Source organism: Pseudomonas lalkuanensis (genome assembly GCF_008807375.1).
Classification (GTDB): Bacteria; Pseudomonadota; Gammaproteobacteria; order Pseudomonadales; family Pseudomonadaceae; genus Metapseudomonas; species Metapseudomonas lalkuanensis.
The window spans coordinates 3,423,783-3,537,039 of the sequence record NZ_CP043311.1 but is presented as its reverse complement, the minus strand read 5'-3'; the positions used below and the strand labels follow the sequence as shown (position 1 = coordinate 3,537,039).

At 65.4% G+C, this 113,257-nt stretch carries 103 protein-coding genes and 1 pseudogene (2 of these 104 only partly in view); 51 read left to right on the top strand and 53 right to left on the bottom strand.

Annotated elements, in window-relative coordinates; translation table 11 throughout:
- The 8 genes from FXN65_RS16470 to FXN65_RS16435 form a co-directional block, all read right to left on the bottom strand.
- On the bottom strand, positions 1-1,356 hold the 5' portion of the coding sequence (locus FXN65_RS16470) for a cation acetate symporter (protein WP_151134359.1). It extends 291 nt beyond the left edge of the window; 1,356 of the gene's 1,647 nt are visible here — the first part of the coding sequence; it begins with the start codon at positions 1,354-1,356; its stop codon lies beyond the left edge, outside the window.
- Entirely contained in the window at positions 1,353-1,658 is a 306-nt protein-coding gene (locus FXN65_RS16465; protein WP_151134356.1) for a DUF485 domain-containing protein, read from the bottom strand. The genes FXN65_RS16470 and FXN65_RS16465 overlap by 4 nt, the downstream gene beginning before the upstream one ends.
- 180 nt (positions 1,659-1,838) lie before the next feature.
- The gene (gene paaE / locus FXN65_RS16460) at positions 1,839-2,915 is read right to left on the bottom strand and encodes a 1,2-phenylacetyl-CoA epoxidase subunit PaaE (RefSeq protein WP_151134353.1); all 1,077 of its coding nucleotides are present in this window, start codon (positions 2,913-2,915) and stop codon (positions 1,839-1,841) included.
- A gap of 167 nt (positions 2,916-3,082) precedes the next feature.
- The gene (gene paaD, locus FXN65_RS16455; RefSeq protein ID WP_151134350.1) at positions 3,083-3,616 is read right to left on the bottom strand and encodes a 1,2-phenylacetyl-CoA epoxidase subunit PaaD; all 534 of its coding nucleotides are present in this window, start codon (positions 3,614-3,616) and stop codon (positions 3,083-3,085) included.
- Entirely contained in the window at positions 3,603-4,364 is a 762-nt protein-coding gene (paaC, locus tag FXN65_RS16450; protein ID WP_151134347.1) for a 1,2-phenylacetyl-CoA epoxidase subunit PaaC, read from the bottom strand. The genes paaD and paaC overlap by 14 nt, the downstream gene beginning before the upstream one ends.
- 10 nt (positions 4,365-4,374) lie before the next feature.
- On the bottom strand, positions 4,375-4,656 hold the full coding sequence (gene paaB / locus FXN65_RS16445; RefSeq protein ID WP_016493150.1) for a 1,2-phenylacetyl-CoA epoxidase subunit PaaB: 282 nt from the start codon (positions 4,654-4,656) through the stop codon (positions 4,375-4,377).
- 149 nt (positions 4,657-4,805) lie between these two features.
- A complete protein-coding gene (paaA, locus tag FXN65_RS16440) occupies positions 4,806-5,798 on the bottom strand; it encodes a 1,2-phenylacetyl-CoA epoxidase subunit PaaA (protein WP_151134344.1) in 993 nt (330 codons plus the stop codon).
- A 426-nt stretch (positions 5,799-6,224) separates the two neighbouring features.
- Positions 6,225-6,626 (bottom strand): hypothetical protein, encoded by a 402-nt coding sequence (locus FXN65_RS16435; protein WP_151134341.1) that lies wholly within the window; start codon positions 6,624-6,626, stop codon positions 6,225-6,227.
- 198 nt (positions 6,627-6,824) lie between these two features.
- Here FXN65_RS16435 and FXN65_RS16430 point away from each other — a divergent pair, with 198 nt between their 5' ends.
- Positions 6,825-7,220 carry a DUF4280 domain-containing protein gene (locus FXN65_RS16430; protein ID WP_151134338.1) on the top strand — a complete coding sequence of 132 codons (396 nt, stop codon included), beginning with the start codon at positions 6,825-6,827 and terminating at the stop codon, positions 7,218-7,220.
- Here the strand turns inward: FXN65_RS16430 and FXN65_RS16425 are convergent, their stop codons facing one another.
- From FXN65_RS16425 to tssB, 12 genes are all read right to left on the bottom strand, one after another.
- Positions 7,221-7,766, bottom strand: a complete 546-nt coding sequence (locus tag FXN65_RS16425; RefSeq protein ID WP_151134335.1) for a toxin-antitoxin system YwqK family antitoxin — start codon at positions 7,764-7,766, stop codon at positions 7,221-7,223.
- 2 nt (positions 7,767-7,768) lie between these two features.
- A complete protein-coding gene (gene tssI / locus FXN65_RS16420) occupies positions 7,769-9,775 on the bottom strand; it encodes a type VI secretion system Vgr family protein (RefSeq protein ID WP_151134333.1) in 2,007 nt (668 codons plus the stop codon).
- Between the two features lie 56 nt (positions 9,776-9,831).
- Positions 9,832-10,860, bottom strand: coding sequence for a hypothetical protein (locus tag FXN65_RS16415; RefSeq protein ID WP_151134331.1), 1,029 nt, complete (start codon positions 10,858-10,860; stop codon positions 9,832-9,834).
- Between the two features lie 75 nt (positions 10,861-10,935).
- A complete protein-coding gene (locus FXN65_RS16410; protein ID WP_151134328.1) occupies positions 10,936-11,865 on the bottom strand; it encodes an FYVE zinc finger domain-containing protein in 930 nt (309 codons plus the stop codon).
- Positions 11,866-11,967: 102 nt separating this feature from the next.
- Positions 11,968-12,300 (bottom strand): hypothetical protein, encoded by a 333-nt coding sequence (locus FXN65_RS27935; RefSeq protein WP_178119345.1) that lies wholly within the window; start codon positions 12,298-12,300, stop codon positions 11,968-11,970.
- Positions 12,301-12,548: 248 nt separating this feature from the next.
- Positions 12,549-15,095, bottom strand: a complete 2,547-nt coding sequence (gene tssH / locus FXN65_RS16400; protein ID WP_151134322.1) for a type VI secretion system ATPase TssH — start codon at positions 15,093-15,095, stop codon at positions 12,549-12,551.
- Between the two features lie 2 nt (positions 15,096-15,097).
- Entirely contained in the window at positions 15,098-16,114 is a 1,017-nt protein-coding gene (gene tssG / locus FXN65_RS16395) for a type VI secretion system baseplate subunit TssG (protein WP_151134319.1), read from the bottom strand.
- Positions 16,078-17,877 (bottom strand): type VI secretion system baseplate subunit TssF, encoded by a 1,800-nt coding sequence (tssF, locus tag FXN65_RS16390; protein ID WP_151134316.1) that lies wholly within the window; start codon positions 17,875-17,877, stop codon positions 16,078-16,080. Before tssF ends, tssG begins: the two co-directional genes overlap by 37 nt.
- Positions 17,861-18,301 (bottom strand): type VI secretion system baseplate subunit TssE, encoded by a 441-nt coding sequence (gene tssE, locus FXN65_RS16385; RefSeq protein WP_151134313.1) that lies wholly within the window; start codon positions 18,299-18,301, stop codon positions 17,861-17,863. Before tssE ends, tssF begins: the two co-directional genes overlap by 17 nt.
- A 15-nt stretch (positions 18,302-18,316) precedes the next feature.
- On the bottom strand, positions 18,317-18,814 hold the full coding sequence (locus tag FXN65_RS16380) for an Hcp family type VI secretion system effector (protein ID WP_151134310.1): 498 nt from the start codon (positions 18,812-18,814) through the stop codon (positions 18,317-18,319).
- Between the two features lie 79 nt (positions 18,815-18,893).
- The gene (tssC, locus tag FXN65_RS16375; protein ID WP_151134308.1) at positions 18,894-20,372 is read right to left on the bottom strand and encodes a type VI secretion system contractile sheath large subunit; all 1,479 of its coding nucleotides are present in this window, start codon (positions 20,370-20,372) and stop codon (positions 18,894-18,896) included.
- A gap of 31 nt (positions 20,373-20,403) precedes the next feature.
- Positions 20,404-20,952 (bottom strand): type VI secretion system contractile sheath small subunit, encoded by a 549-nt coding sequence (gene tssB, locus FXN65_RS16370; RefSeq protein WP_151134305.1) that lies wholly within the window; start codon positions 20,950-20,952, stop codon positions 20,404-20,406.
- A 206-nt stretch (positions 20,953-21,158) separates the two neighbouring features.
- Between tssB and FXN65_RS16365 the strand changes: the two genes are divergently transcribed.
- The 5 genes from FXN65_RS16365 to tssA all read left to right on the top strand — a co-directional run bounded on the left by FXN65_RS16365 (position 21,159) and on the right by tssA (position 28,712).
- Positions 21,159-21,632, top strand: coding sequence for a type VI secretion protein (locus FXN65_RS16365; RefSeq protein WP_151134302.1), 474 nt, complete (start codon positions 21,159-21,161; stop codon positions 21,630-21,632).
- A 65-nt stretch (positions 21,633-21,697) separates the two neighbouring features.
- Positions 21,698-23,032: a type VI secretion system baseplate subunit TssK gene (tssK, locus tag FXN65_RS16360; protein ID WP_151134299.1), complete on the top strand. Its 1,335-nt coding sequence runs from the start codon at positions 21,698-21,700 to the stop codon at positions 23,030-23,032.
- An 18-nt stretch (positions 23,033-23,050) separates the two neighbouring features.
- On the top strand, positions 23,051-23,821 hold the full coding sequence (locus FXN65_RS16355) for a DotU family type IV/VI secretion system protein (RefSeq protein ID WP_151134296.1): 771 nt from the start codon (positions 23,051-23,053) through the stop codon (positions 23,819-23,821).
- Entirely contained in the window at positions 23,818-27,639 is a 3,822-nt protein-coding gene (locus tag FXN65_RS16350) for a type VI secretion system protein (RefSeq protein ID WP_151134294.1), read from the top strand. Before FXN65_RS16355 ends, FXN65_RS16350 begins: the two co-directional genes overlap by 4 nt.
- Complete coding sequence (tssA, locus tag FXN65_RS16345; protein ID WP_151134291.1) at positions 27,636-28,712, top strand: type VI secretion system protein TssA; 1,077 nt, start codon at positions 27,636-27,638, stop codon at positions 28,710-28,712. Before FXN65_RS16350 ends, tssA begins: the two co-directional genes overlap by 4 nt.
- Positions 28,713-28,857: 145 nt before the next feature.
- Here the strand turns inward: tssA and FXN65_RS16340 are convergent, their stop codons facing one another.
- The 7 genes from FXN65_RS16340 to paaF form a co-directional block, all read right to left on the bottom strand.
- Entirely contained in the window at positions 28,858-29,211 is a 354-nt protein-coding gene (locus tag FXN65_RS16340; protein WP_151134289.1) for a DUF1428 domain-containing protein, read from the bottom strand.
- 269 nt (positions 29,212-29,480) lie between these two features.
- The gene (gene paaK, locus FXN65_RS16335) at positions 29,481-30,791 is read right to left on the bottom strand and encodes a phenylacetate--CoA ligase PaaK (RefSeq protein ID WP_151134285.1); all 1,311 of its coding nucleotides are present in this window, start codon (positions 30,789-30,791) and stop codon (positions 29,481-29,483) included.
- A 98-nt stretch (positions 30,792-30,889) separates the two neighbouring features.
- Complete coding sequence (gene pcaF, locus FXN65_RS16330) at positions 30,890-32,095, bottom strand: 3-oxoadipyl-CoA thiolase (protein ID WP_151134283.1); 1,206 nt, start codon at positions 32,093-32,095, stop codon at positions 30,890-30,892.
- Positions 32,088-32,537, bottom strand: a complete 450-nt coding sequence (gene paaI, locus FXN65_RS16325) for a hydroxyphenylacetyl-CoA thioesterase PaaI (protein ID WP_151134279.1) — start codon at positions 32,535-32,537, stop codon at positions 32,088-32,090. Before paaI ends, pcaF begins: the two co-directional genes overlap by 8 nt.
- Positions 32,530-34,047, bottom strand: a complete 1,518-nt coding sequence (gene paaH, locus FXN65_RS16320; RefSeq protein WP_151134277.1) for a 3-hydroxyacyl-CoA dehydrogenase PaaH — start codon at positions 34,045-34,047, stop codon at positions 32,530-32,532. The genes paaI and paaH overlap by 8 nt, the downstream gene beginning before the upstream one ends.
- A gap of 4 nt (positions 34,048-34,051) precedes the next feature.
- Positions 34,052-34,843 (bottom strand): 2-(1,2-epoxy-1,2-dihydrophenyl)acetyl-CoA isomerase PaaG, encoded by a 792-nt coding sequence (paaG, locus tag FXN65_RS16315; protein WP_151134275.1) that lies wholly within the window; start codon positions 34,841-34,843, stop codon positions 34,052-34,054.
- A 44-nt stretch (positions 34,844-34,887) separates the two neighbouring features.
- Positions 34,888-35,661, bottom strand: coding sequence for a 2,3-dehydroadipyl-CoA hydratase PaaF (gene paaF / locus FXN65_RS16310; protein WP_151134272.1), 774 nt, complete (start codon positions 35,659-35,661; stop codon positions 34,888-34,890).
- 409 nt (positions 35,662-36,070) lie between these two features.
- On the opposite strand from paaF, the gene paaN reads away from it, so the two are divergent.
- From paaN to FXN65_RS16270, 8 genes are all read left to right on the top strand, one after another.
- Positions 36,071-37,756 (top strand): phenylacetic acid degradation protein PaaN, encoded by a 1,686-nt coding sequence (paaN, locus tag FXN65_RS16305; RefSeq protein WP_151134269.1) that lies wholly within the window; start codon positions 36,071-36,073, stop codon positions 37,754-37,756.
- A 22-nt stretch (positions 37,757-37,778) separates the two neighbouring features.
- The gene (paaY, locus tag FXN65_RS16300; protein ID WP_151134267.1) at positions 37,779-38,378 is read left to right on the top strand and encodes a phenylacetic acid degradation protein PaaY; all 600 of its coding nucleotides are present in this window, start codon (positions 37,779-37,781) and stop codon (positions 38,376-38,378) included.
- 91 nt (positions 38,379-38,469) lie between these two features.
- Positions 38,470-39,393: a phenylacetic acid degradation operon negative regulatory protein PaaX gene (paaX, locus tag FXN65_RS16295; protein ID WP_151134264.1), complete on the top strand. Its 924-nt coding sequence runs from the start codon at positions 38,470-38,472 to the stop codon at positions 39,391-39,393.
- Positions 39,394-39,488: 95 nt separating this feature from the next.
- Positions 39,489-40,409: a transcriptional regulator FeaR gene (gene feaR / locus FXN65_RS16290; RefSeq protein WP_151134261.1), complete on the top strand. Its 921-nt coding sequence runs from the start codon at positions 39,489-39,491 to the stop codon at positions 40,407-40,409.
- 328 nt (positions 40,410-40,737) lie between these two features.
- Positions 40,738-41,130 carry a c-type cytochrome gene (locus tag FXN65_RS16285; protein WP_151134258.1) on the top strand — a complete coding sequence of 131 codons (393 nt, stop codon included), beginning with the start codon at positions 40,738-40,740 and terminating at the stop codon, positions 41,128-41,130.
- Positions 41,131-41,177: 47 nt separating this feature from the next.
- Positions 41,178-42,668, top strand: a complete 1,491-nt coding sequence (locus tag FXN65_RS16280) for an aldehyde dehydrogenase family protein (protein WP_151134255.1) — start codon at positions 41,178-41,180, stop codon at positions 42,666-42,668.
- Between the two features lie 309 nt (positions 42,669-42,977).
- Positions 42,978-44,351, top strand: a complete 1,374-nt coding sequence (locus FXN65_RS16275; RefSeq protein WP_151134253.1) for a glutamine synthetase family protein — start codon at positions 42,978-42,980, stop codon at positions 44,349-44,351.
- Positions 44,352-44,506: 155 nt separating this feature from the next.
- Entirely contained in the window at positions 44,507-46,057 is a 1,551-nt protein-coding gene (locus tag FXN65_RS16270; RefSeq protein ID WP_151134251.1) for an amino acid permease, read from the top strand.
- Positions 46,058-46,102: 45 nt separating this feature from the next.
- Here the strand turns inward: FXN65_RS16270 and FXN65_RS16265 are convergent, their stop codons facing one another.
- Together FXN65_RS16265 and FXN65_RS16260 are read right to left on the bottom strand one after the other, a co-directional pair.
- A complete protein-coding gene (locus FXN65_RS16265) occupies positions 46,103-46,447 on the bottom strand; it encodes a hypothetical protein (protein WP_151134248.1) in 345 nt (114 codons plus the stop codon).
- Positions 46,448-46,660: 213 nt separating this feature from the next.
- A complete protein-coding gene (locus FXN65_RS16260) occupies positions 46,661-47,569 on the bottom strand; it encodes a LysR substrate-binding domain-containing protein (protein ID WP_151134245.1) in 909 nt (302 codons plus the stop codon).
- A gap of 109 nt (positions 47,570-47,678) precedes the next feature.
- Here FXN65_RS16260 and FXN65_RS16255 point away from each other — a divergent pair, with 109 nt between their 5' ends.
- From FXN65_RS16255 to FXN65_RS16230, 6 genes are all read left to right on the top strand, one after another.
- Positions 47,679-48,761: a tartrate dehydrogenase gene (locus tag FXN65_RS16255; protein WP_151134242.1), complete on the top strand. Its 1,083-nt coding sequence runs from the start codon at positions 47,679-47,681 to the stop codon at positions 48,759-48,761.
- Between the two features lie 213 nt (positions 48,762-48,974).
- Positions 48,975-50,588 carry a BCCT family transporter gene (locus tag FXN65_RS16250; RefSeq protein WP_151134239.1) on the top strand — a complete coding sequence of 538 codons (1,614 nt, stop codon included), beginning with the start codon at positions 48,975-48,977 and terminating at the stop codon, positions 50,586-50,588.
- Between the two features lie 256 nt (positions 50,589-50,844).
- Positions 50,845-51,966 carry an aromatic ring-hydroxylating oxygenase subunit alpha gene (locus FXN65_RS16245; protein WP_151134235.1) on the top strand — a complete coding sequence of 374 codons (1,122 nt, stop codon included), beginning with the start codon at positions 50,845-50,847 and terminating at the stop codon, positions 51,964-51,966.
- 55 nt (positions 51,967-52,021) lie between these two features.
- Positions 52,022-53,470, top strand: a complete 1,449-nt coding sequence (gabD, locus tag FXN65_RS16240) for an NADP-dependent succinate-semialdehyde dehydrogenase (protein WP_151134232.1) — start codon at positions 52,022-52,024, stop codon at positions 53,468-53,470.
- Positions 53,471-53,535: 65 nt separating this feature from the next.
- Positions 53,536-54,507 (top strand): PDR/VanB family oxidoreductase, encoded by a 972-nt coding sequence (locus tag FXN65_RS16235; protein WP_151134229.1) that lies wholly within the window; start codon positions 53,536-53,538, stop codon positions 54,505-54,507.
- Between the two features lie 66 nt (positions 54,508-54,573).
- Complete coding sequence (locus FXN65_RS16230) at positions 54,574-55,662, top strand: helix-turn-helix domain-containing protein (protein WP_151134226.1); 1,089 nt, start codon at positions 54,574-54,576, stop codon at positions 55,660-55,662.
- A gap of 223 nt (positions 55,663-55,885) precedes the next feature.
- Here FXN65_RS16230 and FXN65_RS16225 read toward each other — a convergent pair whose 3' ends face one another.
- The 3 genes from FXN65_RS16225 to FXN65_RS16215 all read right to left on the bottom strand — a co-directional run bounded on the left by FXN65_RS16225 (position 55,886) and on the right by FXN65_RS16215 (position 58,456).
- Positions 55,886-56,272, bottom strand: a complete 387-nt coding sequence (locus FXN65_RS16225) for a VOC family protein (RefSeq protein WP_151134224.1) — start codon at positions 56,270-56,272, stop codon at positions 55,886-55,888.
- A gap of 87 nt (positions 56,273-56,359) precedes the next feature.
- Positions 56,360-57,802, bottom strand: a complete 1,443-nt coding sequence (locus FXN65_RS16220; protein ID WP_151134221.1) for a SulP family inorganic anion transporter — start codon at positions 57,800-57,802, stop codon at positions 56,360-56,362.
- A gap of 219 nt (positions 57,803-58,021) precedes the next feature.
- A complete protein-coding gene (locus FXN65_RS16215) occupies positions 58,022-58,456 on the bottom strand; it encodes a helix-turn-helix domain-containing protein (RefSeq protein ID WP_151134218.1) in 435 nt (144 codons plus the stop codon).
- 81 nt (positions 58,457-58,537) lie between these two features.
- On the opposite strand from FXN65_RS16215, the gene FXN65_RS16210 reads away from it, so the two are divergent.
- From FXN65_RS16210 to FXN65_RS16200, 3 genes are read left to right on the top strand one after another with little or no spacing between them, the layout of a single operon-like run.
- A complete protein-coding gene (locus FXN65_RS16210; RefSeq protein WP_151134215.1) occupies positions 58,538-59,023 on the top strand; it encodes a DUF2938 domain-containing protein in 486 nt (161 codons plus the stop codon).
- A gap of 39 nt (positions 59,024-59,062) precedes the next feature.
- Positions 59,063-59,647 carry a flavodoxin family protein gene (locus FXN65_RS16205; RefSeq protein WP_151134212.1) on the top strand — a complete coding sequence of 195 codons (585 nt, stop codon included), beginning with the start codon at positions 59,063-59,065 and terminating at the stop codon, positions 59,645-59,647.
- A complete protein-coding gene (locus FXN65_RS16200; protein WP_151134209.1) occupies positions 59,644-59,871 on the top strand; it encodes a DUF2798 domain-containing protein in 228 nt (75 codons plus the stop codon). The genes FXN65_RS16205 and FXN65_RS16200 overlap by 4 nt, the downstream gene beginning before the upstream one ends.
- Positions 59,872-60,049: 178 nt before the next feature.
- Here FXN65_RS16200 and FXN65_RS16195 read toward each other — a convergent pair whose 3' ends face one another.
- Positions 60,050-60,613, bottom strand: coding sequence for a COG3904 family protein (locus FXN65_RS16195; protein WP_151134206.1), 564 nt, complete (start codon positions 60,611-60,613; stop codon positions 60,050-60,052).
- 193 nt (positions 60,614-60,806) lie between these two features.
- Between FXN65_RS16195 and FXN65_RS16190 the strand changes: the two genes are divergently transcribed.
- The 3 genes from FXN65_RS16190 (at position 60,807) to FXN65_RS16180 (ending at position 64,885) form a co-directional block, all read left to right on the top strand.
- Positions 60,807-61,298, top strand: a complete 492-nt coding sequence (locus FXN65_RS16190) for an RNA polymerase sigma factor (RefSeq protein WP_151134203.1) — start codon at positions 60,807-60,809, stop codon at positions 61,296-61,298.
- An 82-nt stretch (positions 61,299-61,380) separates the two neighbouring features.
- Positions 61,381-62,346, top strand: coding sequence for a FecR family protein (locus FXN65_RS16185; RefSeq protein ID WP_151134200.1), 966 nt, complete (start codon positions 61,381-61,383; stop codon positions 62,344-62,346).
- 100 nt (positions 62,347-62,446) lie between these two features.
- Positions 62,447-64,885 (top strand): TonB-dependent siderophore receptor, encoded by a 2,439-nt coding sequence (locus FXN65_RS16180; protein WP_244620768.1) that lies wholly within the window; start codon positions 62,447-62,449, stop codon positions 64,883-64,885.
- Between the two features lie 149 nt (positions 64,886-65,034).
- On the opposite strand, the gene FXN65_RS27930 is transcribed toward FXN65_RS16180, so the two are convergent.
- Entirely contained in the window at positions 65,035-65,178 is a 144-nt protein-coding gene (locus tag FXN65_RS27930; RefSeq protein ID WP_178119344.1) for a hypothetical protein, read from the bottom strand.
- 143 nt (positions 65,179-65,321) lie between these two features.
- Between FXN65_RS27930 and prpD the strand changes: the two genes are divergently transcribed.
- A complete protein-coding gene (gene prpD / locus FXN65_RS16175; protein WP_151134195.1) occupies positions 65,322-66,806 on the top strand; it encodes a 2-methylcitrate dehydratase in 1,485 nt (494 codons plus the stop codon).
- A 31-nt stretch (positions 66,807-66,837) separates the two neighbouring features.
- Here the strand turns inward: prpD and FXN65_RS16170 are convergent, their stop codons facing one another.
- Positions 66,838-67,140, bottom strand: coding sequence for a hypothetical protein (locus tag FXN65_RS16170; RefSeq protein WP_244620680.1), 303 nt, complete (start codon positions 67,138-67,140; stop codon positions 66,838-66,840).
- A 225-nt stretch (positions 67,141-67,365) separates the two neighbouring features.
- Here FXN65_RS16170 and FXN65_RS16165 point away from each other — a divergent pair, with 225 nt between their 5' ends.
- The 8 genes from FXN65_RS16165 (at position 67,366) to FXN65_RS16130 (ending at position 75,051) form a co-directional block, all read left to right on the top strand.
- Entirely contained in the window at positions 67,366-68,472 is a 1,107-nt protein-coding gene (locus tag FXN65_RS16165) for a hypothetical protein (RefSeq protein ID WP_226284109.1), read from the top strand.
- A gap of 195 nt (positions 68,473-68,667) precedes the next feature.
- A complete protein-coding gene (locus tag FXN65_RS16160) occupies positions 68,668-69,648 on the top strand; it encodes a quinone oxidoreductase family protein (RefSeq protein ID WP_151134188.1) in 981 nt (326 codons plus the stop codon).
- Between the two features lie 10 nt (positions 69,649-69,658).
- Complete coding sequence (locus tag FXN65_RS16155; protein ID WP_151134186.1) at positions 69,659-70,507, top strand: TauD/TfdA dioxygenase family protein; 849 nt, start codon at positions 69,659-69,661, stop codon at positions 70,505-70,507.
- A gap of 69 nt (positions 70,508-70,576) precedes the next feature.
- Positions 70,577-71,629 carry a BKACE family enzyme gene (locus FXN65_RS16150; RefSeq protein ID WP_151134182.1) on the top strand — a complete coding sequence of 351 codons (1,053 nt, stop codon included), beginning with the start codon at positions 70,577-70,579 and terminating at the stop codon, positions 71,627-71,629.
- A gap of 113 nt (positions 71,630-71,742) precedes the next feature.
- Entirely contained in the window at positions 71,743-73,044 is a 1,302-nt protein-coding gene (locus FXN65_RS16145; RefSeq protein ID WP_151134180.1) for an MFS transporter, read from the top strand.
- The gene (locus FXN65_RS16140; protein ID WP_151134177.1) at positions 73,044-73,712 is read left to right on the top strand and encodes a DsbA family oxidoreductase; all 669 of its coding nucleotides are present in this window, start codon (positions 73,044-73,046) and stop codon (positions 73,710-73,712) included. Before FXN65_RS16145 ends, FXN65_RS16140 begins: the two co-directional genes overlap by 1 nt.
- On the top strand, positions 73,709-74,059 hold the full coding sequence (locus FXN65_RS16135) for a Rieske (2Fe-2S) protein (RefSeq protein ID WP_151134174.1): 351 nt from the start codon (positions 73,709-73,711) through the stop codon (positions 74,057-74,059). The genes FXN65_RS16140 and FXN65_RS16135 overlap by 4 nt, the downstream gene beginning before the upstream one ends.
- Entirely contained in the window at positions 74,041-75,051 is a 1,011-nt protein-coding gene (locus FXN65_RS16130; RefSeq protein WP_151134172.1) for a YeiH family protein, read from the top strand. Before FXN65_RS16135 ends, FXN65_RS16130 begins: the two co-directional genes overlap by 19 nt.
- A gap of 913 nt (positions 75,052-75,964) precedes the next feature.
- Here FXN65_RS16130 and FXN65_RS16125 read toward each other — a convergent pair.
- On the bottom strand, positions 75,965-76,969 hold the full coding sequence (locus tag FXN65_RS16125) for an AraC family transcriptional regulator (RefSeq protein WP_151138849.1): 1,005 nt from the start codon (positions 76,967-76,969) through the stop codon (positions 75,965-75,967).
- 371 nt (positions 76,970-77,340) lie between these two features.
- Between FXN65_RS16125 and FXN65_RS16120 the strand changes: the two genes are divergently transcribed.
- The 7 genes from FXN65_RS16120 (at position 77,341) to FXN65_RS16090 (ending at position 86,503) form a co-directional block, all read left to right on the top strand.
- The gene (locus FXN65_RS16120; RefSeq protein ID WP_151134169.1) at positions 77,341-77,910 is read left to right on the top strand and encodes an RBBP9/YdeN family alpha/beta hydrolase; all 570 of its coding nucleotides are present in this window, start codon (positions 77,341-77,343) and stop codon (positions 77,908-77,910) included.
- Positions 77,911-78,043: 133 nt separating this feature from the next.
- Positions 78,044-79,978: a DUF1302 domain-containing protein gene (locus FXN65_RS16115; RefSeq protein WP_151134166.1), complete on the top strand. Its 1,935-nt coding sequence runs from the start codon at positions 78,044-78,046 to the stop codon at positions 79,976-79,978.
- 40 nt (positions 79,979-80,018) lie between these two features.
- Entirely contained in the window at positions 80,019-81,377 is a 1,359-nt protein-coding gene (locus tag FXN65_RS16110) for a DUF1329 domain-containing protein (RefSeq protein ID WP_151134163.1), read from the top strand.
- Positions 81,378-81,448: 71 nt separating this feature from the next.
- Positions 81,449-82,501 (top strand): WD40/YVTN/BNR-like repeat-containing protein, encoded by a 1,053-nt coding sequence (locus FXN65_RS16105; protein ID WP_151134161.1) that lies wholly within the window; start codon positions 81,449-81,451, stop codon positions 82,499-82,501.
- Positions 82,502-82,519: 18 nt separating this feature from the next.
- Positions 82,520-85,048 carry an efflux RND transporter permease subunit gene (locus tag FXN65_RS16100; protein WP_151134159.1) on the top strand — a complete coding sequence of 843 codons (2,529 nt, stop codon included), beginning with the start codon at positions 82,520-82,522 and terminating at the stop codon, positions 85,046-85,048.
- A gap of 141 nt (positions 85,049-85,189) precedes the next feature.
- A complete protein-coding gene (locus FXN65_RS16095) occupies positions 85,190-85,540 on the top strand; it encodes a DUF3302 domain-containing protein (RefSeq protein ID WP_151134157.1) in 351 nt (116 codons plus the stop codon).
- 3 nt (positions 85,541-85,543) lie between these two features.
- Positions 85,544-86,503 carry an HlyD family secretion protein gene (locus tag FXN65_RS16090; RefSeq protein ID WP_151134155.1) on the top strand — a complete coding sequence of 320 codons (960 nt, stop codon included), beginning with the start codon at positions 85,544-85,546 and terminating at the stop codon, positions 86,501-86,503.
- A 5-nt stretch (positions 86,504-86,508) separates the two neighbouring features.
- Here FXN65_RS16090 and puuE read toward each other — a convergent pair whose 3' ends face one another.
- From puuE to FXN65_RS16070, 4 genes are all read right to left on the bottom strand, one after another.
- On the bottom strand, positions 86,509-87,432 hold the full coding sequence (gene puuE / locus FXN65_RS16085; RefSeq protein WP_151134153.1) for an allantoinase PuuE: 924 nt from the start codon (positions 87,430-87,432) through the stop codon (positions 86,509-86,511).
- Positions 87,432-88,298: a GNAT family N-acetyltransferase gene (locus FXN65_RS16080; RefSeq protein ID WP_151134151.1), complete on the bottom strand. Its 867-nt coding sequence runs from the start codon at positions 88,296-88,298 to the stop codon at positions 87,432-87,434. The genes puuE and FXN65_RS16080 overlap by 1 nt, the downstream gene beginning before the upstream one ends.
- 78 nt (positions 88,299-88,376) lie before the next feature.
- Positions 88,377-88,778, bottom strand: a complete 402-nt coding sequence (locus FXN65_RS16075; RefSeq protein WP_151134149.1) for a hypothetical protein — start codon at positions 88,776-88,778, stop codon at positions 88,377-88,379.
- A 56-nt stretch (positions 88,779-88,834) separates the two neighbouring features.
- Positions 88,835-89,632: an alpha/beta fold hydrolase gene (locus FXN65_RS16070; protein WP_151134147.1), complete on the bottom strand. Its 798-nt coding sequence runs from the start codon at positions 89,630-89,632 to the stop codon at positions 88,835-88,837.
- 146 nt (positions 89,633-89,778) lie between these two features.
- On the opposite strand from FXN65_RS16070, the gene FXN65_RS16065 reads away from it, so the two are divergent.
- Positions 89,779-90,318, top strand: coding sequence for a cysteine hydrolase family protein (locus tag FXN65_RS16065; protein ID WP_151134146.1), 540 nt, complete (start codon positions 89,779-89,781; stop codon positions 90,316-90,318).
- Between the two features lie 90 nt (positions 90,319-90,408).
- Here FXN65_RS16065 and FXN65_RS16060 read toward each other — a convergent pair whose 3' ends face one another.
- The 3 genes and pseudogenes from FXN65_RS16060 to FXN65_RS16050 all read right to left on the bottom strand — a co-directional run.
- Entirely contained in the window at positions 90,409-91,080 is a 672-nt protein-coding gene (locus FXN65_RS16060; protein WP_151134144.1) for a DUF3313 domain-containing protein, read from the bottom strand.
- Between the two features lie 216 nt (positions 91,081-91,296).
- Positions 91,297-91,758: a methyltransferase family protein gene (locus tag FXN65_RS16055; RefSeq protein ID WP_151134143.1), complete on the bottom strand. Its 462-nt coding sequence runs from the start codon at positions 91,756-91,758 to the stop codon at positions 91,297-91,299.
- Positions 91,759-91,847: 89 nt separating this feature from the next.
- Positions 91,848-91,997: pseudogene (locus FXN65_RS16050) on the bottom strand (LysR family transcriptional regulator); the annotation flags it as partial.
- A 143-nt stretch (positions 91,998-92,140) separates the two neighbouring features.
- Between FXN65_RS16050 and FXN65_RS16045 the strand changes: the two are divergent.
- Positions 92,141-92,647: a GNAT family N-acetyltransferase gene (locus FXN65_RS16045; protein ID WP_151134141.1), complete on the top strand. Its 507-nt coding sequence runs from the start codon at positions 92,141-92,143 to the stop codon at positions 92,645-92,647.
- Between the two features lie 32 nt (positions 92,648-92,679).
- On the opposite strand, the gene FXN65_RS16040 is transcribed toward FXN65_RS16045, so the two are convergent.
- Both FXN65_RS16040 and FXN65_RS16035 read right to left on the bottom strand, forming a co-directional pair.
- Positions 92,680-95,160 (bottom strand): putative bifunctional diguanylate cyclase/phosphodiesterase, encoded by a 2,481-nt coding sequence (locus tag FXN65_RS16040; protein WP_151134139.1) that lies wholly within the window; start codon positions 95,158-95,160, stop codon positions 92,680-92,682.
- Positions 95,161-95,439: 279 nt separating this feature from the next.
- Positions 95,440-97,341 (bottom strand): potassium transporter Kup, encoded by a 1,902-nt coding sequence (locus FXN65_RS16035; RefSeq protein ID WP_151134137.1) that lies wholly within the window; start codon positions 97,339-97,341, stop codon positions 95,440-95,442.
- A 234-nt stretch (positions 97,342-97,575) separates the two neighbouring features.
- Here FXN65_RS16035 and FXN65_RS27925 point away from each other — a divergent pair, with 234 nt between their 5' ends.
- The gene (locus tag FXN65_RS27925; RefSeq protein WP_178119343.1) at positions 97,576-97,713 is read left to right on the top strand and encodes a hypothetical protein; all 138 of its coding nucleotides are present in this window, start codon (positions 97,576-97,578) and stop codon (positions 97,711-97,713) included.
- Positions 97,714-97,948: 235 nt separating this feature from the next.
- On the opposite strand, the gene FXN65_RS16030 is transcribed toward FXN65_RS27925, so the two are convergent.
- Positions 97,949-98,923, bottom strand: coding sequence for a sensor domain-containing diguanylate cyclase (locus FXN65_RS16030; RefSeq protein ID WP_151134136.1), 975 nt, complete (start codon positions 98,921-98,923; stop codon positions 97,949-97,951).
- Positions 98,924-99,065: 142 nt separating this feature from the next.
- Positions 99,066-100,247 carry a murein transglycosylase A gene (gene mltA / locus FXN65_RS16025; protein ID WP_151134134.1) on the bottom strand — a complete coding sequence of 394 codons (1,182 nt, stop codon included), beginning with the start codon at positions 100,245-100,247 and terminating at the stop codon, positions 99,066-99,068.
- 158 nt (positions 100,248-100,405) lie between these two features.
- On the opposite strand from mltA, the gene FXN65_RS16020 reads away from it, so the two are divergent.
- From FXN65_RS16020 to FXN65_RS16005, 4 genes are all read left to right on the top strand, one after another.
- The gene (locus FXN65_RS16020) at positions 100,406-100,600 is read left to right on the top strand and encodes a hypothetical protein (RefSeq protein ID WP_151134132.1); all 195 of its coding nucleotides are present in this window, start codon (positions 100,406-100,408) and stop codon (positions 100,598-100,600) included.
- Positions 100,601-100,897: 297 nt separating this feature from the next.
- The gene (gene ilvA, locus FXN65_RS16015) at positions 100,898-102,412 is read left to right on the top strand and encodes a threonine ammonia-lyase, biosynthetic (RefSeq protein ID WP_244620767.1); all 1,515 of its coding nucleotides are present in this window, start codon (positions 100,898-100,900) and stop codon (positions 102,410-102,412) included.
- Positions 102,413-102,650: 238 nt separating this feature from the next.
- Entirely contained in the window at positions 102,651-104,261 is a 1,611-nt protein-coding gene (locus FXN65_RS16010; protein ID WP_151134129.1) for a 5-guanidino-2-oxopentanoate decarboxylase, read from the top strand.
- Positions 104,262-104,411: 150 nt separating this feature from the next.
- Positions 104,412-105,440, top strand: a complete 1,029-nt coding sequence (locus FXN65_RS16005; protein ID WP_151134128.1) for a LacI family DNA-binding transcriptional regulator — start codon at positions 104,412-104,414, stop codon at positions 105,438-105,440.
- A 110-nt stretch (positions 105,441-105,550) separates the two neighbouring features.
- On the opposite strand, the gene FXN65_RS16000 is transcribed toward FXN65_RS16005, so the two are convergent.
- Complete coding sequence (locus FXN65_RS16000; RefSeq protein ID WP_244620679.1) at positions 105,551-106,441, bottom strand: LysR substrate-binding domain-containing protein; 891 nt, start codon at positions 106,439-106,441, stop codon at positions 105,551-105,553.
- Between the two features lie 113 nt (positions 106,442-106,554).
- Between FXN65_RS16000 and FXN65_RS15995 the strand changes: the two genes are divergently transcribed.
- Positions 106,555-107,289 (top strand): class II aldolase/adducin family protein, encoded by a 735-nt coding sequence (locus FXN65_RS15995; protein WP_244620678.1) that lies wholly within the window; start codon positions 106,555-106,557, stop codon positions 107,287-107,289.
- 158 nt (positions 107,290-107,447) lie between these two features.
- Here FXN65_RS15995 and FXN65_RS15990 read toward each other — a convergent pair whose 3' ends face one another.
- The 5 genes from FXN65_RS15990 to FXN65_RS15970 form a co-directional block, all read right to left on the bottom strand.
- Complete coding sequence (locus tag FXN65_RS15990) at positions 107,448-108,293, bottom strand: ABC transporter permease (protein ID WP_151134127.1); 846 nt, start codon at positions 108,291-108,293, stop codon at positions 107,448-107,450.
- An 8-nt stretch (positions 108,294-108,301) separates the two neighbouring features.
- Complete coding sequence (locus FXN65_RS15985) at positions 108,302-109,138, bottom strand: ABC transporter permease (RefSeq protein WP_151134126.1); 837 nt, start codon at positions 109,136-109,138, stop codon at positions 108,302-108,304.
- Positions 109,139-109,148: 10 nt separating this feature from the next.
- The gene (locus tag FXN65_RS15980; protein ID WP_151134125.1) at positions 109,149-110,264 is read right to left on the bottom strand and encodes an ABC transporter substrate-binding protein; all 1,116 of its coding nucleotides are present in this window, start codon (positions 110,262-110,264) and stop codon (positions 109,149-109,151) included.
- 85 nt (positions 110,265-110,349) lie between these two features.
- Positions 110,350-111,441: an ABC transporter ATP-binding protein gene (locus FXN65_RS15975; RefSeq protein WP_151134124.1), complete on the bottom strand. Its 1,092-nt coding sequence runs from the start codon at positions 111,439-111,441 to the stop codon at positions 110,350-110,352.
- A 179-nt stretch (positions 111,442-111,620) separates the two neighbouring features.
- Positions 111,621-112,526, bottom strand: a complete 906-nt coding sequence (locus FXN65_RS15970; RefSeq protein WP_151134123.1) for a LysR substrate-binding domain-containing protein — start codon at positions 112,524-112,526, stop codon at positions 111,621-111,623.
- A gap of 153 nt (positions 112,527-112,679) precedes the next feature.
- Between FXN65_RS15970 and FXN65_RS15965 the strand changes: the two genes are divergently transcribed.
- Positions 112,680-113,257, top strand: partial view of a zinc-binding metallopeptidase family protein gene (locus tag FXN65_RS15965; RefSeq protein WP_151134122.1) — the beginning only. The gene runs 1,006 nt beyond the window's last position; the window shows 578 of its 1,584 coding nt (coding positions 1-578); its start codon is at positions 112,680-112,682; the stop codon falls past the right edge of the window.

The following is a 113,257-nucleotide window of genomic DNA, read 5'->3' as shown; positions in this document are numbered from 1 at the left end:
CCAGAACATGGAGAGGAACAGCACCGGGAAGTTGACCGAGGCGGCGATGGCCAGCACCAGGCCGGAGAGGAAAGCGATGTTCTGCGACTCGAACAGCAGGCCGAGGATCACCGCCAGCACGCCGATGCACAGGGTGGCGATACGCGACACGCGCATTTCCTCACGCTCGCTGGCCCTGCCCTTGCGGATCACGCAGGCGTACAGGTCGTGGGACACCGCCGAGGCGCCGGACAGCGCGAGGCCAGCCACCACCGCCAGGATGGTGGCGAAGCCCACGGCGGAGATGAAGCCGAGGAACAGGCTGCCGCCAACCGCGTGGGACAGGTGCACCGCCACCATGTTGCCGCCGCCGATGATGGCGCCGGCCGCATCGCGGAATTCCGGGTTGGTGCCGACCATGACGATGGAGCCGAAGCCGACCACGATCAGCAGCAGGTAGAAGTAGCCGATGAAGCCAGTGGCGTAGAACACCGATTTGCGCGCTTCCCTGGCGTCACTCACGGTGAAGAAGCGCATCAGGATGTGCGGCAGGCCGGCGGTGCCGAACATCATGCCGAGCCCGAGGGAAATGGCGTCGATGGGGTTCGACAGCAGGCCGCCCGGCGCCATGATGGCCGCGCCCTTGGCGTGTACGGAGGCCGCAGCGGCGAACATCGCCTCGGTGCTGAAACCGAAATGCTTGAGCACCATGAAGGCCATGAAGCTGGTGCCGGACAGCAGCAGCACCGCCTTGATGATCTGCACCCAGGTGGTGGCCAGCATGCCGCCGAAGGTCACGTAGCAGACCATCAGCACGCCCACCAGCATCACGGCCTGGGTGTACGAGAGGCCGAACAGCAGCTCGATCAGCTTGCCGGCGCCGACCATCTGCGCCACCAGGTACATCAGCGCCACGGTCAGGGTGCCGAAGGCGGCGGTGATGCGGATCGGGCTCTGCTCCAGGCGATAGGACACCACGTCGGCGAAGGTGTACTTGCCCAGGTTGCGCAGGCGCTCGGCGATCAGGAACAGGATGATCGGCCAGCCGGCGAGTACGCCCAGTGCGTACAACAGGCCGTCGTAGCCGTTCATGAACATCATCGCGGAAATGCCGAGGAAGGACGCCGCGCTGATCATGTCGCCGGCGATGGCCAGGCCGTTCTGGAAGCCGGTGAGGCCGCCGCCGGCGGTATAGAAGTCCGCGGCCGAGCGCGTGCGCAAGGCGGCCCAGCGGGTGATGCCGAGGGTGAAGAGCACGAACGCGAGGAACATGTAGATGGCGTTCCAGTTCAGCGGACGCGTGGCGGCGTCGGCGGCGAACGCGCCCTGGGAGGCCAGGAGACCGGCGGCGAGCAGCAGGGAAGCGAGTGCTTTCATTGGCCGCACTCCTGCTTGACCTTGTCGTTCAGCGGGTCGAGGACGTTGGTGCGCTTCACATAAATGCCGGTGAGCGCGAAGGAGAGCAGGATGATGGCCACGCCCACCAGCATGCCCACGCTGGTGACGCCTCCATTGAGGGAATGGCCGAGCACGCCAGGGGCGAAGGCCACCAGCAGCACGAAGCCGTAGTAGATCACCAGCATGGCGGCGGTCAGCGACCAGGTCAGGCGTTGCTTGCGGCGGACCAGTTGGATGAAGTCCGGGTTTTCCCGGATGCGATCGAGGTCTTGCGGGGTCATGGTTGCTCTCTCTTTTTGTGATTGTCGAGGCACCCGTTCGACGGCCGACGGCAAGGCTGCTTGAGTCGAACGGGGGTGTTGCTGGCACTGCTTTTCTATTTCTTTGCAGGAGCGAGCCCTGCTCGCGAATGCACGGGTGGCAAACGCTTCGCGCGCAGAGCTCGCTGCTGCGGGTGTCGCTTAGAGCTGGTCGAAATCGAGGACGACTTTCTCGCTGACCGGGAAGGTCTGGCAGGACAGCACGTAGCCGGCGGCCACTTCGTAGTCCTCCAGGGCGAAGTTGCTGTCCATCTCCACCTCGCCTTCGATCACCTTGCACTTGCAGGTGGAGCACACGCCGGCCTTGCAGGAGAAGGGCAGTTCCATACCCTGGGCATTGCCGGCGTCCAGCACGCTGACGCTGTTGCGCGGCAGTTCGAAGGTCATTTCGCGGCCATCGCTGATGACGGTGACCTGGCTGCTGGCGCTGTCAGTGGCGCGGGCGGCTTCGCGGGCTTCGCGCTTGGCGCTGCTGCCGGCGGCGGCGAACAGCTCGAAGTGGATGCGCTCGGCGGGCATGCCGTTGGCCTTGAGCTGGTCGCGCACGGTTTCGGTCATGGCCTGCGGGCCGCAGATGAAGGCGGCGTCCAGGGCCTTGGCGTCGATCCAGCGGGAGAACAACTGGCCGCACTTGTCGGCGTCGATCCGGCCGTTGTAGAGGTCCACGTCCTGCTGCTCGCGGCTGAACACGAAGATCAGGTTGAGGCGTTGCAGGTAGCTGTTCTTCAGGTCTTCCAACTGTTCGCGGAACAGTGCAGAAGCGCTGGAACGGTTGCCGTAGATCAGGGTGAAGCGGCTGTTCGGCTCGCTTTCCAGTGTGGTCTTGATGATCGACAGGATCGGCGTGATGCCGCTGCCGGCGGCCACAGCCAGGTAGTTACCGTGGCGCGCGGCGTCCAGTTCGACGAAGAAGTGGCCAGACGGCGGCATCACTTCCAGGCTCTGCCCGGCTTTCAGGCTGTCATTGGCATAGGCGGAGAAACGGCCGCCGGCCACGCGCTTGATCGCCACCCGCAGCTCGCCGTCATTGACGCCGGTGCAGATGGAGTAGGAGCGGCGCACTTCCTCGCCGTCCATCTGGGCGCGCATCACCAGGTGCTGGCCCTGGGTGAAGCGGAAGGTATCGGCGAGATCGGCGGGAATGTCGAAGGCGATGGACACCGCATCGCGGGTTTCCGGGCGCACTTCTTTGATCTTCAGGCTGTGGAACTTGCTCATTGTTCTTCTCCTGCGGCATTGCCGCGCGGAGGGCGAATACAAACGTCACGAGCGAAGGCCAGGCTAGGCGGAAGCAGCTGAGGAAGCGGAGTTTACGTGTGTAAATGAGCATTCCGAGGCTGTTTCCAACGACGCATGGCCGAGCGCAGCAGTTTGTGTTCGTCCTCCTAGATGCACTTGAAATAGTCGAAAGGCTCGCGGCAATCGATGCAGCGGTACAAGGCTTTGCACGCGGTGGAGCCAAACTGGCTGAGCTGCTCGGTATGGGCGCTGCCACACTGCGGGCAGCAGACATCGCCGGCGTCGCCCATCAGGCTGCGCTTGCTGGTGCTGCCGGCCGGCGGGGCGATGCCGTAGGCGCGCAGGCGCTCGCGGCCGTCGGAGCTGATCCAGTCGGTGGTCCAGGCGGGCGTCAGGCGGCGCTCCAGTTTTGGCGCGGCGAAGCCAGCACCTTCCAGGGCCTGCTCGATGTCGTGCTCGATCACCTCGGTGGCCGGGCAGCCGGAGTAGGTCGGGGTGACCACCACATGCAGATGGCCGTCCTGCCAGTCGAGGCCGCGGACGATGCCGAGGTCGACCACGCTGACCACCGGCACTTCCGGGTCCATCACCTCACCCAGCACCGACCAGGCGCGCGCCAGATCATCTGGCGCGCCGGGCCTGGCGCCACGGTCGCTGGTAATCAGCTCACCAGGACGCATCGGGGTAGGCCCGCTGAAGGAATTGCATTTCGGCCAGCAGCAGACCGAGATGCTCGGTGTGCAGGCCCTTGCGGCCGGACAGGTAGAAGTGGCTGGCCGGTTCCGGCATCGGCAGGGTGGCGCTGGCGAAGATATCGGCCACCTTGGACTTCCAGGCAGCGGCGATCTCCGTCGGGTTCGGCGCAATGCCGGCCTCGAAGAGGCGCTGTTCCACCTCGTCGCCATTCACCAGTTCCACGGTGAAGCGCCAGATGTCGCGGATGGCCGCCAGCATGCGCTGGTGGCTTTGCTCGGTACCGTCGCCCAGGCGCTCGACCCATTCGCCGGAGCGGCGCAGGTGGTAGGTGACTTCCTTCAGGGCCTTGGCAGCGATGCCGGCGACGCGCTCGTCGCTGGACTGGGAAAGGCCATGCAGCATCTGGAAGTGCCAGGCATCAAAGAGGAACTGCTTGGTGATGGTTACCGCGTAGTCGCCGTTGGGTTGCTCAACCAACAGCAGGTTGCGGTAGGCGCGCTCGTCGCGGCGGAACGCCAGATGGTCGGCGTCACGGCCGTCGTCCAGCAGCTCGGCGGCATAGTCCAGCCAGTTGCGGGCCTGGCCCACCAGGTCGAGACCGACGTTCATCAGTGCCAGCTCTTCTTCCAGTGCCGGTGCGCGGCCGCACCATTCGCACAGGCGCTGGCCCTGGATCAGGGCGCTGTCGCCGAGGCGCAGCAGGTATTGGATGAGGTCTTCGCGTTGGCTCATGGCGGCGGCCTCACATGTGTCCGACTTCGGCCGGCAGCTCGTAGAAGCTGGCGTGGCGGTAGACCTTGTCCTGGGACGGGTCGAACAGCGGCTCCTTCTCGTCCGGGGAGGAGGCGGTGATCAGTGCGGACGGCACTACCCACAGGCTCACGCCTTCATTGCGGCGGGTGTACAGCTCGCGGGCGTTCTCGATGGCCATGCGCGCATCGGCGGCATGCACGCTACCGACGTGCTTGTGGTTCAGGCCGTGCTTGCTGCGCACAAAAACTTCAAAAAGGGTCCACTCAGACATGGTGTTTGTCTCCTCATCGGGAATGAGCTGCCGCGGGTTGGCAAAACGTCGTTGGAAACAGGCCCGGCCTGCTCATTTACAGGCGTAAACTCCGCGCCCGTGCCTGTTTCCGCCTGGTTCTGCTCGAGCTCGCTAGCTCAAGTTCGGGCTTACGCGGCGTCGCGTTTCTGTTGTTGTTTGCGGGCATGGGCGACAGCGGCTTCGCGTACCCAGGCGCCGTCTTCGATGGCCTTGCGACGGGTGGCGACGCGCTCGACGTTGCACGGGCCGTTGCCCTTGAGCACTTCGTAGAACTCTTCCCAGTGGATCTCGCCGAAGTCGTAGTGGCCGCGTGCCTCGTTCCATTTCAGGTCCGGGTCGGGGGCGGTGCAGCCGAGCAGTTCCAGCTGCGGCACGGTCTGGTCGATGAAGCGCTGGCGCAGTTCGTCGTTGCTCTGGCGCTTGATCTTCCAGGCCATGGACTGGGCACTGTTTGGGGAGTCGGCGTCGCTCGGGCCGAACATCATCAGCGACGGCCACCAGAGGCGGTTGATGGCGTCCTGGACCATGTCCTTCTGGGCCTGGGTGCCGTTGCGCATCATGTGCAGGAGGATTTCGTAGCCCTGGCGCTGGTGGAAGGACTCTTCCTTGCAGATGCGGATCATGGCGCGGGAGTAGGGGCCATAAGAGGTCCGCTGCAGCACCACCTGGTTGACGATGGCGGCACCATCCACCAGCCAGCCCACCGCGCCCATGTCGGCCCAGGTCAGGGTGGGGTAGTTGAAGATGCTCGAATACTTGGCACGGCCAGAGTGCAGCTTGGCAACCTCGGTGTCGCGGTCCGCACCCAGGGTTTCCATGGCGCTGTAGAGGTAGAGGCCGTGGCCGGCTTCGTCCTGGATCTTGGCCATCAGCTGCAGCTTGCGCTTCAGGGTCGGGGCGCGGGTCACCCAGTTGCCCTCGGGCAGCATGCCGACGATCTCGGAGTGGGCGTGCTGGGAAATCTGGCGGATCAGGGTCTGCCGGTAGGCGTCCGGCATCCAGTTCTTTGCCTCGATCTTGATTTCCGCGTCGATCTTTTCCTGGAAGGCGCGTTCTTCGGGAGTCATCTCCTCCAGCGCCTTCACGCGCTTCACGCCTGTCTCAACCAATTGTGCGTACATGCCGTTCTCCAGCCATGCAGGGTTCGTGGGGTGGCTTGGCCATGGCGCTATTTTTAAATGATACGAAAACAAATATCAAACACTAAAACGTGTATCGAATAGAGTTTTTGTATCGGATTGACGATCGGTCGCGGGGCATCCGCGCATAAGGGATAGGCTGGGTGAGAGGGATTTCGGGGGGTGATGGATGGCAGTAAATGTCAGGGGGAAGGCTTTGTCATGGGGCTTTCGCCGGGCGTCGGTGGTGGTAGAGGCTGATCGATTCAGGCTAAAACTGGAAAGCGATACGCAGATTTATTGATTGCGTGCTTTTGGTGTTCTGTTTGTTGGGGCGGGGAGCGGGCCTGTGTCTTCGGCGGGCTGGGGCCTGGACGCAGTCGCCTCCCTCCTGCAGGACGGCTTGCTGCGCGCTGGCCTTGAGGCGAGTCATTGATGGAAGCCAGGACTCGTGAACATCACGGAGTTCGGGTCATTGAAGCGGATCACTACCCCGCGCGTCCGGATGCGGTGGTCGAAACGGTGGTCAAAGCGCGGATCGACGATGAAGAACCGCGAATTCGTCTTGCCAAAGCCATGGCTCCGGCGGAATCCGCTGAAGTTGCGGTGGTGATGCCTGACCCCAGGGTGGTGATGGGATTTGAAAACCTGATGATGCCTGAAGCCCATGTGGCTGCTGCGATGGTGGAAGCCGCTGAAGTGGCTTCCACCGCGACCACCGGCCAGCATCATGGCGCCGCTGGTGTCGTTGCCGGGCCACGGCGGACCTGCCGCTACCTGGCTCCCGCCGAGACAGGCCAATGCCAGAACCACAAGCCTGAGGATGCGCATGGCGAACCCTCCACACTCAATCCCCCGGAACTTACCCCCGTGCTGATCATTATAGTTTTCGACGGGGGCCCGCCGACGCGGGGCGACGGACCGGCCTCGCGATTGAAATCGCTCCCACAGCATCGGCGGTTTGACGGAGGCGGCGTGATTCCCGGAGCTCGTCTAGAGTTCCTGGCGACGCATGGAGGAGGCCGGATCATGGGATGTCCGCAGGTTTGCAGCGGGGCGACGCTGCAATGCAGTTTCGGCGTGGCGCCGACGGTGTTGAATGTGCTGCCGGTGAACCGCACCCTCACGGGCGGGATGCCGGCGGCGAACATCATGGATCACATCCCCCTGGTGAACATTCCCACCTTCGGCATGTGCCAGAGCCTGGCCAATCCAACCGTGGCCGCTGCCACTGCCGCCGCCCTTGGCGCGCTGACCCCCATGCCCTGCATTCCCGCCACGGCGACGCCCTGGATTCCCGGCGGCGCGCCAACGGTGCTGCTGGGCAGCATGCCGGCGCTGGATTCCAACAGCACGCTGATGTGTACCTGGGGCGGGGTGATCAAGATCCAGATGCCCGGCCAGGTACAGATGCAGATCCCCTGATCAGGCTTCAGCCGGTTCGGTCCAGCGCTTCCACCACCAGCGCAGCCGGGACATGGGCTTGCCCTCGGCGTTCAATGGACGACCGTCCTCGGTGAAGGGTTGGCCGGGCTCCAGCAACTGGCCCTTGAGATAACGGCTGCGCAATGCGAGCTGGCCGTTGCCGTGGAAACGCTGGTAGGCCCCGTCGCGCACCCCGTCGCGATAGTGCTCGACTTCAGCCACGCCGCCGTCGGGGAAATAGCTGGTGGCCTCGCCGTGCATCAGGCCCTGGCGGTAACTCACCTTGCGCTGCAGCCAGCCTTCCGGCGCATGGAAGGTCGCCACGCCGTGGAGCTTGCCGCGCACGTAGGGCATCTGTGCCGAGACCCTGCCGTTGGGGTGGAAGAGGGTGACCGGACCGTTCAGCTCGCCCTGGCTGTAGCTGAGCTGCGCCTGGGGGCGGCCCGCTTCTTCGATGCGCACGGGCCCTTCCAGTTCGCCGTCCTGCAACTGGCCCTGCATGCGGCTGTCGCCACGGGTGAGGTCGAGCTTGCCGCCGTTCGCCATGGTCAATTCACCTTCACCAGGCCGCCCTTGATGGTCAGCATGCCGCCGCCATCCACCGTCTGTTCGGCGCTGGCCTTGTTGGTCAGGCTGATGCCGGCATCGTTGGTCAGGGTGGTACCGGCCTTGTTGTCCAGGGAGGTGCCTGCCTGGTTGGTCAGCGACGTACCGGCCTTCTGGGTGATGGAGGTGCCGGCCTGGGCGGCGAGGTCGGCATCGCTCTTGATGGTCAGGCTGCCGCCGCTCTGCAGGGTGAGGGTGCCGCTGACCTTGATGGTGAGGTTGCCGTCCACGGTCAACTCGTAGTTGCCGGTGACCTTGTGGCTGTAGTTGCCGCCGGTGCTGTGGGTCTGGTCGGCGCCCACCTTCACCGTGCGGCTGTCCTTCACATCCAGGGTGTCGCTGCCGGTCTGGATGGTGACGCTGCGCTTGCCCTTTTCCAGGGTGATGGTCTCGTCGCCTTCCTTCACCGTGCGGGTGCGTGCGTTCTGCACCGTGAGGGTTTCGTCGTGGCCGATGGTGGCGGTGCTGTCGTTGAGCACATTCACCTTCATGTCCTTCTGCGCCTGCAGGAACACTTCCTCAGCGTCCTTCTTGTCCTCGAAACGCAGCTCGTTGAAGCCGCCGCCGCCCTTGGAGGAATTGGTCTTGATGCCGGATTGCGTCTGGTTGTCCGGCAGGGCGTAGGGCAGGGTGTTGTCGCCGTTGTAGACGCAGCCGGTGACCAGCGGGCGGTCCGGGTCGCCGTCGATGAAGGTGACGATCACCTCCTGGCCGATGCGCGGGATGAACTGCATGCCGAAGCCCTTGCCGCTCCAGGGCAGCACCACCCGTACCCAGCAAGACGAGGTTTCGTCGTTGTTGCCCAGGCGGTCCCAGGGGAACTGGATCTTGATGCGGCCGTACTGGTCGGTCCAGATTTCCTCGCCGCTCTTGCCCACCACCACCGCCGTCTGGGTGTGCATGCGCGGCTTGGGCGTGGTACGTGGCGGGCGGTAGTTGGTGGCCTTGGGAATGGCTTCGAAGCGGTTGCGGTAATGCTCGTGGCTGGCTTCGTGGGTGACCGAGGTCACCACCCAGTCGATATTCAGCGACTCGTCGTCATGCCCGTCCAGGGTGAACCAGTGCCCCGGTACCAGCCAGCGGCAGTCGCTCTCGCCAATGAAGCGCTTCTCCTGGCTGCGCAGTTCATCCACCCGCTGCTTGGACAGCGCATCGCCGCGCGCCTTGGCGGTATAGCCGCCGGGATGCTCGTACATCGACCGTGGCCCGGCCACCGCTTCGGCCTGGCTGTAGAGCGAGGTGGTGGGCGTGGTGAATTCGTAGTCCGTGGCGCTGTACACCCCGGCCACCGCCTGCAGGCAGAGCTGCCCGGAACGCACGCCATGCAACTCGCGCACGCCAATGCCCTGACCCAGATAAGGCACCTTCGGCCCATTGGGAATCTGCGGGAAGGCATCGTTGCTGTCCCCCAGCACCAGCGTGTGCTTGCCGTCCTCATGGGTGAAGAACCAGAAGATCCCTTCCTCCTCCAGCAGCCGCGACACGAAGGCGAAGTCGGTCTCGCCGTACTGCACGCAATACTCGCGGGGCTCGTAGCTGCCGCTGAGCTTCAACTGGTAATCGGTAAAACCATGGTCCGAGAAGATGCCGGTGACGATGTCGCTGGTGGTCTTGTTCTGGAACACCCGGTTGTTGCTCGCCAGGGTCAGCCACCAGAGCCAGGGGCGCAGTACCAGTTGATAGCGCTCAGCGGTGGCGTCGGCGGGGAGCTGGTGGATTTCGGCGACCAGGGCGTCGAGGGGGCGCTGGTGGGCGTCGTTGTGGAGGGTGGCGGTGACGTGAGTCGCGACTGCGCTGGTCTGGGAGAGGGCAGTGGCGCTGAAACAGCCGAGCTGTAGATCGCCAAGGCGATTCAGATGCTCCCCGCCAACCAGTTGCTGTGGATACAGGTCGGCCAGTGCCGAGGCGCAGAGAGAAAGGCTGGTGGTGGTGTCAGTGGGTCGGGGCATTCTCTTCCTTGTTCGCTTCCATGAAAAAATGGCTCACGCCGGCGCGCGTTGAGTATTCAAATGATGGTTCTGACTTTGAATTCCGTCTTCTTCAAGTGCATGGATTCGGATTCTGATGTGGCGATAGGAGTCAGGCTGTTTGCCGTCACATTGGCGCGTACATACTCGGGCAGCAGGATCTCCCAGCTGAACAGGTTCTTCTTCACGATCCAATGATCGGGGTAAAGAACCTGGTTACTACCGTCGGGCGTCCACCACTGGTGACTGTCATGGGTCTTGAGTTGGCTCTTGTCGGCAAAGGCCCCCTTGGCGATCTCGATTCGGCTGCCGTCCTGGGAGACTTTGTGTTCTGCGGGTAAAACCGTGGGGTTGCCCTTCACCTGATTGACCAAGGGCATGATCGTGGACATTTCCACCGATGCGGTTCCGCCAAAGAAGATATTGAACTCCGGCGATGACGTGAGCGTGATACCCAGGCCGGACCATCCCTTCTTTCGCAAGGCTTTCGCCGTGATGTCAGCTGCCGAACCTGCAGCAGCCTCGTATGAATTGTTCTGCGCGGACTTGCTCACGTACTTGCTGGTGGTCCGTGCGGCATAGCACTGGCGGAGCGCAATGGTTTTCAGGCCCTGGTCCGGCGGAAGGTTGAGAGATGTCGAGGGGTGTGGTGGCAAAGTCGGAAAAACGGCTTCTATGAACGTCTTTTGAGAAGAGGCGAGATAAACCTTCTTGTCCTTGTCCGCGTAGGCGCCTATCTCCGCGCCAAGGGAACCGTGGCCCAGCACGATGATCTTTCCGGGGGCGCCATGGTTATGAGTGGACATGAGGTAGAAGTGCAGGTTGTGCATTGACTTGCCGGCCAGCACGTCCTCCATTTCCACCCTGAGAATGGTGATCATCTTCTGGTTGCTGGAGTCGCTCAGCTCGCTCAACCAGCTGACATCTGCTTCCTGGTCAGCATCGATGACGCGAGCCTTGCCACTGGTCATCAAGGCCTTTTCGATGATCTTCGAGGCGAAGTCTTCCCATTGATGGTAGGACTTGGTGCCTACGATGATGTAGGCGATACGTGTGTAGTTAGGCATGGCGCATCATTTCCTGCCCATGGGGCTGGCTCCCGAAGTCGAACCATTTGCCAATAGCGCTGCCAGCGGCAGGCGCTACGGTTCCTGGATACCGTGACAGGTGTTGCAGACGCGATAGGGGCCCGCGTCCGTGTCCTCGGTGTTCCTTCTTGCCGGGCGCACCAATGCCTTCTGCTTGTTCGAGCAGTCGGCGCAGAAGATGTCACCGCACTGCCGGCAGTGGTGTTTCCTGCGAAACAGGCCGAATTCGTTGTTGCACCCTGCGCAGCGGGTGCGATTCGCATCGGGTATCCACTGGGCCGGACGGGTAGGGATCGTACGAAGGTGGCGCCCATGGGCCGTCACGCCCATGTCGTGGAGGCTGGGAACCGATGACTTCACGACCTGTTTGCTGCTTCCCGAAATGGGTATGGGCACGGAAGGAGAAGGGGCACCGATCCTGATCGGCGTGCTGCGCGGGATGACGAGAGACGAAGAGGCTACCTTGGACTTCTGGGGGCTGCTTCCTTCAGCGATCTGGGCAAATGATGCCCAGTAGGTCTCGGTTTCGGACTTGTCCCGGTAAAAGCGGTGATTGACCGCGCAGAGCTGCGCCACCTTGGTATCGCGCGTAATTCCTGAAAGGCCTTCGCAGCTCTGCTCGATGAAATTGCACAGGAAGTACAGGGCGTTTTCCTGCTTGGGGTGATAATGCCCGCTGTGGAAGAAGAAATAGGAGTCCATGACCCTGCCAGCGCAATACACCGCGCCCAGACCAGCCAGTGCGGGGTGCCCACCGCTCTGGAAGTTGCCCATCACCCGTACTTTGCTGCCGTTCCAGACGAAATCGCGATCTTCGAAATTGCCACTGAACAGGTCGGTTTCGGTGTTGTCGCACGAGACGCCCTTCTGCTCCAGGAGATAGCGGGTGCCGTTGTCATGCATCACGCCAGACATCATCAGCAAGGGCGGTGAACTCCCTCCGATCAATCTCGTCTTCGCTTCTTGAAACTCTACCCAGTTCATCCTTGATTAACTCCTTGACCATTTTTCGTAGTGATCGGAACAGGCCCATGGATATTCGGCAGTACTCCTTCCGGGGGCGCGCATGTAGTCAGTCAAGGTTGGTCAAACCAGTCTCCGTTGATATTCATTCCACAGCAGCGCTTCTACTCGCGGGTGTCGGTTCAGGATGTTGATCATGTGCTCTGCCTGGGCAGTTGCCTGTGGATCAGGCGCGTTTCTCGAACCGTTGAAAACCGAGTCGTAAACGACTTTCCACACCGAGACGTTGGGGTTCTGTTTAACCAGCTCCAGTATTTTCTTGCCGCAGCCGACGGGGTAATTGTGTCCGGCAACATTGAATTGCGGTGATCGGGAGCAAGGGCTCCGGCTGATGAAGATTTCGACCAGATAAGGGGCTCCGTGGAGGTTTGTCGTGTTCGGGAAATCTCGAATCATCTGCATTTCCGCGTGACCTCCCCATCCACGAGTTCCGCCCCCTGGTCCATTCTGGGATTCACTTGTCCGGTAGTACGGGGCGTTCGGCTCGGACCAATAGACTTCCAAGGTCTCGTCATTGCTATCGAATCTGGTTACGCACCAATCCTCCGCCGGCCCGAAAGCGATATGACCAAGTTGGCCACGTAATCTGCTGAGGCAGAGATTCAGACTTAGTCCGGGCATCGCTTACTCCTTCCTGTGTACCCTCACTCCAACACCCACTCCGCCAACTTCCCCGTCACCTGCGCCATCAGCACATTCTCGATATCCCGCGCCCCTGCCGAGCTGCACTTGGCCAATACCGCTTTCACGATGGCCGGGTCGAAATCGAAGTGTTTGCCGGTGGCGGCCTTGTAGCGGCCCTGGAGTCTTTCCAGCTTGGCGATGACGATGCCTTCCAGCGTCGCTTCGTCCAGCGGGCGGTAAGGCACCACGGTCATGCGGGCGAGGAAGGCGGGGCGGAAGGCTTGTAGCAGGACCGTGCGCAGGCGTTCGTTGAAGGCGTCGCTGCCAAGCTGGTCGGACGCGGTATCCAGCACCAGTTCGGCGCCGACGTTGCTGGTGGCGAGCATCACGGTGTTCTTGAAGTCCACCACCAGGCCGGTGCCGTCTTCCATCACGCCCTTGTCGAAGACGTTGTAGAAGGCTTCCAGCACGTCGGGGTGGGCCTTTTCGATCTCGTCCAGCAGCACCACGGAGTAGGGGCGGCGGCGTACGGCTTCGGTGAGCACGCCGCCCGAGCCGTAGCCGACATAGCCGGGCGGGGCGCCCTTGAGTTGGCTGACGGTGTGGGCCTCCTGGTACTCGGAAAGGTTGATGCTGATGAGGTTGCGCTCGCCGCCGTAGAGGGCGTCGGCCAGGGCGTAGGCGGTTTCGGTCTTGCCGACGCCGGTAGGACCCACCAGCAGGAACACGCCGACGGGCTTGGCCGGGTCGGTGAGGCCGGCGCGGTAGGCCTGGATGCGCTGGGCGATGGTGCCGAGCGCGGCGTTCTGCCCCATGACGCGTTGGCCCATGCGTTGGCCGAGGGTGCGCACGGCATGGGCTTCGTCGGCGAGCATCTTGCCGATGGGGATGCCGGTCCAGCCGGCGATCACCGCGGCCACGGTCTTGGAGTCCACCTGCTCGGGCACCAGCGGGTCGTCCTGGCGGATGGCGTCCAGCCCGGCTTCCAGGCGTGCGAGTTCGGCGGCCAGGTGGTCGATGCGGTCGTCCAGCTCTTCGTTGGGCTTGCTGGCGTCGACGCTGTCGGAAAGGGTCAGCAGTTCGCGGCGGGCTTCCAGCAGTTCGCGCACCGCTTCCCGTTCCTCGCCCCAGCGGGTTTCCAGCTCGCGGATGGCGACGACGTTGCTGCGGGATTCGGTTTCCAGGGCGGTGATGCGCTCGCGGTGGTCGAGGCCGGTGGCCTGTTCGCGGCGCAGGCGTTGCAGCTCTTCTTCCAGGGCCTGTTCGCGGTGGCGCAGGCTTTCCAGTGGCGGCGGCACGTCGTGCTGGCCCAGGGCGACGCGGGCGCAGGCGGTGTCCAGCACACTGATGGCCTTGTCCGGCAGTTGCCGGCCGGAGATGTAGCGATGGGACAGCTTCACCGCGTCATGGATCGCCGCATCCAGCACCTGCACGCCGTGGTGCTGTTCCAGCTTGGCGGCGACCCCGCGCAGCATCTCGACCGCCGTGGATTCGTCCGGCTCTTCCACCTGCACCAGCTGGAAGCGCCGGGCCAGCGCCGGGTCCTTCTCGAAGTACTTCTTGTATTCCAGCCAGGTGGTGGCGGCCAGGGTGCGCAGCTCGCCACGGGCCAGGGCCGGCTTGAGCAGGTTGGCGGCGTCGCTCTGGCCTTCGGCGGCGCCGGCGCCGATCAGCGTATGGGCCTCGTCGATGAACAGGATGACTGGCTTCTCGGCGTTGCGGACGCCGTCGATCACGCCCTTGAGGCGCTGCTCGAACTCACCCTTGACCCCGGCGCCGGCCTGCAGCAGGCCGAGGTCGAGCACGCGCAGGCTGACGTCCTGCAGCGGCGGCGGCACGTCGCCGGCGGCGATGCGCAGGGCCAGGCCCTCGACCACGGCGGTCTTTCCCACGCCAGGGGCGCCAACGAGGATCGGGTTGTTCTGCCGGCGGCGCAGGAGGATGTCGATGCTCTGGCGGATCTCACTGTCGCGCCCGACTATGGGGTCGATGCGCCCGGCATGGGCATCGGCGGTGAGGTCCTGGGTGTACTGGTCGAGGATGGAGTCCTGGGCGCCGGCCGTGGCGGGCTTGCCCTTGGCGGCCTGGGGCGAGGTGGTCTGCTCGCGGGAGGCCTGGGTCCATTCCGCCAGGTTCTGGCGCAGGGCCTCGCGGGGAATGCGCAGCAGCGAGGAAGCGCTATTGAGCAGCAGCGTGCGGCGTTCGTCGCGATCGAGCAGGGCGAGCAGCAGCAGGCCGGAACGGATGCCCTGCTGGCCCAGCACGCTGGCTTGCACCACGGCATCTTCCAGCAGGCCCACGGTCTGCGCCGAGAGCGCGGGGGTTCGGGTGTTGCCCGCCTTGAACAGCTCCAGCGCCTGATTGATCTCCGTCGCCACCGCATCGCGTTCCAGGCCGAATCGCGGCAGCAGGTAGGCCAGGTCGCCGCCCTCGATGTCCATCAGCTCCAGCAGCAGGTGCTCGATTTCCACGTAATGGTGGGTGCGTTGCAGGCAGCGCTGCGCGGCCCGCTCCAGGGCGCGGCGGCATTCTGCGTTGAGGCGTCCGATCAGGCTGCCGAGTTCCATGGTCAGGCCACCTCCGTCTGGCGCAAGCGAGTGTCGATCTGTTGCAGGGCTTCGCCGCGCAATTGCAGCCCGCCGCTCCAGCGCAGGCGCGGCGGTTGGCTGGGGTCCAGGCACAGCGGGGAGCCGGGACGGACCAGCAGGCGCAAGGCGCAGTCCAGGTCCGGGCCGAAGTAGAGCGCGGCCAGACTGGCGAGCCGCACGTGCTCGCTGCCGCCGGGGAGAAAGTCTCGCGCGCGCGCGTTGCTCAGCGGGCCGAGGGTCAGGCGGATGCCGGCGTGCTCGTCCCACACGCGGGTGCCGGCGATGGCATCGCGGCCCAGCCCCAGGTTGCGGCCTTTGCGTTGCAGGAGGCTGCGGCTGGCCGGCGGGATTTCGCGCCAGCCTCCCTGGTACGCCTCGTAGCGCACGGCGACATTGAATTGGTGGCGCACCAGCGCGGCGAAGCCGGCGAGAGAGCGACGGCCACCGGCGAACAGCGCGGTGCGCGCGGTCACCGCAGCGTCCGGCAGGGCCAGGCGGTGTTGCAGGGCATCGGGCAGCAGGCCGCAGAGGGCCAGTAACTGGTCGTGGGCCGGCGAGTCATCGGGAGCGCGGAAGCCCAGGGCCAGGCGATGCTTGCCCAGCACCCGGTAGAGCAGGCTGAGCAGGCGGTGCTGGAACAGGTCGAGGAATTCCGCTGGGGCGTGATCCTTCTGCTTCGCCTGTTGCTGCAACCATTCCTGGTACGCGTAGGGCAGGGGGCCGTCGGGGCCGCCAAGACCGAACACCGGAGTGGTCAGGACGGGCGGCTGGCCGGGCTCTTCCTCCAGGCGCTCCACCTGGCTGGCGGCGAAGGTGGGTGTGAGCGGGCCGCGCAGGCGCAGCGCTTCACCCTGGGGCGCGCTGCTGCGGCCAAGTGCTTCGGCGTCCGGCCGTTCGCGCTCCAGCAGCAGGAGCGCCTGCAGGAACTCGAAGGCCTGCGGCTCGTCGCGCAGGCGCCGGCTCAGAGGGAAAGGGGCATGCCGGCCTGGGGTTGCCACGTCCTGACCTCCTTGTCGCCATCGACCAGCACGGTCCGCACGAAGCGGTTGGCGGTCGCGTAAAGGGAAAAGAACTGCGCCAGCACGGCGGAAAACAGCACGGAGCTGGCACCGGCGAAATGCTGCGGGTCGAGGCTGAGCCGCACTTCGAGACCATTGCGCCAGCCACGCCAGGCGTCGTCGCCGACCCGCGCCACCACCCGTTCGCAAGTGAGCCGGGCGATGCCGTCGATCTGCCGGCGGGCGCTGCCTTCGTCGCGCAGATTGTGCAGGTTGAGCATTTCGCGCAGGGCGTCCAGCGCCTGCGGGCCTTCCACCAACGAGAGGTGATTGAGGGTGAGTTGCGAGACCATGCGCCAGCGCGATTCGCCGGACAGCCGCGGCAGGCTTTGCGGGCTGGGCGGATTGCGCAGGCTGGCACGGGCGACAGGGCCGGGGCGCTCGAAGCCCAGGCGTGTGCCGGCCTGAAGGTTCTCCGCCAGGTGCCGGTTGGTGCACAGCAGTTCGGCGGTCAGGCTGTATTCGGGCGCATCCAGCAGCGGGTCGAAGCCGGTGTCCACCAGGCTCAGCAGCATGTCGGTGCCACGGCGGTTCGGGCTCATGCCCTGCACCCGGCGGGCGTGCCAGTAGAGTCCGGCACCCGCAGCGCCTGCGCCATGGGCATGGCCGTAATAGGCCGGCACGGCACTCACGCCGCGCGGCGAGGCGGCGCGTACGGAGCGAATGCTGTGGATCTCCACGCTGCTTTCGCGGTGGGCGTCGGCCACCAGGCGGTACTCGCTGCGGGTGCCATCCGGGCGCAGGGGCTCGGAGGTACGCGGGAACAGATTGATGACGGGCGCGCACCCCAGGCGCAGGTCATCGGCTTGCAGGTGCGGGCGGCCGGCCGGGGCGCGGTCGAAGGCGATCACCAGGACGCAGTCGCGACCGCCGGTTGCCGGTGGCTGGATCGGGATATCGAAGAAGGCGAACTTGTCGGGAAAGGTGAAGTACTCGGCCAAGAGCCGCAGGCCCGGATGCTGGCCTTCTTCTTCGGGAAGCAGCGCCTGGTCGTCGGCGAAACCCACCAGTTGCGGTTCTCCGGGGCAGGGCAGCAGCGGTTGGCCGGGCACGCCGCAGTGAATGCCGAGGCTGTGGGCACCGAGCAGATCGAAGAGCGCGGCGTTGGTCACCGGCGAGGCGGCCAGGTGCAGGCGCAATTGGCGGACGGGCAACTGTGCCCAGTCGAATTCCCCCAGGCAGTGCAGTTCCAGGCGCAGGGCTGCGCGGGCATCCGGCCGCCCGGTCAGGGCTACCGCCTCGTCGCCGTCCAGCAGGGTCGCCTGGCCGATGCGCACGGGCCAGAGCACCGCTTCGGCGGTGGTGCGCAAGTGCACGCTGGCGCCCTGGCTGGTGGTGACGAACAGCGGCGTATCGCGTGGCATCCGGTAGCCCTCGGCCAGGCTGCCCTGGGTCGGGTCCGGCTCGAACTGGACGATGGCACAGGAGGGGATTGGCCGCAGGGCCAGCGGGTAGAGCTGTTCCAGCAGGGCGTCGCTGAACTCGGCGTAGTCGTCGTCGAGACGGCGTTGCAGGCGTGCGGTCAGCAGGGAGAAGCCTTCGAGCAGGCGCTCCACGTGCGGGTCCGGGCATTCGCCGGGGGCCAGTTCCAGACGCCGGGCGACCTTGGGGTAGCGGGCGGCGAAGCTGGCGCCGGCATGGCGCAGCCAGGTGAGTTCGCGCTGGTAGTAGTCCAGCAGTTCCGGGTCAATCGAGTCGCTCATGGCGCACCTCGAGGCCCTCGTCGTCGTTGTCGATGATGAACACCGCCGGCCAGGTGCGCTGGCCGCTGCGCAGGCTGCCGCCAAGGCGGATGCGCAGCCGCTGGGGCTGGCCGGGCGCCGGGTCGGCTTCCACCGAAGTCAGTTGCAGGCGGGGTTCGAAGTGCTGCACGGCGGCGCGGATGTCCCGTACCAGCTGGCGCCGGTCATCGCCACGGTACGCCTGCAGGGCGCTCCAGTCGCCGATGCCGTAGTCGAGGATGGTCAGCGGGCGGCCGCTCCTGGCACTGGCGCGGCGGGTGTTGAGCAGCCGCGCCAGCTCCAGGCGGACGGACTCCGCCAGGGCCTCGTGGTCGCAGGCAGGCGCCTCGTCCGCCTGGGCGGCGAGGCGCTCGAACAGCGGCGCAAGCAGGCCGGCATCCGACATGGCCGGGCGCCGCGCTTACTTGACCACCTTGTTGGAAGCCAGGTCCCAGGTGGAGGCCGCGGTGCCTTCCTTGGTGCCATCGTCCTTCTGCGCGGTGAGCTCCCATTTGATCTTGGTGAAGTTCATCGACAGGGTTTCCACCGGCTTGCCGCCGGCGCCGCCGCTGACGCTGACGTTGGACAGCACCACGTTATCCATGGTGTAGACGATGAAGGGCAGGATCTTGCCGTCGCCCTCGGCGGCGTTGCGGCCGATGGTGACCTTCGCCGTGGTGATGGGCTTGCCGGCGCAGCAGTATTCGTTCAGCGACGGGGTGGAGGTGTCGATGAACTTGGTCACGGTGAACTCGCCGATGTGCGGGCGGCCGGAGGTGCGTTCCGAGTTGCTGACGTCGTTGGTGACCTGCATGGCCACGTTGTGGCTGTACGACATCAGTTCGATCTTGTCGGTGAAGCCTTCGAGCAGGCTGTCGCCTTTGATGTCGTCGCCGAGGTCGAGAATGATCGCGTCCATTGAGTGGAACTCCTGAATCTGGAAAGTCTGGAGAAGAGCGTGGTGCCCGCCCGCCGGGGCTGCCGGCGGGCGGCTCGGGTCAGGCCGCTACCGGCGGTGGCAAGCTGGCCACCAGGCGGATCGAGGCGGTCAGTTCCTCCAGCTGGAAGTGGGGGCGGAGGAACACGGTCGCCCGGTACGCACCCGGCTTGCCGGCCACTTCCGAGACATCCACCCGCGCCTCGCGCAGCGGGTATTGGGCCTTGATCTCCTGTGGCGCGTTGTCGTTGATCAGCACGTAGTCGGCGATCCAGTTGTTCAGGTAGGTCTGCACGTTGTCGCGGGTCATGAAGCTGCCCACCTTGTCGCGCATGATGACCTTCAGGTAGTGGGCGAAGCGCGAGGCGGCGAGCACGTAGGGCAGCATGGCCGAGATGCGCGCGTTGGCGTTGGCTTCGTTGGTGTTGTAGAGCTTGGCCTTGTTGGTGGTCTGGCCGCCGAAGAACACCGCGAGGTCGCTGTTCTTCTTGTGGCACAGGGCGATGAAGCCGAGGTCGTTGAGTTCCTTCTCGCGGCGGTCGGTAATGGCCACCTCGGTCGGGCATTTCAGCGACAGGTCGCCGGAGCTGGTGCGGAAGGTGTGGGCCGGCAGGCCTTCCACCGCGCCACCGCCTTCGGCACCACGGATCGCCGCGCACCAGCCGTACTTGGCGAAGGCCTCGGTGATGCGCTGGGCCAGGGCCCAGGCGGCGTTGCCCCAGAGGTACTTGGAGTGGTCGGTGCCGTTGACGTCTTCCACGTAGTTCATGCCGTCCACCGGCAGGGTGTCCGGGCCGTAGGGCAGGCGCAGGAGGAAGTGCGGCAGCACCAGGGAGACGTAGCGCGAGTCTTCGCTCTCGCGGAAGCTGCGCCACTTGATCAGCTCCTGGCTCTCGAAGACCTTCGCCAGGTCACGGGGCACGGCCAGCTCGGTGAAGGCATTCATGTCGAACAGCTTCGGGTTGGCGGCGGCGATGAAGGGCGCGTGGGCCGCGGCAGCGACGTTGGAGAGTTTCTCCAGCAGGGCCACGTCCTGGGGATGGCGGCCGAAGCTGTAGTCGCCCACCAGCAGGCTGAACGGATGGCCGCCGAAGGTGCCGTATTCCTCTTCGTAGATCTTCTTGAACAGCGCGCTCTGGTCGAACTCGACGGCCTTCTCCAGGTCGGTCTGCAGTTCCTTCTGGGTGACGTTGAGCAGGCGCAGTTTCAGGCGGGTGCTGGTCTCGGTGTTCTGCACCAGCAGGTGCAGGCCGCGCCAGGAGGCTTCCAGCTTCTGCAGCTCTGGGTGGTGCAGCACTTCGTTGAGCTGGGCGCTGATCAGTTCGTCGATCTGGCTGATGCGGTCGTTGATCATGGCCACGGTGTCCTTGTCGATGGCCATGCCTTCGTCGAGGACCTGGGTGGCGAACTCCGCGAGCATGTCGCGGGCGTAGTCCTGCTGGCTGTCGTCATGGGCCATGCGGCCCTCGGCGATGATGCGGTCGAGCAGGGTCAGGGTCTGAGTGGTGCTCTCGCTGTTGGCACCGGCTTCTGTTGCCATGGGCTATTCCTCCGGGAAGTCGGGCTGCGGATCAGGCCTGGGGTTCGGCCGGTGCTTCGCCTTCGCCCTCGGGCGCGGCGGCTTCGGATTCGGGACGGGCGGACTTGATCTCCTGCAGGCCGTCGGTGTTGCTCACCACTTCCTGCAGCAGCTTGTCGAGGTCGTCGTTGCCATCCAGCTTGGTAAGCAGGTCGCGCAGGCGCTGGCGGGCCTCGAACAGGCGGCGCAGGGGCGTGATCTGCTTGACGATGTTCACCGGCTCGAAATCGTCCATGTCCTTGAAGCGCAGCTCGACATTCAGCTTGCTGCCGTCGCCGGTGATGGTGTTGTCCACCTGCAGGGTGGCGCGCGGCGCGATGGAGTGGAGGACCTGGTTGAAGTTGTCGCGATCGATCTCGGTGAAACGACGCTCGGCGAGCTTGGGCAGGGGGTGTTCGGGCTTGCCCGAGAGGTCGGCGAGGATGCCCACGACCAGCGGCAGCTCCTTCTTCTCGATGGCGTCGCCGATTTCGACGTCGTAGGTGATCTGTACGCGGGGCGGGCGAACCCGGTCCAGTTTGTGCTGCGTGCTTTCGGCCATGTTGGTGGGCTCCGGTGCATTGACACGAGCGCAATGCATCGGACTTGTCCTGTCATCGCACTCCCTTGCTGGATCACGACGCGACAGGGGGGAACTACACGCAAGCCTGTCCTTGGCGATCCCTCTAGTTCGTCTGTCCGACGAACTACTCAGACACGCTAGAACAGGTCTATAAATTTGCAAACGCAAACCGGAATCAGACCACCATGAAGCAGGGACGTTTCATTTCCACCTCGAAATTCGTGTTGCTGGCCGCGGCGATCCTGTTGGGAGGCTGCTCCGATCTTCTCGGGCCGCGGGTCCAACTGGACAACCTGACCCTGGACGTCGCCGCGCGCGCCAACGACGATACCCCCATCGCCGTCGACTTCATCGCCGTGCGCGATCCCGAGTTGCTCAAGGTGCTTTCCGGCATCACTGCGCGGCAGTGGTTCACCGATCGCGAGCAATACCGCCGCGACTACCAGAAGCAGTTTTCCGTCTGGAGCCTGGAGCTGGTTCCCGGGCAATTCATGGAGGCTCGCGAGTTCCCGTTGGCGGGTGATAGCGCGGCTGGACTTTTGGTCTTTGCCGGCTATAACACACCCGGTGCTCACCGCCTGAGGCTGGATGAGCAGAGCCGTGCCTGGCTCAGGTTCGATAGCAGGGAAATGCGCTTGCTGAGCGAGAACGAGCAGTGACGGAAGGCCCCTGAAGCAACAGGGCGTCGAGCTCGCGACAACGTCGGACGTCGAAGGGGAGTGGTATGAAAGTTCTGCCTGACGCGGTGTGCTGGCATGAGGGCATGCAGTTGTTGCCCCAGCATTTCCAGCTGCAAGGGTTGCGCGCGGAGGTTCTCGCCGCCCATTTCGCCCAAGCCGGCAATCCATGGTTCTGGGGCATTTCCCAACTCGAACTCGACCCCGCTGCCCTCAGCGCTGGCCTGGTGCGCGTACTTGCCTTGGAAGCCATCCTGCCCGATGGCCTGCCGGTGAGCATCAAGCCGGGTGAGGGCACGGTGCTGGAACTGGACGTGAGCGCCGCCATCGCCCAGTCCGCGACTTCCAGCGCCACCGTCTTTCTCGCCGTCAATCCGCTGGGCCGTGGCGGCCAGGTGCTGCCGCTGCGTGGCCGCCTGCAATCGGCGGTGGGCGACGCGGTGCCGGATCTGGCCAGCGGCGAACACCCCGAACCCATCCTGGTCTGGCGGCCCGCCGCGCGACTGGTGACCGAGACAGGCCGCGCCGATTCCATCTGTCTGCCGCTATTGCGCATCGCCAAGGAGGGCGGCGGCTTCGTCCGCCAGGCCTATGTGGCGCCAACGCCGCGCATTCTTCCCGAATCCGTCCTGGGCCGATCCGTCGCCGCGCTCTGCGCCCGCACGCGGGAGAAGTGCCTGTTCCTCGCCGGCCGACTGCGCCAGGCCGAGCAGGCCGGTAACCATGACGACATGGCTGAAACCCGTCGGCAGCTCACCGCGCTCTGGGCGCGACTGCCGGAAGTGGAGGCGGCGCTCAACAGCCGGGTGGCCGCGCCGGACCGCCTGCACGGCCTGCTGGTGGGCATGGCCGGCGCCTGGTGCGCGCTTGACCCGGTGGCCGGCGTGCCGGCCTTCGCACCCCTGGATTACCTCGACCTCAAGCGCGGCTACGACGAAGTGCTGGACTGGCTGGAGCATGCCTTGACCCGTGTGCGGGTTGGCTATCGCACCCTGGCTTTCGACCAGGTGGAGCAAGGCTTCGCAATCCAGTTGCCCGATACCCAGTCGCGCCGCCAGCGCCTGGTGATCGGCCTGCGCATGCCGGCCGGGGCCGGCGAGCAGTCGGCCTTCTACTGGCTGGGGCAGGCCATCATCGCTTCCCAGGGCCAGGTGCCTACCCTCGCGCGCCAGCGCATGAGCGGCCTGGCGCACCAATCCATGAGCCGCGCCGAGCAGGTCGCCTACAGCGTGGGTGAAGACACCCGCCTGTTCGTACTCCAGGCCGCCGGGGAGTGGTTCGATCCCGAGCAGAAACTCTGCATCGTGGTGCCCGGCCAGGCGGCGCTGGTGGGACCCTGGCAAGTGGTGCTGTTCGAAGCCAACACACACGAATTCGCCTGAGCAGCCAAGGACGCGTAGATGCCGGAACGGAGTGCGGCCCTGTATCCACCGGAGTTCGGTGAGGCACCCCTGAGCCTCGCTTTCCGCCAGGCCTGGCTGGAGTGGCGTGACGCCTGGGATGGCCTGGAAGACGCCGACGACAACGACGGCCAGTTGGTGGACCGCACCGCCGAGACGGCGACGCGTATCGTCCGCCGCCTATGGCGCAGCGCCTTCGCCAGTGTTGGCGACTCCGCGGCGGGCCAGGTCAAGGCGATGGTCTACGCCTTCGTCGCCCTGCTGGACGAGACCCTGGTATTCGGCAACTGGGCCGGTCAGCTGGCCTGGCAGGAACGCCCGCTGGAAGCGCGGTTGTATGGTTCGCGCAATGCCGGCGAGCGGGTGCCCGCGGCCATTCGTGGCCTGCTCAAGGAGCGCGCTCCGGCCACTCGCGACCTGGCCAACGTCTACCTGCAATGCCTGGTGCTCGGCTTCCACGGCCAACTGCGGGGTGAGCGAGGGCAGGCCATGCACGAGCGCTGGCGGCAGGCGCTGTTCACCTTTGCCTGGCAGCGTGAACCCGACGCCGCTGGCGCCTTGCAGAGCCTCGCGCGTCCAACCCGGGCGGCGCCGCTGCGCATGCCCCTGCGCAGGGCACTGCCGGATGGCTTGCGCCTGGGGCTGACGATTCTCGGCTTCGCGCTGTTGCTGAGTGCCCTGGGACACTGGCTGTGGAGCGATATCCGCTCCGAACTGGAACCGGTGCTTCACCTGGCGGCCACCCAGGATGACGGGGAGCAGCCGGAATGAGCGGCTTCGCCATCGCCCTGATCGTCCTCGCGATCGTCCTGGCCCTGGTCGCCCTGGCAGCGCTCTGGTGGTGGTTGCGTACCCAGTCCGGCGCGGCCATCCGCAGCTTCTACAACGCCGTACGCAAGATGGAGCACGACCAGGGCACCCAGGATCGGTACCAGACGCCCTGGCTGCTGCTGGTCGGTGACCCGCGTGAAGGCAGCCAGCTCTGTGTCGACTGGCAATTGTCTCCGGTGGGGCGGGCGGCCTGGTTCGGGCGTTGGTGGGCCGATCCGGATGGCTCGCTGCTGGTGGTGCCCCAGGGCCTGTTCCTGCCGGAGGAAGGCGGCAGCGTGCCAGCCTTCGCCTGGCGCCGGCTGCTGGGCATGCTGCTGCGCCTGCGCGGTCAGCGGCCCCTGGATGGGGTGATCTGGACCATACCCGTGGCGCGCCTGCTGGACGATGCGCAGCTGGCGACCGATGCCATTGCCCTGCGCCGTCGCTTCGGCGAGCTGCTGCAGCGGCTCGGGCTGAGCCTGCCGGTGCACGTGCTGGTCACCGGGCTGGAAGAGCTGCCGGGGTTCCAGGAGCTGGTGGCTGCGCTGCCGGAAGAGGGCCGCGAGCGGGCACTGGGCTGGTCGTCGCCCTATGCCCTGGAAGCGGGCTGGCAAGGCTACTGGCTGGACGATGCCCTGGACGAGGTGGTTCAGGCGCTCCAGGCGGCGATCCTGGAAGTCGGTGCACTCCGGGGCGAGCTGGGGGAAGACCTCTACCGCCTGCCGGGGCAGGTGGATGGCCTGCGGGGCAACCTGCGCGTCCTGCTCGAAGCGGTGTTCCAGGGCAACGCCCAGGGCGAGGCACCCCGGCTGCGAGGTCTGTTTTTCAGCTCCGCGCAGGTGCTCGGGGACGCCGCCGATCCGTGGGACATTCCCACCGGCGAGCAGCCGCGCACACGGGGCGTGTTCTCCGCCGGTTTATGGAGTCAGCGCTTTCTCGCCGAGCAGGGATTGGCCCAGGCGGTGCCGCGCATCCTGCGCCTGCGGCTGCGCTGGCAGCAAGTTGTCGCGGGGACGGCAGCGGTCATCGGCGCCTTCTGGCTGCTGGGCATGCTCTGGGCCTGGCATGACGGCCAGCGTGACGCCCGCGAGTTGACCCGGGTGCTGCAGGTGGCGCAGAGCGCCCACGTGGAGCTGAAGGATCCGGCACGCAGCCAGGAACAGGCGCGGCGCAATGTCCAGGGCTTCTGGAATCTGTTGCGGGATGCGCCGCGCTGGCATTTCGCTTCGCTGGCCTTTCCCACCTCCTGGTTCTCTTCCCTCAACGACGAGATGGACGAGGTGCTGCGCGCCATGGCACGCAGCGAGGCCATGCAGCCCCTGGCGCGCATGCAGCAGGTGGAGCTGGACCGGCTCCTGGCGATCCGGCCCGCCGACCGGCGCACTGAAGTCGTGGGCGAGGTGCCGGAGGAGTGGCCCAACTACGTCAAGGCACACAACCTGGCCTATGGCGCCGCCAGCCTGGAGCAGCAGAACCGCTGGTTCAGCGAGGCCCTGAAGGGCGACAAGGGTGCGCTGGAACCCCTGGCGCAATTGGCCAATGGCGCTCTTGGCATGGAGCTGAACACGTCCACGCTACGGCGACGGGCCTATTACGACCGGGTCCTGGTCGATCTGGCCGCCCCCGGACTGCAACCCCTCGACCTGCAATCGCGGCGGCAAGTGCTGACCGAGCACTTCCAAGGGCTGATGAAGCTCTGGCTGACCCAGTATTTCCTCGCAGACAACTTTGTCCGCCCGGCGGGCTACCTCAAGCTGCACCTGGACATCCTGCAGGCGGGGCAAGGCAACTCCCTCGCCGAGCTGGAAGAAATCAATGCCCAGGTGGATGACCTGGAAAGCCTGCTGGCGCTGACCAATTCCTCCTGGAGCCACAGCAATGGCGAAGAGCTGGTAAGCGGCTATCGCCAACTGCTGGAAACCGTGCGGCAGAGCAGCCTGCTGGGGGCGACGGTGGAGCAGAACCTGAACAGCGAGGCCAGCCGCTTGCGCCGGGATTTCCACGGGCAGTGGATCGCGTCCGTCGGCAGCCGCTCGAACCTGCTGCAGCGCCAGCCGGGCGGCACGCTGGCGCTGCAGGACCATGTCAGTGCCCTGAGCCGGGCGATCAAGGGTCTGCTCAAGCGCGACTTCGTGGTGACGGCCCTGCGCCAGGACACCGCAGAGCCCGATGCACGCACCTTGCGCAACGTGGACGCCGGCGCCCTGGCCAAGTCCCTTGGCTATATCGACAGCTACCGTGCCTTCGTGACCCAGGAGCTGGCGCAGATCCCGCCGGACTACCGCGATGGCATGCTCAAGGCCGCCGGGGAAGCCGGGGCGCGGGCCATCTGGGCCAGCCTGGCCGGTTCCGCCGAACCCCGTACCGGCGCGGGTGCCCGGGCTTTCGAGGTGACGGCCGACCAGGCCGGGCAGGTGCTGCGAGCCCTGCAGCTTCTTGGGCGCAATGATCTCGCCGGTGCCTTGCAGGGCCTGCTCAACCGCCAGGCGTTGCAGGATGTGGGCAATGCCCTGGCGGGCATCGACGCCATGCCGATCTTTACCCAGCGCTACGACATCACCCAGTGGGACGGCAGCCGCGATCTTGGCTTGCGCCTGTTCCGCGCTACCGATGTGCCGGACCTGAAGGGCAGCCTCGCCCAGCAGTTCGCCGCCATGCAGGTCGCCAGCGACAACGCCGCCCCGGCCCTGGCCTGGCTGCAGGAACAGCGCGGCCTGGGCATGGCCGAGCAGGAACGGGTCAATCGCCTGGCGGCCATCAACGAAGAGCTGGTCAAGTACAAGGCACAGAACCCCACCAGCTCACCGGCGCTGTTCGAGCAACTGGTGAGCCGGGATTTCGTCGAGATGGATCGCGATTCCTGCTCCCAGGTGCTGACCACCGCCGCCGTGTCCCAGGGAGTGGGCGACCTGGCACAGCGCACCCGCGTACTAAGGGACCAGGCATCGCAGCGCTGCAGCCAGCTCCAGCAGCAACGCGCGGCGCTGGCCTGGAACGATCTGGCCGACTACTTCAACCAGTACCTGGCGGACCGCTTCCCCTTCGCCTACAGCCTCAAGGCCGACGATGCCGACCCGGCGCGGGTGCAGCATCTGGTGGAGCTGATCGACAGCCGTCTGGCCCAGGCCGAAGAGGGGTTGAAATGGGGCAACCCCGGCGATCGTCCGGCGGCGGAAGACTTCCTCGCGCGCCTGAAACAGGCGCGCACCTGGCTCGGGCCGCTGTTCCTGCGCGACCCATCCGGTTCGCTGGGCGTCGAGCTGGATGTGCGCTGGCGCACCGACCGTGACGCCGAGCGCGGCGCCGACCAGGTGATCGCCTGGGGGCTGCATGCCGGTGAGCGCCAGATCGGCTTCCCCGGCGAAGCGCAGCGCCTGCACTGGAACGTCGGCGACCCGATGCAGCTGTTGCTGCGTTGGGCCAAGGATGGCAGCCAGCGGCCGAGCATCGACCCCCTGCAGCCCAGCATGGCGGTGGCCGACCTTGAGGCGGGCTGGGAATATCGCGGCCCCTGGGCATTGCTGCGCCTGATGCGCTCCCATGTGGTGCTGCAGCGCCAGCCGAGCATGGACTACACCGACTTTCCGTTGACCCTGCAGGTGCCGCTGCGCGGCGCGCCGGGCAACAGCGAGCCGGCCCTGATGTTCATGCGTCTGTCGCTGATGACCCAGGGCGGCAAGCTGCCGCTGTCGATCCAGCCGCTGCCGGTCAAGGCCCCGCGCTCGCCGTTTTCCAGTATCCACGCCAGTTCTCTGGTGAGCACCGAGATGACGCCATGACCTTGCCGATAACCGAAGGACCGGCCAGCGACTTGCTGGAGCCCATTCCCGGCGCCGAGCCCTGTGGTCCCAGCCTGCGCTACGACCCGGCCTGGGACCGCCTGCGCGAGTTGCGCCGCGAGGACGACGCCAGCCTGCCCGCTGGCGTCTGGCAGGCGGAGCTCAAGCGCGGAGATTGGGCCGCCGTGGAGCGCCTGGCCGAAGAACTGCTGTGCGAGCGCAGCAAGGATCTGATGATTGCCGCCTGGCTCGGTGAAGCCTGGCTGTTGCGCAGTGGCCTCGATGGCCTGGCGCCGGCGCTGGCGCTGCTGGCGGGGCTGTGCGAACGCTACCCGGACGAACTGCATCCGCAGCCGGAAGAGGGCGACCGTTCCTGGCGCGTGGCGCCGCTGGAGTGGATGGTCCGGCGCTATGGAGAGATCGTCCTGACCCGCTGTGCGCTGTTCGATGCCGAACATGCCGACCTCGCCCACCTGACCCTGCATGGCTGGCAGCAACTCCAGCAGCGCCAGGTGCAGGCCAGCGACAGCAAGGCAGACAAGGTCGCCGCCGAGGCGGCCCGGCTGGAACAGCGCAAGCTGGACGAAATCCTCAGGCAACTGCCCACGGCCAGTTTCGTTCGGGTTCGCCAGGGCGCGGAAACGGCGCTGGCCGAGCTGAAGCGCCTGGATGCCTGGTGCGACGGCTGGCTCGGCGACCTCGCCCCCAGCTTCGCCACCTTGCAGCAGATCCTTAACGCCATCCGCTCGCTCATGCAGGAGTTCATCCCCATGCAGTCCCAGACGCCGCCCGCCGTGGCGCCGGCTCCCGAGGTGGCGGCCGAGCCCGCTGCAGCCGAGGTGGAGGCGCCGCCAGCCTTTTCCGGCATTCCCGCCAACCGCGAGGATGCCTACCGCCAACTGGCGCTGATTGCCGACTACCTGGCCCGCACCGAACCCCATAGCCCGGTGCCCTACGTGATCCGCCGCGCCGTGGAGTGGGGCAACCAGCCCCTTGGCGAGTTGCTGGAAGAGCTGATCACCGCCGATGCCGAAGCCCGGCGATTGTGGAAGCTGCTGGGGGTGTTGAAGTAGGGCGGTGGGGCGGTAGGGCGCACCTCCGGTCCGCTTGGCGATTGAAATTGCCCCGACAGGGTTCATGCCGGGGCTCGGTGTTTCCTTGTGGGAGCCAATTCATTCGCGAAAGGGCAGCGCAGCTGTCCCCCGGCCAACAGCAAGATCAGGCTGTCACCAGCACCTCGAACCCGCCGAAGATCATGCGCTGCCCATCGAAGGGCATGGTTTCCGGGTTGGGCTGCATGCGCGGGTCCTCCATCGCTTTCTTCATGCCTGCATCCCGGGCCTGCCTGGATGGCCAGGTGATCCAGGAGAAGACCACGGTTTCACCTTCCTTCAGCTTCACCGACATCGGGAAAGACGTCACCTTGCCTTCGGGCACATCGTCGCCCCAGCACTCCACGACGCTGAGCGCGCCACATTCCTTGAAGACGCCGGCGGCCATCTCGGCCACCTTGCGGTAGGCCTCGCGGCTGGCGGTGGGGACGGGTACTACGAAGCCATCTACGTAAGTCATGGTCGATCTCCACTGTGGGTTCCATTCCGGGTTGTTCGAACCGGCCGATACGGCGCGGGTGTCCGTTCTACAGTCGTCCAGGCTGGATCAGTTTCGACAGCATCAGGGCAGCGAACGTGCCCGCCCGACCGGCGGTCGAGTATCCCTTCATTGCCACGCTTGTTGGGGCTGGCCATGATTCCGCTCGTGCAACTCACCGACATCGATCACCCGACTCGTGAAACGAAAAAGCCCCGCGAATGCGGGGCTTCCTTCTTCGGCGCTGGTGTTTACTTGCCGCGGTTGTCGTACACGTGGCAGGCCTTGCCCTCGGAACGCTTCAGCGAGTAGCTGGGGCGCAGGACGATGCGCGAGCTGATGCCGATGTAGGTCTTGATGTACTTGCCCAGCTCGTTGCACAGCGCCTGTTGCTGCGCTTCGCCCAGACCGTCGTGCTCGTGCTTGAGTTCGACGTGGACTTCGATGCTGTCCAGGTTGCCATTGCGGAACAGGTGGATCTCGTAGTTCTCGGAGAGCTGCTTGACCTTCAGCACCTGCTCCTCGATCTGGGTCGGGAACACGTTGACGCCACGGATGATCAGCATGTCGTCGCTGCGGCCGGTGATCTTGTCCATCCGGCGCATCGGGCGGGCGGTGCCCGGCAGCAGGCGGGTCAGGTCGCGGGTGCGGTAGCGGATCATCGGCAGCGCTTCTTTCGACAGCGAGGTGAACACCAGCTCACCCATCTGGCCGTCCGGCAGCACTTCACCGGTCACCGGGTCGATGATCTCCGGGTAGAAGTGGTCTTCCCAGATGGTCGGACCGTCTTTGGTTTCCGCGCATTCCATGGCGACCCCGGGGCCCATGATCTCCGACAGGCCGTAGATGTCGAGGGCGGTGATGCCCAGGCGCTCCTCGATGGCGCGGCGCAGCTCGGCGGTCCAGGGCTCGGCGCCGAAGATGCCGAGGCGCAGGGCCAGCTTGTGCGGGTCGATGCCCTGGCGCTCGATCTCGTCCGCCAGGTTCAGCATGTAGGACGGTGTGACCATGATGATGTCCGGCTGGAAGTCGCGGATCAGCTGGACCTGCTTCTCGGTCTGGCCGCCGGACATCGGGATCACGGTGCAGCCCAGGCGCTCGGCGCCGTAGTGGGCGCCCAGGCCGCCGGTGAACAGGCCGTAGCCGTAGGAGATGTGCACCTTGTCACCCTTGCGGCCGCCAGCGGCCCGGATCGAGCGTGCGACCACGTTGGCCCAGGTGTCGATGTCGTTCTGGGTGTAGCCGACCACGGTGGGCTTGCCGGTGGTGCCGCTGGAGGCGTGGATGCGCACGATCTCGCTCTGCGGCACGGCGAACATGCCGTAGGGGTAGTTGTCGCGCAGGTCGTTCTTGCCGGTGAAGGGGAACTTGGCCAGGTCTTCCAGGGACTTCAGGTCATCCGGGTGCACGCCTTTTTCATCAAAGCGCTGGCGGTACAGCGGGACGTTCTCGTAGGCGTGCCTGAGGCTCCAGCGCAGGCGTTCCAGCTGGTGCTGGCGCAGTTGGTCGACGCTGGCGGTTTCCATCGGGTCAAGCAAGGCGGTGTTGGCAATCATGTTCATGGTTCACTCGAATTATTTTTGTGCGCGAAGCCGTAGGCTTCTGAGTGCTGAGGAAGAGGATACTCCTCACCCGTTTTTCAGATGGTGGTTCTTGCGTTTCAGAGCCTTTCAATGATCAGGGCGATGCCCTGACCCACGCCGATGCACATGGTGCAGAGGGCGTAGCGGCCCTGGCGTTCTTCCAGTTCGTGCAGGGCGGTGGTCACCAGGCGCGCACCGCTCATGCCCAGCGGGTGGCCGAGGGCGATGGCGCCGCCGTTGGGGTTCACCCGCGGATCGTTGTCGGCGAGACCCAGTTCGCGCAGAACGGCGAGGCCCTGGGCGGCGAAGGCTTCGTTGAGTTCGATGACGTCCATGTCAGCCAGCGACAGGCCGGTCAGTTCCAGTACCTTGCGGGTCGCCGGTACCGGGCCGATGCCCATGATGCGCGGCTCGACACCGGCGGTGGCCATGCCGACCACGCGGGCGCGGGCCTTGAGGCCATGGAGCTTGGCGGCGGCGCTGCTGGCCAGCAGCAGGGCGCAGGCGCCGTCGTTCACGCCCGAGGCGTTGCCGGCGGTGACGCTGCCGTCCTGGCGGAACGGCGTGCCCAGCCTGGCCAGCTGTTCCAGGGTGGTATCGCCGCGCGGGTGCTCATCCTGCTCGACGATTTTCGCCGGGCCTTTGCGCTGGGGAATCTCCACCGGGACGATTTCCTTCGCCAGCCGGCCATTGGCCTGGGCGGCGGCGGCGCGCTGCTGGCTGCGCAGGGCGAAGGCGTCCTGGTCCTCGCGGGAGATGTTGAACTGCTCGGCCACGTTCTCGGCGGTTTCCGGCATGGAGTCGATGCCGAACTGCGCCTTCAGCAGCGGGTTGACGAAGCGCCAGCCGATGGTGGTATCGAAGATTTCCGCCTGGCGGGAGAAGGCGCTTTCCGCCTTGCCCATCACGAAGGGCGCGCGGGACATGGATTCCACGCCACCGGCGATCATCAGGCCGGCTTCGCCGCAGCGCAGGGCGCGGGCGGCATTGCCGATGGCATCCAGGCCGGAACCGCAGAGGCGGTTCAGGGTGGTGCCCGGCACGCTCACCGGCAGGCCGGCGAGCAGGGCGGACATGCGCGCGACGTTGCGGTTGTCTTCGCCGGCCTGGTTGGCGCAGCCGTAGATCACATCGTCGATGGCGCTCCAGTCCAGTTCAGGGTGGCGCTGCATCAGGGCGCGCATGGGCACGGCGCCGAGGTCGTCGGCGCGCACCGCGGACAGGGCGCCGGCGTAGCGGCCGATGGGCGTACGTACGGCGTCGATAATCAGGGCGTCATTCATCAGGGGTCTCCTGCGCGAGTACCGAGCCGCGCACTTTGTAGGACTTGCCGTGGAAGAGGGCGATCAATTGCCCGTTCTGGTTTTCGATGCGCACGTCGTAGTTGCCGGTGCGGCCACTGCGGCTCTGCTCGATGGCCTGGGCCGTGAGGGTGTCGCCCAGGCGTGCCGGGGCCACGTAGTCGATGCTGCAGCCGATGGCGACGGTGGCCTCGTTGTAGGTGTTGCAGGCGAAGGCGAAGGCCGAGTCGGCCAGGGCGAACAGGTAGCCGCCGTGGCAAGTGCCGTGGCCCTGGACCATGTCTTCGCGCACGCTCATGCCGACGCGGGCCTGGCCCGGTGCCACGGAGAGCAGGCGCATGCCCATGGTCTGGCTGGCGTTGTCGCGCTCGAACAGCTCGCTGGCGCAGGCTTCCGCGAGGGAGAGGGCTTCGTGGTTAGTCACGGAAATTCCTCCCTTCGGCCACCTGGCGACGCAGCAGCAGGGAAGGTCGGTAGCGCTCTTCGCCGTAAGCGGCCTGAAGGTTTTCCAGGGTCCGCAGCACTACCGGCAGGCCGATGGCGTCGGCCCAGGCCAGCGGGCCTTGCGGATAGTTCACGCCGGCGCGCATGGCGAGGTCGATGTCGCCGGCCGAGCCCACGCCTTGCAGCACGGCATCGGCACCTTCGTTGGCCAGCATGGCCACGGTGCGCAGCACGGCGAGGCCGGGGATATCGCTGAGTGGGCTGACCTTGAGGCCGGCGCGTTGCAGCAGCGCCACGGCCTGGTCACGGGCGGCTTCGCAGGTGCTGGCGGCGCAGGCGATGCCAAGGCGGATGGCCTTGGTGTAATCCAGCGCGAGGTCGATCAGCACCAGGTTGGCCATGCCGTCCTCGCGGGAGCGCTGGCTCGCCAGGCGGCCGTCGGACAGGGCGATCACGGCGTCGCCGACTCTCAGCACGCCGCTGCCGTCACGGCGAACCACCTTCACGCCGGCGTCCGCCAGGCGCTGTACCAGGGGTTCGGCGACGCCCAGGCTGCCTTCCACCACGCAGGATTCCACGCTGGCGTCGCTGGACAGTTCGACCGGTTGCGGGCGCTCGGCGCCTTCGGCATAGCTGTAGAAGCCGTGACCGCTCTTGCGGCCCAGGCGGCCGGCGTCCACCAGCTCCTTCTGGATCAGCGAGGGCTGGAAGCGGAAGTCGCCGTAGTAGGCATCGAACACCGAGCAGGTGACGGCGTAGTTGACGTCGTGTCCGATCAGGTCCGTCAGTTCGAAGGCACCCATGCGGAAGCCGCCCGCGTCACGCATCAGCGCGTCGAGGGTGGCGCAGCCGGCGGCACCTTCCTGCAGCAGGCGCAGGCTTTCGGCGTAGAAGGGGCGTGCCACGCGGTTGACGATGAAGCCCGGAGTGGACTTTGTGTGTACCGGCTGTTTGCCCCAGGCCTTGGCGGTTTCGTACAGGCCTTCGGCAAGGGCGCGGTCGCTGGCCAGGCCCGAGACGATTTCCACCAGGGCCATCAGCGGCGCCGGATTGAAGAAGTGCATGCCGATCACCCGGCCCGGATGCTTGAGGCCAGCAGCCAGGCTGGTGATGGACAGTGAAGAGGTGTTGCTGGCCAGGATGCAGTCGGCGCTGCACAGGTCTTCGAGCTGGCGCAGCAGGCCGCGCTTGACCTCCAGGTTCTCGACGATGGCCTCGATCACCAGGCTTGCATCGGCCAGGGCCTCGATGGCCTCCACCGGTTGCAGCCGGGCGACGATGGCTGCGCGGGCCTCGGCGGTGAGTTTGTTCTTCTCCACCAGGCGGCCGAGCTGGCGGTCGATGCCGTCGATGGCCTGGGCGGACGCGCCGGGGCGGTTGTCATAGAGCTTGACCGGATGGCCGGCCTGGGCGGCGACCTGGGCGATACCGGCACCCATGGCGCCGGCGCCGATCACGGCGACAGTGGCGGAAGCGTTGAGGGCAGGCATGGGCTCAGCGTCCTTTGAAGACCGGGGTGCGCTTTGCCATGAAGGCGCTGACGCCTTCGCGGTAGTCCTCGCTACGGCCGGCAAGGCGTTGCAGGTCGCGTTCGAGATCCAGCTGCTCGTCGAAGCTGTTGCTCAGGCTGGCATTGAGGCTGCGCTTGATCAGGGCCAGGCCGTAGGTCGGCTGGGTGGCCAGGTGGCGGGCGAGCTTCAGGGCTTCCTCGCGCAGGGCTGCATCGTCCACCACGCGGTAGATCAGGCCCCACTGCTCAGCCTGCTCGGCGGTCAGGCGGTCGCCCAACAGGGTCAGGGCCTTGGCGCGGGCCATGCCGACCAGGCGGGGGAGGGTCCAGGTACCGCCGGAATCCGGGATCAGGCCGATCTTGCAGAAGGCCTGGATGAAGCTGGCGGAACGGCCGGCCAGCACCAGGTCGCAGGCCAGAGGGATGTTGGCGCCCGCGCCTGCGGCCACGCCATTGACCGCGCAGATCACCGGCAACGGCAGGTCGCGCAGGGCACGGATCAGCGGGTTGTAGAACTTCTCGATGGACTCGCCCAGGTCCGGCGCGGCAGCTCCGGGGGCCACGTTGCGGTCGCCAAGATCCTGGCCGGCGCAGAAACCACGGCCTTCGCCAGTCAGCAGGAGAACGCGGACCTCGGGGTTCTGGCGCACCTGCTTGAGGGCTTCGCGGACTTCGCCATGCATTTTGGCGTTGAAGCTGTTCAGCTGTTCCGGGCGGTTGAGACTGAGGGTGGCAACGCCAGCCTCGATGGAAAACAGGATGTGCTCGAAGTTCATGGCTTTGGCGCTCTATGGAGTTCGAAGGGGCGGACGGTCAGTGCTTACTGGCCGGTGAATTCGGGGCGGCGTTTTTCCTGGAAGGCGCGGATGCCTTCCTCGCGGTCGCGGGTGCCGGCCAGCAGGGTGAAAGCGTGGCGCTCGAAGCGCAGGCCGCTGGCCAGATCGGTGTCTTCGGCCTTCAGCAGCGCTTCCTTGGCCAGACGCACCGCCAGCGGCGCCTTCTGGGCGATGACGCGGCCGATGGCGATGGCGCGCTCGACGGTGAGTTCGGGCTGGGTCACTTCGCTGACCAGGCCCGCGCGCTGGGCGTGGCGGGCATCGATGGCTTCGCCGGTGAGCACCATCTGCATGGCAAGTGATTTGCCGACCGCGCGCAGCAGGCGCTGGGTGCCGCCGGCGCCGGGCATGATTCCGAGGTTGATTTCCGGTTGGCCGAAGCGGGCGTCTTCGCCGGCGACGAGGATGTCCGCGTGCATGGCCAGTTCGCAGCCGCCGCCCAGGCAGAAGCCATTGATGGCGGCAATCAGCGGCTTGCTGAAGCGGGTGATGCGCTGCCAGTGGGCCAGGCGCGGGTCATTGAGGATGCCCACCAGGTCGCGCTCGGCCATTTCCTTGATATCGGCTCCGGCGGCAAAGGCCTTGCGGCTGCCGGTGATGACCACGACGCGGGTCTCGGCGTCCAGCTCGGCGGCATCCAGCTCGGCGGCCAGCTCACCCAACAGCTCGGTATTGAGCGCGTTGAGCGCTTCCGGGCGCTGCAGGGTGATCAGGCGGACACCCTGCTCGGGCGGCAGGACAGCAAGGGTACGAGGCATGTCGACTCTTCCTCAGGTGCACGCGCGGCCCTTTGGCGAGCCGCTCTTATTAGTGGGTTCGGGTGGGGTCCCTTCCTGTGTCTGCCGCGCTGAGGGCGGGGCGACTTTGGCCGGAGTATAACCACAAAGCGATACAAAACAAGAATGTTAGATATGATTTATGTGTCTCATATCTGTTGTCTTTACTACCAAAGGACGGATTGCCAGGTGCCGTTGTGGGTTGTGAGTGGCCGTATTTGATGGGCTTTCCGGTTGTTTGAGGGCGCATGATGCGTGCCGATGACCGGTCGTCATCTGATACAGGCAGTTAAGCTTTTATGTTGCAGAATGATGTGATACAAAATTCTGCATCAAGCGAATCGCTTTGCGCCACCTTGTGGCTTCATCTGCCTTGTTGAGGAGTTGTTCCATGTCGACTACCGCCCGCGCCGCCGCCCTCGAGCTGTTCGAGCACCATCGCGGTACCCTCGAGCGCGCCGTCCAGGCCATCAGCGAGCGCGGCTACTGGTCGCCCTTCCCGGAAAGCCTCAAGCAGTACCCGGAAGAAGCAGTGAAGGGTGCCCAGGCTGCCTTCGAGGCGTTGCTCGGCCAGCACTTCGCGCTGGTTGGGCCGGAATCGGTCGGCCGTGCCGGCGCCGAGCGTTCGCCCTACGGCTTCGACCTGAATGTGAGCTACGACCAATACGACGCCGACGCGCTGCTTTCGCGCCAGCAGGCGGCTCTGCCGGCCTGGCGTGATGCCGGCCCGAAGGCGCGGGTGGGGGCGTGCCTGGAAATCCTCCAGCGGCTGAATGCCCTCAGCCCGACACTGGCCCACGCCGTGATGCACACCAGCGGCCAGGCCTACATGATGGCCTTCCAGGCTGGTGGTCCCCATGCGCAGGACCGTGGTCTGGAGGTGCTGGCCTACGCCTGGCGCGCCATGGCCGAGGTGCCGGAAGCGGCGCGCTGGACCAAGCCCCAGGGCAAGCAGGACCCGCTGGTGCTGGACAAGCGCTGGCACATCGTCCCGCGTGGCCTGTCGCTGGTGATCGCCTGCTCGACCTTCCCCACCTGGAACACCTATCCCGGCCTGTTCGCCAGCCTGGCCACCGGCAACCCGGTGCTGGTCAAGGCGCACCCCGGCTCCATCCTGCCGGTGGCCATGAGCGTCAAGGTCGCCCAGGACGTGCTGGCTGAACTGGGCTTCGACCCGGCTCTGGTCAGCCTGGTGGTGGATACACCGGAAGCGCCCGTCAGCCAGCGCCTGGCCCTCGACCCGCGCGTCAAACTGGTGGACTTCACCGGCTCCAGCGCTTTTGGCAACTGGCTGGAAGACAACGCCCGCCAGGCCCAGGTGTTCACCGAGAAGGCCGGCATCAACAGCGTGATCATCGACAGCGTGCGCGACATCAAGGCCGTTGCCCGCAACCTGGCCTTCTCCCTGAGTCTCTATTCCGGCCAGATGTGCACCACCACCCAGGCCATCTATGTACCGCGCGGCGGTATCCGCAACGGCGACGAGTCGCTGAGCTTCGACGAGGTCGCCCAGACCCTCGCCGGTGCCGTGAAGAGCTTCCTCGCCGACAATGAACGTGCCTGTGCGGTGATTGGCGCCATCCAGTCCGAGGCCACCGCGCTACGCATCCAGGATTGCCGCCAACTGGGCGAAGTGCTGCTGGACAGCGAGGCTCGCGAGCATCCGCAGTTCCCCGGTGCGCGCATCCATACGCCGCTGCTGCTGAAGGTGGACGCCGCCGACCGCGAGGCCTATTCCGAGGAGCGCTTCGGCCCTATCGCCTTCGTCATCGCCACCGACGACACCGCGCACAGCCTGCGCCTGGCCGGTGAGGTGATCGCCGAGAAGGGCGCCCTGACCCTGGGCGTGTATTCCACTGATGAGGCGGTGCTGGACCGTGCCGAAGGGCTGTCCCAGGACGTTGCCGTGGCCCTGTCGGTCAATTTCGACGGCGGCGTGTTCGTCAACCAGTCCGCGGCCTTCAGTGACTTTCACGCCAGCGGCGGCAACCCGGCGGCGAACGCGTCCATTACCGATGGTGCCTTCGTTTCCCGCCGCTTCGTCACCGTGCAGAGCCGCCGCCACGGCGCGGCCTGAGCCTTTGGGAAGGAGTCTTGCGATGACCTGCTACAGCCTCGACGGCCTGACCCCCGTGGTGCATCCCACCGCCTATGTGCATCCCAGCGCGGTGCTGATCGGTGACGTGATCATCGGACCGGGCTGTTACGTCGGTCCCCTGGCCAGCCTGCGCGGCGACTTCGGCCGGATCGTGCTGGAGGAGGGCGCCAACATCCAGGACACCTGTGTGATGCATGGCTTTCCCGACAGCGACACGATGGTCGGGCGCAATGGTCATATCGGTCACGGCGCGGTGCTGCACGGCTGCCGCATCGGCGAGGACGCGCTGGTGGGGATGAACGCGGTGGTGATGGACGGCGCGCAGATCGGTGCACGCTCCTTCGTTTCCGCCACCGCCTTCGTCAAGGCCGGTTTCAGCTGCGAAGCGCAATCCCTGGTGATGGGGGCGCCGGCCCAGGTCAAGCGCAGCCTCAGCGACGAGGAAGTGTCCTGGAAGCAGGCCGGAACCCGCGAATACCAGCTGCTGGCCCAGCGCTGCCTGCAGGATATGGTGGCCTGCGAGCCCCTGGCCGAGGTGGAAGCCGACCGCCCGCGCATCGCCGACCGTGGGCTGCGTCCGAAAGGCAGTTCGTCGCAATGAGTGCGGTCTTCGCACAACGGGGACGCTCCCCGATGGTCATGCCGATGAGCCTGCGGGTATATTCGGCATCTTTTCCGTTTCCCGTATGCCCATGACTTCGCTCGTGCCCCTGGACCAACTCGTCACCCGCTTCCAGCAGCAGACGCCCATTCGTGCCAGTTCGCTGATCATCACCCTCTACGGCGATGCCATCGAACCCCATGGCGGTACTGTCTGGCTGGGTAGCCTGATCCAGTTGCTGGAGCCCATGGGCATCAATGAGCGGCTGATCCGCACCTCCATCTTCCGCTTGACCAAGGAAGGCTGGCTGAGTGCCGAAAAGGTCGGCCGACGCAGTTACTACAGCCTGACCGGCACCGGACGGCGGCGATTCGAGAAGGCGTTCAAGCGGGTGTACAGCTCCAATGTCCCGGCCTGGGACGGCGCCTGGTCCCTGGTGGTGCTTTCGCAGCTGCCCCAGGACAAGCGCAAACAGGTGCGTGAGGAGCTGGAGTGGCAAGGTTTTGGTGCGATTTCGCCCACCGTGCTGGCCAATCCTCGTTGCGACCGGGTGGATCTGACCGCCACCCTGCAGGAGCTGGATGCGCTGGAAGACAGCATCGTGTTCGAGACCCGTTCCCAGGACGTGCTGGCCTCCAAGGCCCTGCGCATGCAGGTTCGCGAGAGCTGGAACATCGACGAGCTGGGCACGCACTACAGCGAGTTCATCCAGCTGTTCCGCCCGCTCTGGCAGGCCCTGCGCGAGCAGGAGAACCTGCAGCCGGCCGACTGCTTCCTGGCTCGAACCTTGCTGATTCACGAATACCGCAAGTTGCTGCTGCGTGACCCGCAATTGCCTGACGAACTGCTTCCGGGCGATTGGGAGGGCCGCGCGGCGCGCCAGCTGTGCCGCAACATCTACCGACTCATCTTCGCCAAGGCGGAGGAATGGCTGAACGCGGCACTGGAAACCGCGGATGGTCCGTTGCCCGACGCCGGAGAGAATTTCTATCAGCGATTCGGTGGATTGAGGTAAAGCAGCCGCCCGCGAGGGGGGTAGTCACGGACGAGGTGAACCCGGCCTGGCCGGATAATGACAAGAACAACGCCTAGCGTGAGGCTGAGAAAGCCATGATGACAGCACTATCAGTGAGGGCAGACCGCTTCGACGAGTGGCTGCAAGGTATCAACCAGGTCTGCGGGCGCTTCGGTGCCAAGTTGCTGGGCTCGGAATTTTCCGGGGCCATTCGCGAGCACAAGGCCGGCGCCATCAAGCTGAGCTTCGTCGACGTGGCCCAGGCACGTCTGTACCGCACCCCGAAGGAAGTGGCGCAGAGCGAAGGCAAGCACTTCTACCTTGCCTTCCAGCTGGCCGGTCGCGCCGGCATGCAGCAGGCCGGCAACAGCATCGAGCTGGCGCCCGGCGACATCACCCTGATCGATTCCACCCTGCCCAGTGACTTCGTCTACCACGAGAACTCCCGCCAGCTCTCGCTGATCGTGCCGCGCCACATCGTGGAACAGGGCCTGCGCTTCTCGGGTGTACGTTGCGCCCAGCGCATTCCGGCCAGCTCGCCGGTGGCGGTGATGGCCAACCGCCTGATCATCGCATCCACACAGCAGAACAGCCTCAGCCTGCCCGAGAGCGAAGCGACCCTGGAAGCGATGGTGAGCCTGCTGCGCCCGGCCCTGTGCGCCGCCGAAGTGGAGCAGGACGCCCACGAGCGCCTGTTCCGCAAGACCCTGCGCTTCATCGACGAGAACATCTGCGCCGAGGAGCTCAGCCCGGAAGCCATCGCCCGCGAGGTGGGGGTTTCGGTGCGTGGCCTGTACCGCATGTTCGCCAAGAAGGGCCTGGTGGTGGCGCAGTACATCAAGAACCGCCGCCTGGACTTCTGCGCCGAAAGCCTGCGTCACTCCACCGGCGAGCAGAAGCTCTCGGCCCTCGGCTACGCCTGGGGTTTCACCGATTCCAGCTACTTCTCCACCGCCTTCAAGGCACGCTTCGGCGTGTCGCCCAGCGAGTACCGCAAGCAGTACAGCCAGGCCTGATCCTGGCGGCGTACCCTTCTTCGTCGGAGCGAATTCACTCGCGAAGGGCGACATAGTCGCCCCGATCCGAACCCTGGGCAGGACGGCGTCCTGTTTTCGCGAATGAATTCGCTCCTACAGATCCGAGCCTTCACAGCCGTCCTGCTTGGCGAATGAATTCGCCCCTACAGCTTGCAGCCCCACTCCTGGCAGCCCTGCCAACACGTCTGGCACAGACAAAAAAACCTCGATTGCCGCCAACACCGAGAATCCGGACATCGGCCCTGCTTCCGCGCGTGCCGTTGCTGCCGCACGGGGCGGGCTTGTGGACGATCGAGGTGGTGAGTTGATGCACAAACGCAAGATGGGGCCGCTGTCCGGCCTCCTGGTACTGCTGGCGGCCCAGTCTGCGCTGGCTGCGGATTGCGCGCCGGAACAGGTGCAGAAAGGCGAGGCGTTGTTCGGCAGCGACTGCTCGGTGTGCCATTCGGCCAAGCAGGGCGGCCCGGCCATGATGGGCCCCAATCTGCACGGCCTGTATGGCCGCAAATCCGGCAGCCTGGCCGGTTTCAGCTACTCGCAGGCGATGAAAGCCAAGGCGGTGGAATGGCAGCTGGACAGCCTGGAGCAGTTCATCGCCCAGCCCCAGTCCTTCGTCGCCGGTACCTACATGCCCTATGCCGGGATGGCTGATGCCGACGGCCGTCGCGCGGTCGGCTGCTTCCTGGGCGCACAGAAATAGTGATGGCGCCGGGCAGGCGCCCGGCCCACGGATAATGAGGATCGAGCATGAGCAAGGTTGAAATCCTGCCGCAGGTGGCGGCATTCCTGGAGCGCCGCCACGGTTGCTTCATCGACGGTCAGTGGGTGCTGCCGGAAGGTCCGACCACCCCGGTACTGAACCCGGCCACCGGCGAAGCCATCTCCCACGTGCCCGACGTGCCGCTGGAATACCTGGATCGCGCCGTGAAGTCCGCCCACAAGGCGTTCAAGTCCCGCGTATGGTCCGGCCTGCGTCCAGCCGACCGCGAGCGCATCCTGCTGCGTTTCGCCGCCCTGGTGGAAGAGCACGCCGAAGAGCTGGCCCAGCTGGAAACCCTGAGCCAGGGCAAGTCGATCAACATGTCGCGCATGCTGGACGTCGGTGCCACCGTCGAGTTCATGCGCTACATGGCCGGCTGGGCGACCAAGATCGAAGGCCAGACCCTGGACGTGTCGATCCCGATCCCGCCGGGCTCGCGCTTCACCGCCTTCGCCCGGCGTGAGCCGGTGGGCGTGGTGGCCGGCATCGTGCCGTGGAACTTCCCGCTGATGATCACCACCTGGAAGGCCATGCCGGCGCTCGCCACCGGCTGCACCGTGGTCATCAAGCCTGCCAGCGAAACCCCGCTGACCGCCCTGCGCCTGGCCGAACTGGCCTTCGAGGCGGGCATCCCGGCTGGCGTGTTCAACGTCGTCACCGGCGGCGGCAGCACCGTGGGCAATGCCCTGGCGTCGCACCCGCTGATCAGCAAGGTGTCCTTCACCGGCTCCACCGCCGTGGGCAAGAGCGTCGGCGTGGCCTGCATGGAGAACATGACCCGCTTCGCCCTGGAGCTGGGCGGCAAGAACCCGATGATCCTGCTGGCCGACGCCGACGTGGAGAAGGCGGTGCAGGGCGCACTGCTCGGCGGCCTGCTGAACAACGGCCAGGTGTGCGCCGCAGCCTCGCGCTTCTACGTGCACCAGTCCATCTACGAGGCCTTCGTCGAGGGCCTGGCGGCGGCGGTGAAGGGCCTCTCCATCGGTCCGGGCATGGACCAGGACGCGGCGATCAACCCGCTGGTGTCGCGCAAGCAGCAGTTGAACGTGCTCAAGCACATCGACCTGGCCCGCCAGGAGGGTGCCCGCGTGGTGGCCGGTGGCGAGCGCCTGGAAGGCGACGGCTTCTTCGTCCAGCCCACCGTGCTGGCCGACGTGAACCACGAGATGACCGTGTCGCGCGAGGAAGTCTTCGGCCCGGTGCTGTCGGTGATCCCCTTCACCGACGAGGACGCCATGATCGAGCTGGCCAACGACAGCGTGTACGGTCTGGCGGCCAGTCTGTGGACCAACGACCTGTCCAAGGCGATGAACCTGGTGCCGCGCATCGAAGCCGGCACCGTGTGGGTCAATGCCCACGTGCTGCTGGACCCGAACATGCCCTTCGGCGGCGTGAAGCAGTCGGGCATGGGCCGCGAGTTCGGCCGTGCGGTGATCGAGGCGTACACCGAGCTGAAGTCGGTCTGCATCTCCCACTGATTCGAACCCTCGATTTCCGGCAGGCGCCTTCACGCCTGCCGGTTTTTTTTTGAGGGTGTGGGATGAGGTTCCCCGTAGGAGCGAATTCATTCGCGAAGGACGACGCAGTCGTCCCCAACAAATTCGATTGGCAGCCCTGTGGGCTGCATTCGCGAATGAGTTCGCTCCCACAACGAAGTGGGCTCACGGATCGGTAAAACCCCGCAAATTCCCCGATCTACGCCGTTTGCACCGTCCTGGTGCGGGTAAGCCTTGCACTTTCCATTCCTGAACTAAGCTTTCGGCAGCCCCCGTCCAAAGGACCGCCTCATGAGCGAACCTCTCCTCAGCTTCGACGAACTCAAGCAAGCCGTTGCCAGCGGCGAGATCGACACGGTGCTGGCCTGCATGGTGGACATGCAGGGACGATTGGTTGGCAAACGCTTCCAGGCTGAATTCTTTGTCGACAGCGCCTTCGAGGAGACGCACTGCTGCAACTACCTGCTGGCTGACGACATCGACATGGAGCCGGTGCCGGGCTACGCAGCGGCGAGCTGGAGCAAGGGCTACGGCGACTTCGTGCTGAAGCCCGACATGAGCACCCTGCGCCGGGTGCCCTGGCTGGACTGCACGGCGCTGGTGCTCTGCGATGTACTCGACCATCACCACCGCGAAGACCTGCCCCACAGTCCGCGCGCCATTCTCCGCAAGCAGGTGGCCAGGCTTGCCGAGCGTGGCTATACGGGCATGTTCGCCTCGGAGCTGGAGTTCTATCTGTTCGACGAGAGCTACGACGCCATCCACAGGCGCAACTACAGCCATCCGAAGACGGCATCGCATTACATCGAGGACTACAGCATCCTCCAGACCACCCGCGAGGAACCGGTATTGCGGGCGATCCGCAAGCACCTGCAGGCCTGCGGGGTGCCGGTGGAGAACTCGAAAGGGGAGTGGGGGCCGGGGCAGGAAGAGATCAACGTCCGCTACGCCGACGCCCTGACCATGGCCGACCGCCACGCCATCATCAAGCACGCCTGCAAGGAGATCGCCTACCAGCAGGGCAAGTCGATCACTTTCATGTCCAAGTGGCGCTATGACCTGGCCGGCTCCAGTTGCCACATCCACAGCTCGCTCTGGGACAAGAAAGGCAAGAAGCCGATGTTCTACGATCCCAAGGACGAGTTCGGCATGTCGAAGCTGATGCGTGGCTGGGTGGCCGGGCAGCTCAAGTACGCCAGCGAAGTCACCTATTTCCTCGCGCCCTACATCAACTCCTACAAGCGCTTCCAGGCCGGTACCTTCGCCCCGACCCGAGCGGTCTGGAGTCGTGACAACCGCACCGCCGGCTTCCGCCTCTGCGCCGAGGGCAGCAAGTCGGTGCGCATCGAGTGCCGCATCGGCGGCGCCGACCTCAACCCCTATCTCGCCTTCGCCGCGCTGATCGCCGCGGGGCTGGCGGGCATCGACGAACAACTCGAACTGGCAGCCCCCTTCGAGGGCGATGCCTACATGAACGACCAGCTGCCGGAAGTCGACAAGACCCTGCGCGAGGCCACGGCCGCCCTCAAGGGCTCGGCCATGCTGCGCAAGGCGTTTGGTGACGAGGTGGTCGACCACTACGTGCACACCGCCGAGTGGGAGCAGAAGGAGTACGACCGGCGTATCACCGACTGGGAGCTGCAGCGCGGCTTCGAGCGTTACTGAAGGCTTTGGTGGTCCGGCCAGCGGCGGGTTCGGGCACGTTCGCTGACCGGTTTGCAACGGGGATGGGAGCAGTACGACAGGCTGTCTGAGAGTCGGCGGGGAAGGTGCCCGAACCGCCGCATGGAGCAATCCATTCCCAACAAAGGGCACCCAAGATGAATCCTGAAGGCCAACACGGCTCCACGCATCAGGACGATGACGTCAAGCTGTTGCACAGCATGGGCTATGCCCAGGAGCTGTCGCGACGCATGGGCGGCTTCTCCAACTTCGCCATTTCCTTCTCCATCATCTGCATCCTGTCCGGCGGCATCAACTCGCTGGCCCAGGGCACCTCCGGCGCCGGTGGCGCAGCCATCGGCATCGGCTGGCCCCTGGGCTGCATGATTTCCGGTGTGTTCGCCGTGGCCATGGCGCAGATCGCCTCGGCCTATCCCACGGCCGGTGGGCTGTACCACTGGGGGTCGATTCTCGGCAACCGCTTCACCGGCTGGCTCACCGCCTGGTTCAACCTGCTGGGCCTGGTGACCGTGCTGGGGGCGATCAACGTCGGCACCTATTACTTCTTCTTCGGTTCCTTCGGGCCAATGCTGGGGATGGAAGACACCATCACCACGCGCATCATCTTCCTCGCCATCCTCACCGGCGGGCAGGCGCTCTGTAACCACTTCGGCATCGGGCTCACGGCGAAGCTCACGGACTTTTCCGGCTACCTGATCTTCGCCACGGCCATCGCCCTGACCATCGTCTGCCTGGCGGCCGCGCCAGGTTACGAGTTCTCCCGGCTGTGGACCTTCGGCAACTTCTCCGGCGCGGCCGGTGGCAACGTCTGGCCGGAAGTGTCCAACAGCTGGATCTTCCTCCTCGGCCTGCTACTGCCGATCTACACCATCACCGGCTACGACGCTTCGGCCCACACCTCGGAAGAAACCGTGCAGGCGGCCCATTCGGTGCCGCGCGGCATGGTGATGTCGGTGGTCTGGTCGCTGCTGTTCGGCTGGCTGATGTTGAGCGCCTTCGTGCTGATGCTGCCAAGCATGGAAGAGGCGGCGGCCCAGGGCTGGAACGTGTTCTTCTGGGCCATGGACACCCAGGTGAATTCGACGGTGAAGGAACTGCTCTACCTGGCCATCTTCATTTCGCAGATTCTCTGCGGCCTGGCCACCGTGACCTCGGTATCGCGGATGATCTTCGCCTTCGCCCGTGACGGCGGGCTGCCAGCGTCCCGGGCGCTGGCCAGCGTTTCGCCGGCCCACCGCACCCCGGTGGCGGCTATCTGGACCGGCGCCGCCCTCGCGGTGCTGTTCGTCTGGGGTTCGTCGCTGGTGTCCATCGGCGAGACGCCGGTCTACACCATCGTGGTGTCGTGCACCGTGATCTTCCTGTTCTTCTCCTTCGTCATCCCGATCGTGCTCGGGCTGTTCACCTTCGGCACGGCCAAGTGGCCGCGCATGGGCCCGTGGAATCTCGGGCGCGGCCTGTTCTCGCTGGTGGCGATCCTGTCGATCATCTCGATGGCGCTGATCTTCATCATCGGCATCCAGCCGCCCAACGACTGGGCGCTGTACATCACCATCGGCTTCCTGATCCTCACCGGGATCGTCTGGTTCGCCTTCGAGGCACGGCGCTTCCAGGGGCCGCCGATCGGCGACATGATCGCCAAGCGCCAGGCGGATATCGCTGCGGCGGAAGAGGCGTTGAACCAGTGACCTGCGCCGGCGCCCCCGTCCTGGCGGGAGAGGGGCGCTGCGCCTTCAGTTCGCGGCTTCGATGCGGATGCCGTGCACCACGACCTGATCACCAGGCTTGAAGTGCTTGCCCGGGGAGCGGAAGCGCTGCACCGAGCCGTCATCCATCCTCACCATGTAGGCGGATTCGGCGAGGCCGGTGGCCTGCTGGACCGCCCCGCCACCGAAGTAACCCACCGCAGCACCGGCGATGGCGCCGGCCGGGCCGCCGATGGCACCGACCATCAGTCCGGTCATGCCGCCGCCAGCCTTGCCGGCGGTGGTGTCAGGAACGTCGGAGAGGACTTCCGCAGCGAAGGCGGGAGATGAAGCGAGCAGGACAAGGCACAGGGTGAAGCTGGGGACTGTCATGATGGTTCCCTTCGACTGTTGTATGGCAAAGGGTCCTCGTCACATTCCGTGCCAGAAGTGAAATCTTTCCGGATCAACAACATGCGGCGTGTGATGTCATTTCGACTGCGGTTCGAATGACAGCGTGAGTTGTCATTCCGACCTGTGCCGGTCTAGTCCGTCACCGGCGGCGGCTCGGGCTGCGGAAGGTGGATCGGTGAAGCGTGATCCGCGTTACGAACGGCCCCGGTGATCGCGGAAATACTGGCGGAAGAATTCCACCGTCACGCGGATCTTGGCCGAGGTATCCAGAGGCGCGGCGTACACCGCCCAGATGTTCGCCGGCTGCCGATACTCGGGCAGCACCTGTACCAGGCGTCCGTTCTCCAGGCTTTCGCCCACGTCCCACCAGGAGCGCAGGGCGATGCCGCGTCCGTCCACGGCCCACTGGTGGACGATCTCGCCGTTGTTGGCCGACAAGGGGCCGGTGACCTTCACGTTTTCCTCTCCGGCCGGTCCGTGCAGACGCCAGACGCCGAAGGGGTGGTCGCGCTCCTTGATCACCAGGCAGTCGTGCCCGGCCAGCTCCGCCAGGCTGCCGGGTTCGCCGTGGCGCGCCAGGTAGGAGGGGGCGGCGCAGAGAATGCGGCTGTTTTCGGCCAGCGGCTTGGCGATCAGGTTGGGGGCGATGTTGTCGCCGATGCGGATGTCCAGGTCGAAGCCTTCCTCGATCAGGTCCACCAGCCGGTCGAACAGGTCCAGGCGGATATCCAGCACCGGATAACGTTCCGACAGCGCCGACAGCGCGGGGGCCACCAGGCGCCGGCCCAGGCCGAAGCTGCTGACGATACGCAGCTGCCCGCGCGGTTCCTGGTGCAGCTCGGAGACTTCATCGGTCATCCGTTCCACCGCCTCGAAGATGGTCTGCGCCCAGCGGTACACCCGCTCGCCGTCCTCACTCACGGCCACACGCCGGGTGGTGCGGTGCAGCAGGCGTACGCCGAGGCTTTCCTCCAGCAGGCGGATGCGTTTGCTGACGAAGGCAGGGGAGGTGCCCATCTCGCTGGCGACGGCGGCGAAGCTGGAGCGGCGGGCGACGAGGACGAAGACGCGGAGGTCTTCCAGGTTTGGCAGACTATTCACGATTCGTGTCTTATCTATCAATGATGTGCTGGATTATCTTTGTAGCGCGTCCTTATAGCATGGTCGTCACCCCGCCTGAACAGGGCGCCTTCAGCAAGGGCACGACCAGATGAACAAGAAGACATTCAAGATCGCCGCCATCCCCGGCGACGGCATCGGCAACGAAGTTCTCCCCGAGGGCCTGCGGGTCGTCGAAGCGGCGGCCCGCAAGTGGGGCCTGGACCTTTCCTTCGAGACCATCGAGTGGGCCAGCTGCGACTACTACCTGCAGCATGGCAAGATGATGCCGGACGACTGGTTCGAGCGCCTGAAGGGCTTCGACGCCCTCTACTTTGGCGCCGTGGGCTGGCCGGACAAGGTGCCCGACCACATTTCCCTCTGGGGCTCGCTGCTGAAGTTCCGCCGCGATTTCGACCAGTACGTGAACATCCGCCCGGTGCGCCTATTCCCCGGCGTGCCGTGCCCGCTGGCCGGTCGTGAGCCCGGCGATATCGATTTCGTGGTGATCCGCGAGAACACCGAAGGCGAGTACTCCTCCCTGGGTGGGCGCATGTTCGAAGGCACCGAGCATGAGTTCGTGCTGCAGGAGTCGGTGTTCACCCGTCGTGGTGTCGATCGCATCCTCAAGTACGCCTTCGACCTGGCCCAGACCCGCGAGCGCAAGCAGCTGACCGCCGCCACCAAATCCAACGGCATGGCGGTGAGCATGCCCTACTGGGACGAGCGGGTGGCCGCGATGGCCGAGAAGTACCCTGAGATCAAGTGGGACAAGCAGCACATCGACATCCTCTGCGCACGCTTCGTACTGCAGCCGGATCGCTTCGACGTGGTGGTGGCCTCCAACCTGTTCGGCGACATTCTCTCCGACCTGGGCCCGGCCTGTGCCGGCACCATCGGTATCGCGCCGTCGGCCAACCTCAACCCGGAGCGCAACTTCCCGTCGCTGTTCGAGCCGGTGCACGGTTCGGCCCCGGACATCTACGGCCGCAACATCGCCAACCCCATCGCCATGATCTGGTCCGGCGCGTTGATGCTGGATTTCCTCGGCAACGGCGACGAGCGCTACAAGGCCGCCCACGACGGCATCCTGCGTGCCATCGAGCAAGTGATCGCCGAAGGCCCGGTGACGCCGGACCTGGGCGGCAAGGCCTCGACCCAGGAAGTGGGCAAGGCCGTCGCTGACGCACTGTAAGACTCATCCGGCCGCCCCGTGAAAACCAGGCGGCCGGTGCTTTTCCGCAGGTGACAAGCGGCGTGCAAACTGTCCGACAGGAGTTGCTTAAAGGGATATTTTCGGACAAGCTGTTAACCAATGGATTAACGTAAACCAATGATTAACAAATAGCGTAGTCCGGTGGCCCCCTGCCTGATGGGGCGCCGGGTTATCCAGTTTCAGGAGACATCGATGTCCAACAACAATAAGAAAGACATGTTCTTGATCACGGCGAGCCTGATTGCCGTGGCCCTGACCGTGATCGGCCTTGCTGCGTTCCCTGCCGAGTCGGAGGCCATGGCCAACCGGCTCTTCGAGATTTCCACCCGCACCTTCGGCACCACCGTGCAGCTGTTCGTGTTCGGCACTGCCCTTGCCGTGCTGTACCTGGCGTTCAGCAAGTACGGCAACATCCGCTTGGGCAACGGCAAGCCCGAGTACACGAACATGACCTGGGTGTTCATGTTCATCTGCGCCGGCATGGGCTCCTCGACCCTCTACTGGGGCGTGATGGAGTGGGCGTACTACTACCAGACCCCTGGCCTGAACATCGCTGCCGGCAGCCGCGAAGCGCTGGACTTCAGCGTCAGCTATTCCTTCTTCCACTGGGGCATCAGCGCCTGGTCGCTCTATGCGCTGTCGTCGCTGGCGCTCGCCTATCACTTCCACGTGCGCAAGAAGAGCGGTCTGGGCCTGGCTTCGATCATCGAAGCGGTCACCGGCTTCCGCGCCAATGGGCCGGTTGGCCGTCTGGTGGACCTGATCTTCCTGCTCACCATGTTCGGCGCGCTGACCGTCTCCCTGGCGCTCACCGCTTCCACCCTGACTCGCGGCCTGTCCGGCCTCACCGGCATTCCGGATACTTTCGTCACCCAACTGGTGGTGATCGGCGTCGTGGCGGTGATCTTCTCCCTGAGCTCCTACATCGGCATTGACGGCGGCATGCAGCGCCTGTCGAAGATGGTGTGCGTCGGCGCCCTGGCCTTCGCTGGCGTGGTGTTCCTGGTCGGTCCGACCCAGTTCACCCTGAACAACACCGCCAATGCCATCGGCCTGATGATCCAGAACTACGTGCACATGAGCCTGTTCACCGACCCGGCGGGCGACGGTGCCTTCACCCGCAACTGGACGGTGTTCTACTGGCTGTGGTGGGTGTCCTACGCGCCGGGCGTGGCGATGTTCGTGACCCGCGTATCCAAGGGCCGCAAGATCAAGGAAGTGGTCGCCGCGCTGCTGCTCGGCGGGAGCGTGGGCTGCTGGTTCTTCTTCGGCGCACTGGAAAGCTACAGCATGCACCAGTTCATCACCGGCGCCATCGACGTGCCGCGCATTCTCAGCGAGCAGGGCGGTGAGACCGCCGTGGAAATGCTCCTGACGGCGCTGCCCTTCGGCAAGGTGTTCCTGGCGGTGTACCTGTTCATCATGGCGGTGTTCTGCGCCTCCCACATGGACGCAGCGGCCTACGCCGTGGCGGCCACCAGCACCCGCAACCTGCAAGAAGGCCAGGACCCGACCCCGACCCACCGCCTGTTCTGGTGCGTGATGCTGACCCTGATCCCGCTGGCCATGCTGTTCGCCAAGGCGTCGCTGTCGACCATGAAGACCGCCGTGGTGCTGACCGCGATCCCCTTCCTGGTGATCCTGCTGACCAAGATCTACGGCTTCTTCAAGTGGATGATCCAGGACTACGGCAGCATGCCAGCCCACCTGATCGAGGAAGAAGCGGTACGCCGCGGCCTGGACGAAAGCGTCGAGCCGCCGAAAGCGGAGGAAGGCGTGCGCCTGAGCACCGCCACCGCACAGTGAGTCGAGTTGTGCCGGCACAGGGACGTGCCGGGTGGTGCCTCTGCAGGTTGGGCCGGGTGGCGTTCCGCTGAGCGATGCGACGCCCAACGATTCGGCATGACTTTCATGTGCCACGTCGGGCCTCGAAGGGCTCGGACCAACCTGGGCCCAAAAAATTTTGCCCGATCTGTTAACTGATAGATTTGTGTTAACCAAAAGTAAAAAAGCTGTTATGGCCCGGCCCGAACCGGCGCCCTTAATGCCTGGAGTACATAAGATGAACGATATCCAACGCCTCCCTGCCGACTTCTGTGCCAACGCCGATGAGGCCTACACCATTCCTGCCAGCTACTACACCCGTCCGGAAGTCTTCGATTTCGAAAAGGAGAAGATATTCGCCAACAGCTGGGTCTGCGTCGGCCATCGCAGCGAAGTGGCAGAGAACAACGCTTACATCACCCGCGAGTACATCGGCGAGAGCATCATCGTCGTGCGCGGCCGCGACGCTGAACTGCGCGCCTTCTATAACGTCTGCCCGCACCGTGGCCACCAGTTGCTGCAGGGCGACGGCAAGGCGAAGAACGTCATCACCTGCCCGTACCATGCCTGGACCTTCAAGCTCGACGGCGAGCTGGCCCATGCGCGCAACTGCGACCACGTCGCCAACTTCGACAAGGCCAACTCCAGCCTGGTGCAGCTGCGCGTGGAGGAGTACGCCGGCTTCATCTTCGTCAACATGAACAAGGACGCCGGCTCCGTAGAAGAGCAGCTGCCGGGCCTCGAAGCCCGCCTGCGCCAGGCCTGCCCGGTGGTGGACGACCTGCACCTGGCGGCCCGTTTCGTCACCGAGACCCCGGCCAACTGGAAGTCCATCGTCGACAACTACATGGAGTGCTACCACTGCGCCCCGGCCCACCCGGGCTTCTCCGACTCCGTCGATGTCGGCCAGTACACCCACACCATGCACGGCAACTGGTCGCTGCAGTACGGCCTGGCCAAACCGTCGGAGAAGTCCTTCAAGTTCGACGAGTCGGTGAAGGACCCGTCCTTCAGCGGCTTCTGGGTCTGGCCCTGCACCATGTTCAACGCGCCGCCTGGCGGCAACTTCATGACCGTGATCTACGAGTTCCCGGTCAGCGCCGAAGTGACCCTGCAGCACTACGACATCTACTTCCTGAACAAGGACATCACCCCCGAGCAGCAGTCGCTGATCGAGTGGTACCGCGACGTGTTCCGTCCGGAAGACCTGCGCCTGGTGGAAAGCGTGCAGAAGGGCCTGAAGTCCCGTGGCTACCGGGGCCAGGGCCGGATCATGGTGGACAGCCAGCGCAGCGGCCAGAGCGAGCACGGCATCGCTCACTTCCACAACCTGATCGCCGTCGCCCACCTGGACCGTTGATGGCCGTGGTCGCCGCCTGCGTGCGGCGGCCCGTGTCGCGAAGAGGAATTACCGAGTGAACCTGAAAGACAACGACCTGTTCCGCCAGCAGGCCTTCATCGCCGGCACCTGGTGCGACGCCGACGACGGCCGCACGGTGGACGTGACCGACCCGGCCAGCGGCGAGCTGCTGGGCCGCGTGCCGAACATGGGCGGCAGTGAAACCCTGCGCGCCATCGAGGCCGCCGACGCCGCGCTGCCGGCCTGGCGTGCCCGCACCGCCAAGGAACGCGCGCAGATCCTGCGCCGCTGGTTCGAGCTGATGCTCCGGCACGAAGACGACCTGGCACGCCTGATGACCCTGGAGCAAGGCAAACCGCTTGCCGAAGCCGTGGGCGAAATCCGCTATGCCGCGTCCTTCATCGAGTGGTTCGCCGAAGAGGGGAAGCGCATCTATGGCGACGTGATTCCTTCGCCGGCCGGCGACAAGCGCCTGGTGGTGGTCAAGCAGGGCATCGGTGTTTGCGCCGCCATCACGCCCTGGAACTTCCCATCGGCCATGATCACCCGCAAGGTGGCGCCGGCCCTGGCGGCGGGCTGCACCATCGTGGTCAAGCCGGCCAACGAGACCCCGTTCTCCGCCCTGGCACTGGCCGAACTGGCGAAACGCGCAGGCGTGCCGGACGGCGTGCTCAGCATCGTCACCGGCGATGCGGTGGCCATCGGTGCCCAGCTCACCAGCCACCCGCTGGTGCGCAAGCTGAGCTTCACCGGCTCCACGCCAGTAGGCCGCCTGCTGATGGGCCAGTGCGCACCCACCATCAAGAAGGTTTCCCTGGAGCTGGGCGGTAACGCGCCCTTCATCGTCTTCGACGACGCGGATATCGATGCCGCCGTGGAAGGGGCGTTGGTCGCCAAGTACCGCAACGCCGGCCAGACCTGCGTCTGCGTCAACCGCTTCTACGTGCATGACGCCGTCTACGACGCCTTCGCCGAGCGCTTCGCCGCCCGCGTGCGCGGCCTGCGCGTCGGTCACGGCCTGGAAGGCGCGACCCAGATCGGTCCGCTGATCACCGGCAAGGCGCTGGACAAGGTGCAGAGCCTGATCGCCGACGCGGTGGAGAAGGGCGCCGATATCCTGGTGGGCGGCGATGGCCACGAACTGGGCGGCAACTTCCTGCAGCCCACGGTGCTGACCGGCGTGGCGCCGGGCATGCAGCTGCTGGACGAGGAAATCTTCGGCCCGGTGGCGCCCCTGGTGCGCTTCTCCTCAGATGAAGAAGTGGTGCGCTTCGCCAACGACACCCTCTACGGCCTGGCGGCCTACTTCTACAGCCGCGACATCGGCCGCGTGTGGAAGATCGCCGAGCAGCTGGAGTACGGCATGGTCGGCATCAACACCGGCCTGATCTCCAACGAGGTGGCTCCCTTCGGTGGCGTCAAGCAGTCCGGCCTTGGCCGCGAAGGCTCGAAATACGGCATCGAGGACTACCTGGAAATGAAGTACCTGTGCCTCGCTGTCTGACGGCGGGCACCACGCACCATCAGGGCGGCGCCCAGCGCCGCCCGCAGTCGCAACAGAGGTGAGCGATGGCCAACTCCTATGAAATGATGTCTGCCCGCGTGACCGCGGTGGAACAGGCGACCCCCCAGATCAAGCGCTTCACCCTGGAGCGCGCCGACGGCCAGCCGTTGCCGGCCTTTACCGGCGGCAGTCACATCATCGTGCAGATGAAGGGCGCCGACGGCCGCCAGTTCAGTAACGCCTACTCGCTGATGAGCGACCCGGCCGACACCTCCAGCTACCAGATCGGCGTGCGCCTGGAAGAACAGTCCAAGGGCGGTTCGGCCTTCATGCACCAGCAGGTCGAAGTGGGCACCGAGCTGGTCATCTCCAGCCCCAACAACCTCTTCGCCATCGACCCGGCCGCTGGCAGGCACGTGCTGATCGCCGGTGGCATCGGCATCACGCCGTTCCTCGCCCAGCTCCCCGAGTTGCGCGCCCAGGGCGCCCGCTACGAACTGCATTACGCCTTCCGCAGCCCGGAACACGGCGCCTTCCAGGGTGAACTGGCCGACGGCCCGCACGCCCAGCAGGTGCGCTTCTATGTCGACAGCCTGGGTACCTCGCTGAACCTGGCCGGACTCATCGGCGGCCTGGACGCGGATGCCCATGTCTACGTCTGCGGTCCCAAGCCGCTGATCGACGCGGTGATCGCCACCGCCAAGGCCCAGGGCATCCCCGACGCTCGTGTGCACTGGGAACAGTTCGCCGCCGCACCGGCCACCGGTGGCGCCTTCACGGTGGTGCTGGCCCAGTCCGGCCGCGAGCTGCAGGTGGAGGAGGGCATGACCATCCTCCAGGCCATCGAGAAATCCAACGCCGCCCAGGTGGAATGCCTGTGCCGCGAGGGTGTTTGCGGCACCTGCGAGACCCGCATCCTCGAAGGGGAAGCCGAACACTTCGACCAGTACCTCTCCGATGACGAGAAAGCCGCCCAGCAGACCATGATGCTGTGCGTCTCCCGCGCGAAGGGGCAGCGTCTTGTTCTAGACCTGTAAGGCGGCGGGATGGGGCGGAGCTGGCGACGTGTATACTGCGTCGCCTGGCTCAGGGACATGCTCGCCATGACAGAAAACAGCTTCGCCTTCCGCCTCAAAGAACTGCTCGAACACCAGAAACTGACGCTCCAGGCCGTGGCCACGGTGCTCGGCATCTCGCGTACAGCTGTACACAAGTGGACCCGTGGCGGCGAGATCGACTATGACAACCTGCGCAAGCTGGCCAGCTTCCTCAAGGTCAACTGGATCTGGCTGCGCTATGGCGACGAAGCCCTGCAGGACGCCCAGCACGTGGAGGTGCAGGACCTGCCCATGACCGATGTGCGGCGCAAGTACACCGCCGAGATCATGGAAAGCGAAGCGCGCATGAAGCTGGCCCAGGAAAGCGCCGGCATCGTGAACTGGGAATGGAACCTGATCACCGACGAAGTCTCATACTCGGCCAACGTCGAGGCCGTATACGGCTGGCCGGTGCGCCGCAATGAAGACTTCTGGTGCCACCTGCATCCCGACGACGTCAACGCGCTGCAGGCCATCTACCGCGAGTGCGTGGCCGAGGGCAAAGGCTACGAGTTCGACTTCCGCATCTTCCATCCCAATGGCGAGCAACGCTGGATCACCTCCCGCGCCACGTCGTTGCAGGACGCTTCCGGCCGCTCGGTGAAGATGGTCGGCATCAGCCTGGACAGCACCGAACGCAAGCGGGTGGAGGACGAACTGCGCCAGAGCGAGGAACGCTTCCGCGCCATATTCGAACTGGCTGGCGGCGCCCTGGCCTACATCGGCCTGGACGGGCAATGGCAGCGGGTCAACCAGCCGCTGTGCGAGCTGCTGGGCTACAGCGCCGAGGAACTTGCCGGCCTGACCTTCCAGGAGCTGACCCATCCCGACGACCTCTCCGCCAACCTGGCCCAGGTCCAGCGCCTGCTGGATGGCCAGGAAACCGTCAGCACCATGGAAAAACGCTTCCGCCGCAAGGACGGCAGCACCATCTGGGTGAAGGTCCGCACCTCCGTCCAGCGCAACCCCCGCGACGGCAGCCCGGAACACATGATCAGCGTCTACGACGACATCACCGCCCTGCGCGCGGAACGCCAGGCGCTGGAGGCCCGGGTCGAAGAACTGGAGCAGCAGCTGCGGGCCCTCAAGGGCTGATGCCGCGAAATCGCCAATAAATTCGCTCCCACATGCAGGGAGTCCCCGGGCAGCACGGAATTGCCAGTGTGACTCACCCCTCTCCACTTCAGGGAGAAGGGCCGGGGGGAGGGCGCCTACCGCCACCTCGGACGATCAGGGCAGCCCTTCGGCCTGCCTGGCGAATGAATTCGCCCCCGCAGAGCCAACTGCCCCCACAGTAAAGGCACCAGCCCGAGCGGCGTCAGTCCCGCCGCGCATAACTCTCCGTCAGCAGCTCCCACTGATGCCCGTCCGGCTCGTTCCAGTAGACGATGGAGCCGCCATGTTCCCTGTCCACCTGATGGTCGACCGGCCCATGGACGGCACTGCGATAATCGATGCCTGCTGCCCGGATGCGCCCCAGGATCGCCTCGAATTCCTCCGGGCTCACCCGGAAGCAGTAGTGGATCAGCGGGAAAGGCTCGCCCCATTGGTCAAAGTCCAGGGTCAGCCCGTCGTTCACATACACCGGCGCAAATGGCCCGATGCCGGTCGCCGACCAGGGCACATCGAGCAGTTCGGCCAGGAGTTTCGCGGAGCGCAGCTTGTCCCGCGCGGGCACCATCAGGTGGTCGAGTTGAATGGCCATGGCAACCTCCTTGCAGGTTTGCGCCTTCCATCCCCGAACTAACTGCAGCGCACGCCCCCCGTCCCCGCCAGCCGGACCGACGAGGGGTCAGTGCTGTTCGCCAGCCCGCTTGAGCAGCTTCTTGCAGCGCTCGGACAGGTGCACCACGCGCAGGTGCTTGCCGGCCTTGGCGTAGCGCTCGCGCAGGGTTCTCAGCGCGGCGATGGCCGAGTAGTCGACGAAGCTCAGGTGCTGGCAGTCCAGGGTCACCTGGGCGGGGTCGCCGGCCGGGTCGAACTGGTTGAGGAAGGGCGTGCTGGAGGCGAAGAACAGCGTGCCGTGGACGCGATACAGCTTGCTGCCATCGGCCTCGTCGTGGCTGTCGGCATAGAGCTCGCGGGCGTGCTGCCAGGCGAAGTTCAGTGCGGCGATGATGATGCCGCAGAGCACGGCGGTGGCGAGGTCAGTGAACACGGTGATGACGGTCACGGCGACTATCACCAGGACGTCGTTCAGCGGCACCTTGCCGGCCACCCGCAGCGAGCCCCAGGCGAATGTCTGTTGGGCCACCACGAACATCACGCCCACCAGCGCCGCCAGCGGAATGCGCTCGATCAGCGGCGAGAGGAACAGCACGAAGAGCAGGATCATCACTCCGGCAATCACCCCGGAAACTCGCCCACGGCCGCCGGAGCTGAGGTTGATCACCGTCTGGCCGATCATGGCGCAGCCGCCCATGCCGCCGAAGGCACCCGAGACGATGTTGGCCGCACCGAGGGCCACGCATTCCCGGTCCGGGAAGCCACGGCTCTCGGTGATCTCGTCGGTGAGATTGAGGGTCAGCAGGGTTTCCAGCAGGCCCACCAGCGCCATCAGCACCGCGTAGGGTGTGACGATCCTCAGGGTCTCCAGATTCCAGGGGATGTCCGGCAATGCCAGCGCGGGCAGCCCGCCGGCGATGTGCGCCATATCGCCCAGGGTGCGGGTAGGAAGGCCAAGCAGGTAGACCAGCAGGCCGACGCCGAGGATCGCCACCAGGGCCGGCGGTACCACGCGGGTCAGGCGTGGCAGCAGGTAGACGATGGCCATCGTCAGCACCACCAGGCCCAGCATCAGGTACAGCGGATTGCCGCTCAGCCAGTCTTCTCCCGCCTTGAAATGCTCCAGCTGGGCAAGCGCAATGATGATGGCCAGGCCGTTCACGAAGCCGAGCATCACCGGGTAGGGCACCATCCGCACCAGCTTGCCGAGGCGCAGCAGTCCGAAGGCGATCATGATCAGGCCGCCCAGCAGCACCGTGGCGAGCAGGTACTGCACGCCGTGCTGCACCACCAGGGCGACGATCACTACGGCCATCGAGCCCGCCGCCCCGGAAACCATGCCCGGCCGGCCGCCGAACAGGGCGGTCAGGGTGCAGATGATGAAGGCGCCGTACAGACCCATCAGCGGATTGAGATGGGCGACCAGGGCAAAGGCGATGCATTCGGGGACGAGCGCGAAGGACGTGGTGAGTCCGGCCAGGACATCGGCGCGCAGGCGGGCTGGTTTCATGCTGTACCTGAATCAAAGGGCCGGCGGCACCGGCCACGGGAATGGCAAAGGGGGGGCGGATGATACGGAGATGGTGCTGACCCGGCCAGTCGATCGGTCCCGTAGGGTGCGCCGCGCGCACCGGGGAGCAGGCTCGGTGTTGAAACCATCGCCTCGGTGCGCACGGCGCGCCCTGCCTCCGAATGCGGGTGACGGGGTATCGGCGAGCAGGGCTCGTTCCTACGACCGGTTCCTGGGCTTGGGCGCCGACTTGTTCCAGCGCCGCTCGATTGCGCCACTCGACGCGGCCTTCAGCAATCGCTTGAAGGTCGGGCATTCCGAATGGCTCGGCGCCGGGCAGGCCGCAGCATGACGCAGGCCGTCGCTCATGGCTTTCAAGCGCTTGACCAGCGCATCGATCTCATCGGCCCTGGCCGCGAGCAACTCACGGTCGATGTCCGGTTCGCCGTTGGGCGAGAACATCGAGCGGATCTCATCCAGCGACAGCCCCGCCGCCTGGCCGAGGGAGATGAGCGCCAACTGATCGAGAATGCCGGGCGCGAACCAGCGCCGGGTTCCCTGCTGGCTGAGGGATGTGATCAGGCCTTTTTTCTCGTAGTAACGCAGCGTCGATGAAGGCAGCCCCGTGCGTCGGGCGACCTCGGCAATGTCCATCTGTGATCCCTTGACTTGAAGTTGACTTCAACTTCTAGAGTGGCCCCGACACCACCCACCGTCAACGCACAAGGGGCTCACATGAACGACATCATCACGGTGACCTGCATCGGAATCGGCGCCACCGCCGTCATGGATATCTGGCTGGTCTTCCTCAAGCGGTTGGGTGTCCAGACGCTCAATTTCGGCTTCATCGGCCGCTGGATAGGCCACCTGTTGCGTGGCCGCTTCAGTCACGAGGCCATAGCCAAGGCAGAGGCCATCCCCGGTGAACTGGCTCTTGGCTGGTTCACCCACTACGCCATCGGCGTTGCCTTTGCGGCCCTGCTGGTGGGGCTTGCCGGCGTCGACTGGGCCGCCAGTCCGACGCCACTGCCCGCGCTGCTGCTGGGCATGGGTACGGTGGCCGCGCCCCTGTTGGTCATGCAGCCCGCCATGGGGGCGGGATTCTTCGCCAGCAAGACGCCTACGCCGCTGAAGAACTGCCTGCGCAGCCTGGCCAACCACAGCGTCTTCGGCCTGGGCCTTTTCCTTGCCGCTGTCCTGCTGGGCTGGGCCACCCGCTGAGTCCGGCTCTCCTCATCACTGCAAATGGGATCACTCACCATGAGAAAGCTCGCTGTCATCTACCACAGTGCCTTTGGCCACACCGAGCACATCGCCCGGCAGATCTGCGAAGGCGCCCAGGACGTCGCCAATATGGAAGTCCACCTGCTCAAGGCCGAAGACCTGGCCGGCGAACCCGGCCAATTGCTGGCATTCGATGGCTTCATCCTGGGCTCGCCGACCTATTTCGGCGGTGTTTCCGGGGTCTTCAAATCCTTCATGGACGCCACTGGGCCGTTGTGGCGTAGCCAGCAATTGAACGGGCGCCTGGCGGCGGGATTCACCGTGTCGTCACTGGCGGCAGGGGACAAGCAATCCACCCTCATGGCGCTGTTCGTGTTCTGCATGCAACACGGCATGCTCTGGGTGGGCAACCCCATCCTGCCGGAGCAGCATGCCGGCGTGCCCATTGAGGACGCCGCCAACCGTCTGGGCTCCTGGTCCGGTCTGATGGCCCAGTCCAGCCATTCGGCTCCCGCCGACCCATTCGCACCGGGGGATGTGAAGACCGCGCGGATGTTCGGCCGGAATTTCTCCGAGACCCTGCACCAGCTTGCCGTGCCTGCGACGGAGGTGCCCGCATGATTCCCCGCCGTTTCGCCCCGTTAGTCTTCGGCCTGATCCTCTCCGGGCTCATGTCCCTGCTCGTATCCGGCATCTCCACCTGGCGTGCTGCAGGCCCGGCGGCGGACTTTCCCGGCCTCTGGCTCGGCGCCTGGCTCATGGCCTGGCTGGTGGCCTTTCCGGCGGTGCTGCTGGTGTCGCCAGTGGCGCGGCGATTGGTGGAGGGGCTGGTGGGGAAGGAATGAAGCCGCAGGCTGGGTGGAGCTTGCGATACCCATCAGTCCTGTTCGCATGGATACCGCAAGCTCGCTGAACGCCGGCCGATTCGTCCTGCAGCCTTCTACCGACCCAGGCCTGGCTCGACCCCGATGGTGGATGAATAGAGCGTCTTCCACCCTGAACGCCGCGGTGGAGCAGGCTTGGTCAGTTCAGCCGATATTTCGCCAGCTCATCCTTCGTCAGCACCCGCATGCGCGTCGGTTCGATGCCGTTCATGTCGTCCAGCAGGCTCAGGGGGACGTTCATGTCCTTGAGGTAGGCGGTAGGGCTGTAGCCGCTGCCGGCGGCGGCAAGGGCGGAGTCGCCGTGGGGGAAGTAGGGGCGGTGCAGGCCCACGTAGCCGCGCACGGTCTTGTTGCGGCCGGCGGCCAGCAGGTAGATGCAGCTTCCCTGGCACACGCCTTCGGAGGGCACCATCACGTCGAAGCCGGTTTCCCGCAGCAGGCGGCCCATGCGGATGGCCTCGGTGACGCTGCCGCCGATGTTGTCCAGCAGGGCCAGCTTGCGATCGAACTTGCCCGGGTTGGCGCGCAGGCCCTTCATCAGGGCTTCGTAATCGCCGGGGGCGATGTCTTCGGAAATCTGCACGGCGAGAATCCGGCCTGCCTTGCTGTGCTGCACGGGCTGGACTTCCACCTTGGCGAAGGTAGCGGCCGAGCAGAGGGAGGCGATGCAGAAGACGGCAGCCTGGAATGCGGTACGGCTCATGGAGCAGGCTCTTTCCGGAGGAGGGTTGGCGACGGTCGGAGAAGATACCGAAAAAAGGTGCCAAGTCTCCATATGACCTGGAAAGAGGCTTTCGTCGGATGGCCAAACCCGGAGGCTGAGCGGAAATTGCGGGAATACTTGCAACCTATTATCATTCGCGACTTTCGATTTCCGACCCTTCCTACCTCCTCAGATGCCTCAGCGCAATCATGGCTTCTTCGAGCACTATGAAGAACTCATCGGCACGTGGACGCGCCGGCTGAGGAACCGCCATCGCGCCGAGGATCTGGCCCACGACGCCTTCGTCCGGGTCCTGGAAGCCGACCAGGACAATGTCCAGCAACCGCGCGCCTACCTGCACCAGACCACCCGGAACATCGCTGTCGACCACTTCCGCCGCGAGGAGCGCCGTGCCCAGATCGAGCTGGACTTGGCCGAGTCGGGCGAGGAGTCGAGGAACGACCCCGAGTCCTACATGCATGCCGTCCAGTTGGCCGACTCGATCGAGAAAGCCCTGGCGGAGCTGCCGCTGAACTGCCGCCAGGTGTTCATCTGGCAGAAGCTGGAAGGGCAGAGCCAGGCGGAGATCGCCGAGCGCCTGGGGTTATCCAGGAACATGGTGGAGCGGTATATGATCCGCACCCTCCGCCATCTGCGTGAGCGCCTGGACCTGAGCGCCACATGAGCCGACAGCGCACACAGGGCAGCAAGACCCGAGACATGGACAACGACCGCAGCCTGATTCCCGCCACCTGGATGGCCAACCGATGACGAATGCCGACTGCCGCGCGCGAGACGAAGCCGCCTACTGGTTCAGCCGCAATCGTGACCCCGGGCAGGGCGACGAGGACCGTCGCGCTTTCGAAGCCTGGCTGGCGGCGGATGCGTCGCACCGGACCGAATACCAGTTGCTCGAACGCCTCTGGAGCGCCGCCGACCTGATTCCGGAGCAGCGCCTGCGTGAACTGTGCAGTGCTGAGGTCCGGCCCATGCCGGTACCGTCGCGTCGTCGCTTCCTGCAGGGCGTGCTGGCTGCAGCGGCCAGCGTGGTGCTGGCGGGTGGCGTGACCTACCTGTTCGACCCCTTCTCGCTGCGGGGCGAAAGCTATGTGACCGCGCTCGGCGAACGCCGCCAGGTCACCCTGGCTGACGGCTCGACTCTCGATCTCAATGGCCGTACCCGTGTCACGATCGTCTATTCCGCGAACCGCCGCCTGGTACGGCTGGAGGCCGGCGAAGCGCTGTTCAGCGTGACGCCGGACGAGGCGCGACCCTTCGTGGTGGAAGCCGGCGCCGGCCGCGTGACCGTCACTGGCACCCGCTTCAACGTGCGCCACGGCGAGCAAGATGTGCGCGTGGCCGTGGAGTCGGGACGGGTGCTGGTCGCTGGCGGGCAGGGCGCGGAGGCCAGTCGGCCGTTGCTGGCCGGTGACGGCGTGCGCGTTGCGGCCGATGGCGCCGTCGGTCCGGTGCAGCGCATCGACATCGCCGCCATCACCGCCTGGCGCCAGGGCAAGCTGGTCTTCAATGACGTACCCCTGGCCGAGGTGGCGGAGCAAGTGTCCCGTTACCGCGAAAAAACCCTGCGCGTTGCCCCGGAAGTAGCGGGCTTGCGCTTCTCCAGCGTGTTTCGCGCCGATGACACCAACGCGCTGTTGGTGGCCTTGCCGCGCATCCTGCCGGTCAAGGTCAGGACCCTTCCTGACGGCTCAAACGAAATTATTCCGTTTTAGATTCAGGTTTTTTTCAGCTCGTTCGTCTTCCTGTCCGACTCTTCACGCCCGGCGCATGGCTGGGGCTTTCTTTCAGGACCGAACGAACGTGAACAACGAAATACAGCAACAAGCGGTATCCGCAGCCTCTTCCCGCAAGACCCAGCGCTGGCTGCCCCTGAGCCTGGCCGTCGCCCTGGCGGTGGCCAGCCTCGGCGCCGAGGCCTCCGAACGCAAGGAAGTGCACATTCCGGCGCAGTCCCTGGCCAGCGCCCTTGGCCAACTGGGCCAGCAGACCTCGCTGCAACTCTTCTTCAGTCCTGACCTGGTGGCCGGCAAGCAGGCACCGGCGGTGGATGGCAACCTGCTGCCGGAAGAAGTCCTCTCCACGTTGCTGCAGGGCAGCGGCCTGACCTTCGACCTGGCGGACGGCACCGCCGTACTGCGTCGCGTTTCCGGCGATGAGGGTGCATCCGCCATGGAGCTGCCGGCTTCCAGCATCACCGTGGTCGGCGACTGGCTGGGTACCGCCGAAGATGCCGTGGTGCAGAACCACCCCGGCGCCCGCACCGTGGTGCGCCGCGAGGCGATGATCGAGAAGGGCGCGATGAACGTGCGCGATGCCCTGCGTAGCGTGCCCGGCGTGCAGGTGCAGGAATCCAACGGCACCGGCGGCAGTGACATCGCCCTGAACTTCGGCGTGCGTGGCCTGACGTCGCGCCTCTCGCCCCGTTCCACCGTGCTGATCGACGGCGTACCCGCCGCCTTCGCTCCCTATGGCCAGCCGCAGCTGTCCATGGCGCCCATCTCCATCGGCAATCTCGACAGCATCGACGTGGTGCGTGGCGCCGGCTCCGTGCGCTACGGCCCGCAGAACGTCGGTGGCGTGATCAACTTCGTCACCCGCGCCATCCCGGAGAAATTCTCCGGCGATGTCTCCACCACCCTGGAAGACACCGCCCACGGCGGCTGGAAGTACCTGAACAGCGCTTTCCTCGGCGGTACCGCGGATAACGGCATCGGCGCCGCGCTGCTCTATTCGGGCGTCAACGGCGACGGCTACCGCGATGGCAACAACGACAACGACATCGACGACGTGATGCTCAAGACCCACTGGGCACCCACCGAGCAGGACGATTTGTCGCTGAACTTCCACTACTACGACGCTTCCGCCGATATGCCGGGCGGCCTCACCCAGGCGCAGTACGACGACAATCCCTTCCAGTCCGACCGCGATTGGGACAACTTCAGCGGCCGCCGCAAGGACGTTTCGTTGAAGTACCTGCGCCAGGTGGACGACGTCACCCAGGTGGAAGTGCTGACCTACTACAGCGACAGCTTCCGGGGCAGCCACATCGCCAGCCGCGACCAGAAGTTCCTCAATTCCTATCCGCGCAGCTACTACACCTACGGAATCGAGCCGCGCGTCTCGCGCATCTTCTTCGCCGGTGACAGCACCCACGAGGTGGGCGTCGGCTACCGCTACCTGAAAGAGGCCATGCATGAGGAAAGCAGCCGCCTGGCCCTGGTGAAGAACGTCCCGACGCCGACTCCCGGCCCGTCGGCGGACGGCCATGTGTTCCAGGACCGCACCGGCGGCACCGAGGCCAACGCCTTCTACATCGACGACAAGATCGACGTAGGCAAATGGACCGTCACTCCGGGGGTGCGCTTCGAGAGCATCAACACCGACTGGCATGAGCGACCGGTGATCGGCACCAACGGCAAGCCGGTGCAGGAGAAGAACCGCACAAAGGACTACAACGAGCCGCTGCCGGCCCTCAGCGTGATGTACCACCTCTCGGATGCCTGGAAGCTGTTCGCCAACTACGAGACCTCGTTCGGCAGCCTGCAGTACTTCCAGCTCGGCCAGGGCGGGGTGGGCGACAACGCGGCCAACGGCCTGGAGCCGGAGAAGGCCAAGACCTACGAACTGGGTACGCGCTACAACAGCCAGACCTGGGGCGGCGAAGCGACGCTGTTCTACATCGACTTCGACCACGAGCTGCAATTCATCAGCAACGATGTGGGCTGGACCAACCTGGGCGCCACCAAGCACCAGGGCCTGGAACTGTCCGGCTACTACAACCTGGACGAACTGCTCTCCGGCCTGAGCCTGACCGGCACCTACACCTTCACCCGCGCGACCTATGAAGGCGACATCCCGGGCTTCAAGACCCGCGACCTGCCGTTCTATTCGCGCCATGTGGCCAACGTCGGCTTGCGCTACCAGGTGGATCGCTGGACCTACAACTTCGACGGCTACGCCCAGTCCGGCCAGCGCGCGCCGGGTACCGGCATCGACTCCAACGGCAACTTCACCGGCGACTACATCACCGAACCGACTGCCGACGGCCAGTTCGGCGACATTCCCGGCTACGTGACCTGGAACCTGCGCGGTGCCTATGACTTCGGCGAGCAGTTGTCCAACCTGAAGGTGGGCGTGGGTGTGAAGAACATCTTCGACAAGCAGTACTTCACCCGCTCCAGCGACAACAACGCGGGGATCTACGTCGGCCAGCCGCGCACCTGGTTCGTGCAGGCCAGCGTGGGCTTCTGATGCGCTCAGCCTGTGGGGGCGATTCCAATGGCGAATGAATTCGCTCCCACAGGGTTGTGCCGGGGATGAAGGTTGGCACGGACCGCCCCCTCTCCCGCGTGCGGGAGAGGGTTTAGGTGAGGCGAATGAAGTCACCCTCACAGGGCAGTTCACTCCCAATCATCCGGCTTCTTGTCCTTGCTCGGTGCCTTGTCGCTGATGCGTTTCACGTCCGCCGCCGGTACCTGCTCCGGCGGCTGGCTGGGCCCCGGCGGCCTGGGGGCAGGGGTGCGGACGTTGGGGTCGGCGTTCATGGCAGGCCCTCCGGCTGTGACCTTATCCAATCCCAGCACAGCGACGTGTGCGGCGCCCTGGCCGTCGGTCGCTTTCGGTCCCGGCCGCCTGGCTGATGGTGTTTGCTAGGCTCAGTCCACTCGTCATATCGAGAGGCTTGGCCATGAGCAGCAACGTCGACCTGAACCAGCGTCCCCCGTACGATCCGGTGATCCAGGCCATAGCCGATTACGTGCTGGACTACCGCACGTCTTCCACTGAGGCGCTGGATACCGCACGCAATTGCCTGATGGACAGCCTCGGCTGCGCGATGCTGGCCCTGCGCTTTCCCGAATGCACCAAGCTGCTCGGCCCGCTGGTGGAGGGCACCCTGGTGCCCCAGGGCTCGCGGGTGCCGGGTACGTCCTACCGGATGGACCCGGTGAAGGCCGCCTGGGACCTGGGCGCGATGATCCGCTGGCTGGACTTCAACGACACCTGGCTGGCGGCCGAATGGGCGCACCCCTCCGACAACCTGGGCGGCATCCTTGCCGTGGCCGATCATCTCTCCCAGCGGCGCCTGGCCCGAGGCGAAGCGCCGCTGACCATGCGCCTGGTGCTGGAGGCCATGATCAAGGCCCACGAGATACAGGGCGTGATGGCCCTGGAAAATTCCTTCAATCGCGTCGGCCTGGATCACGTGGTGCTGGTCAAGCTGGCGTCCACCGCCGTGTGCGCCTGGTTGCTGGGCGCGAACCGCGACCAGTTGCTTTCGGCCATCTCCCACGCCCTGGTGGATGGCCAGGCCCTGCGCACCTATCGCCACGCGCCCAATGCCGGTTCGCGCAAGTCCTGGGCGGCGGGGGATGCCACCAGTCGCGGCGTGCGCCTGGCGGAAATCGCCCTGCGCGGCGAAATGGGTGTTCCCGGTGTGTTGAGTGCGCCGCAGTGGGGGTTCTACGACGTGCTGTTCAGCCACACCAACAAGGACCTGGCGACCAAGGCGCCGGAGCAGGTGCATTTCCGCCTGCCCCAGGCGTTCGGCAGCTATGTGATGGAGAACATCCTGTTCAAGGTCAGCTTCCCGGCCGAGTTCCATGGCCAGACGGCTTGCGAGGCGGCGGTGCGTCTGCATCCGCTGGTGCGCAACCGCATCACCGAGATCGACCGCATCGTCATCACCACCCAGGAGTCGGCCATCCGCATCATTGCCAAGGAGGGCGTGCTGGCCAACGCCGCCGACCGCGACCACTGTCTCCAGTACATGACGGCGGTGGCCCTGGCCTTCGGTGACCTGCAGGCCGAGCACTACGAAGACAGCTTCCACCAGTCCCATCCAATCATCGACCGCCTGCGCGAGCGCATGGAAGTGGTGGAAGACCCGCGTTACAGCCGCGAGTACCTGGAGCCCGACAAACGCTCCATCGCCAACGCCGTGCAAGTGTTCTACAAGGACGGCCGGAGCACCGAGAAGGTGGAAGTGGAATACCCCATCGGCCACCGTCGTCGTCGCGCCGAGGGCATGCCGCTACTGGAAGAAAAGTTCAGGTCCAGCCTGGCGACCCGTTTCGCGCCGCAGCGCTGTGCGCAGATCCTTGCCCTGTGCAAGGACCAGGCAGCCCTGGAGGCAACGCCCGTCGATCGTTTCGTGGAGCTGTTCGTGGTCTGAAGCGGGGCCGGCACGGCCGGCCCCGGCGTGATCAGTCGCGGTAGCGATCCCGCGTGCGGCAGACCCTTTCCTTGTCGAAGACCTCGCGAGAGGCATCGATGCGTATGCGGCAAGGGCCGTCGCGGTAGTCGCGGTGCCAGTCGCCCCGGCGCCACGTCTTGCCGCGCCCGCCGGGGCAGCGGACGACTTTGCGGTAATAGCCGTAATCGGTGATTTCCTTCACCCGGCAAGGGCCGTCGCGATACTGCTCGACCCTGGCATCGTCCCTGTCCCACCTGTGGTCGGCCCGCGCGCTCTGCACGATGCCGGCAAGGGCTGCAACCAGAAGAAACACACCCACTGACGGGCCTGTTTTCATTTCGCTACCTCGATTCCGATACGTCTGGAGTTGGCCGGAGCCACTCGCGCTTTCGCGGTGGTCGTCCCGGCGACTGTTCAGACAGCGCGGAGGGCGTTTTTGCTCAGACGTGCAGTACGTCCGATCGAGGGGCGGCGGGGTGGGGCGGTTCCTATACTCAATGGACCCCGGCCGAAAGGCTCCTGGGGTGGAAGAAGCCCTATGAACGCTGCAGATAGTTCTCCCGGAGTCCGGGTGGAACGGCTGCCGGGCAGGCTTTGGGAGGTGCCGGTCCGGCTCCTGTTCGTGTTGCTCGTCTCCCTTTCGCTGACGCTGGGCGGTTGTGCTTCGAAGCCGGCCCCCTCCGTGGCGCCCGTCGTGGTGCCGCAGAGCACCTGGCGGCAGGTGGACCGGGATATAGCCGCCGCCTCCATGGCCGCCACCGGGCAGGCCAGGACCTATGCCCAGGACTCCATGGAACGCTGGATGGACCTGGTCTACCAGCGCACCGAAAGTGAGTTCATTCCCTGGTTCTCCAGTTTCTGGACCCGCAAGTGGTTGAGCATGAAGGTGGGTTGGTACCGCCTGAGTTCCGACGGCAAGCGCGAGGAAACCGTGAATCGGCTGGCTGCCTACCTGCAGGAAGAATATGACGACCAGGTGCTCAAGCCGGTTGCCCGCCAGCTCGACCCGGACGACATCATGGAGCAGACCACGCGGATGTACATCCAGCAGCTGGATGAGCGCTTGCAGGTGATACCCCAGCGTTTCGGCGTGCCCGCCGATCAGTTCGCCCAGCATTTGCAGAAGATCCCGGCCATCGAGCTACCGCCGCCGGGCCAGCGCGCCTCGCTGTTCCAGGTCCTCAAGGCCGATCCGCTGGAAGAACTGCCTGCCTACGCCTCGCTCATGGGCCGGATACGCAATGCACCGAATGGCGCTGGTGCCTGGGCCACGGACGACGGGTTGTCCACCATCACTCACGAGACAAGCGATCAACTGGAAACGGAGCTGGCCACCAGCGGTGCCGCCAGCGTCGTCACCAGCTTCATGGGGCGCGTGGCGGGCCCGGTGCTGTCACTCGGCTTCACCGGTATCGGCGCCATGCTCCACGAGGAGGGGCGGCATGACCGTGAAGCGACCTTGCGCAAGAGCCTCAACCAGGCCTTCGACGAAGAGTGGCTGGAGCTGATGCGCAATCCGGAGACGGGGGTGATGGCCGGTGTCATCCATTTGTCCGGACAAGTCGAGGGCAGCCTGAGGCGGACGGCAACCCTGCCGATCCAGTTCGAACCGCTGCCGCGTGTGGTGCCCTTGCCCGACAACTAGCCGAACAGCGCCGCCGAGCTTGCGGATCGACTCCCGCAAACGATTGGCCACCGGGCCGTTGGGGCGTCCGGGGAGGGGCCTGTCATGAAATGAAAAGCCCCCGTCGTGCGATGCGAAGCACCTCCAGGGGGGGATGCCTAGAGTCCAATCCATGGGTCCGTGACCCGACTACAAGAATCCAGATTGGAGACAGGCATGGCCAAAGCCGTTCGCTTTTATGAAGCCGGGGGACCGGAAGTACTGCGCTATGAAGAGGTCGAGGTCGGTGACCCGGGACCCGGTGAAGTGCGTGTTCGTCACGTCGCCGTAGGTCTCAACTACGCCGATACCTACTTCCGTAACGGTACCTATCCGATCCCGCTGCCCAATGGCATCGGTGTCGAGGCTTCCGGCGTGGTGGTTGCAGTGGGCGAGGGCGTGGACAACGTCGCCCTGGGCGATCGTGTGACCTACACCGGCTTCGTCAACACCCTCGGCGCCTACAGCACCGAGCGCCTGGTGCCTGCTGCGCCGCTGATCAAGCTGCCCGGCACCATCTCCTTCGAGACCGCTGCGGCCATGACCATGCGTGGCCTCACCTCCGCCTACCTGATGCGCCGCATCCACGATTTCAAGGAAGGCGACAGCATCCTCCTGCACGCTGCCGCTGGCGGCGTCGGCCTGATCGTTTCGCAGTGGGCCAAGCTGCTCGGCCTGAACGTGATCGGCACCGTGTCCACCGAAGGCAAGGCCGAAGTCGCCCGTGCCCACGGCTGTGACCACGTCATCAACTACAGCGAAGAAGACATCGCCAAGCGTGTGCGCGAGCTGACCGGCGGTCGCGGCGTCGACGTGGTGTTCGACAGCGTCGGCAAGAACACCTTCATGGCTTCCCTGGACTCGCTCAAGCGTCGTGGCCTGATGGTCTGCGTCGGCACCGCGTCCGGCCCGATCCCGGCCTTCGATCCGGTGCTGCTGGCGATGAAGGGCTCGCTGTTCATCACCCGTCCGGCCCTGGCCGACTACATCGCCGATCCGGCGGAGAAGGCAGAGCTGGTGGGCGAGCTGTTCGACCACGTGGGCAACGGCCGCATTCGCATCGACATCAACCAGCACTACGCGCTGGAAGATGCCGTACAGGCCCACCGGGACCTGGAATCGCGCAAGACCACTGGTTCGTCCATCTTCGTCATCTGAGGCGCTGGTCATGAATGTAGAGCAACTCACTTGCGCCATCGGCGCCGAAATCAGCGGTGTGAACCTGGGCGATGCCGCCCGGGACGAGGGTCTGTTCGCCGAGATCAAGGCGCTGCTGCTCAAGCACAAGGTGCTGTTCCTGCGTGACCAGAAGATCAGCCGTGCCGAGCACGTGGCCTTCGCCCGTCGCTTCGGCGAGCTGGAAGACCATCCGGTGGCCGGCAGCGACCCGGAGCATCCGGGCCTGGTGCGCATCTACAAGGACCCTGACCAACCCAACGACCGCTACGAGAACGCCTGGCACACCGACGCCACCTGGCGCGACGCCCCGCCCATGGGTTGCGTGCTGCGCTGCGTGGAGTGCCCGCCAGTGGGCGGCGACACCATGTGGGCGAACATGGCCCTGGCCTACGAGAAGCTGCCGGAAGATGTGAAAGCGCGCATCGAGGGCCTGCGCGCCCGCCACAGCATCGAGGCGAGCTTCGGTGCGGCCATGCCCGTCGAGAAGCGCCTGGCGCTCAAGGCCATGTACCCGGACGCCGAGCATCCGGTGGTGCGCACCCACCCGGAAACCGGCGAGAAGATTCTCTTCGTCAACGCCTTCGCCACCCACTTCACCAACTTCCATACCCCCGAGCGCGTGCGCTACGGCCAGGACTACAGCATGGGCGGCAGCGACCTGCTGCGCTATCTGGTCAGCCAGGCCTACATCCCCGAGTACCAGGTGCGCTGGCGCTGGAAGAAGAACAGCGTGGCCATCTGGGACAACCGCTCCACCCAGCACTACGCCGTGATGGATTACCCGCCCTGCGTCCGCAAGATGGAGCGCGCCGGGATCATCGGCGACAAGACCTTCTGACCACCTGTCCGCCCAGCCGGGTGATGCCCGGCCGGGACCCCTGAACAAGAACTTAACCCGGAGATCCCCATGCAATTCCTCGACGATTCCCTGCACCCGGAAAACATGGAAAAGGTGGTCATCACCGTGGCGCCCTACGGCCCCGAGTGGATGCCGGCCGACTTCCCGGAAGACATTCCGGTGACCATGGACGAGCAGGTCCAGAAGGCCGTTGACTGCTATGAAGCAGGCGCTACCGTCCTCCACCTGCACGTGCGTGAACTGGACGGCACCGGCTCCAAGCGCCTGTCCAAGTTCAACGAGCTGATCGCCGGCGTGCGTGAAGCCGTACCGGACATGATCATCCAGGTGGGCGGCTCCATTTCCTTCGCCCCCGAGAGCGAAGGCGAGGCGGCCAAGTGGCTGTCCGACGACACCCGCCACATGCTGGCCGAGCTGACCCCGAAGCCCGACCAGGTCACCGTGGCCATCAACACCACCCAGATGAACATCATGGAACTCCTTTATCCGGAGTACCTGAAGGGCACCTCCCTGGAAAACCCGGTCTACCAGGCCGCCTACAGTGAGATGACCGTGCCGGCCGGCCCGGCCTGGGTCGAGGAGCACCTCAAGCGCCTGATGGCCAACGGCATCCAGCCGCACTTCCAGCTCACCGGCATCCACGCCCTGGAAACCCTCGAGCGCCTGGTGCGCAAGGGCGTCTACAAGGGCCCGCTGAACCTGACCTGGATCGGCATCGGCGGCGGTTTCGACGGCCCCAACCCGTTCAACTTCTTCAACTTCATCCACCGTGCCCCGAACGGCGGCACCCTCACCGCCGAGTCGCTGCTGAAGAACGTCCTGCCGTTCAACACCATGGCCCTCGCGATGGGCCTGCACCCGCGCGTCGGCATCGAGGACACCATCATCGATCAGCACGGCAAGCGCTTCACCTCGGTGCAGCAGATCCAGCAGACGGTGCGCATCGCCCACGAGTTGGGCCGCGAAATCGCCAGCGGCAAGGAAGCGCGCGAGATCTACAAGATCGGCGTGGAGTACAAGGACGTGGAAGAAACCCTGCGCATGAACGGCATGGCGCCGAACCGCCAGCCGGGTCAGAAGCACGTTCCGATGCGTACCTGACCAGCGTAGCCAGAAGGGCCGGCCCAAAAGGCCGGCCCCGGCAGGGTGCCAACCGCGTCCCCGCCAGCTAGCGTGACAAAAACAACTACACGCACAGATTCAAGGTAACCGCGATGGCCTTTCATTCCGCTGCCACCGCCGATTTCGACCAATCGGCCGTGAACGTCCCCCGCACCTACGCCTGGGTTGTCTTCGCCCTGACGTTCGGCCTGCTGATCTCCGACTACATGTCGCGGCAGGTGCTCAACGCGGTATTCCCGCTGCTCAAGTCCGAATGGACGCTCACCGATTCCCAGCTTGGTCTGCTCAGCGGCATCGTCGCGCTGATGGTGGGGCTCTTGACCTTTCCGCTGTCGTTGCTGGCAGACCGTTGGGGGCGGGTGAAGAGCCTGGTACTGATGGCCACGCTCTGGAGCCTGGCAACCCTGGCCTGCGGCCTGGCGAAAAACTACGAGCACATGTTCATCGCCCGCTTCCTGGTGGGTGTGGGCGAAGCGGCCTATGGCAGCGTCGGTATCGCCGTGGTGCTGTCGGTATTCCCTCGCGAGATGCGCGCCACCATCACTGGTGCCTTCATGGCCGGCGGCATGTTCGGCTCGGTACTGGGCATGGCCCTGGGCGGCGTCCTGGCGCAACACCTGGGTTGGCGCTGGTCCTTCACCGGCATGGCGATCTTCGGCCTGGTGCTGGCGCTGGTCTATCCGATGGTGGTCAAGCAATCGCGCATCGGTAGTCCGCTGCCGGCGCCGAGCGCAACGGACGAATTTCCCTGCCGCCGTCCGCTGAAAACCCTGTTCGCCAGCCGCTCGGTGGTCTGCGCCTACGTCGGTAGCGGCCTGCAGCTGTTCGTCGGTGCGGCGGTGATGGTGTGGTTCCCCAGCTACCTGAATCGTTACTACCACATGGGCACCGATCAGGCTGGCGCTGTCTCGGCCATCATCGTGCTCACCGGCGGCGCCGGCATGATCCTCTGCGGCATCCTCAGCGACCGCATGTGCCGCAATGCCCCGGACCGCAAGATCGCCCTGGCCATCGCCTACTGCCTGATCAGCTGCGTGCTGCTGTCGGTAGCCTTCCAGATGGCCCCCGGCGTACCCCAGCTGGTGACCATTGCCCTGGCCATGCTGGTGGCGACCGGCACCTCCGGCCCGGCCGGCGCCATGGTCGCCAACCTGACCCACTACTCGATCCACGGTACTGCCTTTGCCACCCTGACCCTGGCCAACAACCTGCTTGGCCTGGCGCCCGGACCCTATGTCACAGGCGTGCTGGCCGATTTCTTCGGCCTGGATCGTGCCTTCCAGTTGATTCCGTTGATCAGCGTCGCCGCGGCCCTGGTGTTCTGGTACGGCAAGCGCCACTACCAGAAGGACATCCAGAAGCTCGCACCGCTGATGGCAAGTGAGGAACGTTAATGAAATCGCTGTTGGTCGAAATGACTTTCGACTTCATCTGTCCCTGGTGCCTGATTGGCAAACGCAACCTGGAAAAGGCCGTGCGCACACTCGCGCAGAGTCGCCCGGATGTGCAGGTGCAGACGCGCTGGCGCGGCGTGCAGCTGCTGCCCCACCTGCCGGCGCAAGGCGTGCCCTTCATGGAGTTCTATGTGCAACGCCTCGGTAGCGAAGCCGCGGTACGTGCCCGCCAGGAGCAGGTGCAGGATGCCGCCTACCACGCCGACGTGGACGTGGACCTGCGTCGCATCGAAGTCATGCCCAACACCGCCAATGCCCACCGCCTGCTGGCCCTGGCCATGGAGCAGGGCAGCGAGCGGCAGGTGGATACCCTGCTGGAGCGTCTGTTTGCCGGCTACTTCCAGTCTGGCGAGGACCTGGGCAACAGCGAACTGCTGCTGAGCGTGGCCAGGCAGTGTGGTTTCGACCCGCGCCGCCTGGAAGCCGCGCTGTTCGACGACGGGCGCCCCTATATCGGAAGCGACGCCGTCCCGGCTACCCAGGCAGTGCCGTCCTTTGCGATCGACCGGCGCCTGTCGCTGGCCGGCGCCCAGCCGCCGTGGCTGATGCTGGCCCAGTTGCAGCGCGCCCTGGATCTGCGCGCCGTGGCGGAGGCCTGCACCGCATGAGCCGGTTGCTGGAGGTTCCGGCAGCGCAGGTGCCGCCCGCGGGCGGGCGCAGCCTGTTCCGCCATGAAGGAAAGTCGCTGGTGCTGTTCAACCTGAACGGCGAGCTCTATGCCATCGACGAAGGCTGCCCGCACAACGGCGCCTCGCTGTTCGGTGGCCGCCTGGACGGGCGCCTGCTGCATTGCCCGGCCCACGGCCTGCGCTTCGATCTCGCCACCGGCTGCGTGGCTGGCGTGAAAGGCTTCGGTGTCGCCACCTATGCGGTGGAGCTGCAGCAGGGCCGTTGTTTCATCGATCTATCGCGGCCGCGTCCGCAGGAATCAATCGTATGTCTGCAACAGCAATAACCGCGCTGGGGTCGCGTACCCGGGTATTGATGCCCGGTGTGATCGTCAGCGCCGTGGTCGCCGCCGCGGCCACCTTCCTTTCCGAGCACTACGGTGCTCCGGTGATGCTCTTCGCCCTCCTGCTGGGCCTCGCGGTGAACTTCCTGGCGACCGACGGCGCGTGCAAGCCCGGTATCGAGTTCACCGCCCGCGAAGTACTGCGGGTTGGCGTGGCGCTGTTGGGCATTCGCATCACCCTGGAACAGATCGCGTCGCTCGGCTGGCAGCCAGTCGCCATGGTGGTGGCACTGGTGGTGGTTACCATCCTTGTGTCAGTCGCAGTGGCGCGTCTGCTCGGCTTCAACAGCCTGTTCGGCCTGCTTACCGGCGGCGCCACCGCCATCTGTGGCGCTTCGGCGGCCCTGGCCCTGGCGGCGGCCCTGCCCAGCCATCCGCAGAAGGAACGCGCGACGCTGTTCACGGTAATCGGCGTATCGGCGCTGTCCACCCTGGCGATGATCCTCTATCCGATGATCGCCGAGGCCCTTGGGCTCTCGCCGTTGCATGCCGGGTTCTTCATCGGCGGCACCATCCATGACGTCGCCCAGGTGGTGGGCGCGGGCTACAGCATGTCCCACGAGACCGGCGACAGCGCCACCGTGGTCAAGCTGATGCGTGTGGCGATGCTGCTGCCGGTGATCGTCTGCGCCGCAATGATCACCCGCATGCGCGGCGCCGAGCCGGGGAGCAAGCGGCCGCCGCTGCTGCCCTGGTTCGCGGTGGGCTTCGTGATCCTCGCCGCGATCAACAGCACGGGTGTGATTCCGCCGGTGGTGCAAGAAGCCGGCAATGAACTGTCGCGCTGGTGCCTGGTGATCGCCATCAGCGCCCTGGGCATGAAAACCCAACTCAAGGACCTGGCCTCGGTGGGTATCAAGCCCATCCTGCTGATGGTGGGGGAGACCGCATTCCTCGCCGTCCTGGTACTGGCCATGCTGCATTGGGGCTTCTGAAACCCTTACTCCTGCTCCCGTGAGGGGGTCATCGACGCCTGCCACAGCGGGCACTTTGCCGCGCGACGAAGCCTCCTGGGACGGGTTTCGACGCGCGGTTTTTTTTGCCTTCATTTTTTGTGGGAGCGGAGGTTCTCGCAGGTCGGCGATGAATACGAATGGTGGATCGATAAAGCGTGGCCCACTCTACGAAGGCCCTGAACGGGTGGCGCCATAGGATGGGTGGAGCGGAGCGATACCCATCGATGCGCGGCAATTGGCAGCACGCGGCGATCCAGTCCGCGAATGCGCGGGCTATGTCGGCTTCAACTGTGGGCCAGACTGCTTGCCGAGTTTTGCGGCTGTTTGTGGTTTCGCCTTCCCAGGCGACTCCCTTTGGCAAACGACGGAGTGCCGCCCAACCCAAAGGAAGCAAAGGTCTTGCCCCTGCATCCGGAACTCGGCGTCCCCGTTTGCCTTCGCCAAACGCCCCTCGCTCCATCGTTGCGCCGGGGGCACGGCGAGAGGGGCCATTCATGGCCCCACACGCCTCTCGCGGCATTCATGCCGCTCGTCCTTCGGGCCAGCCTTTGGCTGTTACTTCGCTTCGCTGCGTTTTGCAACGATTCCGCTCGGCCTCCTGAAGGGGCGAATTCGCCGCCCCACCCTAGCCGCTCAGTTTCAGGCCGGTGGTTGCTTCAGGATTGTTTGTGCCTCGCCGGCGCGAGTCACCCCGCGCCCTCTGGGAGAGGGGGCGGGGGAGGGGGCTGCCAATGGCAGGTAAGGTGCCTGGCCATCTTCGCGAATGAATTCGCTCTCGCAGGGCGGCAGGACTGCGTCCTGCTAGGCGATTGAAATCGCTCCCACAGGACTGTGCCAAAGGGCTGCGCTAGATGGGCCCCTTGAGCGTCGCAACCCCTCGAGATCGCATCCCTTACTCGTCCGCCTTCACCTGATGCTCGCGGCGCCAGGCCGCCGGGGCCGTGCCGAACTGGGTGGTGAACCAGCGGGTGAAGGAGCTGGGTACCGAGTAGCCCAGCAGGTCGGCGATGCGGGAGAGGGAATAGCGCGGGTTCTCCATGTAGCGCAGGACCAGGTCGCGACGCACCTCGTTGATCAGGTCGGAGAAGGTCATCTGGCTTTCCTCCAGGCGCCGCTGCAGCGTGCGCACGTTCATCCCCAGGGATTGGGCGATCTGCTCGATGGTGGCGCGGCCCATGGGCAGCAGCAGGTAGATCGCCTTGCGCACGTCGTTCAGGGTCGATTGCTGGGCCGCGCCGGGCAGGGACTCCACCAGGCGCCGGGCGTGCCGGGCCATGGCCGGGTCGGCCAGGGGGTTGGCCTTGTCCAGGTCGGCGGCCTGGCAAACGATGCCGTTGAACTCGCTGCCGAATTCCACCTTGCAGCCGAACACCCGCCGATGCAGTTGCAGGTCGGGCGGTGCGTCGTGGGTGAAGTTCACCGCCAGCGGACGCCAGCCCGCGCCGAGGAGGGCGCTGCACATGCGGAACAGCACGCCGATGGCCAGCTCGATGCCCTGGCGCACGGCCACCGGCGGGTCGGTGATGATCTCTTCCCGCAGCACCACCGTCTTGCCCACCTCGTCCACGAACAGTGCGAGGGATTCGTTGAGCAGGTGGCGGTACTGGACAATGGTCTCCAGCGCGTCGCGCAGCGTCGGCTGGTGCGACAGCAGCAGGCTGATGGCGCCGAAGTCCGAAAGCTGGCGGGACTCGGCCATGCGCAGGCCGAAGGTGAGGCAGCCGCTGGCGCGGGCGGAGTCTTCCAGCAGGGTGGCGGCCGCCGAGGTGGGCAGGCGTTGTTCGGGGTTTTCTATCAGTGCCTGGCTGAGGCCCGCCTGGCGCAGCATCTGCTGCGGGTTGAGGCCGAGGTGCTGGGCCACTTCCATGTAGTTGGTGAGGGCCGCCGCGCGAACCATTGGGGTCATGTCGATCGCCACGCTGCTGTTGTGCCGGAGGCGGGGGAGCACCACCGATCGTTATTGTCGTTTAAAGCGAAGTGAATTCGTCGTCGCGGATAGTCTTTGAATTTGTCTTTCATGACAACGCCGGCATTTTTCCTCTTTCCGGCCAGATGAAAGTAAAGCCAATCCCTGGAAATTGGCCCAGGCCACGGACGGCGGGCGTGGCCCCCGGGCGAACCGTCAGGCGGGGCAAAAACGCGTTGTCATGAAATGCGAAGCACCTGACGTTCTATGCAAAGCGGCTACCCCCTTGCACCTCTACTGTTTGCATCACGAAGTTCCTTCCGCCGCGATGGCGATCCCATCAGACGCAACAGGTCAATGACGTGAACGACAACGATAAGAACAGCACAACCATCCTCATCGTCCCGGGTCTTCGGGACCATGTGCCGGAGCACTGGCAGACCCTGCTGGCAGAACAACTGCCGAAGGTCCGCAGCGTTCCGCCGCTGGAGCAGGACAAGCTGAGCCTGCCGGCCCGGGTCGAGGCCATCCAGCGTGAGCTGGAGCAGATCGACGGCCCGGTGATCCTGGTGGCCCACAGCGCCGGCGCCCTCATGGTGGTGCACTGGGCAGCCCGCTACAGCCGGCCGATCAAGGGCGCGCTGCTGGCGACCCCGCCGGATCTCGACGCCACCTGGCCCGAGAACTATCCGAGCCCGGCGTCCCTGCATGCCAATGGCTGGACCCCGCTGCCGCGCCAACCGTTGCCGTTCCCCACCCTCGTTTGCGCCAGCGACGACGACCACCTCGCCAGCCTGGAAGCGGTGCGCCGCATGGCCAACGACTGGGAAAGCAGCCTGGTCGAACTGGGCCAGGTAGGGCACCTCAACCCGGCATCGGGTTACGGCGAATGGCCCTACGCGCATGAATTGATCCAGATGCTGGATCGCTGAAGCACAAATCAATCGAAGTCCGTCGGGGAGTCCGGCGAGATGGCACGCGGCCAAGCAACCGGCTGCGCGCTGGACAGGCAAGGAGCACGGAAAGGGTTGCGGTAGCCACTACAACAAGAAGCGGAGCCAACGCATGAACAACAAGAACAATCACAACCTCAACCTGCGCAGGTGCCTGCTCGCCTCGGCCATTGCAGCCGGATTGGGCGTGCCGGCCATGGTGCAGGCCTTCGAGGTCGATACCGGGAATCCGGACTGGTCGGTTCGCTTCGACAACACGGTGAAGTACAACTACGGCGTTCGCACCGAGAGCGCGGACAAGCGCATGCTGGCCACGCCGAACAACAACGACGGCGACTACAACTTCCGCCGTTCCGGCACCAACATCACCAATCGCGTCGACCTGTTGACTGAGCTGGACGTGATCCACCAGGGCAACAAGGGCTTCCGTGTCAGCGCCGCCAGCTGGTACGACAAGGCCTACGACAACACCGGCTCCAACTCGAACCCGTTCGTCAACGGCAACGAGGCCTTCTCCCGTATTGCCGGCCAGCCCGGCACCAACAATGCGGTACTGGGCAGCCCGCACCTTTCCAACTACGCCCAGCGTTACTACAGCGGCCCGTCCGGCGAAATCCTCGACGCCTTCGTGTTCTACAGCACCGAGGTCGGCGAAGAGTCGATGTTCAGCATCAAGGCCGGCCAGCACAACGTGTACTGGGGCGAGACCATCCTGAACCCCGTGCATGGCATCAGCTATGGCCAGTCCGGCCTGGACCTGGCCAAGCTGTCCGCGGCTCCGGGCACCGAGGCCAAGGAACTGTTCGTTCCGCGTAACCAGATTTCCGCGTCCTTCACCATCAACCCCGAGCTGACCGTTGCCGCCCAGTACTTCCTGGACTGGGACGCTGCGCGTCTGCCCGAGGCCGGCACCTACTACGGCAGCTCCGACCTGGTGGGCTTCGGCGCCCAGTCCTTCATCCTCGGCCACACCGGCGGTCCGGGCCTGGCGGGACCGAACGGCACCCTCACCAGCATCGCCCGTGGCCACGACATCACCCCGGACAAGCGGGGTGACTGGGGCCTGATGCTGAAGTGGTCGCCGGAGTGGCTGGACGGCACCCTTGGCGCCTATTACCGCCAGACGTCGGAAATCCTCCCGCAGGCGGTGCTCGACGGCACCGGTCTGTCGGCGCGCGGCGCCAACCCGCTGCCGGCCGGCGCCATTGCCAACGTGCGTAACTCCATCAGCACCACCAACTACAAGTTCGCCTATGGCGACGACATCGACATCTTCGGCCTGAGCCTGTCGAAGGACGTCGGTGGCGTCAGCGTGGCCAGCGACCTGAACATCCGCCACAACATGCCCTTGGCGAGCATCCCGGCCATTGTCAGCGCCACCGGCCCCGGCGGCCTGGCGGCAGGCCTGGGCCTGCTGCCTGCCCGTGTTCCGGGAACCGGTGTGGTCACCGAACTGCCAAGCAGCGGCGACAGCATGAGCGCCACCGGCGACACCCTGCACTGGACCGTCAACGGCCTGGTGACCATCGGCGACACGCCGCTGTTCGACTCGGCATCGCTGTTGGGCGAGCTCTACTACAGCAACCTGCTGAAGCTCGATAGCCATAACGAGGCGCTCTACAAGGGCAAGGACACCTACCGTGGCATCGACAAGCCGACCCGCGACAACTGGGGCGTCGCGGTGAACTTCACTCCCACCTGGTACCAGGTGTTCCCGGGTGTGGACCTGTCCGCACCGATGTCCGTCAACGTCGGCCTGGACGGCGTTTCCCCGGTCCAGGGCGGCGGCGCCGAAGACACCGGCACCTACTCGGTCGGCGTCGGCGCGGCCATCTACAACCAGTACTTCGTGGACCTGAAGTACGTGGACTCTTTCGGCGATGCCGAGAAGTGCACCAACGGAGCCACCGACGGCTCGACACCTAACGCATTGGATGCCACGCAGCGCTACACCTGCTTCGCCGGGGGCTATTCCTCCTTCTCCGGCGGCGGGGCTACCACGGAAGACCGTGGCGCGGTGTACCTGACCTTGAAGACCACCTTCTGACATTCCGCATAGCTCAAAAAAAGAGCAGGAGAACAACGAGATGAAATTCGTGAAAACTCTGATGGCGGCTTCCCTCGCGGTGGCCTTCGCTGGTTCCGTCCATGCCGCCGTATCGCCCGCCGAAGCCGCAAAACTGGGCACCAACCTGACCCTGGTGGGGGCCGAGAAAGCGGCCAGTGCCGATGGTTCGATCCCGGCCTATGAGGGGGGCCTGACCACCGCTCCGGCAGGCTTCAAGGCCGGCGACAGCATGCGTCCCGATCCCTTCGCCAGCGAGAAGCCGGTGATGGTGATCGACGGCAAGAACGTCGACCAGTACAAGAACCTGCTCAGCGCCACTACCGTGGAACTGGCCAAGCGCTACCCGGAGTTCCGCGTTGACGTCTACCCGACCCACCGCACCGTGGCCATGCCGCAGCCGGTGCTGGACAACGCGGTGAAGAACGCCACTGGCGCCAAGACCGCCAACGACGGCCTGGCGCTCGAAAACGTCCTGCCGGGCGTACCGTTCCCGATCCCGCAGTCGGGCGCCGAAGCCATGTGGAACCACCTGCTGCGCTACCAGGGCGTGACCATCAACTCCAAATACGACTCCTGGAACGTCGACGCCGCGGGCGTTGCCACCCTGGCCACCACCGGCCAGGCCTTCATCAACTACCCGATCTACGAAGACCTGAACAAGCCCATCGCCAATACCGACGTGTATTACCAGATGAAGCTGTACTACTCGGGTCCCGCTCGCCGCGCCGGCGAGGCGATCATGCTCAAGGACGCCGCCAACGCCGTCGAGCAGCCGCGCCGCGCCTGGCAGTACCTGCCCGGCCAGCGCCGCGTGAAACTCGCGCCGAGCCTGGCCTACGACACCCCGAACCCGGGTACCGCCGGTGCCGGCACCTACGATGACGTGTTCGTCTTCAACGGCGCCCTGGACCGCTATGACTGGAAACTGGTCGGCAAGCAGGAACTCATCGTTCCCTACAACACCTACAAGCTGACCTACGCCCAGGACCCGAAGGCCCTGACCACTGCCAACCACCTGGCACCCGACTACGTGCGCTGGGAGAAGCACCGCGTCTGGGTGGTGGAAGGCACCCTGAAGGCCGGCGCCCGTCACATCTACGCCAAGCGCCGCTTCTACCTGGATGAGGACAGCTGGGTCGCCCTGGCCTCCGACCAGTACGACGCCCGTGGGCAGATCTACCGTGGCTCCTTCGCTTTCCTCAGCCAGAGCTACGACAAGCAGGTACCGGACACCACCCCGTTCGTGATCTACGACCTGGTGGGTAACTCCTACAACATCAACGGCATCGTTGGCCCGTACGGCGGCATCCGTTATATCGACCCGCTGACCAAGGCTCAGTGGGCAGCCGAGTCCCTGGCTGGCGCCGGCATTCGCTAAGCCAGGTTGGTTGCCGCTCCCTTTGAGTGTGGGGGAGCGGCAACCGCTTTCTTTTTCAGAGGACAGTCCCGATGTTTTCTTTCAAGTTCATCGCCCTGGGCATGGCCCTCATGGCGGGCAATGCCCATGCCGCGTCCCTGGTCGATGTGCTCGACCTGCCGGCACAGCGCAGCGAACTGGCGGTACGCAGCCCCCTGCTGGACCTGGCCCAGGCCGGTCAGCGGCTGGTGGCCGTGGGCCAGCGCGGCCATATCCTTTATTCCGACGATCAGGGCGCCAGCTGGACCCAGGCCAGCGTTCCAGTCAGTTCCGATCTCAACGCCGTGCAGTTCCCCACGGCCAGCGAAGGCTGGGCGGTAGGGCACGACGGTGTCGTGCTGCACAGCCGTGACGGCGGCGCCAGCTGGGAGAAGCAGCTCGATGGCCGCCAGCTTGGCCGTCTGATGCAGGATTACTACGCAACCCGGCCCGACGCCGCGCAATGGCTCGACGAAGGCAAGCGCATCGAAACCGAAGGCGCCGACAAACCCTTTCTCGACGTCTGGTTCAGTGATGCGCAAAACGGCTTCGTGGTCGGCGCTTTCAACCTGATCTTCCGCACCCGCGACGGCGGCAAGAGCTGGCAGCCCTGGGCCGACCGCACTGAAAACCCCTCCGGCTACCACCTGGCCGCCATCGCTGGCGATGGCAAGCAGGTGTTCATCGCCGGGGAGCAGGGCCTGCTGCTGCGCCTCGACGACAGTGGCGAGCGCTTCCAGGCCCTGACGTCACCCTACCAGGGCAGCTTCTTCGGCCTCAGCGTCCAGCCTGACGTGGTCCTGGCCTACGGCCTGCGCGGCCACGCCTACCGCAGCGTCGATGGTGGCGCGAGCTGGAGCCAGGTCGAGACCGGGCTGAACGCCAGCATCACCGCGTCCGCTCGCGATGCGCGCGGCCATCTCTACCTGTTCGGCCAGACCGGCCAGGCCCTGGCCAGCAGCGATCAGGGCAGCAGCTTCCAGCATCTGGACATCGGCCAGCCGGTACCGGTCTACGGCGCCCTGGCGTCAGGCGACAACGGCCTGCTGCTGGTGGGCGCGCGGGGCTTCGCCCAGCGCACCCTGGCTACCGGAAAACAAGAATAAGAGCGAGGCGACCCCATCATGGGCGGCATTAAACAAACCGCGATGCCGGTAATCCGGGATCTGAAAGACTTCGATGCGCGGAGCGGCAACCTGCTCGAGCGCATGGTGTTCAACCACCGGCTGCCGTTCGTGGCCGGCATCCTCCTGGTGACCCTGCTGCTGGGCTACATGGCCATTACCCGCCTGGAGCTCAAGCCCAGCTTCGAGAAGATGATTCCCCAGGGACATCCCTACATCCAGAACTTCCTGGAGAACCGCAAGGCCCTGCGAGGCCTGGGCAACAGCGTGCGGGTCGTGGTCGAGAACACCCAGGGTGACATTTTCGACCCCGCCTACCTCGACGCCCTCAAGCAGGTGCACGACGAGCTGTTCCTCACCCCCGGCGTCGACCGCGCCTGGATGAAGTCCCTCTGGGCGCCCGGCGTGCGCTGGACCGAAGTGACCGAAGAAGGCTTCCAGGGCGGCCCGGTGATGCCCGATGGCTACGACGGCTCGCCCGCCAGCATCGAACAGCTGCGGCAGAACATCGCCCGCGCCGGTATCGTCGGCAGCCTGGTGGCCAACGACTTCAAGTCCACCATGCTGGTTGTTCCGCTGCTGGACCAGGCCACCGCCGGCGGCCAGGGCGTGGACTACCACCAGTTCTCCCGCACCCTGGAAGACAAGTTCCGCCTGCGCTTCGAATACGCCGGCGATACCAGGGCCCAGGCGTCGGGCGAAGAAGGGCAGGGCGCGATCAAGATCCGCGTCATCGGCTTCGCCAAGCTGGTGGGTGACCTGATCGACGGCCTGATGCGCGTCATGGCCTTCTTCGGCCTGGCCGTGGTCACCGCCTTCTTCATCATCCTGGCCTACACCCGCTGCCTGCGCAGCAGCCTGTTGGTGATCGTCTGCTCGCTGCTGGCGGTGGTCTGGCAGCTGGGCATCGTCGCCTGGCTGGGCTACGCGCTGGACCCGTACTCGATCCTGGTGCCGTTCCTGATCTTCGCCATCGGCGTGTCCCACGCGGCGCAGAAGATGAACGGCATCATGCAGGACATCGCCCTGGGCACCCATCGCCTGGTGGCGGCGCGCTACACCTTCCGCCGTCTGTTCCTGGCCGGTGTCACCGCGCTGCTGGCCGACGCCGTGGGCTTTGCGGTGCTGATGCTGATCGACATCCCGGTGATCCAGGACCTGGCCATCACCGCCAGCATCGGTGTGGCCGTGCTGATCCTCACCACCCTGCTGATGATGCCGGTGGCGCTGTCCTACGTCGGCGTGGGCAAGAAGGCCGCCGAGCGCGCCCTGCGCATCGACAACAACGCCGCCGCGCACAAGGGCTTCGGCCATGTGTGGGACTTCCTCGACCGCTTCACCGAGAAGCGCTGGGCCCTGACTACCGTCGCCCTGGCCTCGGTGCTGGGTTTGGCGGGATTCATGGTCAGCCTGCACCTGCAGATCGGCGACCTGGATGCCGGCGCACCGGAACTGCGCCCGGAGTCCCGCTACAACCGTGACAACGCCTACATCACCAGCCACTACGCGCTGTCCAGCGACCTGTTCGCGGTCATGGTGAAGACGGCACCCGAGGGCTGCCTGAACTACCAGACCCTGATTCAGGCCGATCGCCTGGCCTGGGCCCTGCAACAGCACCCGAACGTGCAGGCCACGGCTTCCCTGGCCAACGCGGTCCGGCAGATCACCGCCGGCACCTACGAGGGCAACCCGAAGTTCCTCAGCCTGCAGCGCAACCAGGATGTGCTCAACTACGCCGCCCAGCAGGCGTCGGTAAACACCCCCGAGCTGTTCAACACCGACTGCTCGCTGATGCCGGTGATCGCGTTCCTCAAGGATCACAAGGCCCAGACCCTGGACGAGGTGGTGGCCATCGCCGACCGCTTCGCCGCTGAAAACAGCAGCGAAGATCGGCAGTTCCTGCTGGCGGCGGGCAGCGCCGGCATCGAGGCGGCGACCAACATCGTCGTGCGCGACGCCAACCGCACCATGCTGCTCTATGTCTACCTGGCGGTGACCCTGTTCTGCCTGGTCACCTTCCGCAGCTGGCGGGCGACCGTGGTGGCGCTGCTGCCGCTGGTGCTCACGTCGGTGCTCTGTGAGGCGCTGATGGTGATGATGGGGATCGGCGTGAAGGTCGCCACCCTGCCGGTGATCGCGCTCGGCGTGGGTATCGGTGTGGACTACGCGCTCTACCTGCTGAGCGTGCAGTTGCAGTACCAGCGCCAGGGGCTGCCGCTGGCGGCCGCCTACAAGCAGGCCGTGTTCTTCACCGGGCGCGTGGTGGCGCTGGTGGGCATCACCCTGGCCGCCGGCGTGGTGTGCTGGGCCTGGTCGCCCATCAAGTTCCAGGCCGACATGGGCATCCTGCTCACCTTCATGTTCCTCTGGAACATGATCGGCGCGCTGATCCTGATTCCGGCGCTGTCGTACTTCCTGCTGCGCGAGCGCGGCGAGGCGACCCGCGCGGTCACTCCGGCCGATGAGCCAGTCGCAAGGCCGACCACCGAGACCGTGCAAAGCAGCCGGATGGAGTCCGTGCAACCCTGACCCGCAAGCGAAGGAACTTGGACTAATCTGGAAAACGGAGGATCGCCGCCGGCCGCCTTGTGGCCGGCGGCGATACCGTTTTCGGATTCGTCGACGTGCCTGCTCCCAGGTTGTGAGGGCCGTCTCCAGGGACAAAACAACATGCTTGATTACTTCGCGCTGGGCGTTCTCTTCTTCGTGGGGATCGTGCTGTTCTACGGCATCATCGTGCTCCACGACATTCCCTACGAAATTGCCGTACACCGTAACCATCCCCATCAGGACGCCATCCACGCCGCGGGCTGGGTGAGCCTGTTCACCCTCCATGCGCTTTGGCCATTCCTGTGGATATGGGCCATGTTGTACCGCGAGGACCGTGGCTGGGGCTTCGACCACGGCAAATCCGGCGCCGCCCAGGACGCTGACCTGGCCAAGCAATTGGCGGAGCTGCGTCAGCGCATCGAACAGCTCGAAGGAAGCACGTCGGCCGCCCGGAACGAGAAGGAGGATTGAGCCATGGATCTGTTGCTGATCCTCACCTACACAGCGTTCTGCGTTGCCATCTTCAAGATCTTCAAGATCCCGCTGAACAAGTGGAGCGTGCCCACCGCCGTGCTGGGCGGCATCGTGCTGATCGGTACGCTGATCTTCCTGATGAACTACAACCACCCCTATTCGGAGGTGGCGCGGACCTACTTCGTCTCGGTGCCCATCGTGCCCGAGGTGTCCGGCCTGGTAACCGAAGTGCCGGTGAAGGCCAACCAGCCCCTGGAAAAGGGCGATGTGCTGTTCCGCATCGACCCGACGCCCTTCGAGAACAAGGTGAAGTCCATCCAGGCGCAGCTGGTGTCGGCCCGTGCCGACCAGTCCCGCGCCCGTGAGCTGGCGGCGCGCAATGTCGGCAACCGCCGCGACGTGGACCTCACCACTGCACGGGTAGACGACCTGCAGGCGCAACTCAATATCGCCAAATTCGACCTCGACAACACCGTGGTGCGCGCGCCGAGCAAGGGTTTTGTCACCCATGTGTCATTGCGGCCAGGGGTGCGGGCGGTGAAGCTGCCGCTGCGTCCCTCCATGGTCTTCATTCCGGACGAGGGCTTCTATTTCATCGCCTGGATGCGGCAGAACAGCCAATTGCGCCTGACGCCCGGTGACGAAGCTGAAGTGGCCTTCGACGGCATCCCCGGAAAAGTGTTCAAGGGCGAGGTGAAGCAGGTGATTTCGGTGATTGGCGAAGGCCAGGTGCAGCCGTCCGGCACCCTGATCAGCTTCACCGGGTCACCGCCACCGGGCCGCGTGCCGGTGTTCATCGAAATCACCGACCCGGCGTACGCCCAGTACGCCGCTCTGATGCCGGGCGGTTCCTACGGCCAGGCGGCGCTCTACAGCAAGCACTTCCACCACGTGGCGATCATGCGCAAGATCCTCCTGCGCATGGCGGCCTGGATGAACTACATCTTCCCGTTCCACTAACCGCCCTACGGCGGGCTGCCCCCCGGGCGGCCCGCCTCGTATGCGTGCTCGGCCATCCAGTGTCGGGCGATCTCTTCCCGCCGACAGACCCACACCCCCGCATGCCGCTGCACATGGTCGAGGAACCGCGCCAGGGCCATGGCGCGGGCGGGGTGGCCGCTGATCCTGCCGTGCAGGCCTACGCTCATCATCTTTGGCTGCCGCGCGCCCTCCAGCCAGAGGCAGTCGAAGGCATCCTTGAGTTGCTGGAAGAAGTCCTGCCCCGACGCGAAGCCGTGGGGCATCAGGTAGCGGGCGTCGTTGTTGACCAGCGTGTAGGGAATCACCAGGTGCGGCGGCGCGCCGGGCAGCCAGTAGGGCAGGTCGTCGTTGTAGGCATCGGAGCTGTAGAGGAAGCCGCCTTCCTCGCGTAACAACCGGCGGGTGTTGGCGCTGACCCGGCCGGTGTACCAGCCTAGCGGGCGACGGCCGCAGATGCGCTCGATCACCTCGATGGTCAGGCGGATGTGGCGCCGCTCCTCGTCTTCGGGAATTTCCCGGTAGTCCAGCCAGCGATAGCCGTGGCCGGCCACCTCATGGCCGCCGGCACGCAGGGCATGGCCGATCTGCGGGACCAGTTCCAGGGCACGCCCAACCGCGAAGGCGGTCAGCGGCAGGCCGCGTTCGGCGAAGAGATCGAGAATGCGCCAGATGCCCGCGCGCGACCCGTATTCGTACAGGCCTTCCACGCTCAGGTCGCGTTCGCCGACGCGTGCCGGCCGTCCCGGCAGTTCGTGCAGGTAGGCCTCCGATTGGGGGTCGCCATTGAGCACGCAGGATTCCGCGCCTTCCTCGACGTTCAGCACGAACTGCAGCGCCACCCGTGCATCGCCGGGCCAGCGTGGGTGGGGTGGCTTGCCGCCGTAACCGGCGAGGTCGCGCTCGGCCATCAGCCCAGCTCGAAGGTGGTGACGCCGAAGACCCGCTCCTGGGCGACGGCGGGGAAGGGACCGAGGTACATCCGGGCGCAGCCGAAGACTTCGGTCATGCCGTGACGCTGCACCAGGGCCATGGCTTCGGGGTTGTTCTCCGGGGCATCGAGGTACAGCGGTCCACCCGTGGCGAAACCGGCCAGGTCCGCATAGAGGGCTTCGGCCACCTCGGCATCATCGGCGAACAGCGGACCGATCTTGCAGCCCTGGAGGCAGCGCCTGGCGACGCCGAATCCGGCAAGCCGGCCATTGCGCCGGCAGCCCAGGGCCAGGGCATCGGGCTGGTTGATCCAGCCCTGGAGGAAGTGCGGGCGCGGCGCGGGGAAGCAGGTGCGGTCGTAAGCCTGAACCTCGTCGAAGGCGAATTCGGCGAGTGGGATGATCTCTTCGCCGGAGGTCCATTCCGGCGGTTCGGCGATGTCCACCTGGAAGCGCAGGTTGCGGTGGGAAAAGACGAAGCCGCCCTTGGCGTAGTAATCCTGCATGGCGAACACGCCGTCCATGCCGATGCTGGCGCCCGGCCGCAGACGCGTCAGCAGGCGATCGCGGCGAGCGTGCCAGAGGATATCGCCGAGTCCCCGGCCGCGGAATTCCGGGCGGATGATGAAAAAGCCCATGAAGCCGAACTCGCCGCCGTAGGAGGTAATGGCGCCGCCGCCGATCAACTGGCCGTCCAGGTCCGCCGCGATGTATGCCTCGGGATCGGTGGCCCAGAACAGGCCAGCGTCGTGCAGGCCGGGGTTCCAGCCCTCGCGCGCGGCCCAGCGGACCAGTTCGTCCAGCTCGGGGCGCAGCATGTTGCGGATCACCAGCGGGATGGACATGACGGGGCACTCCTGGGCCAGGGCGGACGCTTTCGGTATAGCGCCAACCAGGGAGGGCGGCCAGGCCGTCGGGCGGGGTCAGGCGTCGCGCAGGAGGTCGTGGGAGTCCAGGAGCCGCCAGGCGATTTCCGGGTGATGCTCCAGGCCACGGCGGATGGCGGCCGGGATCGACTGGCGGGTCTTGCGGCAAAGGCCCGGCAATTCGTCGATCTCGATCTCGATGCCACGCATGCTGCGCACCTCGTTGAAACCGGGGGCGATATGCAATCGCAATCCGAGCTGCTCGAACATGCGCCGTTGCATGTGTTCCAGGTCAGCAAGGCTGTGGATGTTCTCCAACCGCTCCAGCAGGCGCTTCTCCTCCTGCCGGGTCAGCAAGAGGATGCGTACGTCAGCGCCGGGCTTTTCCAGCAGCTCGTCACGCCCGCAGATGCAGGCGCCGGGCGGGCAGGGTTGGCGGGTGGGGAGTGAGGGCGTCATGGCGTCCGATCATAGACAGCCGATTGCCGGGATGCCAACGACGCTCCGATGGGGAATCATCGCAGCAATTCCGCCACCGCCTGAAGCACCACGTCCGGCTGTTCCTTATGGGGAACATGGCCGCAGGCTTCGATCAGCAGCACCTGCGACGGGCCATCGGTCAGCCGCGCGATCTGCTGCGGGTGAAGTTCGGAGCCGAACTCATCCTGGTCGCCGTGGATGGCCAGCACGGGACAGTCCAGCCGTTCGAGGCCAGTTTCCAGGCTCCAGTCGGCGAATTCGGGGGAGAGCCAGGTTTCGGTCCAGGCGTCGAGTACCCATTGGGCTTTGTCGCCGTGGTACCTGGCGAGCCGGTCCAACTGGCCGTCCTGCTGGAAGCCCTGCTTGGCTTCACGGATGCCCTGCAGCGTGCGGTCTTCGACGAAGGCCTGGGCCGATTCGGTGATCAGCGCCAGGCAGTGCTCGCGGTGGCGTGCCGCGCTGTGGGTGGCCATGCCGCCGCCGACGCTGTGGCCAAAGGCGATGAATTGGTCAATGCCCAGACGGTCTTTCACAGTGGCGAAATCGTACTCGGCCTCATCGCCAACGAAGCTCACCGACAGTTCGCCGGGGTGCGCATCCGAGCGGCCGAAGCCGAGGCGGTCATAGGCGACCACCGTCTTGCCGGTGATGGCAGCCAGCTTGGCGGGAAACTCGCGCCACAGCTCCACGCAACCCAGGGAGTCATGAAAGAGGATGATAGGCGCCTCCTCGAACGATGGGCTGAGGTGGGCAGGGCTCCAGATGCGGACGAACAGCCGGCCATGGAGGCTGTCGATCCGCAGGTCCTGAGTGTGGTGGCTGGGGCTAGGCACGGGGTGCTCCAGGTTGGGGAATGCTTTCAAGGCTGCCAGAAAATGCCGCGTTCGTAACGGGGCAGGGTGCGCGCCCCCAACGTGGCTGGTGTCGGCGGGTGAGCCGTCTTAATCTCCCTGCTTTTCCTCCCCAGGGATGACTCGCCATGAATACCGCACTCCTGATCATCGACGTCCAGCGCGCCCTCTGTGTTGGCCAGTACGCTGCATTCGAGATCGACCGGGTGATCGCCACCATCAACGGCCTCAGCGCCAGGGCACGGGCTGCCTGCGTTCCCGTCGTGCTGGTCCAGCATGAAGAGCCCAGCGGCGAGTTCGAGTACGACACCGAGAGCTGGCAACTGGCGGAGAACCTGGCCGTTGCCGAGAGCGACATCCGGGTGCGCAAGACCACGCCGGACTCCTTCCACCGCACTAACCTGCAGGATGTGCTGCATTCGCGCGACATCCAGCGCCTGATTGTCTGCGGCCTGCAGACCGACTACTGCGTGGATACCACGGTGCGCCGCGCGCTGGCGTTGGGTTACCAGGTGGTGCTGCCGGAGGACGCGCACTCGACGCTGGACAACGCCGCTATCTCCGCGCCGCAGATCATCGCCCACCACAATGCGGTGCTCGGCAGCATGTCCAGTTTCGGCGTGCGGGCGCAGGTGATTCCGGCGGCGTCAGTCAGCATTCAGGGCTGAAGGCGTACCCGTCAGGGATGGACAGGGTGGTATCTGAGGGATGGTCACTGCCCTCCGGTGGAGGGCAGCCGTGGTGAAGGCGGGGAGGGGTCAGGGCTTGTTCCTGATCTGCTCGTAGCTGAGCCGCATGTCCTTCGCCCAGCCGTCGATCACCGGCTTGATGTTCTGGACGGTCAGCGCGGTTTCCTTGTTCTCCAGGCTGGTACCGGTGCCCTTGCGCACCACCTCTGCCACAACCTTGGAGGTACCGCCGTCGAGCACCATGGCTTCGGTGGCGATCTGTACCTCCTGGTCCCGCGTGCCAATTGCCGTGGTGGTGGCGGCGACGACCAGGGCGATGGGAATCACTTCGTAGGGCTTGAGGCCTTCGGTCGAGGTGGACACGGCGGTAATCGCCGGACGCAGGACCAGGCTGTCTGCCGCCGGGGAGTCGGTGATCCTGACCACCGAGCCCATCTCACGGCGAAGCGCGGTGTCGTAGTAGCGGGTGATCTCATCAAGGGTTGCCTGGGAGATCTGCTGGCTCGGGTGGGGTTTGGGGTGGAACTGGCTGGGCTCGATATACAGGCTGTTGTAACGCGACAGGTCCAGGGATGGTTCGACCCAGCGCGCCACCTTGGCGCCGCTGACGGTCTCCTGTTCCTGGAGGACGCTGTAGTTCGGAAGGAATCCCGAATAGTGGCTGGGTTCGACCATGGTGCTGGAGCAGCCGCCAAGGGTCAGGATTGCGCTGAACGATACGACGAGAGGGTTGAGTCGCATGATTTCGCCTTACCAGTAATGGCTTGTATGGGGGAACGTCCGGGGTAGTGCCGACTGCTGTCTGTCTCGCCCTATTCCGGCCGGAGGGCGACGACAGCAGAAGCGTAGTTGGTCGCAAGGCGGATGCCAGTGAGTTGCACAAAGGAAAGGGGGCCTGCCGCTGACCCTCTCCACGCCACGCACCGGGCTGCTCTCGGCCATGAGGCCCCTGGGTAGCTAGAGCCACCTGCGCACGCGGCCCCGGTAGGTGCTGAAGGCGTCCCCGAACAGGGTCGCCAGCGCCCGCTCTTCGGGGCCGATCTGGAAGCGGTTCATGTAGAGCACGAAACCGGCCACGCCCAGCAACGCGATGGGGGATGCGAGGTAGATCGACCAGGCGACCAGGGCGATGGCGAAGCCGAGGTACATGGGGTTGCGGGTGTGGCGGTAGATGCCGGAACTGACCAGGGAGGATGCGGTTTCCGGCTGCAACGGGTTGACCGTGGTTCCGGCGTGGCGGAACGACAGGACGCCGCTCAGGCAGACCGCAATTCCCGCTGCCAGCACCAGCGACGCAAAGGTGAGGCGCCAGCCGGCGGTCACATCGATGCCGGGCACCCAGCGCGCAAGCAGCCACATCAGGACGCCGAACAGGATGGCAACCAGGGGCGGCGGTATGCGGTGTTCCAGCCAGTTCATGGGTCGACTCCTTTTCCGTCTCTGCTCGCTTGGGCCGGGTGGCGCCATCCCGGGACTTTAGCAGCGGTTGGCCGCCGCGCCATTGCGCGTCAATCCGCGAAGGACTCGAACATCAACTGCCTGAGCCGGCGGTTGGCGGGGTCCCGATGGTACTTGGCGTGCCAGAACAGATTGATGTCGATCGCCGGCAGCTGGACCGGGTGGGGCAGGGCAACCAGGCCGACGGGCTCGACGCAGGAGCTGCGACGCTGCGCGCGCCGGGTCGACACCTTGCGCCAGGCCTTGTAAGCCGCGCCTTTTTGCTGGAAGGTGGGCGCCCTCAGGCCCAAGCCTTTGGGCGCCGTGGGGCGCAGTCGTCCCGGACACCAGCGAGAAGATCTGCATGAACATCAGTGTTCGCAATGAACGCGTCGACGATATCGAGACCATTTCCCGACTCACCGAAGCCGCCTTCCGGAGCGAAGGGCACTCGAGCCACACCGAGCAGTTCATCGTCAACGCGCTGCGGCGTTCCGGGGGCCTGACGATTTCCCTGGTGGCGGAAGAAGGCGATGCCATTGTCGGCCACGTCGCGATTTCGCCGGTGACCCTGTCCTCCGGTGCGATGGGCTGGTACGGCCTCGGGCCGATCTCCGTATGGCCCGAACGCCATGGCCAGGGCATCGGTTCGGCCTTGATGCGGGCGGCGCTTGCGGAGCTGCAGCGCCTGGGCGGAGCCGGTTGCGTGTTGCTGGGTGACCCCGGCTACTACCAGCGATTCGGTTTCGACGTGCGGCCTGGTCTGGAGCTGCCGGGGGTTCCGCCCGAATACTTCCAGGCGCTCTCTTTCGGCGGCGAATTCCCGACTGGCAGCGTGAGCTACCACAAGGCGTTCGACGCGACGGAGTAGGTCCGCCACGAGCGGAAGGCGGCCGGCGCGCGCTAGTTTTCGGCCATCACCCGTTCGTGCACGTACTGCCTGAACTGCTCGGGCGCCAGCGGGCGGGAGAACAGGTACCCCTGGAACGCCTGGCAGCCGTGGCTGACGAGGAAACTGCGCTGGGCTTCGGTTTCCACGCCTTCGGCCATCACCGACAGGCCGAGGATATGACTCAGGCTGACGATCGCGCAGGCGATCGCGGCGTCGTTGGGATCGATCAGGACATCGCGGATGAACGACTGGTCGATCTTCAGCTGGTCCAGCGGCAGGCTCTTCAGGTAGGAGAGCGATGAGTAGCCGGTGCCGAAGTCGTCCAGCGACAGGCCGATGCCGATTTCCTTCAGCTCGACCATCTTGGCGACCGTGCCTTCCATGTCTTCTACCAGCATGCCCTCGGTCAGCTCCAGCTTGAGCTTCTTCGGGTCGGCGCCGGTGTACCTCAGCACGGTCAGCACCTCTTCCACGAAGTCGGGATGGTGGAACTGGCGCGCGCTGACGTTCACCGCCATGACCAGCCGGGCGGTATCCGGGTGCCTGGCCCAGGCCACCAGCTGGGCGCAGGCGGCCTGGAGCGCCCAGCGGCCCAGCGGCAGGATCAGGCCGGTTTCCTCGGCCAGGGGAACGAATTCGGCGGGGAACACGATGCCGCGCTCAGGGTGCTGCCAGCGCATGAGCGCCTCCGCGCCGATGATGCGCCCGGCGCTGTTCACCTGCGGCTGGAAATGCAGCAGCAGGTCCTTGTCCTGCAGACCCTGGCGCAGGTCTGCTTCGAGCCGCGCCCGTGCGGTGGCGACCGCCTGCATTTCCGGGTCGAAGAAACGCATGGTGTTGCGGCCCGCCGCCTTGGCGCGATACATCGCCAGGTCGGCGCGCTTCATGATGTCGTCCACCGTGTTCAGCTGTCCCTGGAACAGGGCGATGCCGAGGCTGGGCGTGCTGTGGTGCTCGTAGCCGTCCAGGTGATAGGAGATGTTCAGCGAGCTCAGGATCTTCTCGCCGATGGCCTTGGCCTGGATGGCGGCGTCCGGCGGGTTCTCGCTGAGCCCCTCCAGCAGCACCACGAACTCGTCGCCGCCCAGGCGCGCCACGGTGTCGCTCTCGCGAATGCAGGCGGAGAGGCGCTGGGCAACCTGTTGCAGCAGCAGGTCGCCACGGTCATGGCCCAGCGTGTCGTTGAGCGCCTTGAAGTTGTCCAGGTCGATCAGGATCACCGCGCTCGTATGCGGGTTGCGCATGCCGCCGGCCAGCACATGCTGCAGGCGGTCCAGCATGAGGCGGCGGTTGGCCAGGCCCGTGAGCTGGTCGTAGAAGGCCAGGCGATTGACCTCCTGTTCGGCTGCCTTGCGATGGCTGATGTCGGTATTGATCGACAGCACCGACTGCGGCTCGGCGTTCTCGTCGCGCACCAGGGTGCGGTGGCTTTCGAAGGTGATGGTGCTGCCATCCCGGCGCCGCAAGGTGACTTCGCCCGACCAGTCGCCCGTCTCGGCCAGGCTCCGGTTGGCCGCATCGATGGCGGCGTGGTCCTGGTAGATCAGTTCGGCGGCCGACTGGCCCAGTGCTTCCTCGCGGGTCACTCCGTAGAGGCGCTCGGCGCTCTTGTTCCAGTAGAGGATGCGGTTCTCCATGTCGTGGACGACGATGGCGTCCTGGGCCTTGTCCAGCAGCGATGCCTGCTGGCGGAACTGCCGCTCGCTGGCGCGAAGGACGGCGAGGTAGCCATCGCGTTCGGCGGCGTGGGCCTCCATTTCCCGCTTGATCCGCCGGCCATAGAACACCGCGGCGCTGACCATCATCAGCACGAACACCATGATCGCGTACTCGATCCGGCGGAGCTCCTCCACCGACTCCAGTTCCTCTTCCAACAGCCGGCTCTGGATCTGGCCGACACGCTCGCGCACCGTGGCCAGCGAGGCGAGCAGCATGGCGTACTTCCTGTCCATGGTTGCCATGCGTTTGCCGGCGTCGTCCGATTTGCCTTGGCGGAAGAACGAGAAGATCAGCGAGGCCTCCTTCACCATCTCCACCATCGCGGCGTCCACTTCGGCGACTTCGTCCTTCAGCGCGATGGTGTAGGCCTGGATATCGGCACTGTGTTCGGCCTGGTTGGCGATCCGGGCCTCCAGCTGCTGCTTGGCCATCGCCAGGTGATGGTCGAAGGTGTGCAGCGCGGCGGTCATGTTCCGGGATTCGGACTCGACGTCATGGGTATCGAACACGTTGTTGCCGGGGGCGTTGACGTCCGATGCCAGGCTGCCCAGGGTCGAGTAGGAGGACAGCTGCTGGACCCAGGACTGGTTGGCCTTGATGGAGCGGTGATAGGTGTCGACGATCAGGTGGTTCAGCAGCACGCTCAGCACGACGACCAGTACGTCGAAGCCGGCGAGGAAGAAGTACATGCGATGCCAGCGGGTCGTACGCGGGGTGTTCGATTGGGCGGAGATGGCTAGATTCGCGGCGCTTTCACCTTCGAAAGAGTCCATTTCACGATCTCCAGGCAACGTCCCTTTGAATGGAATTGGATAGCGTCGCTCGATAACCGGACTTGCGACTTCGCCTGATTGAAGCCGTGCAGGGTGCTGGTGTCGCCACCGCACGGTCCAGCTGCCTTGGGGAGGGGAGCGCCGGAGTGAGCACTGGACTCCGGCACCGGTCGGCTTCCATGACAATCAAAGCATAGCCATGGATTTGCCATTAATCCGGCGGCCGACTGCTGGTGCCCGGATGGCGACGGACAGTCGTGGCGTCCGGGCGGCCTGGTGTCAGATCTCGACCTGCGTGCCCAGCTCGATCACGCGGTTAACCGGCAGCTGGAAGTAGCGCATGCTGCTGTTGGCGTTCTTGTGAAGGAAGGCGAACAGCCCTTCGCGCCAGAGCGACATGCCCAGGCCACGGGTTGGAATCACCGTTTCGCGGCTGAGGAAGTAGGTCGTGCGCATGGGGGTGAAATCCAGCCCCTCGACGCGGCAGCCCTGCAGGGCTTCCGGTACGTTGGGCTCTTCCATGAAGCCGAAGTGCAGCAGGACGCGATAGAAGCCGCCGTCGTAGCGGGTGACTTCGAAACGCTGGTGGTCATCGATACGCGGCGTGTCGCGGGTCACCACCGTCAGCAGCACCACCTGCTGGTGCAGCACCTGGTTGTGCAGCAGGTTGTGCAGCAGCGCGTGGGGGACGGCATCGGGACTCGCGCTGAGGAAGATGGCGGTACCCTCGACGCGGTGGGGCGGTTGCAGGCAGATGCTGTCGACGAAGCCGCGCAGCGGCAGGGCGGTTTCGTCCAGGCGATCGATGAGGATGCGCTTGCCGCTCTTCCAGGTGGTCATCAGCACGAACAGGATCACCCCGGCGATCACCGGGAAGGCACCGCCCTGGAAGATCTTCGGCACGTTGGCGCTGAAGAACAGCGAGTCCACGAAGAAGAACCCGAGCAGCAGCGGCACGGCCAGCCAGCGCGGAATACGCCAGAGCAGCAGCATCACCGCCGAGACCAGCAGGGTGTCGATCAGCATGGTGGTGGTCACCGCCACGCCGTAGGCGGCAGCCAGGGCGCTTGAGGAGCCGAAACCGATCACCAGCAGCACCACGCAGGTCATCAGCGCCCAGTTCACCACGCCGACGTAGATCTGGCCCTGGGCGGCGCTGGAGGTGTGCTGGATCTGCATGCGCGGGATATAGCCGAGCTGGATGGCCTGCTGGCTCAGGGAGAACGCCCCGGAGATCACCGCCTGGGAGGCGATGATGGTGGCCAGCGTGGCCAGGCCGATCATGGGAATCAACGCCCATTCCGGCGCCAGCAGGTAGAAGGGGTTGCGCGCGGCCGCCGGGTTGGACAGCAGCAGCGCACCCTGGCCGAAGTAGTTCAGTACCAGGCCGGGGAGTACCAGGCTGAACCAGGCGCGGGCGATGGGTTTGCGGCCGAAGTGGCCCATGTCGGCGTAGAGCGCTTCGGCACCGGTCAGCGCCAGTACCACGGCGCCGAGGATGGTGACGCCGATGCCGGGATGGGCCAGGAAGAAGTTGAACGCCCACCAGGGATTCACCGCCTGGAGCACTTCCGGGCGCTGGGCGATGCCGTGGATGCCGAGGATGCCCAGCACCACGAACCAGGCCACCATCACCGGGCCGAAGAGAATGCCGATACGTGCCGTGCCGTGCTTCTGGATCAGGAACAGGCCGATCAGCAGCACCACGGTAACCGGCACGACCCAGTGGCCGAGGCCGGGCAGGGCGACGTCCAGGCCTTCCACCGCCGAGAGCACGGAAATGGCCGGGGTGATCATGCTGTCACCGTAGAACAACGCCGTGCCGAACAGGCCGAGCAACACCAGCAGTCCGCTCAGCCTCGGGTAGGCGGCGGTGGCACGGCGCGCCAACGCGGTGAGGGCCATGACGCCGCCTTCGCCTTCGTTGTCGGCGCGCAGCATGAACAGCACGTACTTGAGCGAGACCACCCAGAGCAGGGACCAGAGCACCAGCGAGAGGATGCCGAGTACGCCCTCGGAGTTGACCTGCACGCCGTAGTGGCCGGCAAAGACTTCCTTGAGGGTGTACAGCGGGCTGGTGCCGATATCGCCGTAGACCACGCCGGCTGCCGCCACGAGCAGGCCGAACGAGGACGAATGGGCGCGAGAATGGGCCTGCGGCTCCAGGGTGCAGGAACTCATCGAATCTCTCCGGGGGATGGGGCGCGGTGCGGATGGTGTTGGAGACACGGCATTCGGCGGGTAATACGAGGTGCTGCCACGGAAGGGCGCCAAGTATCCGTTCTGGCCGGGACAGCCGGCGTAAAGAATGCGTAAAAAGTGAGGGACCCGACCGGCTGGCGCCCGCCGCTCCCAGGTAGCCGGACGCCTTGTAAGCTGAATGATGTACCCGGTCGACAAGTGCGGAGGTCTGCGATGAGTGTCAACGCAATCGGGCTGACCGTGATGGCGTGCCTGTTCCTCGTCTGCATCGGCATGGTGTTCTGGACCAATCGCCTGTTCATCAGGGACTGGTTCGAGCATCACCACTGGCACTGGCCACATTTCCACTGAGTTGCGCCCCGCCGCTTGCGAATCGAGCGCAAAAGGGACCGCCACGGTGCCAAGGCGCAATCCGGCACTTCATGCCGTGACGGTCAAGCTCGAATAACTTCGAGCGTCATTAAAATGCATCCTTTTTGCATCTGGCGGTGTGCCACTAGGACTGGATATTCGACCGTACAGGCCGAACGCGGCACCTGGATATCGAAGGCGCCGGTCCAGCCGGGATGCCCAGCGGGCTGATCGATCAGCGACTTTCGCCTTGTTCTTCCACCATGCGGGTGCTGTCGAAGCGCGCCGACTCCAGGCGGTTGCGGCCTTGTTGCTTGGCGCGGTAGAGCAGCCGGTCGACAGCCTGGATGAAGGGCAGGGGCCGGTCCTCGTGCCGGGGTGCCACAGTGCCGACGCCCAGGCTGATGGTGAGCAGCGAGGCGACGCCGGACTTTTCGTGGGGTATGCATTGCTCGCGGATCAGCTTGCGGCAGCGCTCGGCGACCTGGCAGGCGGCGGCCTCATCGGTGGCCGGGAGAATCAGCACGAACTCTTCGCCGCCGAAGCGGGCGACGAAGTCGCGGGGACGGATGGCGGCATCGATTAACGCGCGACCCACGCTCTTCAGGCAGTCGTCGCCCTGGATGTGGCCGTAGTGGTCGTTGTACTGCTTGAAATAGTCGATATCCAGGAGGATCAACGACAGCGGCTCACCAGTGCGCTGGGCATTGGCCCATTCGACCTCCAGCATGGAATCGAACATGCGCCGGTTGGCCACACCGGTCAGGCCATCCTTGTAGGAGTACTCCTCCAGCTGCTTCTGCAGGTCGATCAGCTGCTGCTCGGCCTTCTTCCGCTCGCTGATGTCGAACATGAAGCCGATCAGCGCTTCCACTTCGCCATCGGGGGTGCGCATCACATGCACCACATCGCGGATCCACACGTAGTCGCCTGTGGTGGTCAGGGCCCGGTAGTCCGCCTCGTGGTCGGTGCCGGCCTGGGACTGGGAGACGCAGAAAGCGACGACCGCGTCGCGGTCGTCCGGGTGCATGCGTTCGGCCCAGTCATTGACGCTTACCCAGCTGGACTGGCTCCAGCCCAGCAATTCTTCGATCTGCGGGCCGATGTAGGCGAAGGTCATGGTCTTCCAGTCGATCTTCCATGGGATCGCCCGGGTGGATTCCAGCAGGGCCTTGTAGACCTCCTGGGTGGTTTCTGCGTCGTCGTTCATGGTGCCCCCGTACTGGCCGAATCGGTTGGCGCCGTCCGTTGCGCGAAGCCTCCTTATACCTAATCGGAGCGGGTTTCAGGCAGTGGCTTCGCGAGCCAGGCGATGGCTCGCGTCGACCGTTGCGGCAAGAGGGGGCCCGGACTCAGGACTTGCTGCCCGGGCCTTGGGTTGGCGCGGCTACGGCGGGCAACGGGATGCCCTTGGGCCAGAGCAGCCAGATCTGGCCCTGCTGCTTCATGTTGCCGGCCAGCTCGCCGGCCTCCGCGCCGGTGCCCCAGAACAGGTCGGCGCGCACTTCGCCGGCGATGGCGCCGCCGGTGTCCTGGGCCGCGACCGGGCGGATCACCGGGCTGCCGTCGGGGCGGGTGGTGGAGAGCCAGAGCAGGCTGCCCAGCGGGATCACCTTGCGGTCGATGGCCACGCTGTAGCCGGCGGTGAGCGGCACGTTGAGGGAGCCTCGCGGACCCTCGTTGCTGTCCGGATTGAGGCCGAAGAAGACGAAGCTCGGGTTGCTCGCCAGCAGTTCCGGCACCCGCTGCGGGTTGGCGCTGGCCCAGTCGCGGATCTTGCCCATGCTGACTTCTTCCTGTTTGAGCTGGCCCTGTTCCACCAGCCAGCGGCCTACCGGCCGATACGGGTGGCCATTCTGGTCGGCGTAACCGATGCGCAGCTGGCGGCCGCTTTCCAGCTGGATGCGGCCGGAACCCTGGATCTGCAGGAACTGCAGGTCCATCGGGTTGGTGAGCCAGGCCAGCACCGGCGCCTTGACGCCCTGGGCGCGAATGGTGGCGGCGTCGTCATAGGGCTTGAGCACGCGGCCTTCCAGGCGTCCGCGCAGGCGCTTGCCCTTGAGTTCCGGGTAGAGACTGTCCAGGGCGACCACGATCATGTCTTCGGGCACGCCGTAGACCGGCACCGGCGTCTGCTCGCTGCGCTCCAGGCTGCCGGCGTACACCGGCTCGTAGTAACCGGTGATCAGGCCCTGGGGACTGTTGCGTGCATTGCGCAGGCTGTAGACCTCGAGTTGCTCCTTGAGCCAGGCGCGAACGGCGGCCGGGTCTTCCTGCACCTGGGCCGCGCTGGTGCAGGTGGCGGACCAGATCGGGTCCTTGGCCAGGCGTGCGCAGGCGGAGCGCCAGGCTGTGAAGCCGGCGATCACATCGGCGTCGCTGCTGGCGGGGAGTTCTTCCCAGCTCGCCCGGGTGTAGGTATCGACCTTGGGCGGCTCGGGCTTGGCGGGCTCCTTGTCGCAACCGGCGAGCAGGGAGAGCAGGGCGGCGACGCACAGCGCCAGCCGGCCCCGGCGGAAGAGGGGGGCAATCACGTCTTGCGGTTCCTGATGGGGTGAATCGAAGCCGCTAGCTTGGTGAATGGTGTGCGCAAGGTCAAATTGGCCCGACGGTTTCATTGATCCAAGCCACTGAAATCAAAAGGAAATATTCATTCAATAAGGTGCTCCCAGCTTTGACAGAGGCCTTTGGTGTGACTCGTAACATTAGAAATTTCCGCAAGACCCTGGACGCCGTGGCCATGAACAACGAGGCTGCCGCCCTGGCGGTGATGCGCGCGGCCGACCGGATCGGCGACGCCGTGCTGAAGGAGCAGCTGTTCAACGTGATCCAGCGCATGAACCAGGATGCCGCCGAGCTGCGCGTGGTTCGCGATCACGTCGTTTGAGCGTTGTCCAGCGCGACTCTTCCACTTGCGCTGAATGAAATTGCTGCTTGACCTGAAGGCCAAAGGCCCTCTAGATTGGCCGCCATGACTAATTCCCCTTGGTTGTCCGGCCCCGCGATTATTACCGCCATTCCAGCAGTGGCGGGTTAGCCGACGACCAAACAGAAACCCGCCCTCGAGGCGGGTTTCTTCCTTCTGTCTCCTGGGTGCCGAAATCAAGACCAGGAGCCCAGCATGACCACCTTCACTTCCCAAACCGGACACCTCACCGAGCGCCCGCTGGATGAGCGCGAGGCGCTGCTCAAGCACTACGTGCGCAAGATCCTCGCGGCGCCGGTGTACGACGTGGCCATCGAGACTCCCCTGCAGCCGGCGCGTCAGCTCAGCGAACGCCTGGGCAACCAGGTGCTGCTCAAGCGCGAGGACCTGCAGCCGGTCTACTCCTTCAAGATCCGTGGCGCCTACAACCGCGTGGTGCAACTGAGCGCGGAAGAACGTGCGCGGGGCGTGATTGCCGCTTCGGCCGGCAACCACGCTCAGGGTCTGGCGCTGGCGGCGCGGGAGCTGGGCATTGAAGCGACCATCGTGATGCCGCGCACCACCCCGGAGCTGAAGGTTCACGGCGTGCGTTCCCGTGGCGGCAAGGTGGTGCTGCATGGCGATGCCTTCCCCGACGCCCTGGCCCACGCCCTGAAGCTGGCAGCGGCGCAGGGGCTGACCTTCGTGCCGCCCTATGACGACCCGGATGTGATCGCCGGGCAGGGCACCGTGGCGATGGAAATCCTCCGCCAGCACGCCGGCCGCCTGGACGCCATCTTCGTGCCCGTGGGCGGCGGCAGCCTGATCGCGGGGATCGCCGCCTATGTGAAATACCTGCGTCCGGACGTGAAGGTGATCGGCGTCGAGCCGGACGACTCGAACTGCCTGCAGGCTGCGATGGCCGCTGGAGAGCGCGTGGTGCTGGGGCAGGTCGGGCTGTTCGCCGATGGCGTGGCGGTGGCGCAGATCGGCGCGCACAACTTCGAGGTCTGCCGGCATTTCGTCGATGAAGTGCTGACGGTGAGCGCCGACGAAATCTGCGCGGCGATCAAGGACATCTACGACGACACCCGCTCCATCACCGAGCCTGCAGGCGCGCTGGCCGTGGCCGGGATCAAGAAGTACGTCGAGCGTGATGGCGTCGGTGGCCAGACCCTGGTGGCCATCGATTCCGGCGCCAACATCAACTTCGACCGCCTGCGCCACGTGGCAGAGCGCGCTGAACTGGGGGAGAAGCGCGAGGCGATCATCGCCGTGACCCTGCCGGAGCGTCCAGGTGCCTTCAAGGCCTTCTGCGAGGCCCTCGGACGGCGGCAGATCACCGAGTTCAACTACCGCTACAACTCGGGGGACGAAGCGCACATCTTCGTCGGCGTGCAGACCCATCCGCTCACCGACCCGCGCGCGGCGCTGGTGGAGAGCCTGCAGGAACAGGGCTTCCCGGTGCTCGACCTGACCGAGAACGAGCTGGCGAAGGTGCATATCCGCCACATGGTGGGGGGGCGCGCTGCGTACATTGGCGAAGAGCGGCTGTTCCGCTTCGAATTCCCCGAGCGTCCGGGGGCGCTGTTCAACTTCCTCGACAAACTGGGCGGGCGCTGGAACATCACCTTGTTCCACTACCGCAACCACGGCGCCGCCGATGGTCGCGTGCTGGCCGGGCTGCAAGTGCCGGAGGATGAGAACCACCTGATCTTCGAGGCACTGGACGAGATCGGTTATCCGTACCGGGAAGAGAGCGACAACCCGGCCTGCAAGCTGTTCCTGGGCTGATCTTCCTCCAGGTTGAGGGAACATTGTGGGAGCGAATTCATTCGCGAAAGCGGGCCGCAGGCCCGCCCCACCTCCCAGGCTCCGCTGCACAACCCATCGCGATTGCAATCGTTTCCACAGGTGAAATCCCACCATGGACAGGTAGCCGTCAGACAATTCCGACAAAAGCGATGTTAACGCTAACAATCTGATGTTAGAGTGCGCTCCATTCGTTGACCGATCCCTTGGAGGACTGCCCATGTTGACCTGCGGAGAACTGCTGGTTGAGCTGCTGGAAGGCTTTGGCGTGGATACCGTGTTCGGTATCCCAGGTGTGCACACGGTGGAGCTGTATCGCGGCCTGCCCAATACCGCTATCCGTCACGTGACGCCGCGCCACGAGCAGGGTGCCGGCTTCATGGCTGACGGCTATGCCCGCGTTTCCGGCAAGCCGGGCGTGTGCTTCATCATCACCGGCCCGGGCATGACCAACATCACCACAGCCATGGGCCAGGCCTATGCCGACTCCATTCCCATGCTGGTGATCTCCAGTGTCAACAACACCGAGCAACTGGGCATGGGCGGCGGCCGCCTGCACGAGCTGCCGTCCCAGCGCAACCTGGTGTCCGGCGTCGCTGCCTTCAGCCACACCCTGATGCGTCCGGACGAACTGCCGGACGTGCTGACCCGCGCCTTCGCCGTGTTCAACGGTGCCCGTCCGCGGCCGGTGCACATCGAAATCCCGATCGACGTGATCACCGCGCCGGCCGATCACGTGCGCCGCAAGCTGGGTGCGCTGCCGAGCCGCCCCGGCCCGTGCCTGGACGCCATCTCACGTGCCGCCGAAATGCTCAAGGGCGCCAAGCGTCCGCTGGTACTGCTGGGGGGCGGCTGCGCTGACGCCGGCACCGAGGCCCAGCGCCTGGTGGAAGCCCTGGACGCGCCCACCGCCTACACCATCAATGCCAAGGGTGTTCTGCCCAAGGGCCATCCGCTGGCGCTCGGCTGCAACCAGGCCTGGGTGCCGGTGCGCAAGATGGTGCTGGAATCGGATGTGGTGCTGGCCATCGGCACCGAGCTGGGCGAAACCGACTATGACGTGGTGTTCGACGGCAATTTCCGTATCGAGAGCCAGCTGATCCGCATCGACATCGACGCCGAGCAGTTGAACCGCAACTACCCGGCGGACATCGCCATCCTGAGTGACGCCCGCAAGGCCATGGCTGCGCTGGCCGATGCCCTTGGCGCCGGTGCCGCCTTCAGTGCCGACAGCCTGGGCTCCCGGCGCGCCGCTGCCGTACGCGCCGAACTGGATGCCCAGTGGCCGGAAACCTGGAACGGTCAGCGCAAGGTTCTGGAAACCCTGCAGCAGACCCTGCCGGACCTGATCGTGGCAGGCGATTCCACCCAGCCTGTGTACTCCGGCAACCACTTGTTCGAAGCCACCCGCACCCGCAGCTGGTTCAACTCCGCCACCGGTTACGGCACCCTCGGCTACGGCCTGCCGGCCGCCGTCGGCGCCAAGTTGGCCGCGCCGGATCGCCCGGTGATCGCGCTGATCGGCGACGGTGGCATCCAGTTCACCCTGCCGGAACTGGCTTCGGCCGTCGAAGCCGGCGCACCGATCATCGTGCTGCTCTGGAACAACAGCGGCTACGGCGAGATCAAGCGCTACATGAAGAACCGCGACATCCCCACCATCGGTGTCGATATCTACACCCCGGATTTCCAGGGCCTGGCCCGCGCCTTCGGCTGCAACGCCGAAAAGGCCGAGAGCCTGGAGCACCTGGCCGAGCTGCTGAAGACCGCCGCCAAGGCCGACCGCCCGACGGTGATCGAGGTGTGGGAGCACGCGGAGTTCCTCGCCTGACACAGGCGAGTCGTAGGAGCGAATTCAATTGCGAAAGGGCGGCCTAGCCGCCCCGATGGACGAACCTTCGGTCCGTATTGCGATTGAAATCGCTCCCACACCGATTGTTCAGGGATAATGCGCCTCCCCAGAACGGCGCCAGAGGCCAGGATGTCGACCAGGAACAAACCCGCCACCCTGCACGATGTCGCCCAATTGGCCGGGGTTTCCGGCATGACGGTATCGCGGGCACTGTCCAAGCCGGACATGGTCTCCGAGCGGACCCGGCAGAAGGTCGAGCAGGCGGTGCGCGAACTGGGCTACGTTCCCAACCTCGCCGCCAGCCAGTTGGTGACCCGCCGCAGCGGCATCATTGGCGCGCTGATCACCACCATCACCAACCCCATCCTCGCCACCACCATCGAGATCCTCCAGCAGGGGCTGGCGCGGGCCGGCTATCACCTGTTGATCGGTGAAACCCGCTTCTCCCAGGAAGAAGAAGGCAAGCTGCTGCGCGCCTTCCTCGGCCGCCAGCTGGACGGCCTGATTCTCGCCTACGGCTATCACGCGCCAGAAACCCTGGAACTGCTGCAGGCCGCCGACATTCCATTGATCGAACTCTGGGACCTTCCCGAAGGCGATGCGCCGCGCACGCCCGTGGGGCAGGTGGTCGGCTTCTCCAACTGGTCCGCCGGTGCGGCGGCCGGTCGCCACCTGGTGGAATGCGGCTACCGCAAGCCGGCATTCTTCGGCTTCGATGACGAGCGGGAGAACCTGCGCTTCGCCGGGTTCCGCCAGGCCGTGGTCGATGGCCTGGGCATCGAACCCCTGCGCTTCAACACCTCGCCCGTGCCGCATATCGATGACGGTGTGGACGTGATCCAGCGCTTCTCCCGTGGCGAAGTCGACTGCGATGGAGCCTTCTTCACCAACGACATGCCGGCGATCGGCGCGCTCTTCACCTGCCAGCGCCTCGGCATCCGGGTACCGGACGAACTCGGCATCTGCGGCTTTGGCGACCTGCCCATCGCCCGCGTGGCCACGCCGTCACTCACCAGCGTGCGGATTCCCGCCGAGCGCGTGGCCAACGCCACCGTGGAGTTGCTCTGCCAGCGCATTCGCGGCGAAGGCGAGTGGGACGCCCTGGTGGACGTGGGCAGCGAGCTGGTGGCGCGGGAGTCGACTGCGCTGCAGCGCTGAAGCTACACCGGTAGGAGCGATTTCAATCGCGAAGCAGGTCGAAGACCTGTCAGAGTGGCTTCTGCGCGAGCCTTTTCGCGAATGAATTCGCCCTCACAAAAAAGCCCCCTTCAGCCCCCCGCCAGCAGCCAGTCGGCAAACGCCCGAACCTTCGCATCCCGGCACCCCGCCGGCACGACCAGGTAGTAGTCGCCGCATTCCAGCGGCTCCCGGCTTGCGATCACCAGCCGTCCGGCCTCCACCTCTGGTGCCACGAAGTAGCGCGGCAGGACGGTGATGCCGAGGCCGTGCAGGGCGGCGTCGAGGACGAATTGGAAATGCTCCAGGCGCTGGCCGGGCAGGGCATCGATTTCCCTGGGCGAAAGGCCGGCGCTCAGCAGCCAGATCTGGGTGGAGGACTTGCCCTGGTCAGCCAGCGCGCTGTGGTGGAGCAGGGGATAGCGCAGGATGTCCCGGCGCTGGACCACCGGGCCGTGACGCTGGAGCAGTTCCGCCGTGCAGACCGCCACCATCTCGCCACCCATCAGGCGTGTGGCCTCGAACCCTGGCCAGTGGCCGTCGCCGAACAGGATGGCGAGGTCGAAACTCTCCAATAGCCCGTAGAGCCTATGCAGGTCGTTCATCACCTGCAGTTCAATTTCGGGATGCAACTGCCCGTAGGCCTTGAGTTTCGGCAATAGCCAGCGGGTGGTGAGGGAGGGTTCGGCGCCAACCCGCAGGCGCCCCGAGCTGCTGGCGCTGATGCGCTGGGTGGCGGCTTCCAGCTGGTCCAGCAACGGGCTGATTTCCTCGACGTAGCGGCGGCCGTATTCGGTCAGCAGCAGGCGCTGGCGCACTTTCTCCACCAGGGGGCGTCCCAGCAGGTCTTCCAGGTTCTTGATCTGCCGGCTCACGGCGCTCTGGGTGAGGCTGAGTTCCTCTGCGGCGCGGGTGACGCTCATGTGCCGGGCGAAGGCGGCGAAACAGGTGAGGGAGATCATGCTGGGCAGCTGTCGGCGCATGGGGGTTCATTACGATTTGGAATGAGTTTGCGGAAGATAAATCGATATCCCGTGGCCAGCAAGCGGCCCTAGGCTGCCGCTTTCTACCACGTCATTTGCCTGCCGGAGCACCGATGAACATGACAGAACAACAATTGCGCACCGACCTTGCCGCCGCCTACCGGCTGCTGGACCTCAACGGCTGGAGCGACCAGGTCTTCACCCACATTTCCGTGCGCCTGCCGGGGGACGAACCGGCCTTCCTGATCAACCAGTACGGCCTGCGTCCGGAAGAGGTCAGCGCTTCCAACCTGGTGGCCATCGACGTCGACGGCAACAAGCTCGAAGCCGGTTCGCCGGACGTGAACCCGGCCGGCTTCACCATCCATAGCGCCGTCCATATGAATCGCCACGACGCAGTCTGCGTGATGCATACCCACACCATGGCCGGCATGGCCGTGGCAGCGCTGGAGGAAGGGCTGCTGCCGCTGAACCAGACCAACATGACCTTCTATAACCGGCTGGCCTACTACGACTACGAAGGCGTACCGCTGGACCTGGAGGTCCGCGCCCGCATCGTTGCCGCCCTGGGCGACAGCAAGGCGATGATCCTGCGCAACCACGGCCTGCTCACCGTCGGCCGCAGCGTGGCCGAGGCCTACTTCCTGATGTACTACCTGAACCAGGCTTGCGAGATTCAGCTGGAGGCGATGAAGGCGGGCCGGCCGCTGATCGTGCCGGACCACGATGCCTGTGAGTACACCGCCCGCCAGTTGAACAACGAGCGCTATCACCTGGAGAGCGTTGACCTGGTCTGGCAGGCGGAGTTGCGCAGGCTGGATCGGATCGACTTGTCGTTCCGCGATTGAGGAGGCAACCCGTGTAGGAGCGAATTCATTCGCGAAAGGGCCACGAAGCGGCCCCGTCTAGACAGGTCGTTGACCTGAATCGAGATTGAAATCGCTCCCACAACAAGGGTGGCTTGAGCGCAAGCAAAAAGCCCGAATCAGGTTCGGGCTTTTTCGTTTCAGGCCGGCGCAGTCGCCGCCCTGGTCGCAGCCTCCCTGGCCCTGCGCGTTGCCAGGTACTGCAACAGCAGCCGTGCGCAGAGCACCAGCAAGGTCACGCCGATCAGAAGTACGGAGATGGCCGCCACGCTCGGGTCGACGTTGTCCCGCAGCCCGCCCCAGATGCGCCGGGGCAGGGTGTTGACGTCGACGCTGGTGATGAACAGGGTCACCGCCACTTCCTCCCAGGACAGCGCGAAGCTCAGCAGGGCGGTGGAGGCGATGCCCAGCTTGAGGTTCGGCATCACCACCAGGAAGGTGGTTTGCATCAGGCTGGCGCCGAGGTTGCGCGAGGCCAGCTCGATGCGCCGGTCGATCTGGCTGAGGGCGACCAGCATGGTCACGACGCCGTAGGGCACCACCATGACCACGTGGGCGATGATCACGCCGGGAATGGTGTCGTAGCCGAAGCCGGGAGCGATGCGGCCGAGGTTGGTCTCCATGAAGTACAGGACCAGCGCCGAGATCACCGGAGGAATCGCCATGGGCAGCAGTACCAGGCCGATCAGCACGGTGGCCAGGCGCGAGCGGAGGTACCAGATGCCGAGGCTGAAGCTGACTGCCAGGGCAGTGGCGATCAGGCTGGTGGCGAAGGCGATGCCGAGGCTCTGGAGGATGCTCGCCATCCACTCCGGGTTGCCCAGCAGGGCTTCGTAATGGCGCAGCGACCAATTGCCGTTGGGCATCGACAGGTAGCGCTTGCTGGTGAACGACACCGGGATGACCGTCAGCAGCGGGAACAGCATGAAGGCCATGGCCACGGTGGCCAGCAGGCGAGTGGAAAGGCCCGTTTTGTGTGTATTCATGATTGACCTCAGCCCACCAGGCGGTTGACACGGGTGATGCGCAGCAGCACCCAGATCAGCGCGCTGACCAGGGCCAGCAGCACCACGCTGAGTGCGGCTCCGAGACCCCAGTTGCTGGTCTGGAACATCTGCAGGAAGACGTACTCGGCGATCATCACGGTCTGGCCACCGCCCAGCAGCACCGGGGTGATGAAGAAGCCCAGGCAGAACACGAAGACCATGATGAAAGCGCCCAGCAGGCCCGGCACGGTCTGCGGCAGCAGCACTTGCCAGAAGGTGCGCAGGGCCCCGGCGCCGAGCCCGCGGGATGCCAGCAGCACACGCTGGTCGAGCTGGCGCATGCTGGAGAGCAGCGGGAACAGGGCGTAGGGCACCATGAAGTGCAGCATGCCGATGACCACGCCGGTTTCATTCCGGGTCAGCTGCAGCGGCGAGTCGATCAGGCCCAGGTCCATCAACCCACCGTTCAGCACGCCGTTGCTGCGCAGGGCGATCAGCCAGCCGAATGCCCGCACCAGCACTGAGATCCAGAACGGGATGAAGATGCAGATCTCCACCATGCGTTGCCAGAACGGCGGGCTGAACACCCAGCAATAGGCCAGCAGGTAGCCGATGACCAGCGCCAGGGTGCTGACTGTCAGGCACAGGCGTAGCGTGCGCCAGAGCATGTCGTGGATCGCGGGATCGGTAGCGATGCGCTGGTACTGTTCGATGCCGGGCTCCGGCAGGGTGAAGCTCCAGCCCACCACGCCGAGGAACGGCAGCAGGTAGAAGACCACCAGCAGCAGGGGCAGAGGGATCAGCAGCAGGCTGCGCTCCAGGTTGGCGGAGTGGGTTGTGCTCATGCGCGGCGGCTCACTTGGAAAGGTGGGTCAGGTACTGTTCCAGGGTGGTGGCGTAGTGGTCGGCGTACCACTCGGTGTTGAGGAAGATCTGCTTCTTGAAGTTCTCCTCGGACGCGCAATCCGCCTCGCGCTGCTCCGCCGTCATGAGCTTCTGGGTCGCGCCGTTGGACGGACCGTTGCCCAGCAGTTCGAACAGCTTGAGCTGACCTTCCGGCTGCAGCGCATGCTGGATGAAACGCATGGCTTCCTGGCTGCCGGCCGGGTTGTCCGAAAGCACCGCCCAGCTGCTGGCATTCAGGAAGGCATTGTCGTAACCCCAGCGAATGCGGCCTTCGCTGTCTTCGGCGAGCAGCTTGGCGCGGGTGCTCCAGATGGCCCCCATCGACACTTCTCCTTCGATCATCAGCTGCTGGCTCTCGGCACCCGAGCTCCAGAACGACAGGACATGGGGCTTGATCTCGTCGATCTTGCGCAGGGCGCGCGGGACGTCCAGCGGGTAGAGCTGCCCGGCGGGCACACCATCGGCCAGCAGGGCGGCTTCCAACATCCCGTTCATCCACTTGTAGAGGGTGCGTTTGCCGGGGAATTTCTCCACGTTCCAGAAGTCCGCCCAGCTCGTCGGGCCCTGGTCGCCGAACTGCTCGCTGTCCCACGCCATCACATAGCTGAACAGGTAGCCGGCGATGCCGTAGTCATGGGCGAGGCCCGAGGTCACCTGCCCGCGCTGGATCACGTTGTAGTCCAGCGGCTGGAGGATTTTGTCGCGGCCGAGAGTCATGGCGCTGTAGCTGTCCACGTCCACCACGTCCCAGCTCGGCTTGCCACTGGCCAGCTGCGAGCGAATGGCACCTTCGGTGGGGCCGGCGCCGTCGATGCGGACCTGGATGCCGGTGCTCTGGCTGAAACTGTCGGTCCAGGCGCGGCGGAAGGCGTCCAGGGCATCGCCGCCCCAGTTCACCACCACCAGCGGTTTGCTGTCGGCCGCCCAGCTGATGCCGCTGCGCATGGCGAGCGGTGCGGCGGCCAGCAGGCCCATCGCCTGAATGAAGGTGCGGCGGTTGATCTGGCCGTTACGGGCCTTCTCGATGAGGACTTCGATGCAGTCGCGCTGATGTTCCTGGCTCATGGGCAATTCCTCGCGTGGCCCGCCCAATGGGGCGCGGCCGATTGTTGTTGTAGGGAGGCAGTCGAAATTAGTGGGTTACGCGGGTTCAGGCTTCCAGCAGGAAGCTGCGCTGTACCGGCCAGCTCAGCCATACCGGTGTACCGCTGGCCAGCTGGGCGCCGGGGTGGTTACCGGGTACCGCCAGATTGATGGCCGGGGCGTCCTGGCCCAGCTTCAGGGCAAGGTGAGTGCTGGCGCCCTGGTAGACCTTTTCGGTGAGGTGCGCGGCGACGACGTTGTGCCCGGAGAGGTCGGGACGTTCGGTGTGCAGGTCCATGTGCTCGGGACGCACGGCCAGCAGCAGGGGCTGGTTGCCCAGTGGCTGGGGGGCGGCGGCGTGCAGGTGGTTGTCGCCGCAGTGGCCGCTGGCGTTGCTGCCGTTGCGGGTCACGTTGGCCAGGGGGAAGAGGTTCATCTTGCCGAGGAATTCGGCGGCGAAGCGGCTGTTGGGCCGGTCGTAGATGTCTTCCGGGCTGTCGACCTGGGCCAGGCGGCCCTGATTGAAGATGGCAATGCGGGTGGACAGGGCCAGTGCCTCGCCCTGGTCATGGGTGACGAAGACGAAGCTGGTACCCACTTGGCGGTGGATGCGTTGTAGCTCTGCCTGCAGTTGTTCGCGCAGGTTCTTGTCCAGTGCGGAAAGGGGTTCGTCGAGCAGCAGAAGGTCCGGCTCGAAGACCAGGGCGCGGGCGATGGCGACACGTTGCTGCTGGCCGCCGGAGAGCTCCGCCGGCTTCTTCTTCATGTGAGCGCCGAGGCCTACCACTTCGAGGATGTGCTTGACCCGGCGCTGCCGTTCCTCGGCCTTCACGCCACGGATGCGCAGGGGATAGGCGACGTTGTCCGCTACGGACATGTGCGGGAACAGGGCGTAGCCCTGGAACACCATGCCGAAATTGCGTTTTTCCGCGGGTCGGCGGCTGATGTCTACGCCGTTCTCCATCAGCGTGCCGGAGGTGGCTTCGAGGAAGCCGGCGAGGATCATCAGAAGGGTGGTCTTGCCTGAACCCGACGGGCCGAGGAGGGTGAGGAATTCACCCTGGCGAATGTCCAGGTCGATGCCGTCCAGGGCGGTGAAATGTCCGTATTGCTTCCTGATCCCCTGGGCGCTGAGCTGGATGGCCTGACTGCTGGGCACGCTGGTTACTCCCCTTGTTGTGCTGGGACTCGCGAATGAGTCCCGGATTGGGCGTTTTGGCCATTATTGTCAAAGGGGGCGCTACATCAATGGAATTATTTACGCATTAATGTTTAGTTTTTTTGGACATTTAGGGCCTCGGAATTCCCCGCTTGCAGGGGGGGCCCTCAAAAGAAGGCTCAGCGGTGGTCGTGCCAGACCTGCGTAGAGGCTTGCAGTTGCGTCTTCACCCAGTTGCAGAAGGCCTGCACGGCCGGGCGGTCGGCCTTTTGCGGGTCGGCCACCAGGTAGTAGCCGCGATGGGAATCGATGGCGATTTCGAAGGGACGTACCAGCAGGCCGCGGGCCAGGGCGTCGCCACTGATCAGGTTGTCACCCATGCCGACGCCCTGGGCAGCGATACAGGCGGACTGCGCGCAGTGGGCATCGGAGAACACGATGCCGGTTCCGGCGTCCACCGACGACGCACCGGCGGCGGCGAGCCATACCCGCCAGTCGCTGTAGTCGCTCATGTGCAGCAGCGGGAAGCCGGAGAGTTCCTGCGGGCTCTTCAGTCCGCCCATGGCGTTGATCAGTCGCGGGCTGCACACCGGAAAGAAGCGCAGGGCGACGATCTGCTCAACTGTCATGTCGGGCCAGTCGCCGATGCCGTAGGCGACGAAGAGGTCGACGTTGGCGTTGCTGACATCGTCCGGCGTGCGCGGCGAGATCAGCTGCAGCTCGACCTGCGGATACTCGCGGAGGAAACCGCCGATGTGGTGGCAAAGCCAATAGGTGGCGAAGCCGGGGTTGCAGCTCACGCAAAGGCGTCCGGAGATCTCCTGGTCATCCAGGCGCCGGCTGGCTTCCTCCAGGTTGGAAAGGATGCGGTGCACTTCGCGGGCGTAGCGTTCGCCGCGATAGGTGAGGCCGATGCCCCGGCCGATGCGCTCGGTCAGGGGGAACCCGAGGCTTTCCTCGAGGCTGCTGATCTGGTGGCTGATGGCGCTGCGGGTGAGGCTGAGCTCATGGGCGGCGGCCGATACGCTGCCCAGCCGGGCGACGGCGTCCAGGGCGCGCAGGGCGGTCATCGAAGGGAAGCGCATGGAGGGCTCCGGCGGATATGGGGTGAAAATATCTAAACATTAGTGGCGAAATAAATCGATTGTTGTATTGCTCCATTCAACAATACTAACGCCAGCCCGTCGCTTGCCGACCTGCACGGACGGGCCTTGTCACCCCATCAAGGAATCCCTTTCATGCACGAGCCCAAGCAATTCGCCCTGGACTGGGTGGAGCAGCAGCGCAAGACCCTGTCGGACTGGCACCAGGTGATCTGGCACTACGCCGAGCCCGCGTTCCGTGAGTACAAGTCCTGTGCCTGGTACGTGGAGCTGCTGCGCAAGGAAGGGTTCGAAGTGGAGGAGGGCAGCGGTGGCATGCCCACGGCCTTCTGCGCCACGTTCAAGAACGGTGAAGGCCCGGTACTGGCCACCTATGGCGAGTACGACGCCGTGCCCGGCAACTGCCAGGCGGCGGCGACCCGCAAGATGCCGCGTGAAGGCCTGTCGCGCTTCGCTCCCGGTCATACCGACCCGCATTCGGCACTCGGCATCAGCGCCCTCGGCGGACTGTTGGCGGCCAAGGCGGCGATGCTCGAACACGGCATCCAGGGCACGCTGAAGTTCTTCGGCGAACCGGCGGAGAAGCTGCGCGCCTCCAAGCCGGTGCACGCGGCCAAGGGGTACTACGACGACCTCGATGCGGCCATCAGCTTCCACCCCACCTACATGCTGCCGCTGAACAACACCACCACCTGGGATACCCACTGCGGCAT

Excerpts from the sequence above, each read along its gene's own strand:
- FXN65_RS16270 (WP_151134251.1), top strand. The coding sequence starts at position 44,507 with ATGAATCCTGAAGGCCAACACGGCTCCACGCATCAGGACGATGACGTC.
- FXN65_RS16355 (WP_151134296.1), top strand. The coding sequence starts at position 23,051 with ATGCCGGAACGGAGTGCGGCCCTGTATCCACCGGAGTTCGGTGAGGCA.
- tssK (WP_151134299.1), top strand. The coding sequence starts at position 21,698 with ATGAAAGTTCTGCCTGACGCGGTGTGCTGGCATGAGGGCATGCAGTTG.
- paaE (WP_151134353.1), bottom strand. The coding sequence starts at position 2,915 with ATGAGCAAGTTCCACAGCCTGAAGATCAAAGAAGTGCGCCCGGAAACC.
- FXN65_RS16465 (WP_151134356.1), bottom strand. The coding sequence starts at position 1,658 with ATGACCCCGCAAGACCTCGATCGCATCCGGGAAAACCCGGACTTCATC.
- tssI (WP_151134333.1), bottom strand. The coding sequence starts at position 9,775 with ATGCCCCGACCCACTGACACCACCACCAGCCTTTCTCTCTGCGCCTCG.
- paaH (WP_151134277.1), bottom strand. The coding sequence starts at position 34,047 with ATGCCTGCCCTCAACGCTTCCGCCACTGTCGCCGTGATCGGCGCCGGC.
- FXN65_RS16415 (WP_151134331.1), bottom strand. The coding sequence starts at position 10,860 with ATGCCTAACTACACACGTATCGCCTACATCATCGTAGGCACCAAGTCC.
- FXN65_RS16130 (WP_151134172.1), top strand. The coding sequence starts at position 74,041 with ATGTCTGCAACAGCAATAACCGCGCTGGGGTCGCGTACCCGGGTATTG.
- FXN65_RS16150 (WP_151134182.1), top strand. The coding sequence starts at position 70,577 with ATGCAATTCCTCGACGATTCCCTGCACCCGGAAAACATGGAAAAGGTG.
- FXN65_RS27935 (WP_178119345.1), bottom strand. The coding sequence starts at position 12,300 with ATGATTCGAGATTTCCCGAACACGACAAACCTCCACGGAGCCCCTTAT.
- paaG (WP_151134275.1), bottom strand. The coding sequence starts at position 34,843 with ATGAACTTCGAGCACATCCTGTTTTCCATCGAGGCTGGCGTTGCCACC.
- tssB (WP_151134305.1), bottom strand. The coding sequence starts at position 20,952 with ATGGCCGAAAGCACGCAGCACAAACTGGACCGGGTTCGCCCGCCCCGC.
- FXN65_RS16185 (WP_151134200.1), top strand. The coding sequence starts at position 61,381 with ATGACGAATGCCGACTGCCGCGCGCGAGACGAAGCCGCCTACTGGTTC.
- tssC (WP_151134308.1), bottom strand. The coding sequence starts at position 20,372 with ATGGCAACAGAAGCCGGTGCCAACAGCGAGAGCACCACTCAGACCCTG.
- prpD (WP_151134195.1), top strand. The coding sequence starts at position 65,322 with ATGAGCAGCAACGTCGACCTGAACCAGCGTCCCCCGTACGATCCGGTG.
- paaD (WP_151134350.1), bottom strand. The coding sequence starts at position 3,616 with ATGCGTCCTGGTGAGCTGATTACCAGCGACCGTGGCGCCAGGCCCGGC.
- FXN65_RS27925 (WP_178119343.1), top strand. The coding sequence starts at position 97,576 with ATGAGTGTCAACGCAATCGGGCTGACCGTGATGGCGTGCCTGTTCCTC.
- FXN65_RS16000 (WP_244620679.1), bottom strand. The coding sequence starts at position 106,441 with ATGCGCCGACAGCTGCCCAGCATGATCTCCCTCACCTGTTTCGCCGCC.
- feaR (WP_151134261.1), top strand. The coding sequence starts at position 39,489 with ATGATGACAGCACTATCAGTGAGGGCAGACCGCTTCGACGAGTGGCTG.
- FXN65_RS16265 (WP_151134248.1), bottom strand. The coding sequence starts at position 46,447 with ATGACAGTCCCCAGCTTCACCCTGTGCCTTGTCCTGCTCGCTTCATCT.
- FXN65_RS16280 (WP_151134255.1), top strand. The coding sequence starts at position 41,178 with ATGAGCAAGGTTGAAATCCTGCCGCAGGTGGCGGCATTCCTGGAGCGC.
- FXN65_RS16250 (WP_151134239.1), top strand. The coding sequence starts at position 48,975 with ATGTCCAACAACAATAAGAAAGACATGTTCTTGATCACGGCGAGCCTG.
- FXN65_RS16105 (WP_151134161.1), top strand. The coding sequence starts at position 81,449 with ATGTTTTCTTTCAAGTTCATCGCCCTGGGCATGGCCCTCATGGCGGGC.
- FXN65_RS16165 (WP_226284109.1), top strand. The coding sequence starts at position 67,366 with ATGAACGCTGCAGATAGTTCTCCCGGAGTCCGGGTGGAACGGCTGCCG.
- paaC (WP_151134347.1), bottom strand. The coding sequence starts at position 4,364 with ATGAGCCAACGCGAAGACCTCATCCAATACCTGCTGCGCCTCGGCGAC.
- FXN65_RS16055 (WP_151134143.1), bottom strand. The coding sequence starts at position 91,758 with ATGAACTGGCTGGAACACCGCATACCGCCGCCCCTGGTTGCCATCCTG.
- tssA (WP_151134291.1), top strand. The coding sequence starts at position 27,636 with ATGACCTTGCCGATAACCGAAGGACCGGCCAGCGACTTGCTGGAGCCC.
- paaF (WP_151134272.1), bottom strand. The coding sequence starts at position 35,661 with ATGCCTCGTACCCTTGCTGTCCTGCCGCCCGAGCAGGGTGTCCGCCTG.
- FXN65_RS16145 (WP_151134180.1), top strand. The coding sequence starts at position 71,743 with ATGGCCTTTCATTCCGCTGCCACCGCCGATTTCGACCAATCGGCCGTG.
- paaK (WP_151134285.1), bottom strand. The coding sequence starts at position 30,791 with ATGAACATGATTGCCAACACCGCCTTGCTTGACCCGATGGAAACCGCC.
- FXN65_RS16010 (WP_151134129.1), top strand. The coding sequence starts at position 102,651 with ATGTTGACCTGCGGAGAACTGCTGGTTGAGCTGCTGGAAGGCTTTGGC.
- FXN65_RS16365 (WP_151134302.1), top strand. The coding sequence starts at position 21,159 with ATGAAGCAGGGACGTTTCATTTCCACCTCGAAATTCGTGTTGCTGGCC.
- tssH (WP_151134322.1), bottom strand. The coding sequence starts at position 15,095 with ATGGAACTCGGCAGCCTGATCGGACGCCTCAACGCAGAATGCCGCCGC.
- FXN65_RS16110 (WP_151134163.1), top strand. The coding sequence starts at position 80,019 with ATGAAATTCGTGAAAACTCTGATGGCGGCTTCCCTCGCGGTGGCCTTC.
- FXN65_RS16160 (WP_151134188.1), top strand. The coding sequence starts at position 68,668 with ATGGCCAAAGCCGTTCGCTTTTATGAAGCCGGGGGACCGGAAGTACTG.
- paaN (WP_151134269.1), top strand. The coding sequence starts at position 36,071 with ATGTCGACTACCGCCCGCGCCGCCGCCCTCGAGCTGTTCGAGCACCAT.
- FXN65_RS16115 (WP_151134166.1), top strand. The coding sequence starts at position 78,044 with ATGAACAACAAGAACAATCACAACCTCAACCTGCGCAGGTGCCTGCTC.
- FXN65_RS16205 (WP_151134212.1), top strand. The coding sequence starts at position 59,063 with ATGAGAAAGCTCGCTGTCATCTACCACAGTGCCTTTGGCCACACCGAG.
- FXN65_RS16040 (WP_151134139.1), bottom strand. The coding sequence starts at position 95,160 with ATGGACTCTTTCGAAGGTGAAAGCGCCGCGAATCTAGCCATCTCCGCC.
- tssE (WP_151134313.1), bottom strand. The coding sequence starts at position 18,301 with ATGTCGGATGCCGGCCTGCTTGCGCCGCTGTTCGAGCGCCTCGCCGCC.
- FXN65_RS16095 (WP_151134157.1), top strand. The coding sequence starts at position 85,190 with ATGCTTGATTACTTCGCGCTGGGCGTTCTCTTCTTCGTGGGGATCGTG.
- FXN65_RS15980 (WP_151134125.1), bottom strand. The coding sequence starts at position 110,264 with ATGAGCCAGGAACATCAGCGCGACTGCATCGAAGTCCTCATCGAGAAG.
- FXN65_RS16215 (WP_151134218.1), bottom strand. The coding sequence starts at position 58,456 with ATGGACATTGCCGAGGTCGCCCGACGCACGGGGCTGCCTTCATCGACG.
- FXN65_RS16045 (WP_151134141.1), top strand. The coding sequence starts at position 92,141 with ATGAACATCAGTGTTCGCAATGAACGCGTCGACGATATCGAGACCATT.
- FXN65_RS15985 (WP_151134126.1), bottom strand. The coding sequence starts at position 109,138 with ATGAGCACAACCCACTCCGCCAACCTGGAGCGCAGCCTGCTGCTGATC.
- FXN65_RS16190 (WP_151134203.1), top strand. The coding sequence starts at position 60,807 with ATGCCTCAGCGCAATCATGGCTTCTTCGAGCACTATGAAGAACTCATC.
- FXN65_RS16135 (WP_151134174.1), top strand. The coding sequence starts at position 73,709 with ATGAGCCGGTTGCTGGAGGTTCCGGCAGCGCAGGTGCCGCCCGCGGGC.
- FXN65_RS16225 (WP_151134224.1), bottom strand. The coding sequence starts at position 56,272 with ATGGCCATTCAACTCGACCACCTGATGGTGCCCGCGCGGGACAAGCTG.
- FXN65_RS27930 (WP_178119344.1), bottom strand. The coding sequence starts at position 65,178 with ATGAACGCCGACCCCAACGTCCGCACCCCTGCCCCCAGGCCGCCGGGG.
- FXN65_RS16125 (WP_151138849.1), bottom strand. The coding sequence starts at position 76,969 with ATGGTTCGCGCGGCGGCCCTCACCAACTACATGGAAGTGGCCCAGCAC.
- FXN65_RS16285 (WP_151134258.1), top strand. The coding sequence starts at position 40,738 with ATGCACAAACGCAAGATGGGGCCGCTGTCCGGCCTCCTGGTACTGCTG.
- FXN65_RS15990 (WP_151134127.1), bottom strand. The coding sequence starts at position 108,293 with ATGAATACACACAAAACGGGCCTTTCCACTCGCCTGCTGGCCACCGTG.
- FXN65_RS16210 (WP_151134215.1), top strand. The coding sequence starts at position 58,538 with ATGAACGACATCATCACGGTGACCTGCATCGGAATCGGCGCCACCGCC.
- FXN65_RS16350 (WP_151134294.1), top strand. The coding sequence starts at position 23,818 with ATGAGCGGCTTCGCCATCGCCCTGATCGTCCTCGCGATCGTCCTGGCC.
- FXN65_RS16255 (WP_151134242.1), top strand. The coding sequence starts at position 47,679 with ATGAACAAGAAGACATTCAAGATCGCCGCCATCCCCGGCGACGGCATC.
- FXN65_RS16155 (WP_151134186.1), top strand. The coding sequence starts at position 69,659 with ATGAATGTAGAGCAACTCACTTGCGCCATCGGCGCCGAAATCAGCGGT.
- FXN65_RS16065 (WP_151134146.1), top strand. The coding sequence starts at position 89,779 with ATGAATACCGCACTCCTGATCATCGACGTCCAGCGCGCCCTCTGTGTT.
- FXN65_RS16090 (WP_151134155.1), top strand. The coding sequence starts at position 85,544 with ATGGATCTGTTGCTGATCCTCACCTACACAGCGTTCTGCGTTGCCATC.
- FXN65_RS16060 (WP_151134144.1), bottom strand. The coding sequence starts at position 91,080 with ATGCGACTCAACCCTCTCGTCGTATCGTTCAGCGCAATCCTGACCCTT.
- FXN65_RS16275 (WP_151134253.1), top strand. The coding sequence starts at position 42,978 with ATGAGCGAACCTCTCCTCAGCTTCGACGAACTCAAGCAAGCCGTTGCC.
- FXN65_RS16380 (WP_151134310.1), bottom strand. The coding sequence starts at position 18,814 with ATGGACGCGATCATTCTCGACCTCGGCGACGACATCAAAGGCGACAGC.
- FXN65_RS16075 (WP_151134149.1), bottom strand. The coding sequence starts at position 88,778 with ATGACGCCCTCACTCCCCACCCGCCAACCCTGCCCGCCCGGCGCCTGC.
- FXN65_RS16220 (WP_151134221.1), bottom strand. The coding sequence starts at position 57,802 with ATGAAACCAGCCCGCCTGCGCGCCGATGTCCTGGCCGGACTCACCACG.
- FXN65_RS16245 (WP_151134235.1), top strand. The coding sequence starts at position 50,845 with ATGAACGATATCCAACGCCTCCCTGCCGACTTCTGTGCCAACGCCGAT.
- FXN65_RS16340 (WP_151134289.1), bottom strand. The coding sequence starts at position 29,211 with ATGACTTACGTAGATGGCTTCGTAGTACCCGTCCCCACCGCCAGCCGC.
- FXN65_RS16195 (WP_151134206.1), bottom strand. The coding sequence starts at position 60,613 with ATGAGCCGTACCGCATTCCAGGCTGCCGTCTTCTGCATCGCCTCCCTC.
- FXN65_RS16005 (WP_151134128.1), top strand. The coding sequence starts at position 104,412 with ATGTCGACCAGGAACAAACCCGCCACCCTGCACGATGTCGCCCAATTG.
- FXN65_RS15970 (WP_151134123.1), bottom strand. The coding sequence starts at position 112,526 with ATGCGCTTCCCTTCGATGACCGCCCTGCGCGCCCTGGACGCCGTCGCC.
- FXN65_RS16035 (WP_151134137.1), bottom strand. The coding sequence starts at position 97,341 with ATGAGTTCCTGCACCCTGGAGCCGCAGGCCCATTCTCGCGCCCATTCG.
- FXN65_RS16080 (WP_151134151.1), bottom strand. The coding sequence starts at position 88,298 with ATGTCCATCCCGCTGGTGATCCGCAACATGCTGCGCCCCGAGCTGGAC.
- FXN65_RS16200 (WP_151134209.1), top strand. The coding sequence starts at position 59,644 with ATGATTCCCCGCCGTTTCGCCCCGTTAGTCTTCGGCCTGATCCTCTCC.
- pcaF (WP_151134283.1), bottom strand. The coding sequence starts at position 32,095 with ATGAATGACGCCCTGATTATCGACGCCGTACGTACGCCCATCGGCCGC.
- FXN65_RS16430 (WP_151134338.1), top strand. The coding sequence starts at position 6,825 with ATGGGATGTCCGCAGGTTTGCAGCGGGGCGACGCTGCAATGCAGTTTC.
- tssF (WP_151134316.1), bottom strand. The coding sequence starts at position 17,877 with ATGAGCGACTCGATTGACCCGGAACTGCTGGACTACTACCAGCGCGAA.
- puuE (WP_151134153.1), bottom strand. The coding sequence starts at position 87,432 with ATGGCCGAGCGCGACCTCGCCGGTTACGGCGGCAAGCCACCCCACCCA.
- paaX (WP_151134264.1), top strand. The coding sequence starts at position 38,470 with ATGACTTCGCTCGTGCCCCTGGACCAACTCGTCACCCGCTTCCAGCAG.
- paaA (WP_151134344.1), bottom strand. The coding sequence starts at position 5,798 with ATGTACGCACAATTGGTTGAGACAGGCGTGAAGCGCGTGAAGGCGCTG.
- paaY (WP_151134267.1), top strand. The coding sequence starts at position 37,779 with ATGACCTGCTACAGCCTCGACGGCCTGACCCCCGTGGTGCATCCCACC.
- FXN65_RS16235 (WP_151134229.1), top strand. The coding sequence starts at position 53,536 with ATGGCCAACTCCTATGAAATGATGTCTGCCCGCGTGACCGCGGTGGAA.
- paaB (WP_016493150.1), bottom strand. The coding sequence starts at position 4,656 with ATGTCTGAGTGGACCCTTTTTGAAGTTTTTGTGCGCAGCAAGCACGGC.
- FXN65_RS16230 (WP_151134226.1), top strand. The coding sequence starts at position 54,574 with ATGACAGAAAACAGCTTCGCCTTCCGCCTCAAAGAACTGCTCGAACAC.
- FXN65_RS15995 (WP_244620678.1), top strand. The coding sequence starts at position 106,555 with ATGAACATGACAGAACAACAATTGCGCACCGACCTTGCCGCCGCCTAC.
- FXN65_RS16030 (WP_151134136.1), bottom strand. The coding sequence starts at position 98,923 with ATGAACGACGACGCAGAAACCACCCAGGAGGTCTACAAGGCCCTGCTG.
- FXN65_RS16100 (WP_151134159.1), top strand. The coding sequence starts at position 82,520 with ATGGGCGGCATTAAACAAACCGCGATGCCGGTAATCCGGGATCTGAAA.
- FXN65_RS16425 (WP_151134335.1), bottom strand. The coding sequence starts at position 7,766 with ATGGCGAACGGCGGCAAGCTCGACCTCACCCGTGGCGACAGCCGCATG.
- FXN65_RS16435 (WP_151134341.1), bottom strand. The coding sequence starts at position 6,626 with ATGCGCATCCTCAGGCTTGTGGTTCTGGCATTGGCCTGTCTCGGCGGG.
- FXN65_RS16410 (WP_151134328.1), bottom strand. The coding sequence starts at position 11,865 with ATGAACTGGGTAGAGTTTCAAGAAGCGAAGACGAGATTGATCGGAGGG.
- FXN65_RS16140 (WP_151134177.1), top strand. The coding sequence starts at position 73,044 with ATGAAATCGCTGTTGGTCGAAATGACTTTCGACTTCATCTGTCCCTGG.